Source organism: Shimazuella sp. NTD250 (assembly GCF_059510375.1).
Map to the genome: position 1 here is coordinate 171,108 of NZ_JCAJZS010000003.1, position 115,343 is coordinate 286,450.

Genomic DNA, 115,343 nt, shown 5'->3' on the forward strand with positions numbered 1-115,343 from the left:
AAAATGGCAAAAGCATTAAGAGCAGTTAGTATGAAACGAAACCGTACCGATGTCGAATTATTGACAGAACAAGAGTTGAAAAATTGTATAGAAGATTTATGTGATAGTAAAGCAGATGAATTTCGTATGTATGGATATGAAGATGTGACTGGGGAACAAATTTGGGCATGTGTATCAGAAGGATATCGCCGTGGTTGGCCAAGATTAAATCGTCTTGTAAATGATATTATGTCTTTAAAAGCAAATCGGTTTATGAACTGGCTGATGTTAAGTGTTTATAAAGCTGATTAGCCTAAAAATTTATGCGACTCGCTTGAGTCGCTCTTTTTCGTACATAAGTAATAGTATATTTTTGTATGTTTGACAACGTTATTCTTCTGCTGGGATAATGGAATTGTAATTTTTTGCAGACAATGTTTTTATGAGAGATGAAGGAGTATGAAGGATGAGAGTAAAACGCGGTAAAATAGTGATATTTGTCCTCCTTACTGTAATCATTCTCGGAACTGTTTTGTCCACAACCGAAACAATCTGGGGTAGGATTACCAAAGGATTAGACTTACAGGGAGGATTTGAAGTACTTTATCAAGCTGCTCCCAACCAAAAAGTAAATACAGATATCTTGAACCAAACAGCGAGTGCGATCCGGAATCGGATTGATATCTTAGGCGTTACAGAGCCGGATATAACCATTGAGCCCCCCAATCGAATCCGTGTACAAATAGCCGGAGTCAAGGATCAGAAAAAAGCTCGTGATATTATTGGAAAGCCAGCACAATTGACTTTTCGTGACCCTACTGGAAAGAAAGTGTTACTAAAAGGAACAGATTTAAAACCAGGTAGTGCCAAAGTGGGTTATGATTCGAACAATCAGCCGCTCGTAGAAATTCAACTTACAGATGCTAAGAAATTTGAGGCGATTACTCGTAAATACATAGGGCAGCCAATGCCCATCTACTTAGATGAAAATGAGTTGAGTGCTCCGACTATCGTGCAAGCGATACCAGGGGGACGAGCTACTATCAGTGGACAAGAGACGGTAGACAAAGCTCAAGATTTAGCAAGTCTGCTAAATGCAGGAGCACTGCCTATTAAGCTCACAGAGGTTCAAAGTTATGCAGTAGATGCAAGTTTAGGGGAAGAGGCATTAAAAGATAGTTTGAAAGCAGGTGCCTATGCGATTTTAGCTATATTTATTTTTGTGATCGGTTATTATCGCTTACCAGGTCTAGTAGCCGTTATTACTTTGATTGCATACGGTTATCTTGTGCTGTTGGTTTTTGATGCGTTAAATATGACCTTAACCTTGCCAGGGCTAGCTGCCTTTATATTAGGAATTGGGATAGCAGTCGATGCTAATATCATTATGAATGAACGCATAAGAGAAGAACTGCGGCATGGAAAGAGTGTTCGTGCTTCAGTGAAAACGGGATCTAGACGTTCTTTCCTAACTATTATTGATGCTCACGTGACCACGATTGTTGCATCTTTGTTACTCTTTTACTTTGGAACAGCTGCAGTAAAAGGATTTTCTGTATCCCTCATGGCTGGGATCATCGTAAGTTTATTAACAGCAGTAGCATTATCAAGAATCATGGTAAATTTATTGGTTAAATCTAATCTGATGAACAAGCCTAGCTGGTTTAATGTGAAAGAGGATGAGATTAGTGACTTATAACATAGATTTTGTAGGAAAACGGAAATTGTTTTTTGGTATCTCGATTCTCCTGATTGTTGCAGGAATTGTCTCTTTGTTTGTACAACAGTTAAATTTGGGGATAGATTTTGTAAGCGGAACGAGATTGGATATTTCCATTGGTAAAACAGTGAATATCAATGAATCTAAAAACATACTTACCAAGCTCGGATATCAAAATCCGAATGCACGAGTGGGTGGGAAAAAATCAGATATACTCATTTTTCGTACTTCTGAAACGATAAATCCTGCCAAAGTAGCTGAAATAACCTCTGCTTTTAACAAAGCATTTAAAACAAAAGTTAGTGTTCAATCGCAAGTTGTAGATCCTATCATTGGTCGTGAATTGGCGAGAAACGCGATTATCGCTACTTTGCTTGCATGTGTGGCTATTGTTATTTATGTGTCTATTCGGTTTGAACACCGATTTGCTATAGCAGCTGTTATTACGTTGTTTTATGATGCATTGTTCACAATTGGTATCTTCTCCATTTTTCAAATCGAGGTTGATGTTGTGTTTATTGCAGCTATCCTGACAATTATTGGATACTCCATCAACGATACGATCGTTATCTTCGATCGAATTCGTGAAAACTATGATCGTCAGCAGCCTAAAAAATGGGAAGATCTAGCATCCATGGTCAATGAAAGTATTCGACAAACATTAGTTCGTTCTATTAATACAGTTGTTACTGTTCTCTTAGCGGCATTGGCTTTGGTTCTGCTAGGAGGGGAGAGTATTCGCAATTTCTCCTTAGCTCTTATACTAGGTTTGGTTTCGGGAGCATATTCATCCATTTTCATCGCAAGTCAAATATGGATCGTATGGACATGGAAATCAATTCAAAAGAAAGTGTCATCCTCTGCATAGAGACTGCTTGTTTCAGCATTTTAGAGAAAAAATGATCGGTAGAGATAAACCGCGAACTTCGCGGTTTTATCATTGTTCAAAGGAAGAGAGGGGGTATGGAGTTGCTACATCCCAAATCTAGATGGAATACGATACCAGTAGCTTCTGAGGAAATTCAAATATTAAAAGATGAGCTTTCTTTGCATCCCATGGTAGCTCGCATTTTGATACGAAGAGGTCTGCGTGAAAAAGAAGAAGTCAAACGGTTTTTACAACCTTCCTTGGACTCTTTGCATGATCCCTTTCTTCTACATGATATGACCAAAGCAGTCGAGAGAATCAGAGCTGCCATCCAAAATCAAGAACGAATTAGAATTTATGGTGATTATGATGTAGATGGTGTATCGAGTACAAGCTTGATGCTACAAGTATTTGAAGTACTTGGAGCACAAGTAGACTACTATATTCCAAATCGATTTCGAGAAGGATATGGGCTACATCAAGCGGCCATTCAATCAGCCAAAGACGAGGGAATAAGTTTACTGGTGACAGTTGATACAGGGATTAGCGCCGTGGAACAAGCTGCATTTGCTAAATCCATCGGTTTAGATCTCATTATTACTGATCATCATGAACCTTCTGCGGTAATTCCAGAAGCGGTGGCTGTCTTAAATCCCAAAAAGCCAAATTGTTCCTATCCAGATAAACAGCTTGCTGGAGTCGGAGTAGCTGCAAAATTGGCCACAGCCTTGTTGGGAGAAGTTCCCACTCGTTGGCTTGATTTAGTAGCATTAGGTACTATTGCCGACCTAGTTCCCTTAAAAGGAGAAAACAGGATATTTGCTTCTTTTGGTTTGAACTGCATGAATTCACAGACCAATATAGGATTGACTGAATTAATGGCAGTTTCGGGGATTGAGAAAAAAGTAAATGCTGGACATGTAGGATTTTCTCTAGGTCCTCGTATTAATGCGATTGGAAGGCTTTCTTCTGCTACAGAAGCAGTAGAATTGTTAACTACGAAAGATAAAACACGAGCTAAGCAGTTGGCGATGTTATTAAATGAAAAAAACATCGAACGTCAAACATTGGTAGATACTGCCACAATGGAAGCAGTTGCCCAAGTAGAAGCAGATAAACAATTACACAGCAAAGTAATCGTGGTATATAAAGAAGATTGGAACTTAGGAGTAGTTGGGATTGTTGCATCCAGGCTGGTAGAGACATTTTATCGACCTACTATTGTACTTGGAAAAGATCAGAAAACAGGTCTTTTAAAAGGGTCTGCAAGAAGTATTCGTGGATTTCATTTGCATCGAGCATTGACAGGAGCCAGTAGACTGCTATCGACTTATGGAGGCCACGAAATGGCAGCAGGAATGGCTCTAACAGAAACGAATCTGCCTCATTTTCATTCCAAGCTTACAGAATTAGCCGAAGAGTGGTTGACTAGTGCAGATTATATAAAAGAAACGCTGGTTGAAGAAAAGATTTCAATAGCAGATGCAAATACGGCGTTAATTGATTCATTAAATCAACTAGAGCCTTATGGTATTGGCAACCCAGTTCCTTTGTTTCAAATTGAAGAAACAGAGGCTTACCGATTAGATTGGATGGGTGGTCAATCTAATCATCTCAAATTACATTTAAAAGATGATAGTGGTAATAAATTGGAAGCGGTTCGTTTTCGGTGTAGTGAACTTGCAAATCAATTAACAGTTGGGGCGAATACTCAAATCGTGGGAGAATTGCAAGTAAACGAGTGGAATGGGAGAAGAAAAGCGCAGGTTTTGATACGAGACTTGGCTATCCCTCATCTGCAAATATTTGATTGGCGTACCAATCGAAAAGAAGCTAGAGTCGCAGAGTTAGCTGGAAAAGCGGTGCTATGTATTTCTTCGAGCAAAGAGAGGTATACCAATTTAGAAGAAGGACAATTGTACACATGGGATGACGATATTCCCCACGATCTCCCATTTGCTCATCTTGCTCTCTTGGATGCTCCTCCATCCGTTGTGAGGTTTAAAACAGTAATTCAAAGTTTAAAGAATACGGAGCGTATCTATGTTTGTTTTGGTGATGAAGATATGGTATATCGTTTACCAGTCGTTCCCAGTCGTGAGAAATGTAAGCTTATGTATCAAACACTTTGGGCGAAACGTTCTACCCGTATCCCAATGCAGGCGAGTATTGATGCATTGAGTAAACGTCTTGCTATGTCTGCTAGAGTTATTCGTTTTTTAATGGATGTTTTTGAGGAATTAAATTTTATTGCCATTGAGGATGATCAAGTAGAAGTTATAGCTAATCCAATAAAACGTGATTTATTCGAATCCAACATATATCAACAAGGAAGAGACCAAGCAGAAGTACTTCAGACACTTATCTATTCTTCTTTTCGTGAATTGAGCAAAACAATTAAAGGAGCATAACGTACATGAACTTAAAAGATATAATTCGCGTTATCCCGGATTTTCCTCAACCGGGTATTCGCTTCAAAGATATTACAACTCTATTGAAAAATGGTCCTGCTTACCAATTCATGATCAATCAACTAGTAGACATTTATAAAGATAAAAAAATTGATTTAATTGTTGGACCTGAGGCTAGAGGTTTTGTTATTGCAGCACCTCTGGCCTATGCGTTAGGAGTTGGATTTGTACCTGTTCGTAAACCAAATAAACTTCCGCATGAAACGATTGAAGTCACATATGATCTGGAATATGGTCAAGACTCGCTTGTCATGCATAAAGATGCAATATTGCCTGGTCAGCGGGTGCTTATAGCAGATGATTTATTAGCTACAGGCGGGACCATTTCAGCGACACTTGAATTGGTAAAGCAACTAGATGCTGAAGTGGTAGGCGCAGCATTTTTAATTGAGCTGGCTTACTTAGATGGACGTGAAAAATTAGGAGATATCGATATACAGACATTGGTTCAATATTAGAAGTGAGGTGGGCTGTACCACCTCATTTTTTTTACTTTACTTTTCATTCTTTGCCTATCTAATGCTATCCACTTACATAATTCACAATTTAAGAGGGAATCCTAATCGCAGTAATATAAATCTACGAATACGATGTGAATTTTGGAGGTAATTTTTGATGGCAAAAGTATTATATATCACAGCAAATCCAAAACCAGTCGCAGAGTCTTTTAGCTTGCGTACTGGGAAAGCTTTTCTAGAAGAATACCAAAAAGAAAATCCTCAAGATGAAGTAGTCCATCTCGATCTATATAACCTGGATATACCGATGATTGATGCTGATGTATTTAGTGGGTGGGGAAAACTTTCAAAAGGGGAAGACCTTTCAGCAGATGAAAGAGCAAAAGTAGAGCGAATTGCTGAACTCACAGATGAGTTCGTAGCAGCAGATAAATATGTATTTGTAACACCTTTCTGGAACTTCCTCTTTCCACCAAAATTGAAAGCATATATCGATGCGATTTGTATTGCTGGGAAAACATTCAAATATACGGAAAATGGTCCAATAGGTTTGCTTGGTGAAAAGAAAGTGGTGCATATCCAAGCACGAGGCGGTTTTTATTCTGAAGGACCTGCGAAAGAATTGGAATTTGCAGATCGCTATCTTCGTACAGTGCTTAATTTCCTAGGAGTTACAGATATTCAAACTGTTGTTGCCGAAGGAATGTCATTTGATCCGAGTAAAGCAGAGGGAATTGTTGCTAACGCAATTGAAAAAGCGAGAGAAGTCGCAAGAAATTTTTCAGGTGAAACAGTTCGAGCGTAAATAAGTAAAAAAGTACAATCCATGTGGTTGTACTTTTTTACTTTTGTTGAGATAAAATGAGTAGTAATAGTAGAATAATAAAAACAATCGTCACAATAAAATCTTGTTCATTGGAAAAAGGATGGAAGTTTTTAAATATCGGGATATCGACTTTGGGAAAATCCCACTGAGCATTTCGGAAATCTTTGGACACGTTATGAAAAAAATCCATTTCATACTCCCTTCGACAATCTTCTGCTTTAATTTAAATAGTAGAAAAAAGCACAAGTATTTGCAACTTTCTTTGAGATGGGGCTGAGAAAATGATTATTTCTTCCGATCTAACGAATAGATGTTATACCCAAGATGATTTAGCGAGAAGGAAGTCTGCCTTCACTTCTCCACTTGAAACAAGAGACCCATTTGAACGGGATTATGGGCGAATCGTACATAGTGCTTCATTTCGTAGGCTTCAAGCCAAAACCCAAGTGATAGGCTCAGAAGCAGGTGATTTACATCGTACAAGACTGACGCACTCCATGGAGGCAGCGCAGATAGCTCGCAGCATTGTTATTTTTTTAAATGCACATGATCCAAAACTTGGAGCTGATTTTTCTCTTGACGTGTCTCTACTTGAAGCAGCAGCATTAGCTCACGATCTTGGTCATCCCCCCTTTGGTCACCATGGCGAACAAGCTCTACATGATTGTATGTATCATTATGGAGGATTTGAAGGGAACGCCCAGACGTTTCGCATTTTATCCCGCATAGAAGGAGATAAAGTCGTAGGATTAAATTTAACGCGTGCTCTTCTCTATTCTATTGTAAAATATCCTATCATTCTCGATGATGCGATTGGCAAAAGTACCAACAAAGAACACCCGCCAAAGGCTAATATATATAAAGTAGACGAAGAAGCTTTTCACTGGATGATGGAGCCTCTGTCACAGGAAGAAAAAAATTATTACATGGAAACCAAGACGACAGAGGAAGGTTTCCAAAAGACAGTTCGGAAATCATGGGAGTGTTCCTTATTAGAACTAGCTGATGATATTGCCTATGTAACCCATGATGTGGAGGACGCGATCAATCTAGGTTTCATTCATTCTTCTGCTTTGACGAAAATATTGTCTTCCTTTCCAGGGTTTGAAAAACATTTTTTGCGAACCGATCACTTTAAATATGATTTAAAACAGTTAATATCTGCAATGATTTCTTATTTTGTTTTTGGTGTAGAGCTAAAAGAAAACGAAGTAGATGCGAGTTCGCCTCGATTGAAGTATCGCGTTGAATTAATGGCAGAGCGATTTGAGCTGCTTCGTATTTTAAAACAATTAGTAATCGATGAAGTAGTATATTCACAAACCGTCCAAACGATGGCTTGGAAGGGTAGATTTGTCGTTAAGCAGTTATTTGAAGCGATGATGAACGAACCAAATTTATTACCCCATAATGATCGGCTGACGATCAAGAAAGGGATATCTACTTTTGATAAAGCAAGAGTGGTCTGTGATTATATATCGGGTATGACTGATCCGTATGCAATGAAAGTATACCAACAGCTTTTTGGAAGAGGAGATGGGGCATCTTTTATTCCACATCTCTAGTCTAAATTCCTGCTTGATAAGAGAAACTAAAAAATGGTATTATTTGGATAAATATAAACAGAATCTCTTTCTAGGGTTTGCAAGTTTTATCGTCACGGTAAGGAGTGTTTTGCATGGATGAGTTGCATGACATTATCCGAGTTCTCTTAGAGAGTGTAGACCGGCGTTATGAGTTGATGGAAAATCAATATAGCAATCAAACACGCGAGATAGAAAAGAGAATGGATCGATTAGAAAATCTGTATGAAGAAGAATTTTATCGACTGAATCGAGAGATACGTTATCTTCAAGAAAGAATTCATGACGTGGAGACACAGTTGCTGTTTATGCAGAACAGTGAAAATCTACCAAAATCGAATCGAAAGCGTTTCTAAAAATGTGAAATAGATAAGAGGGCAATGTTATCTTATCTATTTTTATTTTGATTTAAATCCGACTTATCAAGTTGGTTTTATTGACTTAAATTTTTAGTTATGTATAATAATATTAGTTTGGAACATGCTTTTACTAATAAAGGTAAGAGGAGTCGGATGTATGAAGCGTTTAATATGGTTTGCTCCCTTTCTATTGGCTTTTCTGTTATTTGCAGGGTGTAGTGTCGGAACCACCAATGACATCTATACAAAAGTAAAAGAAAGCGGAGTATTGGTAGTTGGTACAGAAGGAACTTATAAACCATTTAGTTATCATGATGAAAAAACAAATGCATTAACAGGATTTGATGTAGAAGTAGCTCGTGAAGTAGGAAAAAGATTAGGACTCAAAGTCCAGTTCAAAGAAATTCCTTGGGATGGAATGTTGACTAGTCTCTCTTCCAAAAAAATAGATATGGTGGCAAACCAAGTAGGGATTAAACCGGAGAGACAAAAGAAATTTGATTTCTCTACTCCTTACACGGTGTCTTATGCGCAAATTGTGGTGAAAAATGATAATACTACGATCCATTCTATTAAAGATGTAAAAGGCAAAAAAGCAGGTCAAACTACAACAAGTAATTATGGAAAGATGGCTCAAGATGCTGGTGCAACTATCGTTCCTTATGAAGATATGATGAGTGCGATGCGTGATGTAGCAGCTGGCCGGATTGATTTGAGCATGAATGACCGCTTAGCAATTGCAGAAATGATGAAGCAAACTCATCTCCCTCTTAAAACAGTAGGAGAACAAGTAGAGAAGTCATCTTCTGCGCTGGCGTTTCCAAAAGACAGTAAAAAATTGGTAGATGAAGTGAATAAGGCACTAGAAGCAATGAAGAAAGACGGTACCCTTGCGAAAATATCAAATAAATACTTTGGCATGGATGTATCCAAATAAGAATGATGTTTAAGGAAAAGTAGCTTTTATGGCAAGCTACTTTTCCGTTTATCTACAATCTTTCATGAGCATAGTAAGAGGGAGCTATATAAGAGGGGACGAGAAACGCATTGGGTGGAATACAATGGAATAATTTATTTGATTTCCAGTTAGCGAAAAGCTCTGCATGGTTTGTTTTGCAAGGGTTAAAATATACGATTATTATTACATTAATCACGATTGTTATCGGATTATTAATCGGATTAATTGTAGCTCTGATGAGAATGTCTTCCGCCAAAATTTTACGTTACCCAGCGAGGGTATACATATCTATCATTCGAGGGACACCATTGTTGGTACAATTATTTATTTTATATTTTGGCTTGCCTGTGATCGGAATTAACCTGACTCCTTTTCTTGCGGCGATTATTGGTCTTTCGTTGAATGTGGGCGGGTATTCTGCTGAAACTTTTCGGGGAGCACTGCTTTCGATTCCCAGAGGGCAGTGGGAGGCAGCTTATTCGATAAATATGACATATGGACAAGCATTAAGACGCATTGTGATGCCTCAAGCACTTCGAGTGGCACTGCCATCTCTGGCTAATACATTGCTCAGTTTGGTGAAAGATACTTCCTTACTCTCGATGATCACAGTCCCAGAAATGCTCTATCAAGCCAAAATTATTGGCGGTAGAGAATTTGATTACCTTACCATGTATATTTTGGTTGCTATTTTTTACTGGATTGTATGTACGATACTTGCTTGGGTCCAAGACCGTTTAGAAGATCGATATGGGAAATTTACGAAATAGGAGGAAAGACAGATGATTCAAGTTTCCAATCTGGTAAAACGTTTTGGTGATCAAGCAGTGTTGCATGGGATAGATGTCGAGGTGAAAAGAGGAGAAGTTCTTGCGATTATTGGTCCGAGTGGATCAGGGAAGTCAACTTTTTTACGGTGTTTAAATTTATTAGAAAAACCAACATCTGGAACTGTTCAAATTAATAATGCTGTTCTTTCCTTCCAAGAGAAAAAGAAAGTAGCAGAACGAGAAATAAGACAATTACGAGCGAAAACGGGCATGGTCTTTCAAAGTTTTCATCTCTTTCCACATATGACAGCAAAACAAAATGTAATGGAAGGCCCGATTCAAGTGAAAGGTGTTTCACCCAGCAAAGCAGCGTCACAAGCTGACCAACTATTAAGACAGGTAGGTTTACAAGAAAAACAAGATGCTTATCCTGATCAGTTATCTGGCGGTCAGCAGCAACGGGTAGCCATTGCCCGAGCACTAGCAATGGAACCAGAAGTTCTTTTGTTAGATGAACCAACTTCCGCACTAGATCCAGAACTCGTCGGGGAAGTATTAGCAACCATTCGCCAACTTGCATTGGGAGACCAGACGATGTTGATCGTGACTCATGAATTATCGTTTGCAAAAGAAGTAGCTGATCGAATTATCTTCATTGATCAAGGACAGATCGTGGAGCAAGGAAAGCCAAAAGATATATTTGAAACACCACAAATGGAGCGAACAAAGCAATTTTTGGAAAGATTTAGTCAGTTGTGATTTCCATGTTAAATAAGTATACTATTTATAATTAGTAGATCTGAAAGGTACTGGTGTGGAAACTCCCGAGATAACTTCTGCGACCAACGAGCGTTCGGTGTTTGGCGGGAAGATCGCAGTCGCCGTGCTTCTTTTGGTTGTGGTGGTTGTATTCCTTTTTCCGTTGTCTGGAATAGGATTTGCCTTTCTTCTCCTTCTGGTCCTCGCGGCAGCTGCTGTGTGGTTTGGAGGCTTCCATACCTACAAGAGTAAGCCGAAGAACTAGAAAGAGGCTCGGACCCCCCAGTCCGAGCCGTCGAAATTTATGTAGGAAACGATAAATATTAAGGCTGAGCATACAATTGCTTAGCCTTATTGCTTTTGCGATCCACTTTCTAGATAAAAGAGACCTGCGGAGATTAAGTCTACTTCGATCCGTGGATGATATTGCCAGATACATTCTCTTTGGCGTGCTGTTTTTGTTGATTTTTGCTCATCCGTTTGTTTTGCTTCGTCAGGAAAATAGGTATTTACTTGTTCTAGTTCCTCTTTCAGCCGCTTTTGGGCATCTTCCGCCCATCCATGATCTTCTTCTGTCAATTCTTCGGTAAGGAAATATTCGATTTCTCCAACAGCTTCTTGTATGGTCATGCGGGGGCTTAATGTATACCTTTTTTCTGGAAGCTTGAGTGTCCATTTATACTGATGGAGTTCATCTGCAAAATTGGTATTAATTTGACCAGTTTGCAAGTTGATACCATAAGACGATACTCGATCTTTTTTCTGATCACAGACATAGGAAATCAGAAAATGCACAGATAGCCAAGGTGTGTAGCCTTTTGATTGAGAAGAATACTGGGACCAGCCTGAAGGTTCTTGATAGAGACGGACAAATTTACCTTGTTTCTGAGCGGATCGTAACAGTTGTCGAAACCTTGGTGATCCATAAAAAAGGTATTCTGCTCGTCTATCTTCAGGTGGATTTTCAGGGTCAAAAACAAGGCAGAGTTGCAGGGGATTTGCTGGTAAATTCATTTTTTCTACATACATCCAATAATAGGGACGATTGACCAAATCTTTATCTGCTTCTATAGATAATTGAGTATGTAGATAGAAAGGAGTAGATTCCATAATTCGGCAACCATTGGTTTCTAGGTATCTTTCGGTAAAATTTCTTAGTGCTATTTGGTCCACAGTAACTCCTCTTTCTTATCATTCTCCTGAAGGTGCTCCTCTTTCACGTTTTGGAAGCGATCCCCGATTTGACTGAGTTGAATTCGAATTTCTTCATCGGTTTTGCTTTTTATCATAATATCCATCAGATTTTTTTCTAAGGAAGTGTCCTTTTCTAGACTCTCTAAAATGGTTTCCAGCTCACCGATAACGGACTCAAAAAGTGCTATTTTCTCATGAAGCAGCCATATGATATGTTCTTCAATTGTCCCGATCGTAGCAAAATTGTAGATATGGACATCATTTTTTTGACCTAAACGGTGAACGCGTCCAATGCGTTGTTCTACTCTCATCGGATTCCAAGGCATATCGTAATTGATGATATGATGGCAAAATTGAAGATTGATTCCCTCGCCTCCGGCTTCTGTTGCGATCATGACTTGAGCTCTTTTTTGAAAAATCTCCATCATGTAATCTTTTTTATTTCGATTAAATCCACCTCGAAAAGGTACAGCATGTATTCCTTTCGCTGCCAGTGCCCGCATCAGCATTTCTTGGGTTGCACGATATTCTGTGAATAAGATTACTTTATCGTCCAAACCGCTAATTAAGTTAACCGCTGCTTCTACTTTGGAAGAAGTCGTCACTGCACGTAATAAGTGAATCAAATGATTCACTTCAGGAGGTATAGATGCTTCTTCTCCATTGCCTTTTTGGAATAATTTAAAAAGCGTTAAAAAGACAGCATCACGGCTACTGCATACTTCTTTTTGTAAAACGAGCAATGATAACATACTCTTGAGATCAGCGGCAGAAGAGTAACGATCTCTGACAAAATCGCTCACCCCTTCATACAATGCCTTTTCTTCTGGAGTAAGTTCGATAGGGATGGTTTGGACAATCCGCTCTGTAAGGGGAAGATTGCTCTCTTTACGTCGATTACGGATCAAGACGCGGCTGATTTCTTGACGCAGTTGCCCTTCATTTTTTGCTAAGCGTTTTCCGGCAACATAATCTTTGTTAAAACGAGATTCGTTGCCAAGCTGCCCTGGTTTTAAAAGGGAAACGAGATTATATAGTTCTTCCATTTCATTTTGTACAGGTGTTGCAGTCAATAGTAAGCAATACTTTTTTTGCATTTCACTGATAAACTGCCAGTTTTTTGTTCGGCGATTTTTTAATTTGTGTGCTTCATCCACTATTAACAAGTCGTAGGGTTGAGAAAGAACTACTTCCCGATGAGGATCACGCTTCGCTGTATCCATCGAAGCGACCACAATATCATATTTATCCCACATCCATGCTTTTTTTTGTGCGACTGCTGGAATTTGAAATTTTTGGTTTAGTTCTCTTGTCCATTGTAAAACGAGTGAAGAAGGTACAAGGATCAATACTTTTTGTACCAAACCACGTATGAGATATTCTTTTAAAATCAACCCTGCTTCGATGGTTTTACCCAAACCGACTTCGTCAGCAAGAATCGCCCTGCCTCGCATTTCTTGGATGACCCGTTTGGTGACATCAATTTGATGAGGAAGTGGCTCTATCCCTTGAAGTTGATTTAGGCATAAAAGGGTGTCGAATTCAGGTACAGCAGTAACTTTGGCAGCTTCGATGGCAAGCTGAAACCGATCCCAGTTTGCCCATCCAGAATCTGTTTCAACTTGGTCTTGGAAAATAGGTAACCATTCCCGATGGAAACGAATCGGAGGTGTATTCATTTCTCTCCTCCATTTGGATAATTAGTATCTGATGTAGTATGAGTTGTTTTTTGGTAAATAATGCATGATAGAATGAAATAGTGAGGCAAGTTGGAGATATTTGATTCGGGTTCGAAATACATTGTAACTAGTAGTTGGAGTGAGTGATTAGCTGATGGGGAGAGGTGAAAAACGGAGATACGTGTGGATATGATGCTGGAATGCAAGTGAATTAACATGGAGATAAGAAAGCTTATTTTTGCAACTACTTACATATCGATCCATAGGATGAGTATGTAAGTAGTTGCTGGTCAACACTATACTGTTTAACTAAGTTGCTTCGACTTGAAGAAGACCATGGTGAAGCACAGCGTTGCTATTCCAAGAGAAGCGTACCAAGAACCTAGATACCCAAGATATGCTCCGCTTAGCTGACCTGTAAGGATGCCTAGTCTCCAAAGTAGAAGGAGAGTGGAGTATCCTTCTGTTTGTTTTTCTTTGTCAGCTTTTTCTTGGGTGATATTCTGAAAGCAGAGGTATCCTCCGCTTGTACTTGTCCCAAGAAGGGTACCAGTGATCAAAAAGCCCAGATAGGCAAACTGATCGAAGTGTGGAGAGAAGATAAGTCCCATAAGACCCAGCATCAGACAAATCAGACAGATGGAGATGACGAATCGATTACCTTTTTTCTGTGTCAGGTAGCCGAAAAATGACATCGATCCAATTCCAATCCATTGTCCGATGACTAGAACAACTGGGTTTACTCTATTTGTAATCAGGTAGAGACTCCCTGATACAAGGAGCATCCCCTGTACGATTGCTAGAAAAAATGCAGAACGGATGGCTTTGAGCACGTTATCCCCTGTCCAATTTCTCCAACTCTTCCAAGATAGCTTCCTATATGTTACTTCCGATTTTGGGAAATTATCGAAGTAGAGCAGGAAAAAAGCGAGAATAGAAGTTCCGATGCCTAATGCCCAAGAGAGCAAGCCAAGATGACTTGTTCCGAGGGAAACCCCGATTAGCTCTCCAATTTTTTCAGCAGATCGGATGAATGTTTGGAAGAAACCTCTACGTTTTCTTTCTGATCCTTCCAAAAAGGATTGTTCCATCAGGGAATTGCTTTTGGGAATGAACAGAGCAAAAGCAATCGCATGGATGGATTGAGCTAGAAAAAATACTGCAATCGCTTTGTAGTAAGCACCAATAAGGTAAAGGACTTGGGAACATACAAAGAGACCTACTGCGCCCAATGCTACATTCCTATGTCCTTTTACTCGGAGAGCCAGCCATGTAGCCAGCCAATTTCCTAGAGGCAGGAAAGTGCACTGGAAAAACGTGAATGCTGCTACTACTACACCGACACTCAACCCGATTCGATCCAGCTGAATGGGAAGCTGGATCAGACTGATGGTTGATCCAAGAATGAACAAAATTCTTGTGATGATAATAAATCTCATGTTCTTCCTTAAGTGGGAAATGAAATCTGTATTTATTGTAAACAATTATCTGAAAACTATCAAATTAAAGAGAGAATAGCGTTTGACTGAAAAAGACGTACTTTCTTATAAATAAAGCATGCAAATGATCGGTTTTTATGGCACAATGGAGGGGACAAATACATAACTTTGACGGTTGAAGACGAGAGGAGAGACCATTCCCAAGTATTGTTGGGTGTTGGCGCCGAAGGAGCAAACCTTTACAGGTGAATCTCTCAGGCAAAAGGAGGCTCGTCGGACGTCACTCTGGAGAGCGCTCTTTATGAGCCGCCAAAGGGGCATGTCCACTCAAGGACAGAACTCTCAGGTACCAAGGACAGAGGAATTCTTTATGAGATAAGGAATTTCTCTGTTTTTTTTGATGGAAATGATTTGGAGGTGCAAGGATGACAGCATTAAAACGAACAGCCCTTTATTCGGTATATAAAAATGAAGCAAAACTAGTTCCTTTTGGTGGATGGGAGATGCCCGTTCAATTTTCCAGTATTAAGGATGAACACGAAGCAGTTCGAACACGTGCTGGACTATTTGATGTCTCTCATATGGGGGAAGTGGAGATCACGGGAGAGGATGCAAAGAAATTTGTAAATCGCGTGACTACCAACGATATTCATAAACTGACGGTAGGTCAGGCTCAGTACTCCTTGCTTTGTTACCCAGATGGTGGAACAGTTGATGACTTATTAGTGTATCAAACGCAGGAAAATGGATTTTTGCTCGTTATCAATGCATCCAATATCGATAAAGATATTGCTTGGTTAAAAGATCAACTCCAAGATGATCAAGTAACGATTGTAGACCGTTCCCTAGATACGGCATTACTTGCTTTGCAAGGACCTTTTGCAGAGGAAATTTTACAACGTTGTACGACTTTTGATCTGGCGATTTTGTCTTCCTTTCAATTTGCTATGAACATCGATATATGTGGAATTCGAACTTTGGTCTCTCGTTCAGGTTATACAGGGGAAGATGGTTTCGAACTATATGTAAATGCAAAAGATGCAGAGAAGCTCTGGAAACAACTGCTTCAAGCAGGTGAGGAATATCAGTTAGTTCCTTGTGGACTTGGAGCAAGAGATACTTTGAGACTGGAAGCAGCATTACCCCTCTATGGACAAGAATTATCGGCTCAGATTTCTCCTTTGGAAGCAGGATTGGGATTTGCTGTGAAGTTAGACAAGGGAGCGTTTATTGGATCAAATGCGTTACTTTCTCAGAAAGAAGCAGGAGTAAAGCGGAAAAAAGTTGGAATTGAAATGATCGACAGAGGAATTCCTCGAAGTCACTATTCCATTTATATAGAAGATCAACTAGTAGGAGAAGTGACTTCTGGAACACAATCCCCATTGACCAAACGAAATATTGGTTTAGCTCTTATTGATTCATATTTTGCTCAGATGAACCAAATAGTAGAAGTAGAGATCAGAGGAAAACGAGTGAAAGCAAAGCTTGTACCAACGCCATTTTACAGGAGGGCAAGAGGATGAAACAGCGCTATCTACCAATGACAGAAAAAGATCGTACTGAGATGCTTGCAACTATTGGGGTAGATACAGTAGAAGATTTATTCCATGAAATCCCTGTTAGTGTTCGTTTTCAAGGGGAGATGAATTTACCTGCTCCCATGGCGGAATCCACATTAGTTCGTCATATGCGGCAGTTAGCAAGTAAAAATATATCCACTGATACACATGCTTCTTTTCTTGGTGCAGGCGTATATGACCATCATATTCCAAGTGTAGTCGGTCATGTTATTTCCCGTTCTGAGTTTTATACCGCATATACTCCTTATCAACCGGAAATCAGCCAAGGAGAGCTTCAAGCGATCTTTGAGTTTCAGACAATGATCGCAGAGCTAACAGGTATGGATGTTGCCAATTCCTCCATGTATGATGGTCCAACAGCACTAGCAGAAGCAGCAAATCTCGCAACAGGAGTCACAAAGAGAAAACAGATTCTCGTCTCTCGCACCGTTCATCCAGAAGCACGAGAAATTCTTCAAACCAATTCTCATGGATTGGGTTATGAAATCATTGAAATACCTTATAAAGATGGGATAACAGATACTTTAGCATTAGAAGAATTAGTGAGCTCTCAAACAGCGGCAGTCATCGTCCAATCTCCTAATTTCTTTGGTCATTTGGAAGATTTGACAGCCATTGAGAAACTAGCTCATCGGGTTAAAGGTTTATTGGTTGTCAGCAGTAATCCCAATTCATTAGGAATGTTAAAACCACCTGGCAAATATGGAGCAGATATCGTAGTTGGTGATGCACAACCACTTGGTATTTCGGCTTCTTTTGGCGGACCACACTGTGGATTTTTTGCTACTACCAAAGCTTTGATGCGTCGTATTCCCGGTAGAATTGTTGGAGAAACAGTAGATGAAGATGGAAACCGCGGCTTTGTTCTGACCTTACAAGCGAGAGAACAACATATTCGCCGTGACAAAGCGACATCTAATATCTGTTCCAATCAAGCCTTAAACGCCTTAGCAGCATCTGTCTATATGAGTGCGATGGGGAAAGAGGGAATGCAAGAGGTAGCGAGACAAAATTTCCACAAAGCTCATTATGCCAGACAAGAATTAAGTAAGATCGATGGCGTAGAAGTAGTTTTTTCTACACCATTCTATAATGAGTTTGTTGTTCAATTATCCAAACCGATCAAAGAGATCAATCACAAATTGCTTTCTTTCGGGATTATCGGTGGTTATGATCTTGGCACTTCTTATCCAGAATTAGCAGACCATATGCTCCTTGCGGTTACAGAAGAGAGAACAAAAGAAGATATTGCAGCGCTATGTCAGGCATTGGAGGAATTATTGGTATGAAAGCACACAAATCTCTCATCTTTGAATTGAGTCGTACCGGACGAATTGCCCATAGTTTTCCAGCACTTGATGTCCCAGAAGTAGAAGCGTTACCAAATGAATATGCACGAGAAGCAGCGGCAGATCTGCCAGAGGTGTCTGAACTCGACCTCATGCGTCACTACACTGAACTTTCGCGGAGAAATCATGGGGTGGACAATGGATTTTATCCACTGGGTTCCTGTACGATGAAATACAACCCAAAAGTGCATGAAGATGTTGCAAGGCTATCAGGTTTGGCGAAAATTCACCCTTATCAAGCAGAAGAAACGGTACAAGGAGCCTTACAGATTTTGTTTGAATTACAACAAGATTTAGCTGAAATAACAGGTATGGATGGAGTTACCTTACAATCAGCTGCAGGAGCCCAAGGGGAATGGACCGGATTGATGATGATAAAAGCTTATCATCAAAGTCGAGGGGAAGGCTTGCGAAACAAAGTTATCGTACCAGACTCTGCACATGGTACCAATCCTGCAAGTGCTACAGTTGCTGGGTTTGAAACCATTACTATTCCTTCTAACGAAAAAGGGCTCGTAGATGTGGCTGCTCTTCAAGAAGTATTGGGTGATGATACAGCTGCTTTAATGCTGACAAATCCTAATACACTTGGACTTTTCGAAGAAGAAATCGTAGAGATTGCTAGGCTTGTGCATGAAGCAGGTGGTCTACTTTATTACGATGGAGCAAATGCCAATGCGATATTAGGAATTTCTCGGCCTGGTGACATGGGCTTTGATGTTGTGCATCTCAATTTGCATAAAACATTTACGACACCACATGGTGGAGGAGGTCCTGGAGCTGGACCAGTTGGAGTGAAAAAAGATTTGGTTCCCTTTTTGCCAAAACCTCTTGTTGCAAGAAGAGAAGATGGAACCTATTATTTGAAAACCGACTTACCTAATTCTATTGGCAGGGTAAAAGGATTTTATGGTAACTTTGGGATCTTAGTGCGAGCTTTTGCTTATATTCGGACGATGGGAGCTGTAGGTCTTCGCCTAGTGTCCGAAAATGCAGTACTAAATGCGAATTACATGAAAGCAAGATTAAAAGACTATTATGATCTGCCATTTGAGCAGGTTTGTAAACATGAATTTGTCCTTTCTGGTAATCGTCAGAAAAAGTCAGGTGTTCGTACCTTAGATATAGCTAAACGATTACTTGATTTTGGTGTTCATCCACCGACTATTTATTTCCCGCTCATTGTAGAAGAATGTTTGATGATTGAACCAACAGAAACAGAGAGTAAAGAAACACTCGATCACTTTATCGATACCATGATCCAAATCGCCAAAGAAGCAGAAGAAACACCTGAAATGGTACAAGAAGCACCCCACCATACTTTAGTGAAACGACTTGATGAAGTACTTGCTGCCCGTAAGCCAAAACTGAGATGGAGCCGAAATTAAAGAAACAGCCGGGATTATGATTCCGGCTGTTTTTTCTTTTGAAGAGAGGGAAAGTATAAGGTTGACAAAAAGGTTAATACTGCAAATACACCAACACCCCAAAACACGGTATGCAGAGCAGTTTGCAGCCCATTCTGAAGTAAGTGCAGAGCTTCCTCACTCAGTTGGCCTTTTTTGACAGGGTCTAATAAAATATTAGCTGCGTCGATTGAAGAGAGTTTTAGATTGTTTGTATGATGCTGATCTAAATAGTATTTCAATTGAAAATTGAGAACCCCGCCAAGAATTGCGGTTCCTAGTGTTGTGCCAACAGATCGCATAAACATACTAGAAGCAGTTGCTACCCCTCTCATCTCCCAACCAACGCTGCTCTGGATGGAAATCGTAAAAGTAGAAGTAGCAAACCCCATTCCAACCCCGATTACAAATGAACCTATTCCAGCCCAAATAGGGCCTTTACTCGGATCGAGTGTAATAAAAAAGAGGGAGCCCAAAATAAGAAAAATCCCACCAAGAATAGCAGTGTAACGGAATCCTATTTTTGGAAACAATTTTGCAGTAGCACTTGCGGCGATTGGCTATCCTACTGACATAGCTGTCAGGGCAAATCCAGCAACAAGTGCAGAAGATCCCATGATTCCTTGAACGTAGGTAGGTAAGAAACTTGCCAATCCGATCATCGATGCACCTGCTAGTAGAGTGGATACATTTGCTACCGCGATCAGTTTATTTTTCCATAAAGATAGTGGAATCATTGGAGAAGTCGCTTTTGTTTCCCACCAGAGAAAAATTGCGATCGTAATGACAAATACAACAAATAAAGAAATAGTAGGAGAAGAGATCCAACCCCAGTTAGAACCACCCTCAATCAAAATAAGCATCAAAGCGGAAATAGAAATGGAAAATAGACTCGCACCAAGGTAATCAATCAATGGCTTTTTCTTTTCCACTTTTTCATGTAGGTACAGCTGAATCCCAATTAAACTGGCGATGCCAAGTGGGATATTGACCCAGAACACCCAAGCCCAGCTTACATATTGGACAATCAATCCACCAGCAAGGGGACCTATTACCGAAGAAATTCCCCAAACACTAGATAAATAGCCTTGAATCTTGGATCTCTCTTCTAACGAATACAAATCTCCCACTAATGTTGTCGCAATCGGCATCACAGCTCCAGCACCGATCCCTTGGATAAATCGATAAAAAATGAGCAATCCCATCGATGTGGCCAGTCCACACAAAAGAGAACCTACTAAAAAAATGGCTGTTCCAATCAAAAAAACTGGCTTTCGTCCAAATAAATCAGACAGCTTTCCATATATAGGAGTGGTGACTGATTGCATGAGTAAAAATGCTGAGAAAACCCAGCTATAAGCAGAAAAATTGCCTAATTCTGCTACTATTTCAGGTACAGCTGTTGCTACTATTGTGGATTCGATGGATATCATAAACATCGTAATCAACAAAAAGACAAATACACGTGTTCGTTTTGTTTTTTTGCTGGACTCCGAAAAGGGTTCTGTTTGTGTATAAGATGTCATGGTCTTGTAACCTCGTTTCATTTGCGAAAAGACATATAAGTATTCTAACCCCTTATCATGATATAACATTTCTACTCGCGAAAAAATAAATTTCGACCTACATAAAATTTGTTTAAACTTCCGTTTTTATTGCAATTGAACATTCCGATATTTAAGATAAATGTAGATAGAAAACACTCGAATCATGGAGCGACAATGTTACTGTTGGGCATTTTCCAGTTCGCATGGACTTACAGAATAAAGCAACTGACGGTGTACCCTGTCCTCCAAACTTCCAAGTGGGGAAGTTTGGATAGCTTTTCAACACTAGCATATAGCATAATCAACATGCTTTTGCTATCTCACCTAGGAATTGCTGCGATTTCTGCTGTGTCAGCAGTGCTGATCGTACAGCTTTTTTGCAGTGCTTTCGACAATGCCATCAATGAAGTGGCTCGTTCGTTGATCGGACAGTCGACCAGTGAAGAGAAAAAAAACTTCCCAGAAAGTCTGAAGAAGTTGAAAAAACTGGTTGCTAGTGGTGATCAAGAAACGCTGCTTGTACAAACCGTAAGTATCAACGCTGTAGTGCTCACAGCGATCCTTGGGGTTTTGGTGGGTTTACTGGCTGCTGTCTTTCCAGTGCAAATCCTGCGATTTTCTGGTACAGAGGAGACAGTAGCGGTATATGGCGCTTCCTACTTCCAAATTGTTGGAGGATGTATCGGATTGACCTTTCTTGTATCGGCCATGAAGTCGATCTTTCAAGGAACTAAGCAAATGGGGATCAGCGCTACCAGTGGTGTGATTGGGAACATCACCCATGTAGTTGCTGGGACTCTAGGGGTATATCTTCTAGGATTTGGCCTTGAAGGTGTCGCTTGGGCAACGATTCTAGGGCGCATAGTAGAGATGGTTTTCTTGCTGAACAAGCTCCGTGAGGGAGTATTTGCAAGAAAACTGGCGTTTTCAGGGCCGATTTGGGATGTTCAGAAGTATCTCCTCAAGAAAGCATTCCCGAAATTGGAAAATATGCTGATCTATCGTGTGAGCATGGGAGTCTTTTGGCATATTCTTCAAGGATATGGAGAAGTGACACTGCCTGCCAAGCGCATTTCTGATACGATCAGCGATATTGCCTTCGCCTTTCTTGCAGGACTAGGATCGGCCGTTAATTACCATGTGTCTAAATCATATGGGAACGCTGACTTCTCCTTGGTAAGGCGGTACACATGGAGTACGGTCAAGTTTGTTGCAGGTGTAGTTGTTGTGGTGGGGACTATCCTTATCCTCACGGGAGAGAGTATCGCATCATTCTTTTTCTCCGACAATACACAAGTAGTGGAAATGACAGGGACATGGATCATCTTTCAGATGATCAACGAATTGGTCTCACTTCCTTCTATGATCGTACAGAGATCATTGGATGGCGTACAGGCGACCAAAATTTTTCGGAAGAGTGGCCGATGGTCTAACTTCGTGTTTCTAGTTTCCCTTTGGATCGCACACTCGCTAGGTGCAAGTCTCCTTACCATCATGACCCTGGATTCTGTGTTCTGGTTCATGCAGATGGCCATTTTCACTCGATACTTTTACTCTGGTGAATGGGAGCTGCCCAAAAAAAACAAGTAGAGTACAGACATGCAGTCTGTGCAAATGGTTGTCTCGTTCACACAAAGACCCTCAGAGCAAGTGATTCGCTCTGGGGGACAAATATTTTTATAGGCGATTGAAATAAATGCTATCCGAGATATGCTTCCAGCATCCAGTTGTGTTTTTCAATTTTGGTAAGAATACCAGTTAATATATCGGCGGTTGGGTAATCTTTTGTTTCATCTGCTGCATGAATCGCTTCCCGTAGCTCGCTAGTCAATTGTTGAAAGTCACTTACTAATTGTTGCACCATTTGATTAGTTGATTCGTTTCCATTTGCTTCTTTCAAACTCGCTTTTGCTAAAATATCTTGAAAAGTAGCAACTGGTTTACCACCAATAGCTAATAGTCGTTCTGCTAGTTCATCGAGAATTTCATCGGCTTCCCGGTATAGCTCTTCGAATTTTGCATGCAACTCAAAAAAAGTGCTCCCTTTTATATACCAATGGTAGTTGTGAAATTTGGTATAGAGTAGGCTCCAATTCGCTACTTGTTTATTTATTGCGTCTTGTACAGATTGATTCATCATTTGACTCCTTTCTGTATTATCCATACATTAGCTATGCCCACAACAGTATCTCCTGATTCTTGATAACATTGGGACGGAAACAGTATTTTCTGATATACTCTGATCAAGATAAAAAGGAGACTAGGTTACAATGCTTTGGAGATATATCCCTTATGAGAGGAAAGACCCTTATTGGAATATGGCGATCGATGAAGCTATCCTGATCGCGCATCGGGAAAATCGGGTGCCTCCTACACTGCGCTTTTATGGATGGAGCCCAGCGACTTTGAGTATTGGATATTTTCAACGATCCTATCGACAAATCGATCATGACAATAGGAAAAAATTAAACTTAGGTTTTGTTCGCAGAATAACAGGTGGCAGGGCAGTATTTCATGATCGAGAATTAACTTATAGTGTTGTACTTTCTGAAAAGAACGAACTTGTTTCTTCTTCTGTTCAAGAAACATACCGAAAATTAAATCAAGCTTTTACAGTAGGATTAGAAAATTTAAAGTTAAGTCTAAATCTAGAAACACCAAACTATATGCAAAGCAATACATCAGCTGCATGTTTTGATGCTCCGGGTTCTGGGGAATTTTTAATTGAAGGACGAAAAGCAATTGGGAGTGCACAAACTAGACAGCAAGGAGTTTTATTACAACATGGGAGCATCTTGCTAGATTTCGATTGGAAGACATTTGATAAAATTTTTTTATTTCCAAATGAAGAAAGTAAAGCACAGCTAGTAAGTAGAATGGGTACATTATCTCAACTTTTGAACAGAGATGTGAATCCAGACGAGGTAATTCGTGCTATTTATCATGGTTTTGAAGAAGGATTAGGGATTACTTTTCAAAGAAGTAATCTTACTACATATGAATATCAACTGGCAGAACAATTAGCAGCGGAAAAGTATCGCACAGAGGCTTGGAACTTTAAGAGATAATCGATAATTCGAATCCTACCATTATTGTTGACATTCCTATTATTATGGAGAAACATCGAAAGGAATGAAAAAAAGCGTGGCTATTTATGCAATAAGTGATCTTCACCTTTCTTTTAATAAATCTGTAGATATCGATCAAATAGATCCAGAAAACGATATAACTAAACCAATGGAGCTTTTTGGGTGGGAGAAACATTATGATCATATCCGAGATAATTGGAGAAAGCTGATAAAGGATACAGACACAGTTTTGATCCCTGGTGATATAAGCTGGGCATTGAAGCTAGAGACAGCACAGAACGATTTACAATGGATAGGGCAGTTACCCGGTCGCAAAGTTCTCTCTCCTGGAAATCATGAGTATTATTATCACAGTAAAAATAAAATCAGAAAAGCTCTTCCTTCCGATATGGAATGGATAGATGCAGATTATACAGTGGTGGAAGAAAAGGTTATTTGTGCAACAAGAGGTTGGACATTGCCAACTGATCGAAATTTTGATGAAACAGAGGATCGAAAAATTTATGATCGCCAAATCGGTCGTTTACGTCTGTCGTTAGAAACAGCAGTTGCCAAACAGTTTGGAAAAGATATCATTGTAATGCTCCACTATCCTCCTCTTAATAAAAATGGGGCAAATTCTGGATTCTGGGAGTTAATGAAACAATACAACGTAAAATATTGTATTTATGGTCATCTTCATGGAAAAGCAATTCATGAGGCAGTTGAAGGCAACATTGATGGAATTCAGTTGAAATTAGTTTCTTGTGACGCCCTGCAATTTTGTCCGATAGTGATTATGGACTAAATAAATACTACTCTTCTTTCTGTACAGTCCCAATCAATTCCCACTATTCCGCATAAGGTAAAGATAGTAGAAGAAGGGTGGGGAGTTTCGATGGCTTGTACAAATACGAATATTCTTGCCAATGGTGGATTTCGTCATGGTTTAGCTCCGTGGACAGGGGTCAATGTAAAACTTGTCCATAATCCTGTATACAAAGGTGATGCATCCGTTTTACTTCAAAACGGCAGCGTACTAAAACAGAAACAACCTATCACCATTGAAAAAGGTTGTGCGTATTATTTTTATTTTCGTTTGCTTAATGCAACAGCTGGCGGTAAGGAAGCAAATTTATTTGCCACTGTATCGTATTTAGATAAAAATGGAAAAATTCTACGATCTACACCTCTACAAATATTACTCCCAAAAGCAAGCAAACTAGCCTTTAAATCTTATTTTGATATTGTTCCTCCACCTCCTTCTAGGACTAGAAATGTCGCTGTTTCTTTTTCTGGGGTGAACGGGAAGATATTTGTAGATTATATCCGGCTTGCAGCTCATACTGTATAGTGTAATTATTTTGCTTTCGGTGGAAGGTTTATTTGTGATAAAATAGTAGGTACTATTTATAAAAAGAAGTTTCAGGGGGTTTTACTTACATGCCAACGCCTAGCATGGAGGATTATCTGGAAAATATTTACAAATTAATAGATCAAAAAGGTTATGCCCGTGTTTCCGATATCGCAGAAGCGTTGGAAGTACATCCCTCATCGGTTACCAAAATGGTACAAAAGTTAGATCAAAACCAATATTTGGTTTACGAAAAATACAGAGGTTTAATGCTCACAACAAAAGGGAAAAAAATGGGTAAGCGATTGGTGCATCGGCATGAACTATTAGAACAATTTCTACGCATGATCGGAGTAAAAGAAGAATTCGTCTATGAAGACGTTGAAGGTATAGAACATCATCTCAGTTGGAATTCCATTACTTGTATTGAGAATTTAATGGAAATAATCGAAAAGAATAAAACAGTAAAAGAACAACTACAAATGGCACCTAAAACTGAGGATTATGAGGACTTGGAAGACCTTAAATCTCAGGAGAAAATCATCCCCTAGACATTTCACATTCTAGGGGATTTTTTTCTACATATATTTGTTATAAACGTAGGAGGTGTAAAGCATGTGGGCAGATGCCGTGTTTGAAGGTGGGGGAGTAAAGGGAATTGGCTTGGTTGGTGCTTTATGTGTAGCAGAAGAAAAGGGATATAAATGGAAACGAATCGCAGGAACATCTGCTGGATCTATATTAGCAGCACTCTTGGCAGCTGGTTACTCTGGACAAGAATTATATGAAATTATGATCAATAAAAATTTTGCTGATTTTTTGGCACCTACTTGGTATGACTATATTCCCTTTCTTGGTCCTAGTGCGAGACTTTGGTTTAAAAAGGGGCTTCATCCAACAAATCGATTGGAAAAATGGCTGGAACAATTATTAGCACAAAAAGGTGTATGCACCTTTAAAGATTTTGAAAAAAAAGAGACGAGACTTCATATCATCGTTTCTGATATCACTTTAGAAAATCTTCTTGTCTTTCCTCAAGATTTAGCAGTGTACGGTCATGATCCCGCACATTTTTCCGTTGCTAAAGCAGTGAGTATGAGTTGCAGCATCCCTTTCTTCTTCGAACCAGCTCGGTTGGAGAATAAAGGAATTAATAAGACTTGTTACTTAGTAGACGGAGCTGTTTTGAGTAATTATCCAATTTGGTTGTTTGACTCTGACAATCCTGAATGGCCGACATTTGGTTTTCGTTTGACTTCCGATGATCCTCCAACAGGGCACAACATCGATAGTCCACTCTCTATGTTTAAAGCTCTACTAGAGACAATGATGGATGCACATGATAATCGCTATATTCGAGAACAGGATCAAGTTAGAACCATTACTGTACCTGCCTTGGATGTTAAATTAACTGATTTTTCAATAGATATGAAAAAGCGAGAAGCATTGTTTCAATCTGGTGTCAAAGCAGCGGAAAATTTCTTTACGAAATTCACCTTTTCTGGCTATCTGGAAATGCGAAGCAAAGCAGATTTGGCTGATGATTCTAGGAGAAGACGTTTTACAGGATAGTTAGAAAAAAGTCTGAGTTCAAAAATGAGAACTTAGACTTTTTATAATTCAACTTATTTACTGTTATTTTTTTCAGGCAGAAGAGCAGCAAATTTATCAAATGCTTTGGATTCGTTTGAACTAGAGACCATTTGAATTCCCATTTCCTGAATTCGTTTGTAAGCTTCATCAAGTTTTGTTTGTAGTATGTTATTAGTATTTAGAGATGTTTCTAATTGTCCTTTTAAGTTATCTCTTTCGGCTTCAAGAATTCGTTTATCAGCTTCTACTTCTTTTTTCATCGCTGCCTCACGGATTGCAAGTACTCTTTTGATTTCTGCACTAGCTTTTGCATCTGCTTCTGTTTTAACTTCTTGAAGTTTAACTGGAAATGCTTCTACTTCTGCTTCTAATTTTTCTACTTTCTGTTCACGTTTTTCTACTTCTGTTTGGCGTTCGTTCAATGATTTTTTATGTTCGGCGAGTTCTGCGTTTTTGATTTCTAATTCTTGTTGGAATTCTTTTCTTTTAGCAGCAAGCTCATCTGCTAATTTATCGCTTTCGATTTTTTGACGTCTAGCAAAATCATAGGTAAACTCTTCATTTTCTCGCTTTTGCTTTTGGGATAATTCTTTAGCTTGCTCTTTTAGTAGCTGTTGATGTTCTTCTGTTTTTGTTTTTATGATAGTTTCGATTTCAGATAGTTTATTTTCGGCAGTTTCACGAGCATTAATCAGCTCATTTTCTTGAGCTAACTTTAATTCTTGATGAGCATCTACTAGTGCAGCTAATGTATTCGCTTGCTTTTCGATTCCAAACAAATCTTTTAGTTCTGTCTCTTTTAGAGCGATTGCATCCTTGATCGTTTCCAGGTTTTTGGATTCTGTTGCGATATCTTCCCCGATTTTTCCTAGTACTTGATTGATGGATTTGTTCAGATCAGTGATTTTGTCTTCCATGCTCACTTCTACGAGAGTATCGGCTTTTTTTATCGTTTCAACTGCTTTTTTTTGTGTAGTTTCTTGTTCAGCTTTTAATTTTCCTTTTTCAAGATCAGCAATTTGTTTTTCTGCTTGGCGGAGTGCTCCAAGAATAGTTGCTTTTGTATCTTTCTCTGTGATTTTACCCATGATGTCGCTCCCTGCTTAAAATGGAATCATATGTACGCTTTTTTAATATAGTACAAACATTCGTGAAAGTCAATTTAGATATCATAAGATAATTGATTGTTTTGTTACAAAATCGTAAACCTCCTGTGAAAAGTAGAGATCAACTCTAACTTCACAGGAGGTTTACGATTTAACTGCTTTTTTTCTTACCATCAATCACACGAAATGGGTATTTTTTGCGCTTTTTTGCCTTCGTCGCTGATTTTGGTTTCCTACCTGGTGTGGAAAGCTTAAAAAGCCATTTTGGTGGAAATTTATATAGATATATAACAGCTGCTATAAATGCTAAAAAAACAAGTGTTGGGACAGTATTTTGAATCAGCTCGGCCACTAAAGCAATACCGATAAACGAAAATATTATCCAGGTAACCAGTTTATTTGAGGTTTCCTTTTTCATGGATTTCGCATCCTTTCGCTTAGGTTTGGACAGATTCAGTAACCGTACTGGAGAGTTGTTTTTTTTCTACATATGCTTCATCTAATTCACGCATGCGCTTAAAAGCAGCAATTGCAACTTCTACTTGATCATCGTCCGGTTCACGAGTAGTTAGTTTTTGTAACCAGAGTCCGGGATAACCTAGATATTGCAAAACAGGGATGTTACGCGCTGAATTGGTTAATTTTAATACTTCAAAAGATAAACCGATAACAAGTGGTAATAGGAGCAGCCTCGTCAATACTCGGTCCCATACGGAATCATAAGTGAAGAAGGAATACACAATCACTCCAACAATAACAGTGAAAATCATAAAACTGCTTCCACAGCGATAATGTAAGGTAGAATATTTTTGTACATTTTGTACTGTTAATTCTTCTAAATTTTCATAGGTACTGATAACTTTGTGTTCTGCTCCATGGTATTGAAAAACTCGTTTCATGATGGGGGTTCTTGATATTGCCCATAAGTAACTGAGCAGCAGTATGGTTTTAATGCCACCTTCGATCAAGTTTTGCAGGATCATATTTTTGACATAAGGATCGAAGATCCAACTTGCAAGTGCCGCTGGCAATAAGGTGAAAATAACTTTCCCCGCGATCAACGAAAGAACACCGACGATTGCAACACCAATCATCATTTCCAATTTTCCTGTCTTTTTTGTTTCTTCTTTTTCAATCGTAGTTCCTTCTTCATCTTGTTCATACATTTCAGTGGCATATTGCAGATGCTTGGCACCGCTTGCACTAGCTTCTATAAGCGAAACAATTCCTCTAATCAAAGGGATCCGCTTCAACATATTAACCCATGGTATATGTTTCTTTTCTAATTCTAATGTTTCTATTTTACCGTTTTTTCTTCTAACCGCAGTTACTTGTGTATTTCGTCCTCCGAACATGACTCCTTCAATAACAGCCTGTCCACCATAGGGGACAATTTTATCAGGCATATATACACCACCTTAAAATGAACATCCTTCTCTAACTTGAGCCAAAATAGATACAAATGATCCCAGCGAAGATATGTTTTGGCTGAAGCGTCCTTTGTGTTCTTTACAACAACGCGGAAGACATGCATATCAAGCGGGATTCAAATGAAATGTTAGTGAATTTGCAAATAGAGATCCTCATTAATTTCTCCTATTGTACCATATTTGCCTAGATTAATAGAGGTGGTGGCAATATGATAAGATATGGAAGAGACAAAGGAGGAAAATCAATGGCACGCATTTTGGTTTTACATGGTCCTAATTTGAACACATTAGGAAAGAGAGAACCTGAACATTATGGATCAGAGACACTGGAAGATGTCAATAAGCGTTTAGTGGAAAAAGCTCAAAAATGGGGTTGTCAAGTTGATACCTTCCAATCTAACATAGAGGGAGAGCTGATCAACCAAATTCATTCATCGGTTGATACATATGAGGCAATTATTATAAATCCTGGTGCTTATACACATTATAGTTATGCGATCTTTGATGCGATTGGGGCGATTTCTGTCCCAGTGATTGAAGTACATATATCTAACATCCACACTCGAGAAACATTCCGCCATACTTCTGTTATTGCTCCAGCATGCAAAGGTCAGATCGTAGGGTTTGGAACCCAAAGCTATGATTTAGCTTTGTCAGCAGTTCGAGAGTGGCTAGAAGGAGAATGAAGATGAATCAGCGAGTTGTTCGATTGCAAGATGTCATGAGGAAGCGAGAAATAGAAGCTTTGCTCCTTACAAACCGACGTAATTGTTATTACATAAGTGGTTTTACTGGATCATCTGGCGTGGTACTACTGACGAAAGATGATGCTTATCTACTTACAGATTTTCGCTATTTGTCACAAGTAAAAGAACAATCGCCTGATTTTACTGTTGTAGAACACCTAGGGAATCAAATGTATCCAAAAGTAGCAGAAACTTGTCGGAGTTTAGGTGTTTCTTCCCTTCATTTTGAATCGGAACATCTCTCCTATGCAGAGTATCAAGAACTTCGTACAGCTCTTGGGCATATTGATTTAGAACCATTAGAAAGTGTAGTGGAACAGATTCGAGGGCAAAAAGATGAAAAAGAATTATCATATATTCAAAAGGCGATTCATATTGCAGAAGATTCTTTTCGCCAATTACTGACAGAACTGAGACCTGGATGGACGGAAAAACAGGTTGCTCTCCGATTGGAATGGCTGATGCGTGAGCGTGGCGCAAGCGGGGTATCTTTTGATATGATAGTAGCTTCTGGAATTCGTTCCGCCCTGCCACATGGGGTAGCTTCTGATAAATCAGTAGAGAAGGGTGAACTGGTAACGTTTGATTTTGGATGTTATTATCAGGGATATGTTTCTGATATTACACGTACCATTTCAATCGGTCATTGTTCGAATGAACAGCGAACAGTTTATGAGATAGTACTTGCTGCGAATGAGAAGGCAATTGATGGTATCCTACAAGGAATGCGAGCAAGTGACGCTGATGCGATTGCTCGTGATTTTATTGAGCAAGCTGGCTATGCAGATTGTTTTGGTCATGGAACTGGTCATGGTATCGGATTGGATATACATGAGTTTCCACGACTTGGAATGACAAGCGACGATATTCTTCTTCCAGGTATGGTTGTTACAGTTGAACCAGGTATTTATTTAAAAGATCGATTTGGTGTGCGTATTGAAGACGATATTTTGATAACTCCAGAAGGAAACAAAGTATTAACGAGTTTACCAAAGGAATTAATTATTTTGTAAATGAAAAGGTGAATAGGCATTATGATTAGTGTAAACGATTTTAAAACTGGTCTCACGATTGAAATTGACAACGATGTATGGTCTGTCATTGAATTCCAGCATGTAAAACCGGGAAAAGGAGCAGCGTTTGTACGCTCTAAGCTGCGCAATTTACGGAGTGGAAACATCCAAGAAAAAACTTTTCGTGCTGGAGAAAAAGTGCAAAAAGCTCTTGTTGAAACTCATCGGATGCAGTATCTATATGAAAGTGGCGGCGAGTATACCTTCATGGATAATCAAACTTATGATCAGATTAGTCTTCCAGAAGAGCGTTTGGAGTACGAACTTAACTTTTTACAAGAAAATATGGAAGTCCAAATTGTTTCCTATAAAGGAGAAACAATTGGAATTCAGTTGCCAAATACAGTAGAACTTGAAGTAGTAGAAACAGATCCTGGTATCCGTGGTGATACTGCAACTGGTGGAAGTAAACCAGCAAAATTATCGACAGGGTTCTCTGTACAAGTTCCTTTGTTTGTGAACGTTGGAGATCGTCTCATTGTAGATACTCGAAGTGGAGCCTATATATCAAGAGCATAAAGGTAGAAATTTATTTGGAAGATCACGTGCAAAACGTGATCTTTTTTGGATAAATCGGTGAGTATACCGGCATTATTACTATCATTTTTGGGTAATTTAATTTCAAATACCACCACTTTTAGAGATACAGACTATGGTGTAATTGGTATTATTTTAGGTTATGTTATGATGGTTAAATAGGCTTTTAGATTTCTATTATGGAGGGTTTGGGATGAGTTCCATTCGTTTTGATTACGGGCATGCGCTTTCCTTTATGGAAGAAAAAGAACTGAGTCAATTAGCAGCAGAAGCAGAGTTAGCAGAAAGAAAATTACAGGGTGAAATGAAAGAAGCTGCTGGAGCAGACTTTCTTGGCTGGGTGAAATGGCCAGAGACATATGACAAAGAAGAGTATAGTCGTTTAAAAGAAGCAGCCAAACGAATTCGGGGAAACTCAGATGTTTTACTTGTGATAGGTATCGGTGGTTCCTATCTTGGAGCTCGTGCTGGAATTGAGATGCTGCATCATCGTTTTTACAACCAACTATCAAAAGATGTTCGCAAAGGTCCAGAAGTCTATTTCCTCGGTCATCATTTAAGCAGTGATTATGTACAAGATCTGTATTCTTTGCTGGAAGGAAAAGATGTTAGTATCAATGTTATTTCCAAATCAGGAACAACTACAGAACCAGCAGTAGCGTTTCGTATTCTTCGGGAATACATGGAGAAGCGTTATGGAAAAGAAGAGGCAAGTAAACGGATCTACGCGACCACAGACCGAGAAAGAGGGGCATTAAAAACCTTAGCAAATGATGAAGGATATGAGACATTTACGATCGATGATGATATTGGTGGCCGGTATTCGGTTCTTACCCCTGTAGGCTTGCTTCCGCTAGCTGTATCTGGATTGGATACGGATGCGATGCTAGCAGGTGCCGCCCAAGCGATGAATGATTATAGAGTAACAGATTGGAGTAAAAATAGCTGTTACCAATATGCAATCGCAAGGCAAGTGTTATACCGCAAAGGATATACAACAGAATTGTTCGTTACATACCAACCTGCCTTAGCTTATTTTGCTGAATGGTGGAAGCAATTGTTCGGAGAGAGTGAAGGGAAAAACCAAAAGGGAGTATTTCCTGCGTCTGTTCAATTTACAACAGACCTCCATTCTATGGGGCAATATATTCAACAAGGATTGCGAAATTTATACGAGACCGTCCTGTTTGTGGATAAATCTGAGCACCAGATCACGATTCCAAGTGATGCTCAAGACTTGGACGGGCTAAATTATTTGGCAGGAAAACCTATGGACTTTGTCAATGAAAAAGCGTTTGAGGGAACCCTGCTTGCCCACACCGAAGGCGGCGTTCCAAATCTCGTTGTACGAGTCCCAGAACTATCCAGCTATATCTTTGGTCAATTGGTCTATTTCTTTGAGAAAGCCTGTGGTATCAGCAGTTACTTGCAAGGTGTAAATCCTTTTGATCAACCAGGAGTAGAAGCATACAAACAGCACATGTTTGCATTATTGGGTAAACCAAAAAAATAATAACTCTTGTAGATAACCACTATTTGAAGTAAATAGTGGTTATTTTAAATCAAGATCTTAAAAGATTTCTTATTCGAATCACGAAGTTAATATTTTGGTTTCACATCGATGCTTGATCATATTTCACAGAATATTATATGTGTTATAATGAGATTAAACATGTAATCTCCCTTCGAGAGAAAGAGAGAAAATGAGATTGCATATTCAAAAGTATTTCCGATGGGCGAATCGAAATACCGTAAAGACGAATGTCATAGGAGCCTGTTTGGCTTTCTGGATTTCGTTCACAATCTTCGGTTCGAATCTATTGGTTGCACAAAAGATTGATAAGTCTTTTGTGTTTGTCGTTGTTCTCCTGTTTTATCTGCTGGGGAAAGACGCCACTTCTATTTCCGGTATCATTGGGCGAACAGTAAGCAGAAGACTTGTCTTGTTCATTGCTCTAGCAGTGATGACAGGTGGGACCATTGCTGTTTACTTTGTAAATAGTGTGGGCATGCTTGCATTGGTTTATATGCTAATGTCTATCGGGTATTTTCCTGCAATCAGCATTACAGCCAATCTTTATATGGATTTCCTAGCCGACGACAAGGACTCACGGAGTCGAGGTCGCAGTTTTTTTGGTACCCTCAATTTTGCGACATCGGCCTTTGGTTCATTCGCTATTCATTTGATCCTTCAGGGAATGGCAATGGTATGGATCTGCATTTCCCTCTCTGTTCTTCTTGTTGCAGCAGGTGTATTGATCTGTACAAAGGATGGTTTGGCAGTCAAGAAACATCCATGGAAGGTTCCTGACAGAAATATTTTGCCATTTTTCCCGCAAATCATCAACGTGAAATCGATTAACATTCCATGGGCCTACTCTCTAGTAGTGTGTTGTACATTGGCTACAAGGATGGCTCCTGTCTTTTTTGTGGATGAGTGGGTGGCTATCGCAATGATCTTCTGTGGAGATATGATCATTGCGGTGTGCGGGCCGATTCAGGTTTGCTTGTCTGAGTGGATGGACAACAAAGATACACTTGCAAAGAAACATATTGTTCAAGTTGTATCATTGGCTACCTTGGTTACACTGGCGATTGCAGTTGTTCTGATCCAGACAAGGATTGACTTTCTGTGCATCGTTGGTGCAGTCTTGATCGGTGTGACTAATCGTATCTTTACCTATCTAGGAATTCATTTGGCGGAACAGACAGGAAGAGGGTCATATACCTACTTTGTTGTTAGTTGTATCGGCCATTGTTTCGCTTGTATGATGGGGATGGTAATCCTTTCATCGAGCATGTTTCTGATTCCGTTGCCATTTATCTTGATTGGCATCTATTTCTACGCTAAGCCTTTGTGGAAAGCTCGCAAGGCATGATGTAGATATAAGCAACGCTTGAGAGTTTAGGTTTGAAAGAGGCTCTCAAGCGTTGTCTCGTTTTAAAGGGAAAGAATAATCTACGCCCAATAGGTGTTCTTTGTTTCTTATAATGAAGCTAAAAATAGGGAAGAAGGTTCAGCCGCCTAATAAAAGATTCGAATAGGTGATATTACATACTCTTTCTGAAAATTGTGATAGAATGATATAAATCCACTCTATGATTTTACTACACACGGTAGTGAAGGAGATGGAGTGGTAGAGAGAAAAAGGATGACAGTTCGTATTAGGAAGTTTCCTTTCACAGAATTTGTCTTGAAGGTGTTCGGTGACTGCAACTTGCGATGCAGCTATTGCTATGTCTACTTCGGCAAAGATCAGAGTTGGAAAGAAAAGCCGAGGGTTGTATCCGAGCAGGTCATGCGTGACACAGCAAGGCAAATTGCTGAGCATGTGAGGGCATATGGGCTTGAAGAAATCTCTGTGGTTTTGCATGGTGGAGAACCATTGATGGCAGGTGTTAAGCTGCTGATTCACTACGTCGAGTTGATTCGGGAAGCAGTTGGGGACGGCTGCCATGTCCTTGCGACGATTCAAACCAATGGAACTCTCCTCACCGAAAAGAGAATCCAAATGTTGGAGGAGGCGAGAATCGGCATTGGAGTTAGTCTGGATGGTGGAACTGCAAAACTCAATCGTCATCGTGTGTTCCTAGCGGGAAAACCAGCACTGAAACAAACAGTAAGGGGTCTAAATCTGCTCGCTTCCCGTGAGGAACGAGATGGTTTCCGTGTGTATCGAGGAATACTCTGCACGATTGATGTGAACAATCTACCAATTGAGGTCTTTGAATCTTTGCTGAGGTTCAATCCACCGTCAGTGAATTTTTTGCTGCCTCACGCCAACCATGAAACACTTCCACAGGCTCCGGTGAATAGAAGATGGACTGATCTAGTAATCGAACAGTTCAAGCTTCTTATCTCGCCTGATCCACACCAAGTATCAACGGAACTCGACAAACCATATGGAGTATGGCTTGGTGAGTTGTTTGACCGGTGGTTTTTCGACAAGAAATTGACAACTCATATTCTTCTTTTCGAATCGATTATCTCCTTGTTGAGGGGAGGTACGAGTTCAAGTGAAGAGGTAGGGTTGTCCCCATATGTTGCGGTCGTAGTTGAAACGGATGGGGAGATCGAACAGGTTGATGCCCTGAAAACAGCTTTTGCAGGTGCACCATACACGGGGCTGAATGTACAGACCGACAGTTTTGATCTTGCGCTTGATCATCCTGCGATCATTGCTCGTCAGATGGGTGTTGAGGGACTTTCTCCTAAATGTCAAATGTGCACCCTGAAAACCTTGTGTGGTGGAGGAAACCACACACATCGCTACAAGGATGGTCATTTCAATAATCCTTCTGTGTACTGTCGTGATTTGGAGTACCTCATCAGACACATCTCGCTCCGAATCATGAAAGTGGTCTAAGCATTAGAAAGAGAGCTTAGCGAAGATCCCCTCCTGTGATTATGACAAGAGGGGATCAACTCATTTATAGTAAGATTTTTATATGTTTAATCCCTCCTTCAGCAAGGCCGAAGGAGGGACCAGTCACCCTACATCAGTAGGGCACTTGTCAGGCGCGGCTCTGGAACCCGCGCTGGTTGTTCGTCGACGTGGGGATCTTGTCCAGCCAGGGATGCTTCCCCTGCTGCTGCTGGTTGGTGTTCATAGTCTACCTCTCTCAAGCGGGCTCAGCTAATCCTTTTTGTTTTTCTAGCTGAGCTTTCAATTTCAGTATACTCTTTGAGAAAATGAAAAGACAGTATGTTTCGAAAAAATATCTTTGCTGAATTTCTGTGTGTAGATTTTATCAGCTGTGTCTTTGATGATATACAGTATAAACAATAGAATAATAACAAGAAGAAACAAAATAGAGGTTTTTCTAGTGATGGACGGAATTTTCTTATTTTCGTTGTGGTATGATGTGACTAGGTAAGCAGGACTCACAGAAAGAGAAAATGATGGTTTTGCTGCAAGTCAAACCTGTAAAGCCTTTCCAATGGGCAAATGCAAGTACGTGGAAAACGAACGCTCTGGGTGACTTAGTGGCCTTTTGGGTCACGTTTACCCTCCTCGGATCTAATCTGTTGGTTGCCGAAAAAGTAGGGAGAGAGGTTGTTCCTGGTATCCTCCTCTTTTTTTACATGTTTGGAACCCTCTTCTCTGGTTTTTCCGGTCTCATCGGAAGAACTGTAAGCAGGAAAGCCGTACTGCTTATTGGTCTAGTGCTGATGATGATGGGAACGATCGCGGTCAACTTTGTCAATAGCTTTGGGCTGTTTGTGTTGGTTTATATCTTGATGGCGATTGGATATTTCCCGGTTATCAGCATTACCGCTAGTCTCCACATGGATTTCCTTCCGGATGACAATAATTCACGTGGTCGAGGTCGGAGCTTTTTCGGATCACTCAATTACGTGACGGTGGCATTTGCTGCATTTGCCATTCCGATGATCACTTTTGAGTGGACAACGGGATGGTTTGTGATTTCCATGTCTGTTCTCGTTGGCGCAATATATGTAATCCTGCATCTCAAAGAAGAAGTGGCTGTCAAGGGGCAACCGTTTCCGGTTCCTGACGAAGATCGACTGCCGTTTTATCGGCAGCTCTTGTCCAAAGACAAGTCGGTTCACTTTTCGTGGCAGTATGTGTTGGTGACCGCTGGCTCGCAGGCAGTGAGAATGTGGCCAGTGTTCTTCATGGAAGAGTGGATTGCGGTAGCGATGATCTTTTGTGGAGAGCTTGCCAATGGGCTGTGTGGTCCACTTCAAGTGTGGCTGTCTCAGCGGCTGGAAAAGAAAAATAAATTCACCCAGCGGCAGATCAGTCGGGATGTATCCCACGGTACATTGGTTGTGTTTGCCATCGCCCTCCTGTTCATCTGGATAGGTGCTGCGACGCCGGGCAAAATTGGTGCGACGCTGTGCATCCTTGGTGCAGCCGCGATCGGTGTGGCGGTGAGGGTGTTTACTTACTTGGAGATCACCATGTCCCCACAGACAGGAAGAGGTGCATATACCTATTTCTTTGTCCGTAGCATCGCTCAATGTCTCGGATGTGTCCCTGGATTGGTTTCCCTGTCCATGCTGGGAATCATCTTGGTGCTGCTGCCGTTCGTCATGATCGGTATCGTTTACTACAACAGAATCAGGTTGAGCAACCTGATTTCCACCATTATGATGAAGCGGAAAGCTAAGTCTTGATGGGCAAGTATACAACGCTTGAGAATCTTTGCTAAGTAGGAGATTCTCAAGCGTTGTCCCGTTTTTGAATGAAATAGAGGTTTTTTTTCAATAAAATGATTAAATAGATTATTTTTATTTCCTTGTGGTATGATTTGACTAGGCATGTAGGACTCGTAGAAAAGAGAGAAGTAATGGTTTTGCTGCCCCATTTCAAGCTGGAAAAGCCCTTTCGATGGGCAAATGCAAGCACTAGGAAGACGAGTATTCTGGGGATTTGCGTGGCCTTTTGGGTCTCGTTTACCCTCATTGGATCCAATCTGTTGATCGCTGAAAAGGTAGGAAAAGAGGTTGTCCCTGGCATCCTTCTCTTCTTTTATCTATTCGGTGCTCTTTTCACTGGATTTTCTGGTCTCCTTGCTCGTACGATTAGCAGGAAAACAGTCCTGACTATGGGACTAGTTTTGATGACCTTGGGGACGATCGCTGTCAATTTTGTAAACAGCTTTGGTCTGTTTGCTTTGGTATATATGTTGATGGCACTCGGATACTTCCCAGTTATCAGTGTGACTGGTCATCTCAATCATGATTTCCTTGGAGATGACAAGAAGCTGCTCATTCGGGGTCGTAGTGGTTGGGGAACACTCAACTATGTATCTGCGGCTTGTACCGCCTTTGCCATTCCGATGATTCATCATGGGTGGACCACGATATGGTTTGCGATTTCCATGGCTGCTCTCATCGGTGCAGCAATTGCAGTGATGCGTCTCAAGGAAGAAGTAGCAGTGAAGGAGCGCCCCTTTGTAGAGCCTGATGAGGATAAGGTGCCGTTTTACCAGCAACTTCTCACCCGAGACAAGTCAGTACAATTTTCATGGGAATATGTGCTGGTAATCGCAGGTTCCCTTGCGGTGAGGATGTGGCCAGTGTTCTTCATGGGAGAATGGATCGCGGTTGCGATGATCTTCTTTGGAGAACTTACCAATGGGGTGTGTGGTCCCCTGCAAGTTTGGCTGACTCAACGGCTGGAAAAGAAAAACAAAGCTGTCCAGCGGCAGATCAGTCGAAATGTATCCCACGGTACGTTGGTTGCGTTTGCCATCGCCCTCCTTTTCATCTGGACAGGTGCTGCGACTTCGGGCAAAATTGATGTAGTGTTGTGTATTTTTGGTGCAGTCATGATTGGTGTGGCGGTGAGGGTGTTCACCTACTTGGAGATCACTCAATGTAAGCAAACGGGAAGAGGGACCTACACCTTCTTTTTCATTACTGGTATTGGTCAGTGCCTTGGCTGTGTGGTGGCATTGTTCTCCATGACCAGGCTAGGAATGGTGTTGTCATTGATTCCGTTCGCCTTGATTGGCATCGCCTACTACAACAAGGTCAGGTTGAGTTACCTGATCACTTCCATCAAGACAAGGCGGTAAGTGATGATCATGGCAAAGAGAGAAGAAAAGAGGAAGCATGATTGACACGCAAGTACCGTTCAGTATCTTCGTGCTCAAGATGCATAAATGGTGCAACTTTGATTGTCCGTACTGTTACTACTACAAAAACCGTAGTGAGCAATGGCTGTCTGAGGCTCAGTCGGCAGTGATCACCGAAGAGTTGATGGACGTAGTTGCTTTCCGCATCGGGGAGCATGTGCGGATGCATCAACTAGAGGAGATCGAAATCGTCTTTCATGGCGGGGAACCGCTCCTCGCTGGTGTGAGTAAGATGATCAAGTACAAGCAAAAGGTAGAAGAGGCAGTTAGTCCTTGCAAGGTAATTGCCACTGTCCAGACGAATGGCTCCATGCTTAATCGAGGAAATGTTCGTCAGCTGGCAGAAGCAAGGATCACGGTTGGTGTCAGTATGGATGGCGGACTTCGGGAAATGAATGCGTCCCGGATCACTCGTAGTGGGAGGAAGCCCGGCTATGATCAAATTCTGCGCGGACTAAAGCACGTTGCGGCATACCCTCAGACGGAAGATGGATTCCGAGTGTTCAAGGGTATCCTGTGTGTGATTGATATCGAGCACAAGGCAAAGAGAGTATACGACTCCTTCCATCAGCTGGAGGAAGAGATTGGTGCGAGGATTCCAAGGATCAATTTCCTGTTGCCACACGCCAATCATGTAACTCCACCGCCAATGCCGCAAGGAAGTTTGATACAGCGGGCTGTGCATCAGTTTGATCGGCTGTTGGCATATGATGCCGATCGAGTGCCAAAGCGTCTGACGCCTTATGGTAACTGGATTAACGAGTTGTTTGACTGTTGGTTGGCGGATAGCCAGCGACCAGATATTCCGTTGTTTGAGGCGCTGATCGACGTCAACCGTATGGGTGACAGCAGTAGTGATGAGATTGGTATCTCCCCTTCTGCTGTGGTGGTTGTCGAAGTAGACGGCAGTATCGAGCAGGATGACGACCTCCAGTTCAACGGTGAAAACGCAACTTCCACTGGACTAAATGTAGTGTCTTCACGATTTGATGAGGCGCTACTGCATCCGGGTATCATGGCACGTCAGAGTGGTCCAGACGGAGTGCCTACTGAATGCGGAAACTGTGTTTTCAACATCAAGTGTGGAGGGGGTAACCCTTCGCACCGTTACGGTAAGGATGGCAGTTTTGATCATCCTACGGTGTACTGCGACGACTGGAAAGAGGTTTTTCCTCATGCCGCCGCAGCAAGCGAGCGGAAAGTAAGGCTGCTCAGTGTAGAGAGAAAATAGCTTTTGCTTTTCCACGGTTTGTGGCAGAAGCATGCCCCCCTAGCAATTTGCAGGGGGGCGCATCTATTTATATAGGTGGCCCCCTGTCCAACTGGACAGGGGGCCTTGTGCTCAGGAGCTGTTGAAGCGCTTCTCGCGCTTCTTCGGCTTCCGAGTGAGCATGTCATTCAGATCCATGAGTCCTCCTCCCAAATGTTTGGAGGGCGGCTCCCCAGCGGTTCTTTTTTCTTCCGCTGTATGTGGGACTGACAACTTCATTGTATGTGGTAACAAACAAAGAATCAATATGTTATGAAAATTTTTTTGTCTTCCACTTATACGCTTTTCATAGACAAACAATAGTATAAAATGTATAATTCATTTGAAAACGGAATAAAAATCAGGGGTGCTGGAGAATGGCCGGCTGAGATAGTATACCGATGTACTGACCCTTTCACCTGATCCGGATAATGCCGGCGTAGGAAGGATATTTTTTTGTGCGCAATTTTAGCCATCCTCGATCAGGATGGTTTTTTATTTTGACTAGGAGGATATCTATATTGCATTGGAAAAAGCTATTTATTATTGGATTTATTGCAGTTTTATGTATGGGATTAGCAGCTTGTTCATCAGAAAAAACAAAAGAAAAAGAAGTAACAGTTGTATTGGACTGGACTCCTAATACCAACCATACCGGCTTATATGTTGCACAGGTGAAAAACTACTTTAAAGAAGCCGGATTACAGGTACACCTTATTCAACCGGGGAAATCAACGGCGGAACAACTGGTGGCCTCAGGCAAAGCGGATTTTGGCGTTAGTTACCAAGAGGGGGTAACGCAGGCAAGGGTTGCAGGTGTACCCATCGTCTCCATTGCAGCTGTACTGCAACACAATACTTCTGGGTTTGCTTCACTTTCCACTTCTGGGATTAAAAGTCCAAAAGATTTTGAAGGGAAGACATATGGTGGATTTGGTTCATTGGTAGAGAAAGCAATGATTCAATCTTTGATGGAAAAGGATCAAGCGGATGTGAGCAAAGTAAAAATTACAAACGTTGGCTCCACTGACTTCTTTACAGCATTGAAACAAGGAATTGATTTTTACTGGATTTATTATGGATGGCAAGGGATCGAAGCAGAGCAAAAGGGTGTTAAGCTAAATATGGTATATCTAGCAGATCAAAATAAAGATCTCGATTACTATACTCCTGTCTTGATCACTTCAGAAGCAAAAATAAAGCAAGACCCCAATGTGGTAAAAGCGTTTATGCGAGCAGTGAGCAAAGGATATCAATTTGCGATTGCACATCCAGATGAAGCAGCAGATATTTTAATAAAACAAAATCCTACTTTAGACAGTAAACTCGTTCATGAGAGTCAAAAGTGGCTCAGTCCTCGATATCAAGCGGATGCTGCTATTTGGGGAATACAAAAAGAATCGGTATGGAGTGGATATACAAACTGGATGAAAAGCCATCAATTATTAGAAGGGAATTTTGATCCGAAAAAAGCATATACCAATCAATTCCTTCCACAAGGAGGCAACTAAAATGAATACGTTGTTGAGCATTCAAATCCTGCCGCAAGATACCAATCACTCGATTTCTATCCCACTTATAGAAGAAGCAATAGGCATTATTGAGGAGTCAGGACTAAAGTATCGAGTCGGAGCATTGGATACTACTGTGGAAGGGGATTGGGAGACATTATTAAACCTGATAACTGTGATGAATCAAAGGGTGTTAGAATTAGGCGCCACGCAGACGATGTTTCAAATTAAAATCTTACACAAACCTGAAGGAATCACCATTTCTGCGCTGACTCACAAATATGATGATGAAACGTAGAATATTCCCTCTTGTACTTTCGATCGCTGTGCTTGTGTTTATATGGGAAATCATCTCAATCATTGGTAAATTTCCTGTATGGCAGTTGCCCAAGCCTTATGTAGTTGGATTAGAGCTCTGGCGATCTTGGACAAGCAGTGAGTACCTCTTGCATGTAGAGGCAACATTTGTCATAGCATCTATCGGCTTTATTCTTAGTATTTTGGTTGGAGTCGGGGTGGCTGTATGTCTCTATTTTTCTACGTTCTTAAAAAGAATCGTCACTCCGCTTCTCCTTTTCAGCCAAAATGTCCCGATCATTGTATTAGCTCCATTATTAGTCGTATGGTTTGGGTTTGGTATAGAGGCTAAGTTACTGGTCGTCATTTTGGTTTGTTTTTTCCCGATCACAATTGCATTAGTAGATGCATTTGCACAAGTCGATCGGAACTTGCTGAGATATTTGGAGATGTCAGGAGCTACAAAGTGGGAAAAATTTCGTCACTTAGCATTTCCGTCTGCGATCCCAGTTCTTTTTTCCAGTTGTAAATTATCTGCGACATACAGCGTGATGGGAGCAGTAGTGGCGGAATGGCTGGGAACCGAGCGTGGTCTAGGAATGATCATGACACAAGCAGCGAGTTCATTTCGGACAGACCGCGTCTTTGTGTCGATTATTACGATAGTTGTGTTGAGTGGATGTTTTTTCTTTTTGATCAGTTTAATCGAACAATGGTGGAAGCATAAGAGGAAACTATCATGAGTGATTTAACAGTGGAGAATATCTCCTTTCACTATCCAGAGCAAGAAAAATTGTTAGAGAATGTGTCGTTTGAAGTATCATCAGGGACCTCGGTCAGTATTTTAGGCCCTTCTGGCAGTGGGAAGAGTACCTTGTTTTATTTGTTAGCCGGCCTCTATTCACCCACAACTGGAGGGATGAAACTAGGTAAGCATGAACTGAGAAGTAGTGGAATGGTAGGATATATGCCGCAAGACAGTTCTTTGTTTCCCTGGAAGACAGTGAAAGAAAACATACTTCTTGGGAATAAGCTGGCAAGAAAGAAACATCCTTTTTCTCTGGGCCAGTGGTTAGAACGTGCTGGTTTAGTCGATGCAGCCGATAGTTTCCCCCACCAGTTATCAGGAGGTATGAAACAGCGAGTTTCCTTTTTACGGGCATTAGCCAGCGGACACAATATGATTTGTTTAGATGAACCATTTGCTTCTTTAGATGCCCTTACTCGTACCAAAATGCAAAAGTGGCTGGCTAGTTTGATGGCTGTCGACCAAACGTTTTTGTTGATTACCCATCAGATTGAGGAAGCTGTCCTGCTCTCCGATCGAATTCTTCTGTTTACACATGGTTTACAAGGAAAACCAAAAGAAATCATCAACCCATTTCCTCGATCTGTTCGTTTTGAAGTGCGAAAAACTTCTGCATTTTGGGAGTTTGTGCAAGAGATAGAGGCACAACTTGGATAACAGATGTAAAAAGATTTGTTTGTTGTTTCTACTTCATAAGTTAGTATCGATTTCTATGAAAACAAAGAGCTTGATAGGTTCATGCTCTTTGTTTTTTTACAAATAAATAGAGTAGGAAAAAGACTGAAGCGATGATCGAACCGACTAAAGCAATTTGCATATCGTGTTGAGCATCCCACGGATCACCTTGTAATCCGAGAAATAAGGCGCCTTCTCTAGGCGCAACGAAAGACACCACCCAAACTTCTATTAGTTCATACATGCTGCCTGCTGCGAGGAGACATATATTTGCAAAGAGGATTGCTGATAAACGGCTGATTGGATGAAAAAATCGTATGATCTGATAGACTGGCAAAAGAAAACAGAGACCAAAGGAAAAGTGTACAACACGGTCAAAATAAGCCCGTTTGAACGATAGCCATCTGTCCAGCGGTGTATGATAGGAGTAGTGAGCACCAATTGTATGAAGGGTAAGAAAAACAGCTAAAAGTGTGTAACTAGTGAGGGATAAAGGTATTTTGTTATAGAATGAATATAAGCAGAGGATAAACAAAATAAGAAGAACATTTTCTATCGCCCAATTCAATCGATTTACAGGAGAAATAGCGAGGTATAACCATATAAAGAGAAACGAAGTAAATAAAAAGATTACCCAATTATCTTTTGATGTTGGTTGTGTCATAGGAATACCTCCAGACGGAGTGTATTCTTATCGTATGCTCATCAGGTAAAGAAAGGCAGTTCAAAAGCGGAAGAATGAAAAATAATACAAGGACATAAAAAGGAGAAATTTATGCTTATTCGAACAGTAGAATCTTATGATTATAATCCTGTGATTTCTGTCATAAATGATTGGTGGAATGGTCGTCATATGGCGGATATGTTACCTAAGTTATTTTTTGATCATTTTCAAGATACGAGTTTTATCGTGGAAGAAAACGGAGAATTAATTGGCTTTTTGATCGGTATTCTATCCCAGTCTCGAAAACGAGAAGCTTATATTCATTTTGTTGGAATTCATCCAAATTACCGGAAAAGTGGATTGGGTCGTAAATTATATGACCTATTTTTTCAAACAGTTAAGAAAAAAGGAGTGGATACTGTTCGCTGTGTAACTTCTCCAGTAAATAAAAATTCAATAGCTTACCACACAAAGTTAGGTTTTACGATGGAAAAAGGAAGTATTGTCATAAATGACATGGAAGTACATGAAGATTATGATGGTGAAGGGCAAGATCGAATCCTATTTGTGAAAAAACTATCATTCATTTAGCGAAATATTGGAAAACTTTGAGTAAAAATGCAGTGATCCCTGCTGCCATCAGCGGACCAACAGGGATTCCACGCAAAAATACAATACCGACAATAGAACCAACAACCAACCCGATCACCAGCCCGGGATCTAACTTTAGTAAGTCCAAGCCTTTTCCATTCATATAAGTTGCCAGAAGTCCACCGATTAAAGCAAACAAACCGGGAAGAGTCGTAAATATATCTCCAATATCTTTTATGGTAACTTTGCCAGATGCAAAAGGTACCAATACGGCGATCGTTAGAAACAGTAAACCAAACTCGAGACCTCTTCTTTCCACACCAGGGAAAAATCGCTCCAAATGAATCAGCTTTAAAATGAGCAAAAAACTTGCTGCTGTCGCGATAATAGGAGAGCGTCCAATTAGTCCTGTTATGATGAGCAATACAAGTATTAGGTCTGAGTTCATATTAAAATGCCCCTGTTCCATAAGTTATGTTATCAACTTATGTACAAGCAAGGGGACTTATGATTGTAGGGAAATAACTCCTTCATGAACCATAGGCACGACATCATAGGTGTCAAACTGCAAACAATCCTCGGCATCACTCCATTTATCCAGGTGTTTGAGACGCTGTGAAGATTTACTTTGTTTTAACACAGCAAAATCGTTTCGCTTTATCTCTGGAAAACTAGCGGCTAATAAAAGTCCAGCATCATCCAGCGACACATCGTACTGTTGGGAAAGGATAGAAGCGAGATATCCGGCAGCTGTGCTGTCTTCCAGTGAAAATTCTCCTCTCGTACCAGAACAGAAGATCACGATATCTTTTTGAAAACTGGCAGCCTTGTTGGCGCACGCGGTACTATTGACAAAAGCTCCAATCAATATATGGTCAGCTGGTTTAGAAAGTACAATTGCTTGGGTTCCATTGCGAGTACGAAAGGCGATCGATTTATTGCGAACATTATCATTCCGATATTCATAAGGGGAGTTCCCAAGGTCAAATGACACTGGTTTTAAACCATTATCTTCACCACCGATAATTTTGTCTGTTCCTTTGTAAGCAAGAGCTTCTTCTATTTTCCTCACGGGGATGATTTCTTTTGCTCCATGCGCCATTGCAGTAGTAATGGTGGTAGTTGCACGGAGAATATCTAAAACAATCACCGTTTTTCCTTGGAGAAGATCTGTGTAGTCTCGTTCTTCTGGATAAAAGATAACCGATAGTTTCATGTGTGATCCCGCCATATTGTTAGTGTGTCTGCCCGTAAACCGTGACGAAGTGCCTCAACAGATAATGCATCTGTAGGGGCGATATTACCTAAGTTTACATTGCAGCCTGCCAATTCCATCAGAGTAACTTGCTGTCCTTTTTTAGGGGTTTCCCAGATGCATTTGTTGTTATCGATCATTTGCAGTACTTGTTTGACGTAAGAAGTATCTACTTCACCTTGTTTGTTATATATGCCGATGTTCTCTCCTGTTTCTCGTCCCTCAACGATGACATAAGATGCACCTGCGTCAAGGTCTGTGGAAAATTGATCCATAAGAGAGGACAACTCAGTCGTACTCCCTGCTTGTTTTTTGCCTATTTCTGTAATGACACGAAATTGTTTCTCGATTGCAGATTGGATGAGGGATCGACGTTCTGATAGGTCATAATCGATTACCCCGCTAGAAATTTCTACCCATTCAAAGCCAAGTTCTTTTAGCCACTGGAGATAAGCCTCGTTTTTTTTCTCCATATAAGCTACTTCAAAGAAGGTCCCGCCTGGGTAAAGGTGAACCCCGTATTCTTTTGCCAGCGCAACTTTTTGTCTTGCCACATCTTCTGGTGTAATAGCTAATGTTCCAAAACCTAATTTGATAAAATCGATATGAACCGCAGCTAAAGAAAGTAAATCTTTAAACGCTTGCAGACCAAGCCCTTTATCCATCACCATCGTAATCCCATTTGTCCGCGGTTTAAGTGAACGGTCTGGATTTGTCCAATTTCTCATGTTTAACCTCCCTTTTTTCTATATTTTACCTTACGTGCTTAAGAAGGATGTAATTGTTTTTTAACTACTAAAATACGTGAGCGTTCTTCTTTCCCATGAATTCGTTGTGGGCGATGTATAAGAAAAAAACTGAGCAAAACTGCAAAAATAATAAGTGCTGCTGTTCCAAAGTAAAGAAGAAAAGGATGGTCTGCCAGCATTCCAAATGTAGGAGGACCCAGAGCAACACCAAAAAATCGCACACTACTGTACAAAGAGGTAATGATTCCTCTTTCTTTCAAACGAATCGCAGAAGTGATCATCATGTTCAAACAAGGAAGAACAAGACCTGCTCCGATACCGATCCATGCAAACAAGGCTACTAAGAAATACAGGTTGTTTACCCATGGAACCACAATCAAAGGAAGACAGAGAAAAAATAAGCCAAGTACTATCATTTGTTTCATTTTACCTATTTGATCTTGGATATGACGACCTGTTAAGAAAGACGTAATACAGAGAGCTAAAAGCGGAACAGCAAGTACGAACCCTTTTTTTATACCAGCTAAACCATAGGAATTTTCCAATGCATCCGATAAAGCAAATAAAGTACCGAACATAGTGAACATGGTTACAGCTCCAACATAAAAAGCAACACTCAACCATCTTCCATGTTGCAAAAAGATGTTCTTCACTTGATGGAGATATGTTTTTATAGAAACAGCACTGTCCACTGGCTGTTCCTTTACAAGCCAGAAAAGGGCAAGTGCAGTGGGAATACATAAGACGGGAAATACAAAAAACATCGCATACCAACTAATGAGGGCAATGACAGATCCTAAAATGGGACTTAGAACCTTACCCATCCCATTGGCAGCTTCAATGGTACCTAAAGCTTTACTTCTCTCTGTTTTATCAAAAATATCACTTGTGAGCACCATAGCGATTGGGGCAGTTCCTGCTGCGCCTATCCCTTGGATTACTCTTGTCCATAACAACAGGTTAAAACCTGCATCTATAATTGCTACGATTCCAGATAAAACACCACCCAAACCATATAAAATCAAACTAAAAATAATCACTTTTTTTCTACCAATTCGATCCGCTAAAAATCCAGCGATGGGAATCATACAAGCAGCAGGAAAGGAAAATAAAGTAATTAAAAGTCCAACCTTTGAAGAACTTATTCCGTACACACTTTGAATACTAGAAAAGACAGGAATAAGCATGGAGTTTCCAAGAACCATGATGATGGGAATACTGCAAAGTGTAAGCAAGGTTCCCCATCCAGCTTTTTTTGTGGTTGTCATAAACGAGCACCTCTTAGTACATTCGTTGGTTCTATTTTTTGGATAAAGCTATTTTATATGCATCATGAATTGAAAAATCTGTATTTGGCGAAACTAGTCCTATCGAATAAACGAAAAGGGATGGTAAGCCATGTATGATCGTCTTCGTAGAGAAATTTCTTATGTGGAAGGGCTGTTAGAAGGATCAACAACGAGTAACAACCCAGATGCTAAAGCTCTTATCAGACTAATCGGTGTAGTGGACGAATTAGTGGAAGCAACCCAAAAATTAGATACTCGTCAAGCAGAGCTAGAAGAATATGCAGAAGCAATTGATGAGGATTTAAATGATTTGGAACTTTTGTTTTATGACGACGAAGATGATGATAATTATTTGATCACTTGTCCAGAGTGCGGAGAAGACGTAGCAGTTGATTTGGATGATTTGGAAGACGATGAAATTGACTTGCTCTGTCCGAACTGCCATACTACATTGACGATTGAAGATGCAAGTGAAGCAGAAGAAATAGAGAAAATAGAAGTTTAACAATCATTGAAGTTCGTATTTCTTATTGAAATAGCACTTCCTATACTACTTTTTAGTATAGGAAAAAAAGACTTGAGAAAAAGATAACTCAAGTCTTTTATCTATCGTTTTTTATTTCATAATATACAATAACTTGCTATAAATATAAGGTTATTAAGATTAGTTCAAAAGAATTAGTGGGGACTCATTTGCTAACTGATCAAATGAGTCCCTACAACAGCCGAACATCCCTCCTTAGAGTGGACTTCGTTTTGGATGCCGATAAGACATCCCGTCAGGACTCGTAGATGGTTGCCCCAGGGCCGATGACACATCGGGAGAAGGTTGCGCCTTGCATGTTGATTTCGGCGGTCCTGTAGTCCTCGTCCACATCGGAAGAAGGCAGGTCACCCTTCAAGTGGCACAACCGGAGCATCCCATCTTCGATCGTCAAACCGTTTTGGATGGGGTAGGCGTATGCGTACTCGATAAGCCACTGTTCTTCCGTGCGCCGACCCAGAACCAGATCTTGGACTTCGTGCTGTTCCCCGACGTAGAAACGGTGCGGTGTCATCTCGCCGACCGACATGCTGGTGATGAAGTCGACAGTGAGCTCCAGACCTGCGACGATCAGCTCATTGGCACGCACCACACTCGGTTCCCCCTTGCCGGACGGGAGGTTCATGAGGATGGATACCTTCTTCGCGGTGATCCATCCTTTGTTGTACTCGATCTCTACCGTTCCGCCAGGGCGGTTGACGCGCTTGAAGTTTACACCGATGAGGTCCACAACGGGGTGGTTTTCGGCCATGACTTCAGTCCCTTTCCAGAGGAGTTGCTGTTGTTTGAGCTACACTCTTTATAAGTATACAGAATTATTTTATAAATCAAAAGGTAAAAAATGGATTTTATAACTTTTTAGATGTGAAAACAATTATGGGAATTGTAAAAAGCATATTTATGAGGGGTTCTTTTGTGGGAATGCTTTTAATTACAAAAATAGAAACTCTTTTGTAATTATTTTTAGTGTTTTCAGAATACAGGGAAATATGGTACAATACTGTTGAATTGGACTATCTGAAAATAAAATTACACATGAATAAAATCATGAGAGTTGTTCTGATAGAAGAGAGGGAAGAGGAAATGGTATTTGTAGATCTAAATTTAGTAGGAGAGGCTATACGAAACTATCGAAAAGAAAAACGTCTTCGGTTAGAAGATCTGGCAGATGAGAATATATCTGTATCTACAATCAGCAATATTGAACGTGGTTTTGCTCACGTGAAGCAAGAAAAAGTAAATTATTTACTTCACAAGTTAGGGATCGATATTTCTGATCTGACGACGTTAGAGCAAAATCTTCAAAAGAAAGATGAGTATATTTCACTACAGCTAACAGGATTGGAATCATGGATTGTCTGTGACGAAGAATCGAAAGCGCTTACAGAATTGAACAATATAAAACTGGTCGATCATCATCCGTTGGCTTCACGAGTTTTTTTTCTCAAAGGGAAGTGCCACCTTCGCTTAAAAGAGTGGAAAAAAGCAATCCATGCATTTTATGAATCGATCAGACTCAGCCGCCTGCAAATGGAAGCAAGTCCCTTAGAAGCTGCATGCTATGATGAATTATCTCGCACAGCTTATTATCAAAATGATGTGTACCAGGCTATTGCCTATGCAGAAAAAGGGCTTGATCTCATACAAGAAAATCCTGATATAAAGCTTTCTTTGATTCGCAACAAAGCGCAGTATTTATTTAAACAATCAAAAGAAGCTGAAGCATTAAAATTGATCAAAGACAATTGGATTCACTTAAGTAATTTAACACAAATGGACTTGATTCTCGATTTTTATCAAGTTCGTGTAAAATTACTTATCATTACAGGATTATGGGATGAAGCTCATGCTTATGCTGAAGAAGGAATTCATTTGGCCAAGCAGAACAATCAGTATTATGCTCTTTGTGTGCTGTGGGGAGAGCTAGGAAAGATTTATATGAACCAATATCAGTATGATCTAGCTGAAGTTTGCTTTCGAACCTCTCAAGTGTTTGAGTTTCACGTAAAAGACAAATCTGCATTGATTTCTACTTATACTTTTTATGGGAAGTTACTTCAAGAACAAAAAGAATATCAACTGGCGAGTGTATTGCTAAACAAAGCAATTCAACTTGGTTCAAAATACAATGAAGTAGAAGATGTTGTGCGTGCTTATTTAGCAATGGGACAAGTTTTTCTTATGAGTAAGGATACAAAAGCAGCTATGGGATATTTTCATAAAGCAAGAGATATGGCAACAGAGCATCATCTGCCTATTCTGGCCTATGAAGCTATTTTCGAAGCTGCAAAAGTATATCAGGAGTTAGATTCAGATAAGTTTATTGCTTGTACTGTTGAGATGTATGAAATGAAAATGGTGATGAATAACAGACCATAGGATATTTTATAAAAATGAAAGATCGATTAAAACTGCTGGAGTGATTCTAGCAGTTTTTTTGTTTGGTTAAGCATAAAGGAAACAAGCCTACCATAAGCATGATGGTAAAACAGGTTTGAGTGGGAATTGAGGTGTGGTATGGATTTAAAACCAATCTATCAAGTATTGCCTCTATCCATTCGGAATCGAATTCAATCACTTCCTAGAACCATTTTATCAGGATTAGAAGAAGTTCGAATTCGCCAAGATCGTCCCTTAGAGGTAATAGCAGCTGGAAAAACATGGTTTGTCAGCAGTAATCAACAATTAAAGCTTGATCCCCGTGATAGTGTTCTTCCCACCCGTGAAGAATGCCATAAACTGCTCAATTTAATCAGTAACCATTCTCTCTATGCATTAGAAGAAGAGCTTCGGCTTGGCTATATCACAGTAGAAGGAGGACATCGAATTGGCTTAGCTGGGAAAGTGATAACAGAAGGTGGAAAAGTGAGACATGTGCGAGATATAACAGCTTTTAACATTCGAATTGCCAGACAAATAAAAGGTGTAGGCAAGGCTTTACTATCAAGTATTATCGATCAAGATCGCATAAAAAACTTGTTAATAGTCTCGCCGCCCGGGTGTGGTAAGACGACTTTGTTACGTGATTTAGCTCGTCTTGTGAGTATAGGAGAAGGGTGTAGTGCAAGAAAAGTAGGTATTGTGGATGAAAGATCAGAAATAGCGGGATGTGTAACAGGTGTTCCCCAACATGATATAGGCCCCCGTTCAGATGTCTTGGATGCTTGTCCAAAAGCAGAAGGAATGATGATGCTGATCCGATCCATGTCTCCAGAAGTTTTAGTAGTGGACGAGATTGGCAGAAGAGAAGATGCTGATGCTATTCATGAAGCTATTTATGCGGGTGTTCACCTATTCACCACCGCTCATGGCAGTTCTATTCAAGAAGTACGCAAACGACCAATTTTACGTGAACTAATTGAGGAAGAAGTTTTTGAACGTATCGTTTTACTAAGTCGTCGTTCTGGACCTGGCACGATCGAAGCAGTTTACGATGGAAAATGTCAGTTAATCCGGAGTACATCGTGCTCAAGTTAATCGGGTGTATCTTACTGCTTCTCGCTACTTCTGGCATTGGGTTTGTGTTTGCCGGGAAATTAGCTGCTAGACCAAAACAAATTCGACGCTTGATCCATGCAATAGCTATTTTAGAAACAGAGATAGGATATGGAAACAGAAATTTGGCTGCTGCTTGCCATAATATCGGGGAGCGAAACCTAGAAAACGTCAGTGAACTGTTTCATCAAATGTCGCTGCGTCTTACCACGATGGATGGTGCGGCAACATATGAATGTTTGAGGTTAGCTGTGCAAGATTGGTGGCCTGCTACTGCAATGAAATCGAGTGAGAAAGAAGTGTTTTTGCAGTTTTGTAAGACATTAGGGAAATCGGATCGTCATGATCAACTCTCTCATCTAGCTCTGGTGAAACAAAACTTACAAGTAGAAGAACAAAAAGCTAGAGAAGAGCAGACTCAGTATGAAAAGATGGTTCGAACTTTAGGTGTCCTTACAGGAGCGCTCCTGATCATTCTGCTGTACTAGGAGAGGGTCCGAATGCCTTATAACGTCGATACAGTTTTTCAAATAGCTGGAATCGGAATTATCGTCGCTATGATTCACACAGTCTTGAAACAGATGGGGAAAGAAGATTTTGCTCATTGGGTAACATTGTTTGGTTTTGGTGTGGTGCTCTTTATGATTGTCATGCTGTTGCAAGACTTATTTACCACGATAAAAAATGTCTTCCTGTTCCGATCGTGAAGAGGGGGAGGTTTGCTTGGAGATAATCCAGGTGGTGGGGCTTGGGTTAATTGCCACTTTCTTGGTATTGATCATCAAAGAACAAAAACCCGTCTTCGCCTTTCTTTTAGCTACTTTTACGGGCATCATTATTTTCATTGCTTTAGCTGGCAAAATAGCAGAAGTAATAAAAATTTTAGAACATTTGGCCGTACAAGCTCATGTAAACCAATTATTTTTGACGACCATCTTAAAGATTATTGGCATTGCATATATTACGGAATTTGGAGCACAAGTGACGCGAGATGCAGGTCAAGGATCCATTGCTAGTAAGATTGAGTTATCTGGCAAGATTTTAATTATGGTCATGGCAATTCCCATTATCACTGTCATTATCGAAACAGTGATGCAGGTTTTACCAACATGAGGAGGATCGATATGGTAAAAATGTTTCGCATCCTCCTGCTCACTGTTTTCTTTCTATATCTGGGTACTGGTATTGTTTTTGCAACGGAAAACCCGAAAGCGACCGAGAGTAATGAAAATCTCATTCGTTCTCAACTTAATAAAATGCAATTAACAGAAGTGGAATCGTTTTGGTCGCAACTGCGTTCCAGTTATGGACAATATTTTAAAGAAAAAGATTTACCCAGTTTGATGGAGCTATTAACGAATCAAAAATCGTTTACTTGGAAAAGTGTACTGATGGCCTTTGTGGAGTATTTTTTTCACGAGGTTCTGCAAGGTGGAAAACTGCTGGGAAGTATCATTGTGCTGACCGTATTTAGCATGATTTTGGCAACTTTACAGACTGCATTCGAACGGAATCAAGTGAGCAAAGTCGCATATGCCATTGTGTTTATGGTGTTAATCGTGTTAGCAGTAGATAGTTTTTCGGTTGCTGTCGCAGCCGCTAAGCATGCGATCGGTGGAATGGTTAATTTTATGTTAGCGTTAATTCCACTGTTGCTCGCATTGCTTGCAACGATGGGTAATATCAGTTCGGTCACATTTTTTCACCCACTCATCATTTTTATGATTCATGTGATTGGAACTGTGATTTATACCGTTGTGCTGCCTCTTCTTTTCTTTTCGACCATCTTACATATTGTCAGCAGTCTTTCTGATAAATATAAGGTAAATCAGCTGGCAGATTTACTTCGCAAAGTAAGTATTGGGGTATTAGGGGTCTTGTTGACACTGTTTCTTGGGGTTTTATCTGTACAAGGTGCTACTACTGCTGTAACAGATGGCATAACTGTGCGTACAGCAAAATATATTAGTGGTAACTTTGTCCCAGTAGTGGGTCGAACGATTGCAGATGCGACAGATACAGTTGTGGGAGCGTCCTTGTTGGTGAAGAATAGTGTAGGACTAGCAGGAGTGATCATTTTATTATTGATCTGTGCTTTTCCCGCGCTAAAGATCTTAACACTTAGTTTTATTTACAATTTTTCAGCTGCAATCATGCAGCCACTTGGGAATAGTCCAATCATTGCAAGTTTAACAACAATTGGACGAACTTTGCTCTATGTGTTTGCAGCGTTAGCAGCAGTTGGATTGATGTTTTTCTTAGCGATAACCATTGTGATCACCTCTGGAAATTTGTCCATGATGATAAGGGGGTAAGGTGGTGGAATGGATGAGTGATTGGATCAGACAAATTATTTTGATCATATTTATCGCTACCTTTATCGACTTACTTCTCCCGAGTTCATCTTTGGAGCGTTATGTCAAATTGATCATGGGTTTAATTATTATCGTTTCGATTCTACAACCCGTTCTACAATTAGTACTCAATGAAGATAAGTGGTTGAAGGTTTCGGCATTACTAGCCCCTGCTGTAGATATGGATCAGTATACGTCTTTGAGAAAAATTCAAGAAAACAGTACAGAGTTAACCCATGTACAACAAGAAGCCATAAAGCAACAATTTCAAAGCTCCATTTCTTCTTGGATTGAAAAGCAAGTAGCACAAAAATATCACGTAAAGGTGGTGAGCGCCAAAGTAACTGCAAATATCGATCAAGAGACACCTGTTATTCAAAAAATTGAAGTGCAGGGTGTAAAAACTGGGGAATCGTCCGCTTCAGAAGTCATAAAACCGATCGAGACTATTGACATTAGCCGAGATATAAAAAAAGAGGAACTGCCAAAACAAGATACAAAAGTTCAGCAAGAGATCCAATACTTTATCGGGAGTGCTTGGAATATTGATGCCAAACAGGTTGCGGTACAAATTCAAAGCAAGTAGGAGTGAAGGACATGCTCCAAAAGTGGTTGCCAAAGCAGAAAAAATGGCATTACCTCATATTAGTTGGGTGCGTGGGAGCTGGTATTCTTCTCTTTTCTTCGTTCCTAACTACACAAGAAGAAGATGCAATTTCAAATTCGCCTTCAACAAACAAGACTACAAACAAACAGACAAGCCATCTGCAACAGAATGGAATGCAAGATTATGAGGAGCAATTCGAATCAGAGCTTTCTGCTATTTTGAGCAAAGTAGTTGGGGTAAGTGATGTATCTGTAGTCGTAAACCTTGATTCAACCGAAGAAGAAGTCGTTCAATCGGACACACGGGAATCAGAGCAAACAACAAATGAAGCAGATACAAAAGGTGGATCTCGATCCGTGAACCAAAACAATGTAGATAAAAAAACTTCTGTATATCGGACAAACCAAGGAGAGCAACCAATTGTGATCAAACGACTTAAGCCACGAGTAAGAGGGGTGCTTGTAGTAGCTCGTGGAGTGGAAAATCTGCAAGTTCGAGCACTGATAATCGAAGCAGTACAGCGTATTTTAGATGTTCCATCGTATCGAATATCTGTTTTACCAAGAGGTTGAGGAGGAATAGTGATGGCAATGAATCGTCAAACTATGTGGCTGGTAACCATGTTGACACTAATGGTAGTATTATCAGCTTACTATATTGTGACCGGTCCAGATCAATCAGCAGGTCCTGCAATCCAGAGTATTGATGAGATGGGGAATGAAAAAAGCGATCAAGTACAAGTAGATATCAAATCATTGGAAAAACCAGTAGCAGTGAAAAAAGAGACCAGTGAAGCAAGTGATTATTTTGTGAGTTATCACATGCAACGAAATGCAACACGAGAAAAGCAATTAGAAGGATACTACCAAGTACTGATGAATCCTACCTCTACGAAACAAGAACTAGAGACAGCAAATACAAAAATCGAAGCGATGAACAAATTGGATAAGGCAGAGACCACTCTTGAAGAACAAATTCGAGAAGCAGGATTTCAAGATGTAGTCGTAATGCAAGAAAATGACCATGTCAATATTATCGTTCAGAGCAAAGATTTGAGTCGAAAGAAAGCAGTTGCAATCATCACAATGGCACAAAAACAAATGCAAGTAGCAGCTGGCCAAATATCTGTAGCTTATAAAGCGTAAGAAGCGTTGCTCATAACGCTTCTTTTTTTATATTCCTTTTTGCTTCATTTTTCTTCTATAACGAGACTTAATTTTCATAATTTATCGTCTACATAACTGGGAATATATAGTACTATAGTTATAGTATGTGTACGAAGGAGGGAAGCAATGGAGAAGAAAAAGGATTCAATAAATAAATCTACAACTAATAAATTAGCCAATTGGTTGATGTTAACATCACTTGGTCTCATCTGTACAATTAGCGGCATTATCATTTACCAATATGCTCAGACTTATGCCCAATCTTCTAAAGTTAAGCCGCAATTACAAACGACCTTTGTTGAAAGTTCTGTTGTTTTCAAAGATGTAAAGAAGGTGATGATGGATAGTCTTCCATCACAGAGTGTGGAGAAGGAATTAGATGCAGGTCTTATATCTTACAAAGATACAGAGCAATCACCTAGCAATGGTAATCAAACTTCGATACCAGAACCAAATAATCAAAGCTCCGCAAAAATAGGATCAACATCAAGTTCTTCTGAAGCGACCTCTTCTAAACAAGTATCAACACCAGCAGTAAAACAAATAAGTTTTGGTGGCTATGCAACAAGCATTGTACCTAAACCAAAATCGAAGCACCCAACTTCTAAACCAAAACCAAAGTCAAAGTCAAAACCGAAGCCAACGCCAAAACCAAAACCATTACCAAAACCAGCACCAAAACCGAAACCCGCACCTAAACCAAAACCAGCACCAAAACCAGCACCAATACCAACACCGAAGCCAAAACCAGAACCAAAACCAGAACCAAAACCAGAACCAAAGCCAAAGCCAGAACCAGAACCGAAGCCAAAGCCAGAACCAAAACCAGAACCGAAGCCAAAGCCCAATGACAAAGGAAAAGACAAAGGCAAAGGAAAAGATAAAGGCAAAGGAAAGGGCAAAGACAAAGGAAAAGATAAAGGCAAAGGAAAGGGCAAAGACAAAGGAAAAGACAAAGACAAAGGTAAAGGAAAAGACAAAGGAAAAGGCAAAGGTAAAGGAAAAGGCAAAGGCAAAGACAAAGGAAAAGACAAAGGAAAAGATAAAGGCAAAGGAAAAGATAAAGGCAAAGGAAAGGGCAAAGACAAAGGTAAAGGAAAAGGCAAAGGAAAAGACAAAGGCAAAGGAAAAGATAAAGGCAAAGGAAAGGGCAAAGACAAAGGTAAAGGAAAAGGCAAAGGAAAAGATAAAGGCAAAGGAAAGGGCAAAGACAAAGGTAAAGGAAAAGGCAAAGTCAAAGGAAAAGATAAAGGCAAAGGAAAAGATAAAGGCAAAGGAAAAGATAAAGGCAAAGGAAAAGATAAAGGCAAAGGAAAGGGCAAAGACAAAGGTAAAGGAAAAGGCAAAGGAAAAGATAAAGGCAAAGGAAAAGGCAAAGACAAAGGAAAAGGCAAAGACAAAGGAAAAGACAAAGACAAAGGAAAAGGAAAAGGTAAAGGCAAAAAGACAGAATAAAGGTAAAAGCAATGTTATCTCTTCTATTAAATATTAAGTTTTGCAAAAATATCCGATCCCTATTCTAGAAGGTCGGATATTTTTATTTAAGGGACTATAAGACTCATTCTTATGGATATATGAGATGCTTAAACAAAATAGACTTTAATGTCGTTTATTAACAGAGTTAAAATCATTAACTGTATTCAAAACTTAAGTTGTTTTAGATCTTCGTTCTTTTTTATCTCTATAAATCATATACAGAATGCAAATACATATGACTGCTACTGGTATCATAATAGTAGTTCCTATAAAAGGGTACGCAGCTAGACATAAAATACAAGAAAGAGCAGCTAAAACCTTCCCGATGAAGTGTTTAATTAGCTTAGCTCCGGCAGCTGTGCCAATAACATAAGTAGCAATGGCTAAAGAATTTGGAACAAACACCAATTGGTCCAATCTTAAATGAAATATAAAACTGATAATTAATCCTGCTATCGCAAATAGCCCTACTAGTAATACTGCACGTCGAGGTACAGAATTTTTTTTATCGTAATGATCCAACCATTTTGGAGCGGTCTTATTATGAGCTAAAGAATACCCCAATCGACTAATGCTAGCGACATAAGCATTATTTGTACCCAAGCATATAGTAAAAGCTGCAATACCTAATATCCACGTACCATTTACTCCTCCGACTTTTCTTATAACTTCAGCCAAAGCAGCGTTATTTATAGATTGAATAGTTGAGTTTTCGCCAGCAACATAAGATTGTGTGCCGATGACAGCTAAAACAATTCCTAAATATAAAACTCCAACAATGATAATAGCTCCCCAAGTTGACCACAAGATATTTGTTTTTCTAGGATTTTTAAATTCAGGAGCTAGACTAGATATAGCTTCCCACCCAAAGAAAGACCAAAATATCAACATCGCTGATTGACCTATGGGTATAATACTATCTTTGTTAATAGCCCATGAAAATTGACTGAATTGAAAGTGGGGAATGGATAGCAAAGTGGTTCCTAACAATATAAGAAAGGTAAGAGTTGTAACAATAAGCTGGACCATTCCACTGGACTTCGGACCATAATAATTTCCTATTACTGCAATGATCAGTATGATCAATCCAATTAGGTAAGTTGTAAAGAACGGTAAATGGAAAGCAAAAGATATATATACTCCACCAGTTAGTGCAACAATAATCTGCCCAAAGCTCCCTGCTATAAAATACAACCAACCCGAAAGTGCTCCGACATAACGGCCAAATGCCTGATTTGCAAACGTTGAAACGCCACCTGCACTTGGATAGTCGATGGACAAAAAAGCAAAAGTGCAGGCCAATGGAATACTCAGCAAAATCATTCCTATCCACGATACCAATGCATTTGAACCTGCTATGCCTGCTGTTATACCAGGTAAGATTAGAATTCCAGATCCCAATACTGCTCCTACATATAGAGCAGTTCCTTGAGGGATGGAAATCGTTTGTTTAAACGAATTTGCCACCTCGATCCTCTCCTTATATCTTTTCGTACTTGGATTATAGAATATAAAAGGTATACTTTATATAAATAAGTGAATGGATTATCTTGGTTATGGTTAACTATTTGAATGAAAAAACTCGTTTATCTTTACAAAATATTAAATGGAGGGATAGGTTTGGATACAATAGATTATAAGTTGTTAGAACTTCTTCAAAAGAATGGAAGAATGACTATCGCTCAGTTGTCTAAAGAGCTAAACTTCAGTCGTCCAAGCGTTAATGAACGGCTATCCCGTTTGCAGGACAGCGGTATTATTGAGGGATTTACAGCAAAAATTTCACCAGAGAAAATAGGGAGAGTAGTGCAGGCTATCATCCAAATTGGAAATCTTAAAATAGCGTGTCGTCAATTTGAAGAACTTATTAAACAAGAAGAGGGGATTCTTGAATGTCACAGAGTTTCAGGAGTAAACAGTTACTTCGTGAAAGTGGCAGTTAACTCCATACAACATTTAGAAGCTCTTGTAGATCGTCTCGTTCCATATGGTCAAGTAAATACATCTATCGTCTTTTCTTCTCCCATTCCTTATCGAGAAATACTGCCTCAAAGTGAGTAGCTCACCATTGAGGTTACGGTAAGCTAAAAACAAAATAATGCCCCAAATGTATCCAATTTTTTATTTTCATCATTCATTTCTCTTAATTTGATGGATTCGTCCTTATCCCCCTTAAAGGAGTATAAAATAAACATTCCTTGACAGGAATATTCCTAATGAGTTATATTGAATGCAGATGGAAATGAACGACATTGGGTAAATTGATAATGTAAGAAAAAGTATGCAAAAATGTGGGAGGCAATGTGATGGCTAACAAAATGACATCTAAAGTAGAAGGTAATGTACTAACATTAGAGCGAGTTTTTGATGCACCACGAGAATTAGTATTTGAAGCGTATTCGAAAGAAGAACACTTAAAACAATGGTGGGGACCACGTGGTTGGACGCTTACGGTTTGCAATATCGATTTTCGCCCAGGCGGCATTTGGCACTACTGTATGAAATGTGAAGATAAAAATCAAGGCGATTTCTATGGGATGGAATCGTGGGGAAAAGCGGTATATGATGATATCGTAACAGCAGAAAAAATAGCTTATACCGATTATTTCTCCGATGAAAATGGTAATGAAACAGAAGGTATGCCTTCCAGTAACATTACTTTATTGTTTATCGAGCAAGGCGGTAAGACAAAACTGGTGACCAAAGCGAAGTATGAAACACCAGAAGCACTGCAAGCTGTTATCGATATGGGAATGGAGCAAGGTATTTCGGAGACAATGGATCGTTTGGAAGAACATTTGCAGGCGTTATCATAATTGCAAATGCCATAAACTTGGTTGTTGTTGTATTGTTAAGCGGTTGGTGTTGATATATTCCCAAAAAAGCAGACAGATGAAATAATAAAATCTGCCTGCCTTTTTTGGGTTTTTCTGTTATTGGAAGTATATGATTAACATTCCTCTGTTGAAATATGGAATCTAGAGTTTGTCAATATTATTCTCTCATTCAAATAACGAGTGGGATATTCGCACAATAACAGGACTTAATTTTCATAATTTATCGTCTACATAAATGGGAATATATAGTACTATAGTAATAGTATGTGTTTGGAGGAGGGAAGCTATGGAGGAAAAGAAGGATTTGATGAATAAATCACCAAATGATAAATTGGTCAGATGGTTGAAGTTAACATCACTTGGGCTCATCTGTACAATTGGTGGCATTATTATTTACCAATATGCTCAGACTTATGCCCAATCTTCTACAGTTAAGCCGAGATTACAAACGACCTTAGTAGAAAGTTCTGTTGTTTCTAGAGAAGTAGAAAAGGAAATGATGGATACTCTTCCATCTCAAAGTGTGGAAAAGGAATTGGACGCAGGTCCTATATCTTACAAAGATACAGAGCAGCCATCAACCAATAGTAATCAAACTGCGACACCAGAAGCAAATAATCAAAGCTCAACAAAAGTAGAATCAAAATCAGATTCTTCTCCAGCAATTTCTTCTAAACAAGCATCAACACCAGCAGTAAAACCAGCAGTAAAACCAGCAGTAAAACCAGCAGTAAAACCAGCAGTAAAACCAACAAGTTTTGGAGGCTATGCAACAAGTATTGTACCGAAAACAAAACCAAAGCACCCAACCTCTAAACCAAAGCCAAAACCAAAGCCAAAACCAAAGCCAGAACCAAAGCCAAAACCAAAGCCAGAACCAAAGCCAGAACCGAAGCCAAAGCCAACACCGAAACCAAAGCCAGAACCGAAGCCAACACCAACACCAGAACCAAAACCAGAAAAATCTTGCGTTACTCTATATGAAGACATTCATTTTCGAGGCGCATCTATAACATTTTGTTCAAATGATAAAACTCTTGTAAACAACAAAAGTAAACATTTGAAATATGGCAAAAAAAATTGGAATGACGTGGCATCTTCTATAAAAGTTTCTGGTGATGGCAATGGAATCATTTTTTATCAAGATATCAAATTCGGTGGACGCAGCTGGAAGTTAAAACCCGGAGAAAAATTGTCTGATCTTACTAAGTACAAGCTTGGTAAAGGTACTTGGAATGATGTTATCTCATCGATTAAGATATTATAAGGTTCGTAAAAATATCCAATCCCTATTTTTAGATGATTGGATATTTTGCTATATTCCGCTTATATTTGATTCAAATGAAATCAGCTACATTAGACAAAGTGATAATGTAAGGGTATAAATTTTAGTGTTCTGGTGGATCAATGCCCATCATAATTATGCCCTCCTTTCGCTATCCCTCTGAATTGCCTTCATATATATTAGTTCTTATCATAAATGCTTTTTCCTCTTGCTTTTTACCTGATAAGATAAGTTAAGTAATGAAAAATAAATAGTAAATAATAAGAAAAATAGAGACTTAAGAAATATTCTTGAGTCTCTAAATGTGTAAGGGTATAAATTTTAATTTTCAGGTGGATCAGGGATCATCCTTTAACTCTCCTTTGATTCAATTTTTTTCTGATATGAAATAGTTTGATAGTATGCTTCTGGAATTTAGATTCATCTCCAATGCCTTCATAGCAAATACATAAGTCAGTCATTATTTCCGATTCCACGGATAGGAAATCGTTTTGCTGGGCAATTTCTTCTGCCTCTTTATACAGATCAATTGCCTCTGTATATAGCTTTTGCTGAATGTACCATTTTCCCATTGTCATCAATGATTCAGTCAATGCAAGATTATCTTTATATAATCTGCTAATCTTAATGGCTTCTTCGATATATTGTTTCGCATCTTGCAATTTATTCTGCTGAATCAGCAGTGTTCCAAGATAAACATAATGAAAAGGATAAAGAAATTCTTCTTTTACTTTTGGTCGGATATCTAACGCTTTAAAATAAAATTTTTCTGTGTTTTCATAATCTCCTATATTGTAATAAATTGTACCCATTGTTGTCCATAATGTAAAAACTCGATCAAAGTCATTATTTAACCATGCTATTCTTATCCCTTTTTCGCATTCTTCCACTGCTTTATAAGGCATTTCTAATTCATTTAACAGTTCTGCATGCATTCTGTACATTTTTACGATAACAGAAGTTCTGACATTTTGAAATACTTCGGAAGTGTTCTTGATTTCACTAATAGCAATTTTTAGTTCTTCAAGCGCTTGTAAAGCTTCTTCTTTACGATTTAAAGCCTCAAGGTAGATTGCTTTGTTAAGTAATAGGAAGTACTTACGGTATTTTCTTTTTCCCTCTTCAACAAAGGATTCTATCCCTTCCGTGACATATTGCAAAGCTTCCTTGTTTTGATTTAGGAAGTGTGCAATACTTCCAAGTTCATTGTAACATGCTGATTTGATATTTGAGAGTCTAAGCTCGGGGTGTTCGGTCAACTTTTCATCAATAAGTTTAATGGCTTCAAGAAGATGCTTTTGGGATTGGTTCCATTGCTTCTTTTCGAAATAGTATCTTCCGAAAAGATAATGACCAATGGGAGCTAGGGTGCTTTTTGCCTCAATATCGTAATAACGCTTTAATTGCGTTAGTTTTTCAAGAGCCTTATCTGGATTAGCAACGACTATCTCTTCAATTTCTAGTAAATCTATTTTGGCTTGTTTTTCTCTTTTTTCTAACTCACTAACAATGCCGAAGAGCTCATCTTTTATTCCTAAAAATTCGGCGTAACATACGATATTATCCTCTCTAGCTTTGTGACTCCCATTTTCTATATTACTGACAGTTGCTTCTGAAAGACCAGTGGCTTCTGCTACTTCTCGTTGGCGATATCCCTTATCTTTTCGTGTTTGACGAAAAATTTCTCCCATTTTTTCTTGGTTATAGATGAACTTTAGCAAAAAAAATCACTCCCATTTGATTTATTTTAAAGATGAATAAACAATTTTAAAATTTATTACGTGATTTGCTACATTTGATACTATTTAAATTTTTCCATTAAAGAAACATGCCATAATATTAAAATTGAAATTATATTCTGAATATTTTATAATGGACTTAAGATTTCAACAAGAAACGTATCAGGAGAAGCAAAATGAATGGATGTAAATCTTAAAAGTGATAGAAGTCCATGATTTACAGTATTAATATATAGCAATATATCAAAATTTGCTATATATATTTTTGGAATATTCAACTTTTTCTGGGCGTTAATTTTAAGTGGATTTGTTGTAATATCATTTTCTATTAAAGAATTGCGTTGCACTATAGCTTCTAAATCATAGTGTTGATGAAGGAGAGGGAGATGAGATGGTGAGTAAAGGAAATCTTGTTTTATCAATCGACGAGGAATTGAAAAATGTAATCACCTTGGCGTTGGTTAAGTATCAAAAAGAAGTAGAAGAAAAAATGATGGTACAGAGAAGCCAACTGCGAGCAGCTTTATTTCTAGAAAGAAAAGGACAGATACAAAGAGCTTTGCGGAAAATAAATCCCATTAACAAAAATTTACTTCCTTCACTAACAGTGGAGAAACAAGGAGGGACAAGGTGAATATGCGGAAAATGGATGGAAACTGCTCCATCAGCAGTATGACAATATCAGCTGACAAAAACAGCAATGCAGCAGCGAATAAAATCCAATTTTCTTTATCTTTTAAGCGGGTAAAACGGCAAGAGAATATTCAAGTTTGCTTGAAAACACCCAATGGTATCTTGGAACTTGTTATGAATGAAGTTCATAAAACGAAAATGTCTAATGGGATGATAATCGTTCACGGTAAAAGTTTTGATGAAAATAAATCATTGTAGTACCACTCTTTGACCTAAACAGGAAGGAGATAGTTGGTAAATGAACATCAATGATTCAGACACAAACAAATTCGAATTAAACCAAACACTAGAATTGGGTAAAGATTTAGCGGAATATTTCGTTTATTCATGTGATGAAGGGGAACATTACGTTTCTCTTATCACGAGGTTAAGAGAAGCACAAACGCGATCATCCATCATTGAGTCTATCTATGTACTCCTCAAATATGATCATCTTCAATTGAAATGTACGATGAAGAGAATGAATCGAGTCAAGATGGAGAGGTTATTAGCTTGGACGATTCGCGATTCATCAATAGCAAGTGCGATTGTTGGCGGAAGTTGCCCTGAACAAATTGAACAAAGTGTCAAGGCTAGTGGAATTTCACTTCAAAGGGAGACAGTGGACGGAATAAACAAACTATTGTTAAAATAACCATTCATTAGAATTCTGGAGTTGATATAATTGAGTAAAGAAAGATTCACAGCGCCCGTAACCATCTATTTGTTTTTCATCAAAAACGAAGAAATACTTCTTCTTCGTCGTTATAACACAGGCTATGAAGACGGGAACTATAGCGTGGTAGCAGGTCATCTGGACGGTGGGGAAACGGTTAAAGAAGCCGCTGTTCGCGAAGTAAAAGAAGAAGCTGGAGTAGATGTGACAGCGGAAAATGTTGAAATCGTTGGTGTTATGCACCGGAGAGCGGCAGATGAAAGAGTGGATTTCTTTGCGGTTGTGAAGGATTGGAGTGGAGAAATTCAAAATCTCGAACCGCATAAGTGTGATAATTTACAATTTTTCCCATTAAACAATTTGCCTTCCAATGTGATACCTTATATTTCAAGAGCTATTGAAAACTACAAAGAGAATCGATGGTTTGATAGCTATGGTTGGGAAGCTGAGAAATTAGTGCATCGTTCATAGTACATAAAGAGAGGCTTATAGGGATATTATAAGTCTCTTTTTGTGATGTGTATTATTAGTTATGAAGTTCATCGAAACGATCCTTTCCTTTTTCTCGTTTTCGAGATAATCCTTCTCTTTATTCCGTTTTGCTTCTATCCCTGTCAGATCAATTTCAAAAATCTGATTAAAATGAAAATGATTTCTTTTCAGAGTGAATAAAATGATATAATTAGGAAAAATCAGAAATAGGGATTTTGCATCCTTCTTTCAGAATAGATGCATAAAAATTACAATAAATAGAACTATTTGACTGATTAAACAACAACTCTGTCACAGGGTGATATAGGAAGGAGACAATCATGGAACAGGTGCTATTTTTTCAAAACGCTTTCTTAGGTGATCTACAGCAAGAAATAAATGACTGGATTGCAGCAAATCACGATGTGTATGAAATTTTGGATATTAAATTTGATTCCTATTATAAAACGCCGCATTATCCAGAAGCATATTATACAGCAATGATTATTTATGTGAAGAAGAACAATTAATCGTGGCAGAAGCACAATTTGACAACAAATAGGATTTATCTTACTTATTAGCCCTATTGTAGAGTATTACAAACTACGAAGCATCTTTGAGAGGAGAGTGCAGAATGAACAAGTGTAAAAGATGTGGTAAAAAGTACACCGTGAATTCTGCATACACAGCTTTTATTACTGCATTAGGAGTTCGTGGACATCACTTTGACTATTGTCTTGAGTGTTTGAAAAACGACGATGAGTATAGAGAATATTGCACGAATGTTTGGATAGTAACAGGAGTTGATATTTTCGCTTCCAGATTCTATCCATTAGAAGGGAACTAGAAGAATGTATAAATGTGAAATTCACATGCGTCTTTATTCCCGATCTTTTCAGAGATGGGTTTGTCATGAATGTAATTTGCCTTTTGTTCCTAAAGTCCACATACCTTTGATATTTGATAAAAAAAGCTATGGAATAAAATCTGTTCTTTATTCTATGGATGAACAAAAGTTTGTCATTGTGAGTTACGATTACGATTTTTATTCAGATGAAGAAAAATGTAAAAAAACGGTAGAAGAGTACGTAAGAAATGGATGAAACATAAGTGATATCGATCCTGAGCGCAGTAAGTGGTGAAAAAACTTAATAGTTGGAAAATGAACCGCATTTGTGCAATTGTTAGCAACCACTGTTTTGAATGTAAGAACTATGTATGAAGGAGGATTTGATGAATAAGAAGAAAATTTTCCAGCGTATTGTGCGATTTGCATGTATTTTGGTTCTTACTTTTAGTTTATTAGCAGGATGCACTCCGACAGCAGACAAAGTTGCATCCCAAAAATTTGTTCCTTACACACAGAGTCAGATCGATTCAACGAACTTTAACTACAATTTTCTGAGCCTTGTGAATCAAAGATATGCCATTGATCTTAATGTCCAATTTCCTGTAACGCTTTCAAATTACCAAAAAATTAACGAAGAGCTTCAACAGAAGGTACTTTCTGGAGAACTTAAGCCCGATCAAATTCAAAATGAATATGTAAAAATAATTAACAATCAACTTGTTGACTTTGCAAACAAGAAACAAAAATATATTCAAGAAATAAATAAAAAAGCTTTTTTATTACAAAGTGACATAGGAAAGTTACCTAAAAAGGACCAACTTACAGCAAAACAGGCATTAAACGATTTCATTACCGTTACCAACGATGAAATCAAAATGTATCAACAATTACCGGAAGTTTTAAAAAGCAGTATAGATATTGGAAAGAAAACCACGAAAGCAAATGAACCTTCCAATGCTGTAAGCAAATTCTTTGGTACTACTCCAGTGTATGCTGAAGAAAAAAGTGAGAATTGTCAATGTTCGGTAACTACGGAATACCTCAATCCCCAACTAAAGAAAATCACCACCCTTTGTATTTGTAAAATCTATATCGAGTATCAAAAAAAAATCAAAAAAGTTATTAAGGATGAACAAACATTTGCAAAATCGCTGGCTAAATTTCTTGAGTTTGTAGCACAAAATGTGAAACCAATAGCAATAAGCAAAGGAAAATTTCAGACAAAAGATGGTGCGATTATTCAGGGACAAGTAATTAAAAAAGTGAATAATGTACCTAAAATACGCCCTGCTCCTGAAAAAATGGACTTGAATACGGTTGCCAAAGTACGACATGAGCTAGGGATACCAGCAATTGGAGATGATTACGTTTTAAAGGAATTAAAATACTTGAAAGCGGAACAGACAGTTGCCGTTTTAAAAGCGGATGGAGTACAAGTATGGGGAAGAAACGGTTGGGGGGCTGACCAGGGTGGATACAAATCAATGAGGACAGCTTGGTTAAAAAGTGGTGGCCAAAGAAGTATGAGTGCTACAAATAATCAAACCGTTTTCCATGCGGAAGGAGATGCTTTTTGGAATCTATACCAATACAGGAAGCAACACAACATACTAGGCGGAACAGCAACTTTAGTGGTAGACCGCCCATTTTGTACCGCTTGTGGTGACTCGAGAGGAGTACAGCAACTAGTTGAAGAAGTTGGGTTAGACAAGTTAATTGTGATCACACCATCAGGAAAAGAAACTATAACACCTAGACCTGGTAAGCAAAGAAAGACTTGGTAAACAAAAAAGGAGTTTCTAAATGGAAAAGTGGACTTTAAACATAGAAGGAAAATCCCAAACGATAGATAACCCTAGCTGGGAACAGATTTATCAAGTGTTAACACATATAGATGGCGAGACATTTACTCAAGCAGATCTCAAATTAACAGGGACCGGATTTTTAATGATTTGGGGTGGGGATTTGATAGAGGACAGACAGGTGTACGCTGTAGAGTACTATCCAGAAGATGATCAACTAGGGACTAGCCAACTAGTGAATCCACATGTTACTCCAAATGATGAATATCTTTATATTACAGTAGAACAAATAGGAATTGATTTTCCAGCAGAATATTGTGTTGAATTCCCTGATGTTGTAGCGGCATTTAAACACTTTTTTGAAACGGGAAAATTAAGCCAAGATTTGATTTGGGATTAACAGTCTCTAAAATGCAGTTAATTTCGTTTATTTGTGGTCAGCTCCCAGCTTTTTTATTTTATGGATATAAACTCTGAAATTCTGCTAATGGAAAGCACCCCCTAAGAATAGATTTGATGACCTAAAGGGTTATCATGGTCTATTTTAGAGGGTGTGTATTTTTTATTTATAACAATTCTTCTAGTTCATCCAAGTAGCCTTCATAAACATCAAATGCAGAGCGGATGGGGTCAGGTTTGGTCATATCTACACCCGCGCGCTGCAAGACTTCGATCGGGCCTGCGGAACTACCAGATGACAAGAACGTGAGATAGCGGTCAACTGCTGGTCTGCCCTCTTCTAAGATTTGTTTGGCAAGTGCGGTAGCTGCACTCGTCCCTGTTGCGTATTGATACACATAGAAATCATAGTAAAAATGAGGGATTCGAGACCATTCTAGGCCGATTTGTTCATCCACGATGATGTCAGTGCCAAAATATTTTTGGTTTAGTTCATAGTAGATTTTGGTCAATGTATCAGCAGTCAATGCTTCCCCATTTTGTGCTCGTTGATGGATGATGAGTTCAAATTCAGCGAACATCGTCTGACGGAAGACCGTTCCGCGGAATTTATCTACTTGATGATTTAATAGGTAGAGTCGGTCATTTCGGTCTTTTGTAGTTTGAAGCAGGTAGTCTCCTAAAATTGCCTCATTACAAGTAGAAGCTACTTCTGCAACAAAGATGGAATAATCTCCGTAAACATAAGGTTGAGTTTTCCGTGTGTAATAGCTGTGCATGGAGTGTCCCATTTCATGCGCGAGGGTAAACATGTTATCCATACTATCTTGCCAGTTTAATAACACAAATGGGTTCGTACCATAGGTACCAAAAGAATATGCGCCACTGCGTTTTCCTTGGTTTTCATATACATCGATCCAACCATCACGAAAAGCTTGGTGCAAGGTATTGCTATACTCTTTTCCTAGTGGAGAAAGCCCAGTGATGACGATGTCTTTGGCTTCATCATAAGTGATCTTTTTTGGTGTGTGCTGGATAAATGGAGTGTAGAGATCATACATATGAAGCTTTTTCACACCCATTGCTTTTTTTCGGAGATTGATATAGCGGTGCAGCAAAGGTAAGTTTTCATGAACGATCGCGATTAATTGATCGTACACTTTTTCTGGAATATTGTAACCGCTGAGTGACCGCTGCCGAGCAGAATCATAGTGTCGTAAGCGAGCGATGAGATTGTGTTTTTTTACATGAGAAGAAAGGGTACTTGCAAATGTATTTTTTAACCCGCCATAGGTTTCATAGATAGCATGAAAAGTATCTTTACGAACGCGATCATCCGTATTTTCCAAGAGTTGAATCATCCGGCCATGAGTGATCTCGATTTCTTCCCCATTCTCATCTTTGATGGTAGGGAACTTGATATCGGCGTTATTGAGTAAACCATATGTATTCCGTGATGCACCTAACACTTCACTAGCTTCCGCGAGCAGAGCTTCTTCTTTGGCAGATAATACATGTGGACGGAAACGATCCAATTCTTCCAGTTCATAAGCATATAGCTGTAATTTTGGCTCTGATTGTAAAAATTTCTGAATCGTGTTTGCTGGTATAGCCAATATTTCTGGACGCATATAAGAAAGTGCACTGCCTGCTTCTGTCGTCAAGCTGGTGGCGCGATCGTTGAATGCTTGATAGTGGGAATTGGTCGTGTCTTGATCGTAACGCATACGGGCATAGACAAATAGTTTGCCGATGCGCTGGGAAAGTTCATCTCGAGTGGAAAGTGCTTGATAAAACGTAGAAGCAGAGTCTGCCAGTTTTCCTTCAAACTGACGTAAGTTTGGAATCAATTTCTTTACGGCAGCAAATTCTGCTTCCCAAGCATCATCAGTAGGGAAAATCGTTTCTAATTTCCACTGAGTAGCTTTGTCTTGCTCAGAACGTAATGGTAATTTGGACATCAAAGGGTCCTCCTAAAGGGTGAAAATATGGTCATTTACTTTATTTATTATAGCAGAGTGGAAGCAGAAATTAGAAAACTGACCCGATATTGGGTCAGTTTATTTTTAATTTGGTGGGGAACCGTCTGTGCACTTCTGTCGCCAGAAGTGCACAGACGGTAAGGGGTTACTTCTTCTTGAACGGCCTCTTCGCCCAGAGGTCTCGGCCGCCACCCTTCCAGACCGCGACACCGAGCACGATCAAACCGATGATTACGAAGAAGTCCCTCATGTCACTCTGAGTGACATCGGGAACGTTCATCCAGATCAGCAGCTTGCCCAGCCACCAACCTATCTGACCCCATATCCAGAGGTACAGCGTGATCGGCAGCATCAGTACCCTCGCGATGGACGAAGCGAGCGGCGAGGACGGTCCAAAGATGTTCATAATTCCCCTTCCCACAAAAACGATGTTTCCATCGAGTAACTTCATCATAATAGAGAAATATTTAAATTTCAACATATTTACTTTAATAATAAAATGAATCATAAAAATGTATCATCTTACTTCTACACTAGCCTTTTCCAACAAAAATGGATATGATAAGGACGTAATGTTTTCAAGGAGGAAAAAGGCACAATGACATTAAAAATGCATGAAATACGTGAACTTATTCGTTTAATTGATGAATCTTCTATTGATGAATTTGAGCTTGAAAAAGATGGAGAGAAAGTAGCGATTAAGAAGGCAAAAGCAGAAGTGATCACTGGACAAGTTACCGCACCTGTTCCTTTTGTGCCACAAGCCGTTGCCCCAGTACAAGTAGCAGAGGCAACGACACCAGCTGTATCTACCCCTGCTGAGGAATCAACAGACAGCAACTTACATAAAATTGTTTCACCAATGGTAGGGACGTTTTATCGTGCGTCTTCTCCAGATTCCGATCCTTATGTAAAAGAAGGAGATGCCATCAACAGTAACTCAGTAGTCTGTATTGTCGAAGCTATGAAGTTGATGAATGAGCTAGAAGCAGAAGTAAGTGGTACCATTGAGAAAGTACTAGTAGAGAATGGACAGCTAGTAGAGTATGGTCAAGCCCTATTTCTTGTGAAACCTTCTTAGGGAAGGAGGAGACAATGATGTTTAAAAAAATATTAGTAGCCAACCGTGGAGAGATTGCGGTTCGAATTATTCGAGCATGCCGTGAGCTCGGGATTGCGACTGTTGCCATTTATTCCGAAGCAGATCGAGAAGCTCTCCATGTAACCCTTGCAGATGAAGCATATTGTGTCGGTCCAGCAATGTCCCGTGACAGCTATCTGAACATGACCAATATTATGAGTGCTGCAACATTGTTAGAAGTCGATGCGATTCATCCAGGTTACGGTTTTTTGGCAGAAAACGCTGCTTTTGCAGAGTTATGTGCCAGCTGTAATATTATCTTTATCGGTCCATCTCCAGAAGCGATTGTTAAAATGGGAGACAAAACAACTGCACGGGAAACGATGATGGATAGCGGTGTACCAGTTGTACCGGGTACCGAAGGTGTCATCAAAGATATCCAAGTAGCATTGGAAACAGCCAAAGAAATCGGTTTCCCTGTTATCGTCAAAGCGACGGCTGGCGGTGGCGGAAAAGGAATGCGAGTCGTATACAGCGAAGAAGAACTAGTGAATGCAGTGAATCTCGCACAGAAAGAAGCAGAAGCTAACTTTGGAAATCCCGGTGTATACTTGGAAAAATTCCTTGTCGAACCTCGGCATATTGAGATTCAAGTTTTAGCAGACAATCATGGCAATGTCATTCATCTTGGGGAAAGAGATTGTTCGATTCAACGGCGTTATCAAAAATTGATCGAGGAAGCTCCATCTCCTGCAATTTCTCCCGAAATAAGAGAAAAGATGGGTCAAGCTGCGATTTCAGCAGCAAAATCAGTAAACTATTCCGGAGCAGGTACCATTGAATTTCTATTTGATCGTGACCAAAACTTTTATTTTATGGAGATGAATACTCGAATTCAAGTAGAACACCCTGTTACAGAGTTAATTACTGGTGTAGACTTAGTAAAAGAGCAAATTTTAGTAGCAGCAGGACATCCGTTATCTGTCACTCAAGAAGATATCCAAATCAATGGTTGGGCTATTGAATGTCGCATTAATGCGGAACGACCAGAGAAAAACTTCCTTCCTTCTCCTGGGACGATACAATTTTATCTGCCTCCCGGTGGAACAGGTGTGCGAGTTGATAGCGCATGTTATCCGGGGTATACTATTACCCCCTACTACGATTCAATGGTTGCGAAATTGATCGTTTGGGGTAAAGATCGAAATGAAGCTGTTGCGAGAATGAGCCGGGCACTTACTGAATTTGCTATTCAGGGAGTGCATACCACCATTCCTTTCCATATCAAAATGATGTCTCAACCTAACTTTGTAGAGGGAGATTTTCATATTCAGTTTTTGGAAGGGATAAACTTGTTCGAAGAAGGTGAAATATGATGGAACGTGTAGGGCCTTTAGGAAAAGTGGAGATTGCACCAGAAGTGCTTGAGATAATAGCTGGAATGGCAGCTTCTAAAGTGGAAGGTGTCAGTGGCATGAAAGGTGGGGTAGTCGGAGATATCAACCAACTACTCGGACGTAAAAACTTACGACAAGGTATTCAAGTAGCTTTAGACGAGCAAACTGCCATTCAAGTATCGATCATTGTCGAATATGGATACCATATTCCTAACGTCGGTCAAGAAGTGCAAGAACAAGTAAAATCAGCAATTGAAGCGATGACAGGTATTGTTGTGGATCAAGTTATCGTTCAAGTAGAAGGAATTCGTGTTCCACAACCTGAGAAACCGAAAGAGAAACAAGAGAAGCCAAATCGTTTAAAATAAGGATTGTTATGCAAAAAAGTGTTGGTTCTTTTGTACTATAAAAGATTGTTATAAAGATACCGAGCCTTTTGGCTCGGGATTTTTTTGGAGGTGAAAGACCTATGAGTCGTCGGTTAGTTCGTGAGCTCGTTATTCAACGCCAATATCAACAATTAGTGCACCCCGAAGATCAGGGGGATATTTTTGCACCGAATGAAGCAAAGCTTTCTAGTGAGGATAAAAGTTACTATGAGATCGTGCGAAATGGAATAACAACACATATGGAAGAGATTGATCCTTACATCCGTCGGTATGTAAAAAGCGGATGGTCACTCGATCGTCTTTCCATCGTTGATCGAGCAGTTCTCCGTTTGGCAGTTTATGAATTGCTCTATCAAAAGGATATCCCTTCCAAAGTCGTTGTGAATGAAGCAATAGATTTGGCAAAAGCATTTAGTGGTGAAGAAGCTGGACGTTTTGTAAATGGTATTCTCGGCAAGATTATTGCTGAGTTAGAGGTGAAGAAATAACTTTTCCAAATGTCCCTCCTCCCCCTCTTTCTACTGCTAAGTTATTTTTGCGTGCTCGATCGATATAATCTGCTAACGTAACATTTGTTACTTTGGCAATTTCCTCAATCGGTGCATGATGCAAAATATTCATTTCCGATCCAAAATGCGATATAAGCTTGGAAATAGTTTTCTGACCTACTTTCGGAATAAAAGCTAAAGGTATTTGGTGGATATAGGGTGGACGGTTTTTTGGAGATGTAGAAAGTTGATCTCTTATCATTTCAATACGATCTTTTACTCCAGTCACTTCTTTGATGCTGCCACAATTAGGACAGGTCTCTTTGGCTGTCTCTTTTTGAAGCTCACAGACCAGGCAAAAAGTTTGATAATATTTGCCTAATCGTGGATTTAGTCCATAATTGGCAACAATTTTTCTGCCTCTCTTTTGTTGCAGCACATACGTAAATTCTTGGAAACTAGGTTCTTTTACCAAAAATTCATTGTACTCTCTTCCGATTTTTGGGAGGGAATGAGCATCTGAATTTGTTAAAAATGGTAGAGATGCTAATTCGCTGATCTGATCTGCCATTAAGGTATCTGCACTCAATCCTATCTCCACTGCGTCTAGTAAAGATAGATCCAATAGATTTCTGATGGAAGTTGTCGCACTTCCGTATAGACTTTTAAAAGGAGTAAAAATATGTGCAGGTACCACTAAACCTTGCAAGCTTTTTACTTTAGCCATGAAAGCCGATACAGGTTGATAGAGCCGCTGGGTGCTGAGTTGGACATTTTTCATATGCAATTCCAGCCATGCTGTAAACTGTTTGATTGACTTTAGCGTTGGAAAGTAAGCCAACATGTGAAAAGGAGCCGTATTCGGTTCCCTGCACTCTACTTCGACTCCCAGCAAACAAACCGTATTTTGATATACAATTCCGCCATCTGGATGTTCTTGATAGATACCTTCGGCAAGGCCAGCTTGAATTTCTGCTTGAACAGGCGGAGAATGCGCATCGATAATACCAATCATAGACAAGCCTTTATTTCCACTTGCCTCTTTTACGACATGACGGAAGGTCATATTACGGGCAGCAGTTATTTTCACAGGTAAATTGCTTTCGGTTCTTCCTAGGTGGATATGAAGGTCAGCAAATATCCGGTTCATCTTCTACTCCTCCTAGCTAAATAGTTACATGTTTCCAAACAAATGGTAAACTATAGATATTATATAAAGAGGTGAAACAAGAATGCCAGCAAAAATTATTAGTGGAAAACAAATAGCAGCAGATATTCGTCAAGAGTTAAAAGCAGAAGTAAGTGAGTTGAGGAAAAATCAGATTTTTCCTAAATTAGTAGTAGTTTTAGTAGGAAATCATCCTGCGTCTGAATCTTATGTCAAAGGAAAAATCCGTGCAGCCGAAGAGATTGGTATGGAGTCTGTTTTGATTCGTTTAGAAGAGACGATCAGTGAACAAGAACTATTGGATAAAGTAGAGAAGTTGAACCAAGATACTACTGTTCATGGGATATTGGTTCAACTTCCATTGCCAAAACAAATTTCAGAGCAGCGCATCATTGAAGCAATTGCTGCGGAAAAAGATGTCGATGGTTTCCATCCTGAGAGTGTTGGCCGGATGGTGATAGGGTTAGAGACCTTTTTGTCTTGTACACCACAGGGAATCATCGAGTTACTTGAAAGAACCGATGTGCCTATCCAAGGAAAACATGCTGTTGTAGTGGGCAGAAGTAATATTGTAGGAAAACCTGTAGCCATGCTGTTATTGCAGAAAGATGCGACGGTGACCATCTGTCACTCAAAAACAAGTGATTTAGCAGCTATTACCAAACAAGCAGATATTTTGATCGCTGCAGTAGGACGTGCAGAAATGATCACACGTGATCATGTAAAACCTGGTGCAGTCGTCATTGATGTTGGGGTGAATAGAACGGAAGAAGGATTAGTTGGAGATGTTAAGTTTGATGAAGTAAGCGAAATTGCATCTGCGATCACACCAGTTCCGGGTGGTGTGGGCCCTATGACAATTACTATGTTAATGGCGAACACGATTGAATCTGCAAAAAGGCATGCAAGATAATGGCCAAAGAGGTATGGACGGTACGCCAGTTAGTAGCCCATCTTACCTCACTTGTTACCAAAGATCCTAAGTCACAGTCACTTCGGGTTGAAGGTGAAATTTCTAACTTTACTCATCATGCAAGCGGCCACATGTACTTTACTTTAAAAGATGAATCAGCGAGAATGCGGGTTGTCTTTTTTGCTCGGTTTGCTAGATATTTGTTGTTTAAACCGAAAAATGGAGATAGAGTTACAATTCGTGGACAGCTTGATGTGTATGATCGTGATGGACAAGTGCAGATTCGGGCGTTGGAAATGCGAAACAGCGGTCAAGGAGATTTGTTTACCCGATTTCAATCTCTCAAAGAACAGTTAGAGAAAGAAGGGGTTTTCCATCGCGAGAAACTTCCTTTACCTCCTCATCCAAAGCGGATTGGCTTAATCACTTCGCCACATGGAGCGGCTGTCAGAGATATGGTCACTACTTTGCAACGTCGTTATCCACAAGCAAATGTTTTACTCTACCCTGTACAAGTTCAGGGCGATGTGGCAGCTTGGGAAATTTCACAAGCTATTGAAGAAATGAATCGACGGGTTGAAGTGGATGTGTTGATTGTTGGGCGTGGTGGAGGCTCGATTGAAGAATTATGGGCTTTCAATGAGGAAATCGTCGTAAGGAGTATTGCAAATTCTACCATCCCGATTATTTCTGCTGTTGGTCATGAAACAGATACGACACTCAGTGATTTTGCAGCGGATGTTCGGGCTGCTACTCCAACTGCAGCAGCAGAGTTAGCTGTGCCGAATCAAGAAGACTTAAAGATGAGATTTTCCTCTCTTGCTTCGAGATTAGCTCTACTGCCTAAAAAGCTGCTAGATTCTCGTCGTACTGAGGTTAATCGACTGATAGAACGACCGATTTTTCAGCATCCCAATCGTAAATTGATCCCTCACCAAGAGAAATTTCAATACTTGACAAAGCGATTGAACCAAACGTTAGCAACCAATTATTCGAGAGAGGATCGAAGATTAGAACGATTTATTCACCAACTGGAATCTCGCCAGCCTCGAACACAAGTTGCAAATGCTAAGGCTAAATTGGAACGAATTTCGAGGGAGAAAGACTATTTGTTTCAGCAATCACTGGAACAGAAAGAGAAGCGATTTGAAAGACTTATTACACGTTTAGAATCGGTAAGCCCTCTCGCTGTAATGAAACGGGGATATTCATTAGTATATCGTTTATCTGGAAATGAGTTAGTTACCTCTGCTGAACAAGTGAACCCTGGCGATTTGATTGATGTACAACTCGCAGAAGGGAAATTAAAGTGTCAGGTATGGAAGAAGGAGGAATGAACATGAGCGATTTAACTTTTGAACAGGCAATGGAGCGATTGGAAGAAGTTGTAGCCCAATTGGAACATGGTGATATCCCTTTGGAAGAAGCGATTAAGTTATATGGAGAAGGTACAAAGTTAGCAGGCATTTGTCGTAAGAAGTTGGACTGGGCAGAGCAACAAGTGGAAATATTGGTAGAAGAGAACGGTGAATGGACGAAAAAGCCATTTCAGCCTATTCGAGAAGAAAATACATAAGTGCCTGTTGCATGATTCAACGCAAAAATGCATATGTGATTGGGAGCGTCCTTTGTGTTTTTTCGTAGGCAGTCGCGGAAAACACATATATCAAACGACTTAATCCAGTGTTCCAATCTATTCGTGCAAAAATTTTACAAATGAGCGTAGATGTTTTTCGAATGATGTGCGTGAGGAAGGAAGATTACGATCATGACAGAGGCAAGAACATACATAAAAAATATGGCAGAAATAGTTCATCAAGAGCTGGATACCATTAGTATGGAATGGACAAGTATCCCTGCCACACTGCAAAAAGCAATGCGCTATTCCTTACTCGCAGGTGGAAAGCGGATCCGCCCTGTTCTTACCATTGCTACAACAGAAGCACTAGGAGGAAGCATAGAAACGGCTTTCCCTTTTGGCTGTGCGATTGAAATGATCCATACCTATTCTTTAATTCATGATGATTTACCAGCGATGGATGATGATGATTATCGCCGCGGAAAGTTGACGAACCATAAAGTGTTCGGGGAAGCAATGGCTATTCTTGCAGGAGATGGTTTATTGACCGAGGCCTTCGGGTTGATCGCAAAAGGAGCAAGAGAAGCTCATTTACCTGCTGGCGTTTCTCTCGATTTAATTCAAGAAGCAGTGCGGTATGCAGGTACACAGGGCATGATCAATGGTCAGGTGCAAGACATGGAAAGTGAATCCAAATCCATTACATTAGATGAATTGGAAGAAATACATCGTCGGAAAACAGGTGATTTAATTACTTATTCTATACGAGTTGGAGCATTAATTGCTGGAGCAAAACAAGAAACATTAGAAGCATTGATGACTTTTTCTTATCAGTTGGGATTGGCATTCCAAATTCAAGACGATATATTGGATGTGGTTGGAGACCAAGAAGTCATCGGAAAACCTGTTGGTAGTGATGAACATAATAGGAAGGCTACATATCCATCCTTACTTGGATTAGATGAGTCGAGAAAAAGATTACAAGATTGTATTCACATCGCACGTGGATCGATTCAGAATAGAGAAGACTTAGATCCAACTCGGTTATTGGAGCTAGCAGATTATTTACTCTTACGGGACAGGTAAGGCTTACCTATGCTATAATGTATTTCAAAATCTAGTAATTTGAACACCTTTTTGTGACCAAAGATACATAGAAACGTTCATCGTTACCGGTCTTCAAATAGACCGGCATTTTTCTGAACGAATATACAACTATGAAAGCGAGGCGGTCTTTCTTGCTCCTCGAGCAGATCCAAACACCTACAGACTTAAAGAAATTATCGGAGGATCAACTTCCTCAGTTGGCGGAAGAAATAAGGCAGTTTCTCATTAACAGTCTGTCCAGTACAGGTGGTCATTTAGCATCAAACCTTGGTGTAGTAGAATTAACAATTGCCCTGCACTATTTATTTAACAGTCCAAATGATAAGTTTTTATGGGACGTAGGTCATCAAGCCTATGTACACAAATTATTAACTGGACGAGGAGACAAATTCTCCACTCTTCGGCAATACAAAGGTCTTTGCGGATTTCCTAAGATGAGTGAAAGTGAGCATGATGTATGGGAGACAGGGCACAGTAGTACTTCTTTATCTGGAGCGATGGGAATGGCTGCTGCTCGAGATATCAAAGGGGAAAGTAACAAAGTAGTAGCGATAATTGGGGATGGTGCGCTAACAGGTGGTATGGCTCTAGAAGCACTTAACCATATCGGTCAAGAACAAAAAGATTTAATTGTCATTTTAAATGATAATGAAATGTCTATTAGTCCTAATGTAGGTGCATTACATAACTACTTGGGTAGACTACGTACTCATCGCCATTACAACAAAATGAAGGCAGAAGTAGAACAAGTACTGAAAAAAATCCCTACTATTGGGGGGCCAGTGGCAAAAACACTAGAACGAGTAAAAGACAGCATTAAATTTTTATTGGTTTCAGGTGTGCTTTTTGAAACGCTTGGTTTTACTTATCTAGGTCCAGTTGATGGTCACCATATGGATGAACTAATGGAGTGTTTGCGTCAAGCTGAAAATACAAAGGGACCTGTACTTGTGCATGTTATTACGAAAAAAGGCCAAGGATATAAACCAGCAGAAGACGATTCAGTCAACTTCCACGGCGTAGGGACTTATAAAATTGAGTCGGGTGCTTTTCAAAAGAAAAAGGCTAATGCTCCTGCTTATCCAGCCGTATTTGGAGAAACAATGATCAAACTTGCTGCGAAAAATCAAAAGATCGTCGCTATCACACCAGCTATGATCACAGGTTCTAAATTGGACAAATTTCAGCAAACCTATCCAGAGCGTTGTTTTGATGTAGGAATTGCAGAGCAGCATGCCACAACATTTGCAGCGGGGTTAGCGACACAAGGGTTGAAGCCTGTGCTAGCCATCTATTCGACTTTTTTACAGCGTGGATATGATCAATTGATTCACGATGTTTGCCGCCAACATTTAAATGTTGTTTTTGCAGTTGATCGAGCTGGTTTTGTTGGGGAAGATGGCGAGACACACCAAGGTGTATATGACATCAACTTCATGCGCTCTCAACCCGGATTAGTGATCATGATGCCAAAAGATGAAAACGAATTACAACATATGCTTTATACTGCTACCCAATACGAATCAGGGCCGATTGCGGTGAGATACTCCAAAAGTGAAGGCGAAGGAGTTCCGATGGATGAGGACTTTCAATTGATCCCGATCGGAAAATCGGAAACAATTCGAGAAGGGAATCATGTGGCAATTCTTGCGTTCGGAAACATGGTTTCTGTAGCTGTAGAAGCAGCAGAACAACTGGCCGAAGAAGGAATTCAAGCGAAAGTGGTCAATGCTCGTTTTGCAAAGCCCTTAGATGAAGAACTGTTGCTCTCTATCCATCAAGAGGGATTGCCCATCATCACAGTCGAAGAGGGCTCCAAAATTGGTGGTTTTGGCAGCGCCGTATTGGAGTTTTTCGCGGAACAAAACAAAAATCAGCGAGTGTCTATCCTCGGTGTACCTGATTACTATGTAGAACATGGCAGTGTCAGTGAACAACGAGCAGAAATTGGTTTGACAGCTGAGGGGATTTGCGAGATTGCAAGGAAAAGTTGTGTCCCTGATATTCAAAAGATCTGAGGTAATCGAATGGCTAAGGAAAGATTAGACATTCTCCTTGTACAAAAAGGATATTATCCCAGTCGGGAACAAGCCCAGCGGGCCATTATGGCTGGGCTTGTTTTTGTAGACAATGAGTCTTCGACCAAAGTGGGTACTAAGTATCCAGTGGATAGTTCAATTCACATAAAAGGAGAAACCCATCCTTATGTAAGCCGCGGAGGCTTAAAACTAGAAAAAGCACTTCACGTTTTTTCTATTGATATGAAGAATAAAGTGGTATTGGATATTGGTGCGTCCACTGGCGGCTTTACGGATTGTTCCCTGCAAAACGGAGCTTCCTATGTATATGCCATAGATGTGGGATATGGTCAGCTTGCTTGGAAACTTCGTACAGATGAACGAGTAAAAGTGATGGAACGTACGAATTTTCGTCATGTACAAGCCAAAGACTTAATAGGACCAGTTCCTAATTTTGCAACTATCGATGTTTCTTTTATCTCCTTATCGAATATCATTCCGACGTTAAATCGATTACTACTTGATAAAAGTGAAGTAGTAGCTTTGATTAAACCACAATTTGAAGCTCAAAAAGATCAAGTGGAGAAAAAAGGAATAGTGCGTGATGCAGCTGTTCATCGTGATGTATTGAAAAGAATGATCGAAATGTTCACCCGAGAAGGTTATGGAATCGCAGGTCTTTCTTCCTCGCCGATAAGGGGAGGAAAAGGAAATATAGAATTTTTAGCGTATCTGATAAAGGGAACGGACGAACGTTCTTTTTCTATAGAGGAGCAGATCGAGCTGGTATTACAAGAAGCTCATCAATCCCCCATGTTGGAAGAATAGTTTTCTTATGGAGAGAGGGAGGGAGCGTGTCACACTCAGGTGATTCCATTGTTTTAGTACTTATCATTCTATTTATTTTATTTTTGATACTGAGAAAATGGGTTTCTTTTCAATTTGCCAAAGACATACTATTGAACAAAACACAAAAAGAACCCAAACAGATAAAAGGCGAAGTAGCAGATTTACTTCGAGAATATGGTTATGAACCCATTGAAGGAAAGAAAAAAATTCCTATCTCCATCGAATTGGATAAAGAGCCATATGAGAGCAGAATGTTTATCGATTTTTTGGCGATGAAAGAAGATTTATTATATGTGGTGCTTGTCGCAAAAGAGAGAAAACCTTTACGCAAAACAGGAGCAGCTATCCGTGATCATCTTTTCCCATTTTTTTTGCTCTATCGACCAGCAGGAATTGTATATGTCGATAAAGCAAAAAATAAAGTGTCACTTGTACAGTTTTCTCATGCGGCGTTATTGGAATCACAAAAAAAATTTCCAATGGGTTATGTGATTACTTTCTTAATTGGTATGATTTTGATGTGGATAATACAAAAATGATAAGCGTAACCTTGAGGTGGACAGATGAAAACAATAGGCATCATGGCTAATCAAACTAAATCTACGGCACTGACGGTTGCAAAAAAGCTGACAGATCTGATTGAATACAAAGGTGCTACTGTATGTCTTGATACAGATCTGGCAAAAGTACTTGGTCAAGAACATAAAGGGATTCCTTTGGATGACTTTCCTATACATGTAGACTGTACCTTTGTGCTCGGTGGAGATGGTACACTACTTGGAGTGGCGAGAAAATTAGCCGGTTCCCGCATCCCCATATTGGGGATTAATTTGGGATACCTCGGTTTTTTATCCGAAGCAGAACCAGAAGACCTCTCTGCATCCGTTGATCGAATATTAGCGGGAGATTATTGTGTCGAGAAAAGACTCATGCTAGAAGCAGAAGTGATTCGCCAAGATGAAGTGATCAAAAGAGGAATTTCCTTAAATGATATTGGAATCGCAAAAGGTTCTTTTAGCCGGATGATTACGTGTACCGTAAAAATGGACGGAACCTTTGTCAGTACTTACTCTGGGGATGGGGTTATTATTTCTACTCCAACGGGTTCCACTGCTTACTCCCTTTCCTGTGGGGGTCCTATTGTTTGGCCAGGCTTGGAGTGTATTTTACTCACGCCAATCTGCCCGCATACCTTAACTTCACGTCCTATGGTGCTTCCGGCAAATAGTATTTTAGAAATCGAGGTTGCAGCCAATCACAACGAAATTGGTGTTACAATAGATGGTCAAGAAGGATTTACGTTAGAACGTGGAGATATTGTTCGAATTGGGAAGTCACCTTGTTCCACACATTTGATCAAATGGAAAGAGCGTACTTTCTTTGAAGTAATCCGCAAAAAATTGCAAGAGCAGTAGGAGCGATTTTCATGAAAGCACAGCGTCATATTCGTATTCGGGAGATCATAACAAGTAAAGATATTGAAACGCAGGATGATTTAGTAGCGGAGTTAAAAAAAGCTGGCTATAACGTCACACAAGCGACGATTTCCCGTGATATCAAAGAATTGCATCTCGTAAAAGTTCCACTTAGCAATGGGGCCTATAAATACTCCTTGCCTGCAGACCGTCGCTTTAACCCATTGCAAAAATTAAAGCGATTATTGCAAGAATCTTTCGTTGGGATAGACTTTGCTGAAAATCTAGTCGTCATGAATACATTGCCAGGTAATGCCCATGCTATAGCAGCTTTATTAGATAATCTTGATTGGGATGAAATATTGGGGACGATTGCTGGAGACGATACGATTTTGATCATTTGTCGATCCAAACCAGTAGCGGAAGAAATAGTTCAACGGTTCTTAGACATGTTGTAGGGGAAGATGAGTTTATGCTAAAAGAACTGTCCATCCATCAATTTGCCATCGTAGAAAATATAAACCTGACTTTTGACCAAGGTTTCCACGTATTGACGGGGGAAACTGGGGCAGGGAAATCCATCTTAATAGATGCTCTTGGACTAGTCATTGGAGGCAGAGCTTCTAGTGATTTTGTTCGTCATGGTTCTCCAAAAGCAATTATTGAGGCTAGTTTCGACTTCCCAGCAGACCATCCTGCTATCGCATTGTTAAAAGAATGGGATATTGAGGCAGAAGAAGAGTATCTCATCATTCGCAGAGAGATTGCAATAAATGGGAAGAGCACTTGTCGAGTTAATGGACGTATGATCACTTTAGCTATGTTAAAACAATTAGGAAATTATCTCATTCATATACATGGTCAACATGAGCATACGGGATTGCTGCAAGTAGAAGAGCATCTTGTCTGGTTGGATCAGTTTGGTGGATCTAAAATCTTAGATAAACGTAGGGAATACCAAAATGTATATCGTCAATATCAAGAGATAACCAAACAAATTGCACAGCTCGATCTCGATCAGCAAGAGATGGAACGGCGAGTAGATATGCTCCAGTTTCAGGTATCTGAAATAAAAGATGCAAGATTGGTGTCTGGGGAAGAAGAGACATTGCAAGAAGAAGAAAAACGGTTAGCTGGTGGTGAAAAATTAGTTTCCCGGGTATCAGGAGCCTATCAGATTTTATCGGCTGAAGGCGGTGGAATCACTCAGCTGCGTCGAGCGGTATACAATTTGCAAGAAGTGGCAGGACTTGATTCCGCTATCCAAAGCATATTAGAAACGATGGAAGCAGCTACTTTTCAATTAGAGGAAGCAGCTCGAGATCTGAGTATTTATCAAGACAGCTTAGACTTTTCGCCAGAGCGGTTATATGAAGTACAGGATCGAATTCATACGATCCGGCAATTGCAGCGCAAATATGGAGAGACCACCTCTGATATTTTGAACTATCTGGAGAGTGCAGAAGAAGAATTAGAGCGGCTTTTGAATGTGGAAGAAAATAAAGAACATCTATACGAGAAACAAAAGCAGTTGAAGAATGAGTTATTGCAAAAAGCAGCAGGGTTGACTCAGTTAAGAAAACAAGCAGCTTCAGAGCTGGAAGTACAAGTCGAAGTGCAATTAGCTGATTTGATGATGGGTTCCAGTGTTTTTCATGTTTCTTTTTTTCCTGATCCCTTGCAAAAAGCAGCAATCACGGTGACTGGGATGGATCAAGTCGAGTTTCAACTTTCCCCAGGCCCTGGAGAACCTCTCAAGTCATTAACCAAAATTGCCTCAGGCGGGGAGTTATCTCGGATCATGCTGGCATTAAAATGCATTTTTAGTGGGCGTGATCCAGTACAAACGTTGATATTTGACGAAGTAGACACAGGGGTGAGTGGTCGAGCGGCTCAGGCGATTGCTGAAAAAATAGCCTTACTTGCTTCTGAAAACCAAGTGCTGTGTGTTACCCATTTGCCGCAAGTGGCGTGTATGGCTGATGTCCATTTTTATGTATCCAAACAGATCAGTGATCAAAAGACAAGTTCTGGAGTTGTAAAGCTGGATAAAGCAGGGAGAATTATGGAATTATCTCGAATGCTCGGCGGGGCAGAAGTTACAGCCAGAACAAAGCAGCATGCTGCTGAAATGTTATTTTTAGCGAATAAAGTCAAAACAAGACAGTAACGAAAATGTTCCAAACTGTTTATGGGCTAGGAAGCATTTGTTACTTATAAGGAAACAGTATCAAGGGCAAATTAACTTCACAAGCCTCTCAAGTGCGAAGGAATAGGTAGAACTCGCAGGAGAGTGGTAGTGTGCAGCAAAAATGGTTGAAGAGAAGTTTAGGCCTTATTTTTGTCCTTCTCCTAACCGTTGTCAGTTTGTCGCCGACTTGGCAAGATTTCATGGCCTTTCCAAGCAAAATCCGGATGGTGAATGGAGAACTGTTAATAAAACCTGCTCATTTACCAGTCCAATATAGCGCGGATAAAGCAGGTATTCATTATGCTACCCTAAACATTGGGAAAATACCCGTCAAACGCGCAACTGTCCAAGTAGTTCCTCCTGTGAAGGTAATTCCAGGTGGTCAGTCAATCGGGATTAAATTGAAATCCAAAGGGATTATGGTGGTAGGACATAATTTGATTCAAACATCTGCTGGTAATATTTCTCCTGCTGAAAGAGCTGGGATTCAAGTAGGAGATACCATTTTACGTGTCAATGGTCAAGCAGCTACGAGTGTAAAGACACTTGGTCTACTTGCTATGGAAGCAGGAAAGGCAAATAAGTTTTTACATTTTATTGTACTAAGAGCAAACAAACAGCATCAGGTACGTTTAAAACCACTTATGGATCAAAAGGAACAGACTTATCGAATGGGGATGTATGTACGCGATACGGCAGCTGGTGTTGGGACATTAACTTTTTTAGATCCAATAGCACACAAATACGGAGCACTTGGTCATGTGATATCAGATGTTGATACAGGGCAGCCGATCGTAGTAGGACAAGGAAAAGTTCTTCGTTCACATGTTACCTCGATTCAAAAGGGTGAATCAGGCGAACCGGGTGAAAAGCGTGCGATTTTTACCGATGAAGATCAAATACTTGGGAATATTGTCCGGAACACTCCCTTTGGAATATTTGGGGAAATGCGTGAATTACCAAATAAAGGGTTATATAATAAGCCGATAGCTGTAGGATTACAAGAAGAAGTGAAAGAAGGTCCAGCAAACATATTAACGGTGGTAAATGGACAAAAAGTAGAGTCCTTTAAAATCCAAATTGTGAGTGTGAACAAACAGCGCTCTGCTTCCACAAAAGGTCTTATTCTAAAAGTGACAGATCCACGACTCTTGAAACTAACTGGGGGGATAGTTCAAGGGATGAGTGGAAGTCCGATTATACAAAATGGTAAAATAATAGGTGCGGTGACTCATGTTTTTGTTAATGATCCTTCTGCTGGATATGGTACTTTTATCGAATGGATGCTCAAGGATGCGGGAATACAAACCATTGCGGATACCTTAACAGGTGCCGCTTTTTTCTGTAGGTGCCCCGTTTTTTGAAATGATATCTCTTTGTGGTAATTATAGGAAGAAGGAAAGAAGAATTCATTTGTCGAAAATGTTAAACAACAGTTTTGATGAGAGAAGGGGGAGAGAGATTTGATTAAATTGATTATTGCGGATGATAATCGAGAGTTTACGCAATTATTAAAAGATCATTTTAACAGTCAAGAAGATATGGAAGTATTGGGAGCAGCTCACAATGGTGGAGAGGTACTAGAACTGATAAAGGAGCGGACTCCAGATGTACTCGTATTAGATATTATCATGCCTCATTTGGACGGATTAGGGGTATTGGAACAACTCCAGCAGATGAACTTGTCACCAGCACCAAAAATTGTCATGTTAACTGCTTTTGGCCAAGAAAATATTACCCAGCGCGCCGTGGAGCTAGGGGCATCTTACTACATTTTGAAGCCATTTGATATGGATGTGCTCACAGAGCGAATTCGTCAAATGATCGGACAAACTGCACCAACTACTTCCCGTGTTCGTGCTGCGGTTCCCGTATCATCACGCCTTGGTAATTTAGATGCAAATATTACTACCGTCATTCATGAGATCGGAGTTCCAGCTCATATAAAAGGTTATTTGTATTTAAGAGAAGCGATCACCATGGTGTATAATGAAGTTGACTTGCTCGGAGCAATTACAAAAACGTTATACCCTCGAATTGCCAAAAAATTCAATACTACCCCTAGCCGAGTGGAAAGAGCTATTCGTCATGCCATCGAGGTTGCTTGGAGTAGAGGGAATATGGATTCCATTAAAAATTTATTTGGTTATACGATAAATGTTACCAAAGCAAAACCTACCAATAGTGAATTCATCGCGATGGTTGCCGATAAATTAAGGATTGAACATAAAATGGCATAAAATTCGCAAAGTAAAATCGAAATATTAGAAAATGTATACCCTTTCAATTTTGAAAGGGTTTTTTAAATTTTTGTTAATACAGAGAAAATAAATTTGCTTCTTAGAGCACAACGTCTTTATAATGGGATTAAGACCAAGTCGGTCCCCCCACGTTGAAAGGACAGTAAGTGGGCACCAGTAATTTGGCAAGTGGCTACCACAGTGAACAGCTGTACGAAGACGCGCGGAGGTTGCTCGATCACCGCCTCCGTCTGATCAACCCGGAACTCCCTGAGATCAAGCAATATCTGCAGGAGAAGTATCCGAAGATCGCTATCCCGTGGGCTGACGAAGAGCTTCCCGCGAGTCTTCGTAAGATCGAGGAAGAAAACCCTCACATCAAGATTCCTCGAATCAAGGAACTGGGATACCACAGCATCGCAGTTGCGCTGTATCTTGAGATGGTCACCGACCCGAAGAAGCGGAAGCGGTTCCCCGAACTGACACTTGAACAGTGTCAGAGGGCGGTTGATGAGGAGATGCGGCACCGTGAAACGTGTCACCAAATCATCACGGCTCTGACCATGGACATCATCGGAGACCTCGGGGACGATTTCCTCAACCTTGTGTCACAGAAGTGCGGTGAGGAAGTAGAAGGTACGCTTCGAGGCACCGTCAAGAAAGCTTTGGTTGGAGATGAGCCACTCCTCGCATCTGACGAGACCATTGCTGATGGGATCGCCACTCAGAACAAGGAGCACGCTGGACAGGATTGGCAGAGTGGTGATGTCGGAAAGACAAACCCAATTGTTCGAATCGTCGATTCGGCATCGAAGTCCATTCAGGTCTACAACGATGACATCGTCGAGGCGATTCGATCTTCGGCTGAGCATCGTCTTGAGCAGGAGTGGGAGATGGCTACCGCTCCTGTCGCAGAGCTCTATGAGCTCGCGGATCGGATGATCATCAAGGAGTTCGGCAGGAACAACTTCTCGATCAAGGATCTGCTCTGCATTGTCCGTGCGAAGCAGCAGGGTTACACGAAGTTGAAGTTGCAGCAGGAAGATGCGGAAGCAAGTATGCGGAAGGTGATGGAAAACATCTCCGTATGCGTTACCGTCATCCTGTTCCTGTTCCTCCACCGTCTGGCAAGGCGAGTCCACACTGTTCACGAGTGGATTTCTCCCTTCGTTGGACGCTTCAAGAAGTATCAGTTCGGGTACTGGCTGTTCAACAAGTGTTGTTTCGCCATTGCCTATCCCCTGACCACGTCTCTCGCGAAGCTTTATGGGACTGTTGGTTATACCAACGCAGCTTGGTACATCAAGGAAAAGCCGGTTGATCTCTTCGAACAGATTGATAAGGCTTCTGGTAAGAGTCCTTTCCTGCTCTTTACGGCGGGAGTGATTGTTGCCATGGCCAATGCCAAGACGGCACATGATATCCGTACAAAGGAAGAGAAGAACGAATCTTCCAAGGCGGACAAGAAGTAACTGACTTCCCAAAGACAAAAAAGGAAGTTAGCTGCTTGTGAAACGGCCGGGTTCGCTCCACTCCAGGAGGGACCCGGCCGCACTCGTTGTCTTTCATTTTATCCTCACAAACTCTTTCCTCATTAATATTGTGCGATGCCGTTTCTTCGATTCCCGAATCTTCCTGAAAATGTCTTCAGCTTCTCGGTATTGCTCTCCTGATAAAGCACGTTTGTAAGCTTTCTCTAGAGGAGCTACTTCTTCTTTGTAGAAGATATTTGCTCGATTGGTGTAGCGTGCTTTGGCTTTTTGTTGACTTTCTTTATCTCTCGTCTTTCTTTTTTTACTCATCATCCCTGTCCCCTCTATAAAAAAATAGCCAATAGTAGGGTGAATGGTGGTATGTGGTGGGATGTGTATAAAAGTATGTTCTATTCCGCATTGCTTATTTTTATTATATAGGAAAGTGCTTTTCTATTACCCTTAATATGGAGTCCAAGCTAATTTTTTTGCTTTACGATAACGTTCCTGTACTGCTGGCCAGTTGACGACATGCCACCAATTTTTGATATATTCTTTCCGTTTGTTGGGATATTTTAAATAATAGGCATGCTCCCAAACATCAAGAGTTAAAAGTGGAATGACATCCCATTGGGAGAGGTTTTGGTGTTTCTCTGCTTGTAAAATTTCCAAACGTTGTGACCTAGGGCTGTAGACAAGAATTGCCCACCCGCCGCCTTCTACTTTTTCAGCTGCCTCAGAGAAATGTTTTTTAAATTGGTGAAAGCTCCCAAAATCGCGGCAAATTTCTCTTTTTAAGGAACCGCTCGGTTCTCCACCACCGTTTGGACTCATCACTTCCCAAAAGATAGTATGTAAATAGTGTCCGGCACCGTTGAAAGCGAGTTCGCGTTCCCAATGTTTTATGAGGTCATATTGATTGGTGATTCTCGCTTTTTCCAGCATTTTTTCTGCTTTATTCAGATCATCTACATATTTTTTATGATGTTCATCATGGTGCAAATACATGGTCTGTTCATCGATGTATGGTTCTAAAGCGTTGTAAGCATAAGGTAAGGGGGGTAATGTATGCCCTCCAATAGGAACAGGGTCATATGTATGTGTTTCACTCGTTTCTTCACTACTGAGGTATGCGGTTCCATAATAAGGTTCGTAGATGTTTTCTTCTTGAAAAGTAGTATATTCCTTTTCGATATCTACCAACTTTTTCAAATATTGATAGTAGCTATTTGGATCGGGTGAGGCAGATTTCACTTCTGCTTCCAATTTTTTTAATCTTTTTTTCAATGATTCATGACTACTTGTTTCTAAGTCAAAAGGGTCTTGTAATAACCATTGCTGATGAAAACGGATCGTCTCGAGAATCGGTTCTTTTAACCATTTCTCATACCACTCTTGATACGTTGACATACGAAATCCCTCCCAATAGGAAAATATGCAACTGTATCTAAAACATGCATAAAAAAAAGATCCCTTTCGGTCAAGGATCTAAACTTTGTCAAGAAAAGCATGTTTTTCTTTTTTATATTCATCCGTCTTTTTCAGCAGTTTAGGCTGAATTTTGTTTCGCTTTTTATCGCGGTAAAAAATAAATCCTCCTACAATCGTTAAACCGAGTAAAAACAAGATCAGTCCGAGTACAAAAGTGAAAAGGGGAAAAGATTCACCAGCTGCTGTAGAAAAGAGAATGTCACGCATGAGTGTCCAACCATAAACACTGATTCCCCCAGGGATACACATGAGAATAATGGCAATAAGTCTTTGAAAAACTTCCTTTTGCATGTCAAGTCACCTTCCTATGTCCACGATCATTTTACTTCATTTCCGGCACGATATCCACCTGTGTGGTATGATAGGAGTGTGCTGTTTTCCATACATAATTCGGCTGGATAGATTGACTCATTCTCTTGTTTTCTCTAGGATATAAAAGGATCTAGGTATTCAAAAAGTCTTTTTCGCGAACCCTAATAAGACAATCCAGACAGAGGAAAGAGGAATATGTTTGAGTAAGTTGAAGACATTTCAAGAAATAGTAGTGAAGGCAGAATCACTTCCTTCGGTCACAGTTGCAGTAGCAGCTGCTGATGATCGAGAAGTCTTGGAAGCAGTCCTAGATGCAAAAAAACATGGGATTGCTCAGTTTCAATTGTACGGAAAAAAACAAGAGATCGAACGTATTAGTAGGGAAATCGGACTTACTTTAACTGCTGGGGAATTTATTACGGATACTTCTGATGTACATGCTGCTTGCATTGCAGCAGTGTCAGCAGTGAGAGAAGGAAAAGCAGATGTTGTGATGAAAGGTATGGTACAGACTGCTGACTTCCTTCGGGCAATTTTACATAAGGAAAAAGGTTTGCGGAGTGGAAAGGTACTCAGTCATGTGGCTACCTTTGAAGTGACAGGTTATGATCACCTCATCCATGTGACAGATCCGGCTTTAAACGTAGCACCTACACTGCCAGAGAAGTTTCAAATTGTGGAAAACATCATTGAATTGTGTCATGCATTAGGATGTGAGGAACCAAAAATAGCTGCTCTTGCAGCGGTTGAGGTTGTCAATCCCAATATGCAAGCGACGCTTGATGCTGCTGCTCTTACCCAGATGAATCGTCGTAAGCAAATAAAAGGAGCGATCATCGATGGCCCTTTCGCCTTAGATAATGCAGTATCTGTGGAATCAGCAGAACATAAAGGAATCGAAAGTCCAGTTGCAGGGAAAGCGGATGTCCTTTTGGTACCAGATATTGAAGCTGGCAATATTCTTTATAAATCGATGGTCTACTTCGCAAAAGCGAAGATTGGTGCTTTGGTATTGGGGGCTAAAGCTCCAATTGTGTTAACATCACGTGCGGACTCTGCGGAGGCAAAGCTGTATTCGATTGCCTTAGCAGCAGTACAAGTAGCAAATTCAAATCGTTAGAAATGAAGGGATCTCCTCGTGGAATTGTTTAATCGATTACAAGAGAGTAATTATGAGCAGCTGGTATTTTGTCAAGATGAAGTTTCAGGTTTAAAGGCAATCATTTGTATACATGATACTACACTAGGGCCTGCACTTGGTGGGCTAAGAATGTGGAACTACCAATCAGATGAAGATGCGATAGAAGATGTTTTACGATTGGCAAAAGGGATGACATATAAGGCAGCTGTAGCTGGATTGAACTTAGGTGGAGGAAAAGCTGTTATTATCGGAGATTCACGGAAGGATAAGAGTGAGGCTCTTTTTCGTATGTTTGGCCGCTATGTAGAAGGGCTGAATGGAAGGTATATAACGGCTGAAGATGTTGGTACAACGGAAAACGATATGGAATTGATTCACTTGGAGACCAGTTATGTCACTGGTTATTCTTCAGCATCCGGATCTGCTGGAAACCCATCTCCCGCTACTGCTTATGGTGTCTATCAAGGGATTCGAGCAGCTGCTCAAGAAGCGTTTGGGACCTCCTCGCTTGAAGGGAAAACAATTGCAGTACAGGGTGTAGGAAATGTGGCTTTTCGTCTGCTCGGTCACTTGGCTAAAGAAGGAGCCAGTCTGATTGTAACCGATATTCATGAAGAACAAGTGGCAAGAGCAGTTGTCGAATATGGGGCAACTTCCGTTTTGCCTGATGAAATTTATGATGCAGACTGCGATATTTTTGCACCTTGTGCGCTCGGTGCTGTCATCAATGACAAAACCATTGATCGCTTGAAGTGTAAAATTGTTGCAGGAGCTGCGAATAATCAGTTACACCAACCAAGACATGGCGAGTTATTACAACAAAAAGGCATTTTGTATGTACCAGATTATGTGATCAATGCAGGCGGAGTGATTCAGGTTGCAGACGAGCTGACTGGATATAATGAGGATCGAGTCATGCAAAAAGTAGCAAATATTTATGGCACAGTACTCGATATATTTGCGATTGCAAAGCGTGAAGGCCTTACTACACACCTTGCTGCTGACCACCTCGCAGAAGAGCGAATTGCTAAGATGAAACATGTGCGAAGCCGGTTTAATCGAAATGCCAGACATGCTTTGAATTTAGAAAAAAACGGAAGATAGTATGGATAGAAAAATTAGCCCAATCTAAAAATAGGATTGGGCTGGTCAAGTGAAATTGGTTTTTTTTAGTAATAAGATTTACCATTGCAAATCTTATTTACATACGTAAAGCAAACGGATTTAGCGTAGAGCTATCGTCGAAATTTACATAATTACATAGAAGAGAGAAGTGGGTGCATGGCACATCATTATGACTTAGTCGTGATAGGTGGAGGTCCCGGTGGTTACGTAGCGGCAGCACATGCTGCTCAAAAGGGATGGAAAGTAGCATTGGTAGAAAAAGAAAAAGTAGGGGGAATATGTCTGCATAAAGGATGTATTCCAAGTAAATCGCTACTGAAAAGTGCCGAGATGTATCATGCGATAAAAGAAAGCACCTCATATGGAGTAGAGACAGAGAGTGTTCGCTTAAACATGGAATTGGTACAAAAGCGAAAAACAGAAGTGGTAGATCGGTTGCACCAAGGAGTAAATAATTTGTTGCGTGGTCATAAGGTTGACATATATCATGGTACAGGCAGGTTAATGGGACCATCGATTTTTTCCCCACTCGCAGGTGGAGCGATTGCTGTCGAAAAACAAGAAGGTGAAGCAGAAATGCTTGTCCCTAAATTTGTATTACTAGCAACCGGCTCTCGTCCAAGGATGTTAAGTGGATTAGAAGTGGATCATACTCATATACTCACATCTGATGATGCTTTAGAACTACAGGAATTACCTGCATCGATGTTGATTGTAGGTGGAGGAGCCATTGGTGTCGAATGGGCTTCCATGTTAAGTGATATGGGTGTGCAAGTAGTTCTAGTGGAATATGCGGACCGAATCTTGCCTTTGGAAGATGAAGAAATAAGCAGCGAGATGAAACGAATTCTGGAAAAACGAAATGTTACCATATGGACAAATGCACAAGTAGAGGCGCATAGTGTACATATAGAAGATGGACAAGTAACGCTTTCTATTATACGAAATGATTCAGACACAGAGCATACGATCACCATCAATCAGGTGTTAGTATCTGTGGGAAGAGATGCAAATACAGAGGATTTAGGATTGGATAATACCAATATTCAAGTAGAACGTGGGATTATCCAAGTAAATCATTCTTACCAGACCGCAGAGGCCCATGTCTATGCGATTGGTGATGTTATCGGTGGATATCAATTGGCTCATGTTGCATCTCGTGAAGGAATACTTGCTGTAAACCACATGATGGGAGATGAGATAGAATTAGTAAATCCTAACCAAGTGCCACGTTGTACGTATAGTCGTCCGGAGATAGCGAGTATTGGATTGACGGAAAAAGCAGCAAAAGAACAAGGTTACGATGTTGCAGCAAGCAAATATCCTTTGAGATATCTTGGTAAGCCTTTAGTATATGGAAATGCTGACGGATTTATAAAAATAGTAAGTGACAAAAAAACGCAAGACTTGCTAGGAGTCCATTTGATAGGTGTACAGGCTACTGAGTTGATCGCAACAGCTAGTTTAGCTAAATTTTTAGATGCTTCACCTTGGGAAATCGGACAGGTTATTTTTCCTCATCCTACTTTTTCTGAAGTATTTGGAGAAGTAACACAAGGATATAAATAGACAAGCAAGGGAGGGATTCCAGTTTGAAACATCGAGAACTGGGGTTAACAGATGAGCAGGTTCGAGAAATGTACCGCTATATGCTGTTAGCTAGAAAAGTGGATGAAAAAATGTGGCTTTTGAACCGTGCAGGAAAGCTGCCTTTTGTTGTTTCCTGCCAAGGACAAGAAGCAACACAGATTGGAGCAGTATATGCGCTAGATCGGCAGAAAGACTGGCTATGTCCTTATTATCGTGATTTAGGTATGGTGCTGTTGTTTGGTCAAACAGCTCGTGATCAAATGCTATCTGCTTTTGCCAAAAAAGATGACCCCAATAGCGGGGGGCGTCAGATGCCAAATCACTTCGGGGATCGTCGTTATCGGATTTTATCTGGTTCTAGTCCTGTTACGACCCAAATGCTCCATGCTGTTGGAATTGCATATGCAGGTAAAGTAACAGGAGAAGATCATGTGGTATTAACCTCATGTGGCGAAGGTTCTAGTAACCAGGGAGATTGGCATGAAGCATTGAATTTTGCAGGTGTTCATAAACTTCCTGTGGTGTTTTTAGTAGAAAACAATATGTACGCCATATCTGTGCCACTCAGTAAACAATTAGCTGGAGAAAATGTTGCTGCCCGTGGACAAGGTTATGGAATGCCAGGAATCCGTGTAGATGGTAATGATGTTTTTCAAGTATATGATGTGATGAAGCAAGCAGTAGAACGGGCGAGAAAAGGAGAAGGACCTACACTGATTGAGGCAGTCTCTTACCGTCTAACGCCACATTCGAGTGATGACGATGATTTGACTTATCGGACAAAAGAAGAAGTAGATGAAGCAAAAAAACGCGATGGTTTATTTGTGTTGGAAACTTACTTAGACGAACATCAGTTGTGGACAGCCGATGAGAAAGAGGCGTTGAGTAAAGAAATGGACGCAGAGATAACGGAAGCGATCAAATTCGCTGAAGCGGCAGACCATCCTAACCCAAATGATTTATCCAAGCATGTTTTTGCCGGATAGAGAGGAGAGAATTTAAATGCCTGTAATTTCTTATATCGATGCTGTTACAGAGGCAATTTCCGAAGAGATGGGTCGCGATAAAAGTGTCTTTGTTCTAGGGGAAGATGTAGGTGTAAGAGGTGGTGTGTTTCGAGCCACCAACGGCTTGATAGATCTATATGGCGAAGATAGAGTCTTAGACACCCCCTTAACAGAATCAGCCATTGTAGGAGTTGGAATTGGTGCAGCAGCATATGGTCTAAGACCTATTGCCGAAATCCAATTTGCCGATTTCATCATGCCGGCAATAAATCAGATCATCAGTGAGGCTGCTAAGATGAGGTATCGTTCCAATGGAGATTGGCAGTGTCCGATGGTTATTCGTGCCCCATATGGTGGAGGAATTCATGGTGCACTGTATCACTCTCAAAGCATCGAAGCATTATTTACTGGTGTACCAGGTTTAAAAATTGTTACTCCTAGTACACCCTATGATGTAAAAGGATTGCTTCTTTCCTCTATACGAGATAATGATCCTGTGCTTTTCTTTGAGCACAAGAAGTTGTATCGTTTAATAAAAGATGAAGTACCAAGTGAAGAATATACGATTCCTCTTGGGAAAGCAGATGTGAAACGAGAAGGAAACGACATTACCGTCATTACATATGGTCTGATGGTGCATTACACATTGGACGCAGCTAAAAAGTTAGCTGAAGAGGGGATTGATGTGCATGTATTGGATTTACGTACATTGATTCCGCTCGATAAAGAAGCTGTTCTAGAAGCAACTAGGAAAACAGGAAAAGTACTTATTGTACATGAAGATAATAAAACGAGTGGATTTGGTGCAGAGGTTGCAGCAGTCATTGCCGAAGAAGCGTTTTTTGATTTGGATGCACCAGTAAGTCGACTATGCAGTCCAGATGTGCCATCCATGCCGTATAATTCTAAACTCGAAAAGGCATTTATGCTGAGCCCAGAAAAAATAGCAGCAGCCATTCGCGAACTAGCAGAACTGTAGTTGACGAGGAGCGGAATAAATGACTATTGATATTGTCATGCCTCAGTTAGGTGAAAGTGTAACAGAAGGAACCATTTCCCGCTGGTTGAAAAAGCCGGGAGATGAAGTAGAAGAATATGAGCCAATTTGTGAAGTAGAAACTGACAAAGTGAATACGGAAATTCCTTCTTTGTACAACGGTAAAATGGGAGAAATTTTAGCTCATGAGGGACAAACCATTGAGGTAGGTGGAATCATCTGCAAAATGGAAGTCGAAACCGAAACAGCCTCACAGACTGTTGAGCCTGATGAGCCAACTTCTATAACCCAAGAACGAAATGAAGCGGATACTTCGATGAAACATCGTTATTCTCCTGCCGTTCTTCGTATCGCACAAGAAAATCAGATTGATCTCACGAAACTATCAGGCAGTGGAAAAGGTGGACGAATTACGCGCAAAGATGTCTTATATGCGGTGGAAAACAAATCTGCTGCTGCGTCTGTTCCTACTAAGAATGTAACTGCTCCAGTGGAGAAGAAAAAAGTAAAGGAAACTCTACCACCTGAAATATTAGTGGAAGATAAAATCGTGCCTGTTTCCTCGATTCGTCGTACGATCGCGGAGCGAATGGTGAAATCCAAAACAGAGATTCCTCATGCATGGACAATGATGGAAGCGGACGTCAGTGGTCTTGTTGCCTTGCGCAATAAGTACAAAGACGATTTTGCTGCAAATGGTATCCCTTTAACCTTTATGCCATTTTTCATCAAAGCGACGGTAGATACATTGCGTGAGTTTCCTTATGTAAACTCGGTTTGGGCAGAGGATAAGATCATTTTAAAGAAAGATATCAATATCTCTGTTGCGATTGCTGCAAATGATGCTCTATATGTCCCTGTTATTCATCAAGCAGACGAAAAAAATATTTTTGGGATTGCACGATCTTTGCAGCATTTGATTCATAAGACGAGAAACGGAAACTTGGGTATCGCTGATACGCAAGGGGGAACATTTACGGTTAATAATACAGGAAGTTTTGGTTCAATTGCTTCTCAACCGATTATTAATCAACCTCAAGTAGCTATTTTATCTTTTGAATCGATTGTAAAGAAACCAGTAGTAATCGACGACATGATCGCAATTCGTAATAGAATGAATCTCTGTTTATCGTTGGATCATCGTGTATTAGATGGTTTGACTGCTGGACAATTTTTAGCACGAGTAAAAGAAAGATTAGAGTCATACCAAGTCAATACTGCCTTATAAGAGAGTAAATTTTGCTTAGAAAAGAGTGTTCATCATGTTTGAGGTACAACGCCTTGGAATGGCGGCTTATCAGCCAACATGGGACGAGCAAAGAAATATTGTACGTTTCGTAGATGAAGGGAAGATACCTGATCAATTATTGTTGTTGGAACATCCTCATACTGTGACGATGGGACGGGGAAGCCACTTGAGTAACTTGCTTCTGTCTACACAAGATTACGAGTCCAAAGGGATCGATATAGTGGAAATTGATCGAGGTGGAGATGTTACCTATCATGGACCAGGTCAGCTAGTTGGTTATCCGATCTTTTATTTAGGCGATCAAAAGCATGATGCACATTCCTATCTTCGAGATATAGAAGAAGCACTTATCCGTGTATTGTCTTCCTTTGGAATTAATGGGGGACGGATGGAGAAACATACTGGAGTATGGGTAAAGGATGAAAAAGTAGCGGCTATCGGAGTGAAATTTCATAAAGCACGTAACAAAAAAGGATATATCACAAGTCATGGTTTTGCCCTTAACGTCAACACAGATCTTCAGTACTTTTCGACGATTGTTCCTTGTGGAATTACGGACTACGGGGTGACTTCTATGTCTCAAATTTTAGGTGAAGTAGTGGACATGGATATTGTTATGGATGAAGTTGAGATGGCGATGAAGGAAATTTTCACGTAAAAAACCGCGGTACAATACTTTTACCGCGGTTCCATCTTACCCATTATTCACTTTTCTTATTGAATTCCAACAAATAAATCATAAAGGGACAGGAGAGTCACCACAACTACACCTAAAGTGAATACTCCTCCAATATAAAAGCCCGCTGTGTTACCAGTTCGCTTGTTGTATGTAGTTCCAATAACTGCAAGAATACTGATGATTACAAGTAGTGGTACCATAAAATATTCCATAAATGAATTCACCTGCTTTCCGTAAACATCCACATAAAAGAGTATACTCATAATAGTAAAGAAAAAACAATCCCGAAACAACTTTTCATGACTTCTTCATCACAAGGTTCACTTGACCAATGGAGGAAAATAGATGGAACGTAAAGAGAAGTTTGAAACGCTTTCTGATATTCCGTTAAAGACAGTATATGACGAATCTGATTCTCCTAAACATACAAGCCCGCCAGGAGAATATCCTTATACAAGAGGCATCCATCAAAAGATGTATCGAAGTAGACTTTGGACGATGAGACAATATGCTGGTTTTGGCTCCGCAGAAGAGACCAACGAAAGATATCGTTATCTGCTGGAGCAAGGTCAAACAGGACTCAGTGTGGCTTTTGATCTTCCAACACAAATTGGTTATGATTCAGATGATCAGATGAGCATTGGGGAAGTAGGAAAAGTTGGAGTTGCTATTGATTCGCTTCAAGATATGGAAAAATTGTTTGCAGGAATTCCACTGGATCAAGTGAGCACGTCGATGACAATTAATGCACCTGCATCCATTTTGTTAGCGATGTATATTGCGACAGCAGAGAAACAAGGTGTAGACCCTAAGCTGATCAAAGGTACGATTCAAAATGATATTTTAAAAGAATATATTGCACGAGGTACTTATATCTTTCCTCCGAAACCTTCTATGAAAATTATTACGGATATTTTTCAATACTGCATGGAGCACACCCCTCAGTTTAATACGATAAGCATCAGCGGCTATCATATTCGTGAAGCAGGTTCAACTGCGGTACAAGAGGTTGCTTTTACATTGGCAAACGCCATAGCTTATGTGGAAACAGCACTATCAGCAGGTTTGGATATTGATTTATTTGCCCCAAGACTTTCGTTTTTCTTTAATGCTCATAATCACTTTTTTGAGGAAATTGCTAAATTTCGTGCAGTCCGTAGAATGTGGGCGAAAATCATGAAAGAACGTTTTCAAGCAAAATCCCCAAAATCATGGCAATTACGGTTTCATACGCAAACAGCAGGTTCGACATTAACCGCACAACAACCAGATAACAATATTGTTCGGGTCACTTTGCAAGCGCTTGCAGCAATATTGGGAGGCACGCAAAGTCTCCATACTAATGCACGGGATGAGGCATTGGCACTCCCTACTGAAGAGTCAGCTCGGATTGCACTTCGTACTCAACAGATCATCGCTTATGAAAGTGGAGTAGCTGATACGGTTGATCCTTTCGGCGGATCATATGCAGTAGAAAGTTTAACGGATCAAATAGAGGAAGCAGCCATTATCTATTTAAGTCAAATCGAAGAACTAGGCGGTGCTGTTACAGCAGTAGAACAAGGTTTTATGCAGCGGGAAATACGGAAAGCAGCTCTTGCTACTCAGAGACAGATAGAATCTCAAGAGCAGATCATCGTTGGGATGAATCAGTTTCAATTGGATAACGAGATTGCTCCAGAACTGCTTCGTGTAGACCCTGCTTTAGCTAAAAAGCAAATAGCATCCCTCCAAAAGTTAAGGGAGCAAAGGGATAATAAACTTGTTCAAACCGAGCTAACTCAATTGAGACAAGCTGCTAACAGCAGCCAAAATGTGATGCCTTATATTTTAAATGCTGTACGCGCCTATGCCACAGTTGGGGAGATCTGTAACACTTTGCGAGAAATTTATGGAGAATATGTCATCTAGAAAGGAGAGAGTGTTGTGCAAAGACCTATCCGTGTATTAATCGCAAAACCGGGCTTGGATGGACATGATCGAGGGGCATTGATCATTGCTCAAGCATTGCGGGATGAGGGAATGGAAGTAATTTATACAGGTATACGTCAAACACCGGAGCAAATCGTTGTCTCTGCCATTCAAGAAGATGTTGATTTAATTGGTCTTTCTTGCCTTTCAGGTGCGCATAATGAACTTTTCGCTGAAGTGATACGTCTATTAAAAGTGCAAGGAGCATCAGATATCCCAATCTTTGCAGGCGGTGTTATTCCAGCGGCGGATATTCCTCATCTCAAACAATTAGGGATCAAAGAAATCTTTCCGCCGGGCAGTACGATAAAAGATACGATAGCTTTTGTTCGAAACATGTTTTCTAAGGAGTGATAACATGAGTATTCAAAAGATCAGTCATATTGGTATCGCAGTAGAATCACTAGAAAAATGGATACCTTATTATCGAGATACACTTGGACTATCTTTTCTTGGAAAAGAATTTGTTGCGAGCGAAAAGGTACAAGTAGCTTTTTTTCAAATTGGCGAGAGTAGACTTGAATTACTTGAACCAACAGATGATTCAAGTCCTATTGCCAAACATCTGCAAACAAGAGGAGAAGGATTTCACCATATTGCCTATGAGGTGGACGATGTTGCTACATCCCTCTTAGACCTTGAGCAAAAGGGTATTTCCTTGATACATAAAGAGCCAAAAAGAGGTGCCCACCAGTCACAGATTGCTTTTCTACATCCTTCTTCAACAGGAAAAGTATTAACAGAACTCTGCCAATCGCAATCACAGGAGGACTAGATGATGCAGAAAAAAATTGATGAACTAAACGCAAGACGGGCAAAAATTTTTGCAGGTGGGGGAGAGAAACGAATTGCATCCCAACATAAACGTGGGAAATTAACGGCACGAGAACGAATTGAGATGCTCCTTGATGAAGGGACGTTCGTTGAACTAAATCCTTTTGTCCAGCATCGGATCACAGCTTTTGGAATGGATAAAGAAGAAGCTCCTGGAGAGGGGGTGGTAACAGGAAGTGGAAAGATCGATGGTAGATTAGTTTATTTATTTGCCCAAGATTTCACTGTATTTGGAGGGGCTCTTGGGGAAATGCATGCGATGAAAATTGCCAAGGTGATGGATTTGGCTGCTCAAAATGGAGCGCCGATCATCGGTCTAAATGATTCAGGTGGTGCACGAATTCAAGAAGGTGTACTATCTTTGGACGGATATGGACATGTTTTTAAACGAAATGTGCTGTATTCTGGAGTAGTCCCGCAAATCTCTGTCATCCTTGGTCCATGTGCAGGTGGAGCAGTGTATTCTCCTGCATTAACTGATTTTGTCTTTATGGTGGAACAAAAAAGTCAAATGTTTATTACTGGACCAAAGGTGATTGAAACTGTCACCAAAGAGAAAATATCAGCAGAACAACTTGGCGGTGCAGGTGTACATGCGAGTATTAGTGGGAACGTACATTTTACTTCTCCGTCAGAAGCAGAAGTTTTTGAAAATGTTCGCCGTTTATTAAAATATTTACCAAATAGCAATCAAGCTTTACCTCCTGTTGCCCATAAGCCAAAACAAGAAGATTGGGTAGAAGATTTAATAAATGTAGTGCCGACGGAAGGAATGAAAGCCTACGATGTAAAAAAAGTAATAGAGCACGTTTTTGATGATGGTGAGTTTTTAGAAGTACATCAAAAATTTGCTCGTAACTTGGTTGTAGGATTTGCCCATTTAGATGGAAAACCAGTAGGTGTGGTAGCCAATCAGCCAAAGTTCATGGCAGGGGGGTTGGATATTGACGCATCTGACAAGCTGAGTAGATTTGTGCGATTTTGTGATTGTTTCCAAATTCCACTCATCACTTTTGTAGATGTCACTGGTTTCTTTCCTGGTGTTGGTCAGGAACACCGTGGTATTATTCGGCACGGAGCAAAGATTTTATATGCTTATACCGAAGCTACTGTTCCGAAAATTACGGTGATTCTCCGCAAAGCATATGGCGGGGCATATGTCGCTCTCAATAGTAAGTCGATAGGGGCAGATATCGTATATGCTTGGCCAACAGCCGAAGTAGCTGTTATGGGACCAGAAGGTGCAGCTAATATTATTTTTCAGCGTGAAATTGACGAGAGCAATACCCCAGAAGAGATGAGACAAGCCAAGATAAGTGAGTACAAAGATCAATTTGCGAACCCTTATGTAGCTGCTGCGTACGGTATGGTAGACGATGTAATTGATCCAAGAGAGACAAGATTAAAATTAAAACAATCGCTGGAGATGCTAGAGCGCAAACAAGCCCATTTACCACCTAAAAAACACGGCAATATCCCCTTGTAATAATTCTGTAAAATAAGTATAATATATCTGTAATATTAATGCGCTGTCCTTCTCATATAAGCGATGAAACAATGTAAAAATTAACATATAAATTACTATACCTGTCCGTTCTAATCTGAGCAAATCTCCTCCTCTACAAAAGGAGCATATTCGTATTTGCGAAAACATGGTCTATTCGATCGGGGGACAACGAAACGTGATTTTATCTATAAAAAATGGAAAGCAAAGCTATGTTATTGGTGTCGTAGCAGACAAAAGAAGAAAGGAGAGCTACATGTACCTATTTTGACTAGTAGGAATAGGTACAATACGGCAGGACTTGTCGGAATTAACGCCTCTGGAGTGTTACACCAAACGCTCTTTAATAGCGACACGTCGAAAGAGGAAAAATGTAGGATCATGGGGAAAAGAACGGAAAAATTGATCCTGCATTAAAAGGTAGCATACAGTACGGTGGTAAATAAAAATCGGTTGATCGACGAATTTATGCGGTTGGTGCAAATAGACAGTGAATCGGGGAACGAACGAAAAATTTGTGATTTCTTGAAGGAGAAACTTTCTTCTTTGGGGTTAGATGTTGTAGAAGATGAATCTGCTAGGTTTACGAAACATGGTGCAGGAAATTTAATTGCTACGTATACAGGCAGTATTGCAGATGCTCCAACGATCTACTTCACTTCACACATGGATACCGTTGCGCCAGGCAAGAGGGTAAAACCCTCCATACTCGGAGATTATATCGTGACAGATGGGACAACTGTATTGGGTAGTGATGATAAAGCTGGCATCGCTGCTATTATAGAGGGGATTCGAATCTTACGAGAATGGAATATTCCTCATGGAAACTTACAATTTGTCTTTACAGTTGGAGAAGAGTCAGGTTTAGTGGGAGCTCGTCATTTAGATAAATCGTTAATGGAAGCAGAGTATGGATTTGCTTTTGATGCAGGTGGGCAAGTAGGAGAAATTATCACTTCTGCACCAGCTCAAGTAAAAATCGAAGCAGCCATTCACGGGAAAGCTGCTCATGCAGGTTCCAGTCCGGAATCCGGCATCAGTGCAATCCAAGTAGCAAGCCAAGCGATTTCCCGTATGAAGTTAGGGAGAATCGATGCAGAAACGACAGCAAATATAGGCATGTTCCAAGGTGGAATTGCGACAAATGTCGTACCAGAATATGTGAAAATTTTTGCCGAAGCCAGAAGTAGAAACGAGAAAAAATTGGTTCATCAAGTGGAAGAAATGGTCATGGCTTTTGAACTGACAGCCAAACAAATGGGTGCAACAGCGGAAGTAGAAACAAAATCACTGTATCCTGGTTACTCTTTTTCGGCAGATGACCTTGTTGTCCAAAAGGCGATAGCAGGTGTCAAAAAAGTAGGCCGTACCCCACACTTAGGTGTTAGTGGTGGTGGCAGTGATGCCAATGTGATCGCAGGATATGGTATTCCAACTGTTAATCTCAGTATTGGGTACGAAAATATTCATACGACTAACGAACGGATGTCCATTCCGGAGTTAGTAAAAGCAGCAGAACTGGTCGTTGCGCTTGTAAAAGAGAGTGCCCAATGAGTGGGATAAACATAAGCGCAGTTACTTATACTTTACTGCTTTAATGTTAAAAATGGGACTTATATATTTCTTACAAAAAGCTAATCCGATGATCTGTTCGGATTAGCTATTTATTATGGTTTTCATACTATATTGACAATGCTGAAAAGTGATGATACTCTAAATTCAGTTGGTTTTCTTCTGTTGAAGTTGATGAGACATCCTTTCACCTTAACCGATTCAGGACCCCGCCTTTGGTTTCTTGTAGACAGGAAATCAAAGGGGATGTCTTGTTCGGTGGCCACCGATTACGGCGTTGTTGGGTGATTGGATCGGCAATTCTCTCATCCTTCGCGGCAGACTCAGTTTCAGAGTCCCGTCCAGGGCGTTGATGCTGGGTCGCCAACCCAGAGAAACCATCAACCTCCCCCCTTTTACCAAAATTGTAATTTGGGGGAACCAGACACTTGGGTTATTTGGGTGTCTGGGCTCGAATATAATCATTTTCTATAGATAGATCAAGAAAACAGTCTTTGTTAAAATCAAAGGCTGTTTTCTTTTTTGAATTACAGTGGTACATTGCCAATTGATAAATATTAAGTTATTTTTTTATATTTTTATATAGATTTTCATTTTGAAATGGGTTAAGATAGATTTTATTGTATTTCCAGATAGGAAAATGATACCTCCTATGAATAAAGGGAAACTCGAAATACTAATACATATCTACCCAAAAAGGGGTTCGAATGAACATGTTAGGTTTTGTTAAACGACTCATCATCGGACGTCCACTACGAACCGAACAATTGACAGAAGAAAAAATTCCAAAATGGAAAGCGCTTCCTATATTATCTTCGGATGCTTTGTCTTCGCTTGCATATGGAACCGAACAATTACTTACAGTGCTCGCTCCATTGGGACTATTTGCGCTTTGGTATTCTTTGCCGATTACGGCAGCGATCATTTTTTTATTAGCGCTTTTGATCATCTCCTATCGACAAATCATTGCCAGTTATCCAGATGGTGGCGGAGCCTATATCGTTTCAACGGATAATTTAGGATGGCAGTCTGGATTGGTTGCAGGTGCTTCCTTGTTAATTGATTACACGCTTACGATAGCAGTGAGTATTACGGCAGGTACAGCTGCTCTTACTTCTGCTTTTCCAGCATTACATAAACATGCAACCATTATATCGGTAGTTTTTGTCTTTATCATTATGGTACTGAATCTTCGCGGGTTGCGGGAATCTGGGACGATTTTCTCGTTTCCGACTTATTTATTCATATTGGGGATTATTGTCCTTGTTGCAGTAGGGTTATTTGGAATAGCTTTCCATGGATTGCCAAGTGATGTGCCGCCTGTTCATGAGAAAATCCCAGAAGGTTTGACTTGGTTTTTGTTGCTTCGTGCTTTTTCTTCAGGGTGTACGGCGTTAACAGGAGTAGAAGCAATTTCGAATGCTACTCCGACCTTTCGGAAACCAGAAACGGTAAATGCGGCTAAAACGTTATCCATGCTGGGTATTTTGTTAGGGGTTTTATTTGCAGGAACGAGTTTATTAGCCTTTTTGTATCATATCACTCCAAAAGAAACAGAAACGGTATTGTCGCAGATTGCGGAGCATACCTTCGGTAGAACATTGCCTTATTATTATATTCAAGCAACGACTGCCCTTATTTTGATTCTTGCTGCTAATACTAGTTTCTCTGGATTCCCTTTGCTCTCCTCAATCATGGCTAAAGATAAATTTATGCCACGATTTTTCTCTGCTAGAGGAGATCGGTTAAACTTTTCTAATGGAATTATTACCGTTGCCTTCGCAGCAATCTTTCTAATTGTTGTATTCCAAGGGGACATTGATCGATTGATTCCGCTGTATGCTATTGGAGTATTTTTATCTTTTACTCTGGCGCAATTGGGAATGGTTAAACGCTGGTTAAAACTCAAACCAAAAGGGTGGCAACTGAAGTTAACGATTAACGCATTAGGCTGCGTAGTTTCTTTTATTGTCCTCATAATCTTTGCAGTCACCAAGTTTTCTGAAGGTGCTTGGGTTGTGATTGTTGTTATTCCTTTGTTTATCTTTATATTCTATAAGATTCGAAAGCACTATGAGATGGTGGCAGATCAACTGAGATTTGATGAAAATCTAAAGTGTGAGCCGCCAACAGACCACCTAGTTGTTCTTCCTATCAGTGGGGTAAATCGAGTAGTTCAATCCTCTATTGCATATGCGAAAATGATCAGTTCCCATGTCATCGCTTTTTATATCGCTTTTGATGATGAAAGTGCAAAGAAGTTAGAAGAACGCTGGGAAGAGTGGAATCCTGGTATTCCTTTAATCGTAACAAAGTCACGATATCGCAGTATAATGGGACCAATGCTTCGTTTTTTGGAACATCTTCAAGTAAAAGAGTCAAAACGCCAGTTGACCGTTCTCATTCCTGAGTTTATTCCTGGTCGTTGGTGGCAGCGTTTGTTACATAATCAGACAGCGATCATTATTCGGGTCGTATTATCTGTGAAAAAGGGCATTGTAGTTGTCACAATGCCTTATCGCTTAAAGAGTAAAAAAGATCAAGAAAGATGCTGAGTTTCTACTCAGCTTTTTTTGTATTATCTAGTGTATATTTGTTGGAAGTTGTAAAAGGATGTTTAAACGATTTCGGGGTTAATTTATAATTAAGTTAGCTAATCGTCTTCAGATAGAAAGAGGGAAGATGAAGAGGAGAATTGCCACCGAGGAAGATCTCCAAGATATCCGCCAGACAGGAATCAAATATTTGTTGGATCGCTATTGTAGAATGCAACAAGAGGGGATCCACATGAGTTTATTCTTCCAATCTGGTTTTGTTCCGATTGTCTTTAGGGATAGACCATATGTATATGGTCTTGTGATGAAACCTCCATTCAGTGCTGGTGAATTTCAGGCTCGTGTTAATGTTGTAGCTGCCATGAGGCTGAGGGCAAGAGAATTGGAAGTAAAGTTTGCCCCTCCTCATCTAGATTCAGAGGAAATTACTCAGATACTGAGAGAAATGGAAAATTACTCCAGTAAACGATATGAAGAACTGCAAATTTTGAGGGATCAGAGGGAGCTTTCACTAATTAGCTCACCAGAATTAATGCTGGACTTGTTTAATGAAGATGCTGTAATCCTGCTTACAGGAGAATGTGGCGCTGGGAAAAGTTTTCTGGTAGATCAGCTCCGGGTGAATTTGCCGAATCTTCAAGTCCTCCCCGAGGATTACAGCAGTTCGAATGCAGTTTTGATTCGTTTTCCACGGGTGAAACTTCATGAGGTTGACCCTGATGAGTTTCTTGGGGGCGGAGACTGGGTAGGAGAAGTTCCTGTTGAAGAAGTAGATCCCACAATGGGGTATGCGCTAGATAAACTCAGGGAAGTTCTTTCCAAACCCGGAATTGTTGTCATCACTGATGCTGGTCCGAATCGTGGACAACGGGAAGCAATTCTTCGTCTTGTACAGGAGATTCGACCATATGCTGAAGTTCACGGAGTATTGGTAGATGCTGCGTCACTTGTATCGATAGCAAGAAATTGGACTCGCAAACGGATTATTCCTGCTGACATTTGGCTTAGGGTTCATTTGGAGTACAAGCAGACCTTCTATCGAATGGTGAAAAGTGGTGCTTATCCGAGATGGGAAGTTTATGACTCAAATCCCTCTTGGTATGAATGTCTCCTGACTGAGCTATACAGGTGTGTCCATACGGCACCAACTGGGAAGCAATGTCAGCTTCAGTGCATTCCGAGAGAGATGCAGGAGAATAGCGAGCATGTTATTCCACTCCCTGTAATGGGAATGGGGGAGCAATGGTCATTGGTAAAGAGAGAAAACTATTGCCATGAGCACCACCCCTGTTCTCATGTGTCAACGTTTGGTCAGAAATGCAGTTCTTTTGCTCACTCCAAGTTGTTTCGTTGTGGGCAGTTCTGTGGGAACTGTATCGATCACTGCCCTCATAATCGTATGAGAATCGCGGGATGAATCTTATGTGTATAGAGGGCTGAGCGGCGGTGTCAACAATAGTTGGCGCCGCCGCGTGCCGTTTATGAACAGGATTTAATAGGTAAAATGTTATTTATATTTGTTGTTTAACAAACGTACTCAACCCATTTTTATAAGATGTAGGATCATTTGAATGTAAAACGGTAATCCTGAGGGGAGGAGGAAAGATAGGATGGGACGGATTCTACATATTGTCAGCCACTATGGCTATACAGGTATTTTCGGATTATTGATGTTTGGTCTGTTGGGAATTCCAGTACCAGATGAATTTTTGATGACCTTATCGGGATATCTGGTGAAAATTCATCAGTTGCATTATATATGGACGATATTAACCGCTATTGCTGGAAGTATGTTTGGCGTAACCATCAGCTTCTCGGTCGGTCGGTATTTAGGATTGCCGTTTCTCCATCGCTTTGGAAAACGTATAGGGCTAACGATGGAAAGATATGAAAAAGTAGAAGGATGGTTTGAACGCTTTGGAAAACGGACCATCATTTTTGGTTATTTTGTTCCTGGGGTACGACAAGTGACTGCGATCTACGCTGGCATAAGCAGGTGGTCCTATGGAACTTTCTTCCTCTATGCCTTGACTGGGAGTATCATTTGGGTGATGGTATTTGTAAATCTAGGGATCTTCTTTGGTGAGCATTGGAAAGAATATACCTTACTATTACATAAAAGTATCTTTTGGTTGGTCTTAGCTATCATTCTAATTGGATTTGTTGTGTGGATGATAAAGAAAAGGAAGCAAACATAAAAAGATTTTTACCCTTAGATGGAGAAGCATTGCTGGCAGCAAATTATACCGTGTAGGAAACGGTATGCTTCAAGTAGAAAAAATGAATAGTTCTTACGAAAAAGGCTGAGTTTTATTCACTCAGCCTCTTCATCGTATCGATCATCAAGATGTTGAAGTTGCATTTGCATCTGTTTGAGCAGCAGTAACAAAATACACATGGCTAAATCATAATGAAACGCCAGTATTATTTCTTCGTCTTTTTGTAATAAAATAGAAGAGATAGTATGGATATGTTCAGCAGTGAGCAGAACTTTCGTCTTTTTTTGCTGCAAACTATCGTTTATCATCTGGATCAATTTCCCTCGATCATAAGGGTCTCCCGTGATGAACTGAAAAAGATAATCTTCCCTGTAAGTATTTACAAACTGACAAGCAAGTGCCTTTATTGCTTCCACCCGATCCCCTCCGAAGGAGGGGGACTTGATAAGGATAATGGCTCTGGAAGAAAAGGAGATTTTCCGATGATTACCGTACACTGATCAGACAGATCAAATTGTTCTACATCGGATAATATTAACTCAATGGTATTACCGTCCATCAATTTTAAGAAAATCGTTTTATTTTTTTGCTGTTCAAATACGGGAACTTCAACATCCACAAACTCATACTCCACTCGCTTTTTTTCTCTGCTCATCGATAACTTGGAATGGATGTAGACAGGCAGGTGAAACAAAAATTTCATTCTCTCTACAAAGGTATTCACTTCTTGATAATTGCCATCTAGCGATATTTTCAAATTCATGGAACAGCCTCCTTATTTGCCTTGTTTTATAAAAATAATAAATCAAATATTAAATATTTTCAATTTTTATATTTTTCAGTCGTGTGCTTGGCAAATTGTCGAAATATAGCAGGAAAATGCTGTCATTCATCGAAATACTAGGCAAATAAAATTGCACTATTGGCAAAAAGGGGAACGATCGATGGATTTGGAAAAAATGGCAGTCGATATGATTCAATGGGGCAAAACTGGTCACTTATTTCGCAGTATGCGCAAAGAAATGAAGATCAACCAAGAAGAGCTGGCAGATGAGTTTATCTCTGCATCCACCATTTCGAATATTGAATTAAATGTGCGCAATGTTCATCCAGAGAAGTACATTTACCTTGCGAAGAAGTTAGGGATATTAGAGAAGTTATTAGGACTCATAACAGAGAAAGAAAAACATGAACAAGAAGTGCGAGCGGCTATAAATGAATTGGAGGAGATGGTAGGTATTGATCCAAAAGAAGCGGCAGAACAGGTGAAGCAACTTGATATTTCTGATGTTCCAATGGTAGTTCCAGTGAAATGTTATATTGAAGGTGTATACTACTACTATGAAAAACAATGGGATCATGCGCATGATTGTTTTCAAAAAACAATTGAACTTGTGAATTCAATTCCAGAGTTGGAGAATTCTAATTTACAAGCAGCAAGCTTAAATGAAATGAGCAGAGTTTTTCATTTTCAAAGGGATATAAATCGTGCATTGGAGTGTGTAGAGAAGGGCTTAGAGATATTTGTTAGAAATGGAGAACGAAAAGTACATTTGTATCATTTGCTATTAAATAGAGTGATTTACCTCAATCGATTAGAAAAAGTTGAACTTGCTTATGAAGCAGTTAAGGTGCTTGATCATGAAATTGAGGTATTGAAACAAAACAATCAACCTTATGATATTCCACTGGATATTGTGATTCAGATGAATATGATGTATGGAGCTATATTACGGCAATTAAATCAACCACAAAAAGCATTGGAGTATTCCCGCCAAGGTATGCGCATCGCTTTGAAAAATAAGAACTATGATCGTATATTAGGTTTGCGTATTACCTGTGGTAATGTATATTTTTCAATTGGAAATTTTTCAGAAGCACAAAAATATTATCTAAAGGCTTTAGAGTTAAAGGATAGGATTACTCCAACCAAAAAGTATCTACTTGTTCCTGCTTATGAAAACTTAGCGCTTGTCTCTTTCGAACTGAACAATTGGTTACTAGCAAAAGAAATGTTAGAGAAAGCAATGGAAATTAGCGATGAAGAGGGACGGATTACAAGGAAAATAAATTTGCTTATTGTTTTAGGAAGAAGTTTTTTAGGGCAACAATTATATGAAGAGGCAATACGTTCTTATCAACAAGCGGAGGATTTATCTCGACAGCATGATCAGGACTCCAAGTTACACGAAATCATTGCTAGTTTATGTAGTTGTTATTCAAAGACGAACGATTTAGAGAATCTTCACTATTACAAAGAAAAGCTTTAATGATATTTCTATAAAGTTATGGGGGTGTAGAATATGAAATGTTTTGGATCAGGTCCTGCTGATGATGATGCTGATTCTGGTCAATAAAGTTTTTAGAATCCTAGATTGCTAGGGTTCTTTTTTATGTTCATTTTTGCCAATCGAGTAGAATGGAATGATTGGCATTTTCGATTTTGAAAGATTTTGGATGTGTTTTCGAGGATAATTATTGGCAGGAGAGGAATTGTTATTATTTTCATTAAATTAATAAAATTCATTGAATTAGACATGGAAAATTGGTAAATTATACATAGAGAGTAAGAGGGGGTGAGGTCATGAATCTAAAAATAGAAGAAATTACCCTTGAAAATCAAGAAGATTTTAAATTTGAAGTGCAGATCGAAGATAAGTTATTGATGCATCCTAACGATGAAATAGTTCAGTAATTAGGAATAAATAGTCTTGATATTATTACGCATGAGACCCCGATTGGGTCGGGGAGGAATGCGTCTTTTTATATTAAGGGAGGATAATCATGATTGGTATCTCACCTAGTACAGGGTTTAAACTAGCACCTGATTTAGTTATAACCTATACAGACGGTTTTCCTCGATTACATGTTGCTTCGTCACGTTGTCAAGTGAAAGTAGATTGGAAAGTATTATCTGTCATTAATGCCTTTATTGATAATAGTACAAATCTATGGGATCAACTCCATGTTATTCTTACTAAAAATCTAATACAGGATATTTGCAAAAGCTTAATATGTGTTGGAATATTAGTCTCAGAAAAAGAAAACAAGAACATACAAACCGCTCAATTTATACGAAAATGGGAAGATTGGGGGGAAGCCTCTTGGTTCTTACACCTTCATAGTAAAGATGCTCCTTACGAGACAAATCTAGAAGAAAGAATTATTTTGGCTGAGAATTTTAAACAGAATTCTCCTGCTTCTCCTGAAATATATTCTTGTAATTGTTCATTTTCTAAAATTGATCTCCCGACGCCAAGTCGCCTTTCAGAGAGTACACTTGTTGATGCACTAACATTACGAAGAACTTGCCGAAATTATAGTGGTGAACCAATTACATTACAGGAGCTGTCAGATTTATTATTTTTCACAGCAGGTGTTCTATTTACAAATGATACAGTGTATTACGGAACGGTTTCCAAAAAGACTGCTCCTTCTCCAGGTGGAAGACATACTACAGAATTATATCCAGTCATAAATGAATGCATTGGTTTGTCAAAAGGTTTTTATCATTATTGCCAGCAACATCATGCCTTAAATTTAATTAAAGAAGAGGAAGTAAAGCCTTTTTTAAAAGAAGCTCTCTACGGACAAGATTATTTTCTAGATGCATCAGTAACTGTTTTTTACACAAGTATCGTGGACAGACTGATGTGGAAATATAAAAGTAGTCGAGTTTATCGTTTAATGCATTTTGAAACAGCGCACTATGCACAAAATTTCTTACTTACAGGCACAGCATTGAATTTAGGGGTATTTGTAACAGGTGCAGTTAAAGAAAGTTTCGTTGAACCTATTCTAGGGATAGATGGAATACATGAAGTTGCTATGTATGTAACAGGTGCAGGACATCAAGGATTAGGTGGACCTTATGATCGCGAAAGTCATAAGTTAAGTGAAAATGTTCCCAAAAATTTACGTGTAACTCTGCCTGATAATTCTAAGCCCTAAGTGAGGGCTTTTCTTATCTATAAATTAATTATAAAAAATTATCGGAAGTATATGAACTTACTAAAATATTAGTGATAAAATGGTAGGAAGTATGAATCAAATTTGGTTCGTCAATAATGTAATGATCGATTCGGAGGTTAACCTATGACAAAATACCTAATCACAAGTGCACTCCCATACATAAATGGTATCAAACACTTAGGAAATCTTGCAGGCTCCCTATTACCAGCTGATGTATATGCAAGATTCTTACGCCAAGAAAGAGAAGAGGTACTATTTATTTGTGCCACAGATGAGCATGGAACACCTGCTGAACTATCTGCTTTAAAAGCTGGAAAAGATATTGAAACGTATTGCAGAGAAATGCATGATGTACAAGCAGAAATATATGAAGAATTAGGCTTGGCATTTGATTATTTTGGTAGAAGTTCTTCTAAGCAGAATCATGAATTAACGCAACATTTCTACAAACAGCTAGAGAAAAATGGATTTATTGAGGAAAAGGACATTCAACAGGTCTATTCACTTGATGATAAAAGATTCTTGCCAGATCGTTATGTAGAAGGAACATGTCCGAAGTGTGGCTATGAAGCAGCTCGCGGTGACCAATGTGAAAACTGTACTTCTGTGTTAGACCCAACTGAATTATTGGAACCACGATCTGCATTGTCTGGTAGTAGAGCAATTGAAATTCGGTCAACGAAGCATCTTTTTTTACGATTGGATAAATTAAGTGATGAAATAAAGAGATGGGTCGAATCGCATCCCGATTGGCCTCGATTGACATCTTCGATTGCGTTGAAATGGATCAATGAAGGATTACAATCACGTGGTATTACCCGTGATCTCGATTGGGGAATACCTGTACCAAAAGAAGGTTTTGAGAACAAAGTATTTTATGTTTGGTTTGATGCACCAATTGAATATGTAGGAGCGACAAAAGAATGGTCTGATCAAAAGCCTTATGAGAGGAATTGGAAAGACTGGTGGTACAACGTAGATGACGTTGTGTATACACAGTTTATGGCGAAGGATAATATCCCGTTTCATACTGTATTTTGGCCTGCTACTATCCTTGGCACTAGAGAACCATGGACACAAGCAACACAGATTAAAGGGTTCAACTGGTTAAATTATTATGGTGGTAAATTTTCTACGAGTCAAAAACGTGGTGTATTTATGGACCAAGCGTTAGAAGAACTGCCAGCAGATTATTGGAGGTATTACTTAATTGCCCAATCTCCTGAGTCTGCTGATTCTGACTTCACTTGGGAATTATTTGCTAGTGTTATAAACAAAGATTTAGTTGGTACATTTGGTAATTTTGTCAATCGCACTTTAAAACTATCTTCATCTAAATTAGGTAATACCATACCAAGTGGTGGATCAATAGGAGAAGTAGAAAGAAAATTACAAGATAAATGTGAACAATTGATCCAAGAATACACAGGGTTACTTCGAAAACAAGAGTTTCGCAAAGCTATACTCACTTTAAGAGAATTATGGACTCAAGGGAATCTTTATCTGGATGAGAGAGCGCCTTGGAGTTTAATCAAACAAGATACGGAAAAAGCCGGAATGGTATTACGTACAGCAATAAACTTGATTCGTATTTTTGCTATTGCTGCGAACCCACTTATTCCATTTACAACAGCAAAAGTATTTCAAGCTTTAAACCTTTCAGAAGATGATCAATTTATTCCATTTCAAGATGCAGTTGATTTGGAATATCTATCAGAAAGTCATTCTTTTGATGTGCCAGATTTATTGTTTAAACGGATTGAAGAAGAGGATATTTCTAGATTATCGGAGAAGTATGGTGGAAATAAATAGTATGGATACAAAGCAAAAATGGTAAGAGGAAGAGAGGGGATAAAAATCTCCTCTATTTTCTTTTTTTACACCACTTCAATCGTGTATTTTCATTCAG

119 protein-coding genes, 1 pseudogene and 2 riboswitches are annotated in these 115,343 nt (G+C 39.9%); of the genes and pseudogenes, 92 read left to right on the forward strand and 28 right to left on the reverse strand.

Annotation, left to right across the window (positions count from 1 at the left end; all coding sequences use genetic code 11):
• The first annotated feature begins 3 nt into the window (after nt 1-3).
• The 6 genes from AC5WOF_RS08915 to AC5WOF_RS08940 all read left to right on the forward strand — a co-directional run bounded on the left by AC5WOF_RS08915 (nt 4) and on the right by AC5WOF_RS08940 (nt 6,301).
• Entirely contained in the window at nt 4-291 is a 288-nt protein-coding gene (locus AC5WOF_RS08915) for a post-transcriptional regulator (RefSeq protein WP_496049613.1), read from the forward strand.
• A gap of 154 nt (nt 292-445) precedes the next feature.
• Nucleotides 446-1,678 (forward strand): protein translocase subunit SecD, encoded by a 1,233-nt coding sequence (gene secD, locus AC5WOF_RS08920; protein WP_496049614.1) that lies wholly within the window; start codon nt 446-448, stop codon nt 1,676-1,678.
• Nucleotides 1,668-2,567, forward strand: coding sequence for a protein translocase subunit SecF (gene secF, locus AC5WOF_RS08925; protein WP_496049615.1), 900 nt, complete (start codon nt 1,668-1,670; stop codon nt 2,565-2,567). The genes secD and secF overlap by 11 nt, the downstream gene beginning before the upstream one ends.
• 101 nt (nt 2,568-2,668) lie before the next feature.
• Complete coding sequence (recJ, locus tag AC5WOF_RS08930; RefSeq protein ID WP_496049616.1) at nt 2,669-4,978, forward strand: single-stranded-DNA-specific exonuclease RecJ; 2,310 nt, start codon at nt 2,669-2,671, stop codon at nt 4,976-4,978.
• Nucleotides 4,979-4,983: 5 nt separating this feature from the next.
• Nucleotides 4,984-5,496, forward strand: coding sequence for an adenine phosphoribosyltransferase (locus tag AC5WOF_RS08935; RefSeq protein ID WP_496049617.1), 513 nt, complete (start codon nt 4,984-4,986; stop codon nt 5,494-5,496).
• Between the two features lie 157 nt (nt 5,497-5,653).
• Nucleotides 5,654-6,301, forward strand: a complete 648-nt coding sequence (locus AC5WOF_RS08940) for an FMN-dependent NADH-azoreductase (RefSeq protein WP_496049618.1) — start codon at nt 5,654-5,656, stop codon at nt 6,299-6,301.
• Nucleotides 6,302-6,338: 37 nt separating this feature from the next.
• Here AC5WOF_RS08940 and AC5WOF_RS08945 read toward each other — a convergent pair whose 3' ends face one another.
• Nucleotides 6,339-6,512, reverse strand: coding sequence for a hypothetical protein (locus AC5WOF_RS08945; protein ID WP_496049619.1), 174 nt, complete (start codon nt 6,510-6,512; stop codon nt 6,339-6,341).
• 91 nt (nt 6,513-6,603) lie between these two features.
• On the opposite strand from AC5WOF_RS08945, the gene AC5WOF_RS08950 reads away from it, so the two are divergent.
• From AC5WOF_RS08950 to AC5WOF_RS08970, 5 genes are all read left to right on the forward strand, one after another.
• Nucleotides 6,604-7,887, forward strand: coding sequence for an anti-phage deoxyguanosine triphosphatase (locus AC5WOF_RS08950; RefSeq protein ID WP_496049620.1), 1,284 nt, complete (start codon nt 6,604-6,606; stop codon nt 7,885-7,887).
• A gap of 113 nt (nt 7,888-8,000) precedes the next feature.
• Nucleotides 8,001-8,261: a hypothetical protein gene (locus AC5WOF_RS08955; RefSeq protein WP_496049621.1), complete on the forward strand. Its 261-nt coding sequence runs from the start codon at nt 8,001-8,003 to the stop codon at nt 8,259-8,261.
• A gap of 160 nt (nt 8,262-8,421) precedes the next feature.
• Nucleotides 8,422-9,201, forward strand: a complete 780-nt coding sequence (locus AC5WOF_RS08960; RefSeq protein ID WP_496049622.1) for a transporter substrate-binding domain-containing protein — start codon at nt 8,422-8,424, stop codon at nt 9,199-9,201.
• 110 nt (nt 9,202-9,311) lie between these two features.
• Nucleotides 9,312-9,992, forward strand: a complete 681-nt coding sequence (locus tag AC5WOF_RS08965) for an amino acid ABC transporter permease (RefSeq protein WP_496049623.1) — start codon at nt 9,312-9,314, stop codon at nt 9,990-9,992.
• Nucleotides 9,993-10,004: 12 nt separating this feature from the next.
• A complete protein-coding gene (locus tag AC5WOF_RS08970) occupies nt 10,005-10,751 on the forward strand; it encodes an amino acid ABC transporter ATP-binding protein (RefSeq protein ID WP_496049624.1) in 747 nt (248 codons plus the stop codon).
• Between the two features lie 351 nt (nt 10,752-11,102).
• Here AC5WOF_RS08970 and AC5WOF_RS08975 read toward each other — a convergent pair whose 3' ends face one another.
• From AC5WOF_RS08975 to AC5WOF_RS08985, 3 genes are all read right to left on the reverse strand, one after another.
• Nucleotides 11,103-11,924, reverse strand: coding sequence for a YqhG family protein (locus AC5WOF_RS08975; protein ID WP_496049625.1), 822 nt, complete (start codon nt 11,922-11,924; stop codon nt 11,103-11,105).
• The gene (locus AC5WOF_RS08980; RefSeq protein WP_496049626.1) at nt 11,912-13,624 is read right to left on the reverse strand and encodes a DEAD/DEAH box helicase; all 1,713 of its coding nucleotides are present in this window, start codon (nt 13,622-13,624) and stop codon (nt 11,912-11,914) included. Before AC5WOF_RS08980 ends, AC5WOF_RS08975 begins: the two co-directional genes overlap by 13 nt.
• Nucleotides 13,625-13,929: 305 nt before the next feature.
• Nucleotides 13,930-15,063 carry an MFS transporter gene (locus tag AC5WOF_RS08985; RefSeq protein ID WP_496049627.1) on the reverse strand — a complete coding sequence of 378 codons (1,134 nt, stop codon included), beginning with the start codon at nt 15,061-15,063 and terminating at the stop codon, nt 13,930-13,932.
• Between the two features lie 175 nt (nt 15,064-15,238).
• A riboswitch (glycine riboswitch) is annotated at nt 15,239-15,343 on the forward strand.
• A 145-nt stretch (nt 15,344-15,488) separates the two neighbouring features.
• Between AC5WOF_RS08985 and gcvT the strand changes: the two genes are divergently transcribed.
• Genes gcvT through gcvPB form a run of 3 tightly spaced genes read left to right on the forward strand, consistent with a single transcriptional unit; the run spans nt 15,489 to nt 19,383 of the window.
• Nucleotides 15,489-16,589, forward strand: coding sequence for a glycine cleavage system aminomethyltransferase GcvT (gene gcvT / locus AC5WOF_RS08990; protein ID WP_496049628.1), 1,101 nt, complete (start codon nt 15,489-15,491; stop codon nt 16,587-16,589).
• Nucleotides 16,586-17,935, forward strand: coding sequence for an aminomethyl-transferring glycine dehydrogenase subunit GcvPA (gene gcvPA / locus AC5WOF_RS08995; protein ID WP_496049629.1), 1,350 nt, complete (start codon nt 16,586-16,588; stop codon nt 17,933-17,935). Before gcvT ends, gcvPA begins: the two co-directional genes overlap by 4 nt.
• A complete protein-coding gene (gcvPB, locus tag AC5WOF_RS09000; protein WP_496049630.1) occupies nt 17,932-19,383 on the forward strand; it encodes an aminomethyl-transferring glycine dehydrogenase subunit GcvPB in 1,452 nt (483 codons plus the stop codon). The genes gcvPA and gcvPB overlap by 4 nt, the downstream gene beginning before the upstream one ends.
• A 14-nt stretch (nt 19,384-19,397) precedes the next feature.
• Here the strand turns inward: gcvPB and AC5WOF_RS09005 are convergent.
• Nucleotides 19,398-20,996 (reverse strand): annotated as a pseudogene (locus tag AC5WOF_RS09005) (MDR family MFS transporter).
• A 126-nt stretch (nt 20,997-21,122) separates the two neighbouring features.
• Between AC5WOF_RS09005 and AC5WOF_RS09010 the strand changes: the two are divergent.
• Nucleotides 21,123-22,538 carry an MATE family efflux transporter gene (locus AC5WOF_RS09010; RefSeq protein WP_496049631.1) on the forward strand — a complete coding sequence of 472 codons (1,416 nt, stop codon included), beginning with the start codon at nt 21,123-21,125 and terminating at the stop codon, nt 22,536-22,538.
• Between the two features lie 109 nt (nt 22,539-22,647).
• Here AC5WOF_RS09010 and AC5WOF_RS09015 read toward each other — a convergent pair whose 3' ends face one another.
• Nucleotides 22,648-23,085 carry a Dps family protein gene (locus tag AC5WOF_RS09015; protein WP_496049632.1) on the reverse strand — a complete coding sequence of 146 codons (438 nt, stop codon included), beginning with the start codon at nt 23,083-23,085 and terminating at the stop codon, nt 22,648-22,650.
• Nucleotides 23,086-23,218: 133 nt separating this feature from the next.
• On the opposite strand from AC5WOF_RS09015, the gene AC5WOF_RS09020 reads away from it, so the two are divergent.
• From AC5WOF_RS09020 to AC5WOF_RS09040, 5 genes are all read left to right on the forward strand, one after another.
• Nucleotides 23,219-24,016, forward strand: a complete 798-nt coding sequence (locus tag AC5WOF_RS09020) for a lipoate--protein ligase family protein (RefSeq protein ID WP_496049633.1) — start codon at nt 23,219-23,221, stop codon at nt 24,014-24,016.
• A 64-nt stretch (nt 24,017-24,080) separates the two neighbouring features.
• Complete coding sequence (locus AC5WOF_RS09025) at nt 24,081-24,824, forward strand: metallophosphoesterase (RefSeq protein WP_496049634.1); 744 nt, start codon at nt 24,081-24,083, stop codon at nt 24,822-24,824.
• Between the two features lie 90 nt (nt 24,825-24,914).
• Entirely contained in the window at nt 24,915-25,370 is a 456-nt protein-coding gene (locus AC5WOF_RS09030) for a hypothetical protein (RefSeq protein ID WP_496049635.1), read from the forward strand.
• An 89-nt stretch (nt 25,371-25,459) separates the two neighbouring features.
• The gene (mntR, locus tag AC5WOF_RS09035) at nt 25,460-25,921 is read left to right on the forward strand and encodes a transcriptional regulator MntR (RefSeq protein WP_496049636.1); all 462 of its coding nucleotides are present in this window, start codon (nt 25,460-25,462) and stop codon (nt 25,919-25,921) included.
• Between the two features lie 64 nt (nt 25,922-25,985).
• Complete coding sequence (locus AC5WOF_RS09040) at nt 25,986-26,942, forward strand: patatin-like phospholipase family protein (RefSeq protein ID WP_496049637.1); 957 nt, start codon at nt 25,986-25,988, stop codon at nt 26,940-26,942.
• 53 nt (nt 26,943-26,995) lie between these two features.
• On the opposite strand, the gene AC5WOF_RS09045 is transcribed toward AC5WOF_RS09040, so the two are convergent.
• From AC5WOF_RS09045 to AC5WOF_RS09055, 3 genes are all read right to left on the reverse strand, one after another.
• Entirely contained in the window at nt 26,996-28,051 is a 1,056-nt protein-coding gene (locus AC5WOF_RS09045) for a hypothetical protein (RefSeq protein ID WP_496049638.1), read from the reverse strand.
• Between the two features lie 169 nt (nt 28,052-28,220).
• Nucleotides 28,221-28,487, reverse strand: coding sequence for a hypothetical protein (locus tag AC5WOF_RS09050; protein ID WP_496049639.1), 267 nt, complete (start codon nt 28,485-28,487; stop codon nt 28,221-28,223).
• Between the two features lie 19 nt (nt 28,488-28,506).
• The gene (locus AC5WOF_RS09055) at nt 28,507-29,475 is read right to left on the reverse strand and encodes a DUF1385 domain-containing protein (RefSeq protein WP_496049640.1); all 969 of its coding nucleotides are present in this window, start codon (nt 29,473-29,475) and stop codon (nt 28,507-28,509) included.
• 269 nt (nt 29,476-29,744) lie between these two features.
• Between AC5WOF_RS09055 and aroQ the strand changes: the two genes are divergently transcribed.
• The 6 genes from aroQ (at nt 29,745) to AC5WOF_RS09085 (ending at nt 36,222) form a co-directional block, all read left to right on the forward strand.
• A complete protein-coding gene (gene aroQ, locus AC5WOF_RS09060) occupies nt 29,745-30,185 on the forward strand; it encodes a type II 3-dehydroquinate dehydratase (RefSeq protein ID WP_496049641.1) in 441 nt (146 codons plus the stop codon).
• A gap of 2 nt (nt 30,186-30,187) precedes the next feature.
• Nucleotides 30,188-31,258: a M24 family metallopeptidase gene (locus AC5WOF_RS09065; RefSeq protein WP_496049642.1), complete on the forward strand. Its 1,071-nt coding sequence runs from the start codon at nt 30,188-30,190 to the stop codon at nt 31,256-31,258.
• A 21-nt stretch (nt 31,259-31,279) separates the two neighbouring features.
• On the forward strand, nt 31,280-31,837 hold the full coding sequence (gene efp / locus AC5WOF_RS09070; RefSeq protein ID WP_496049643.1) for an elongation factor P: 558 nt from the start codon (nt 31,280-31,282) through the stop codon (nt 31,835-31,837).
• A gap of 211 nt (nt 31,838-32,048) precedes the next feature.
• Nucleotides 32,049-33,368, forward strand: coding sequence for a glucose-6-phosphate isomerase (locus tag AC5WOF_RS09075; protein WP_496049644.1), 1,320 nt, complete (start codon nt 32,049-32,051; stop codon nt 33,366-33,368).
• Nucleotides 33,369-33,558: 190 nt separating this feature from the next.
• On the forward strand, nt 33,559-34,734 hold the full coding sequence (locus AC5WOF_RS09080; RefSeq protein WP_496049645.1) for an MFS transporter: 1,176 nt from the start codon (nt 33,559-33,561) through the stop codon (nt 34,732-34,734).
• Between the two features lie 273 nt (nt 34,735-35,007).
• Nucleotides 35,008-36,222: an FxsB family cyclophane-forming radical SAM/SPASM peptide maturase gene (locus AC5WOF_RS09085; RefSeq protein ID WP_496049646.1), complete on the forward strand. Its 1,215-nt coding sequence runs from the start codon at nt 35,008-35,010 to the stop codon at nt 36,220-36,222.
• 128 nt (nt 36,223-36,350) lie between these two features.
• Here the strand turns inward: AC5WOF_RS09085 and AC5WOF_RS09090 are convergent, their stop codons facing one another.
• Nucleotides 36,351-36,482: a hypothetical protein gene (locus AC5WOF_RS09090; RefSeq protein ID WP_496049647.1), complete on the reverse strand. Its 132-nt coding sequence runs from the start codon at nt 36,480-36,482 to the stop codon at nt 36,351-36,353.
• Nucleotides 36,483-36,758: 276 nt separating this feature from the next.
• On the opposite strand from AC5WOF_RS09090, the gene AC5WOF_RS09095 reads away from it, so the two are divergent.
• From AC5WOF_RS09095 to AC5WOF_RS09125, 7 genes are all read left to right on the forward strand, one after another.
• Nucleotides 36,759-38,000: an MFS transporter gene (locus AC5WOF_RS09095; protein ID WP_496049648.1), complete on the forward strand. Its 1,242-nt coding sequence runs from the start codon at nt 36,759-36,761 to the stop codon at nt 37,998-38,000.
• Between the two features lie 134 nt (nt 38,001-38,134).
• Entirely contained in the window at nt 38,135-39,406 is a 1,272-nt protein-coding gene (locus AC5WOF_RS09100; protein ID WP_496049649.1) for an MFS transporter, read from the forward strand.
• Nucleotides 39,407-39,443: 37 nt separating this feature from the next.
• A complete protein-coding gene (locus AC5WOF_RS09105) occupies nt 39,444-40,697 on the forward strand; it encodes a radical SAM protein (RefSeq protein ID WP_496049650.1) in 1,254 nt (417 codons plus the stop codon).
• Between the two features lie 371 nt (nt 40,698-41,068).
• Nucleotides 41,069-41,179: riboswitch (TPP riboswitch) on the forward strand.
• Nucleotides 41,180-41,284: 105 nt separating this feature from the next.
• A complete protein-coding gene (locus AC5WOF_RS09110; protein ID WP_496049955.1) occupies nt 41,285-42,226 on the forward strand; it encodes an ABC transporter substrate-binding protein in 942 nt (313 codons plus the stop codon).
• Between the two features lies 1 nt (nt 42,227).
• On the forward strand, nt 42,228-42,524 hold the full coding sequence (locus tag AC5WOF_RS09115; RefSeq protein ID WP_496049651.1) for a thiamine-binding protein: 297 nt from the start codon (nt 42,228-42,230) through the stop codon (nt 42,522-42,524).
• Nucleotides 42,514-43,266, forward strand: a complete 753-nt coding sequence (locus tag AC5WOF_RS09120; RefSeq protein ID WP_496049652.1) for an ABC transporter permease — start codon at nt 42,514-42,516, stop codon at nt 43,264-43,266. The genes AC5WOF_RS09115 and AC5WOF_RS09120 overlap by 11 nt, the downstream gene beginning before the upstream one ends.
• Nucleotides 43,263-43,988 (forward strand): ABC transporter ATP-binding protein, encoded by a 726-nt coding sequence (locus tag AC5WOF_RS09125; RefSeq protein WP_496049653.1) that lies wholly within the window; start codon nt 43,263-43,265, stop codon nt 43,986-43,988. The genes AC5WOF_RS09120 and AC5WOF_RS09125 overlap by 4 nt, the downstream gene beginning before the upstream one ends.
• Nucleotides 43,989-44,067: 79 nt before the next feature.
• Here AC5WOF_RS09125 and AC5WOF_RS09130 read toward each other — a convergent pair whose 3' ends face one another.
• Complete coding sequence (locus AC5WOF_RS09130; protein WP_496049654.1) at nt 44,068-44,670, reverse strand: DUF2238 domain-containing protein; 603 nt, start codon at nt 44,668-44,670, stop codon at nt 44,068-44,070.
• Between the two features lie 111 nt (nt 44,671-44,781).
• Here AC5WOF_RS09130 and AC5WOF_RS09135 point away from each other — a divergent pair, with 111 nt between their 5' ends.
• The gene (locus AC5WOF_RS09135; protein ID WP_496049655.1) at nt 44,782-45,261 is read left to right on the forward strand and encodes a GNAT family N-acetyltransferase; all 480 of its coding nucleotides are present in this window, start codon (nt 44,782-44,784) and stop codon (nt 45,259-45,261) included.
• On the opposite strand, the gene AC5WOF_RS09140 is transcribed toward AC5WOF_RS09135, so the two are convergent.
• From AC5WOF_RS09140 to AC5WOF_RS09155, 4 genes are read right to left on the reverse strand one after another with little or no spacing between them, the layout of a single operon-like run.
• The gene (locus tag AC5WOF_RS09140) at nt 45,254-45,709 is read right to left on the reverse strand and encodes a DUF441 domain-containing protein (RefSeq protein WP_496049656.1); all 456 of its coding nucleotides are present in this window, start codon (nt 45,707-45,709) and stop codon (nt 45,254-45,256) included. The two genes, AC5WOF_RS09135 and AC5WOF_RS09140, sit on opposite strands and share 8 nt — an antisense overlap.
• A 57-nt stretch (nt 45,710-45,766) precedes the next feature.
• Nucleotides 45,767-46,477, reverse strand: coding sequence for a 2-phosphosulfolactate phosphatase (locus tag AC5WOF_RS09145; protein WP_496049657.1), 711 nt, complete (start codon nt 46,475-46,477; stop codon nt 45,767-45,769).
• Nucleotides 46,474-47,244, reverse strand: coding sequence for a phosphosulfolactate synthase (comA, locus tag AC5WOF_RS09150; protein WP_496049658.1), 771 nt, complete (start codon nt 47,242-47,244; stop codon nt 46,474-46,476). The genes AC5WOF_RS09145 and comA overlap by 4 nt, the downstream gene beginning before the upstream one ends.
• A 38-nt stretch (nt 47,245-47,282) precedes the next feature.
• Nucleotides 47,283-48,533, reverse strand: a complete 1,251-nt coding sequence (locus tag AC5WOF_RS09155) for an MFS transporter (RefSeq protein WP_496049659.1) — start codon at nt 48,531-48,533, stop codon at nt 47,283-47,285.
• Nucleotides 48,534-48,663: 130 nt separating this feature from the next.
• Here AC5WOF_RS09155 and AC5WOF_RS09160 point away from each other — a divergent pair, with 130 nt between their 5' ends.
• Nucleotides 48,664-49,059: a CD1247 N-terminal domain-containing protein gene (locus AC5WOF_RS09160; protein ID WP_496049660.1), complete on the forward strand. Its 396-nt coding sequence runs from the start codon at nt 48,664-48,666 to the stop codon at nt 49,057-49,059.
• A 274-nt stretch (nt 49,060-49,333) separates the two neighbouring features.
• On the opposite strand, the gene AC5WOF_RS09165 is transcribed toward AC5WOF_RS09160, so the two are convergent.
• Entirely contained in the window at nt 49,334-49,849 is a 516-nt protein-coding gene (locus tag AC5WOF_RS09165) for a hypothetical protein (protein WP_496049661.1), read from the reverse strand.
• A 332-nt stretch (nt 49,850-50,181) separates the two neighbouring features.
• Between AC5WOF_RS09165 and AC5WOF_RS09170 the strand changes: the two genes are divergently transcribed.
• The 9 genes from AC5WOF_RS09170 to AC5WOF_RS09210 all read left to right on the forward strand — a co-directional run bounded on the left by AC5WOF_RS09170 (nt 50,182) and on the right by AC5WOF_RS09210 (nt 56,699).
• Nucleotides 50,182-51,477: a helix-turn-helix domain-containing protein gene (locus AC5WOF_RS09170; protein WP_496049662.1), complete on the forward strand. Its 1,296-nt coding sequence runs from the start codon at nt 50,182-50,184 to the stop codon at nt 51,475-51,477.
• 138 nt (nt 51,478-51,615) lie between these two features.
• Nucleotides 51,616-52,575, forward strand: a complete 960-nt coding sequence (gene spoIIIAA / locus AC5WOF_RS09175; RefSeq protein WP_496049663.1) for a stage III sporulation protein AA — start codon at nt 51,616-51,618, stop codon at nt 52,573-52,575.
• Nucleotides 52,563-53,081, forward strand: coding sequence for a stage III sporulation protein SpoIIIAB (spoIIIAB, locus tag AC5WOF_RS09180; RefSeq protein ID WP_496049664.1), 519 nt, complete (start codon nt 52,563-52,565; stop codon nt 53,079-53,081). The genes spoIIIAA and spoIIIAB overlap by 13 nt, the downstream gene beginning before the upstream one ends.
• Before the next feature lie 12 nt (nt 53,082-53,093).
• Complete coding sequence (gene spoIIIAC / locus AC5WOF_RS09185; protein ID WP_160802473.1) at nt 53,094-53,300, forward strand: stage III sporulation protein AC; 207 nt, start codon at nt 53,094-53,096, stop codon at nt 53,298-53,300.
• Nucleotides 53,301-53,316: 16 nt separating this feature from the next.
• Nucleotides 53,317-53,706 (forward strand): stage III sporulation protein AD, encoded by a 390-nt coding sequence (gene spoIIIAD / locus AC5WOF_RS09190; RefSeq protein ID WP_240873997.1) that lies wholly within the window; start codon nt 53,317-53,319, stop codon nt 53,704-53,706.
• 11 nt (nt 53,707-53,717) lie between these two features.
• Nucleotides 53,718-54,908, forward strand: coding sequence for a stage III sporulation protein AE (gene spoIIIAE, locus AC5WOF_RS09195; protein ID WP_496049665.1), 1,191 nt, complete (start codon nt 53,718-53,720; stop codon nt 54,906-54,908).
• Nucleotides 54,909-54,921: 13 nt separating this feature from the next.
• Nucleotides 54,922-55,533: a stage III sporulation protein AF gene (gene spoIIIAF / locus AC5WOF_RS09200; RefSeq protein WP_496049666.1), complete on the forward strand. Its 612-nt coding sequence runs from the start codon at nt 54,922-54,924 to the stop codon at nt 55,531-55,533.
• Nucleotides 55,534-55,544: 11 nt separating this feature from the next.
• A complete protein-coding gene (gene spoIIIAG, locus AC5WOF_RS09205; protein WP_496049667.1) occupies nt 55,545-56,126 on the forward strand; it encodes a stage III sporulation protein AG in 582 nt (193 codons plus the stop codon).
• A 12-nt stretch (nt 56,127-56,138) separates the two neighbouring features.
• A complete protein-coding gene (locus tag AC5WOF_RS09210) occupies nt 56,139-56,699 on the forward strand; it encodes a SpoIIIAH-like family protein (protein WP_496049668.1) in 561 nt (186 codons plus the stop codon).
• 578 nt (nt 56,700-57,277) lie between these two features.
• Here AC5WOF_RS09210 and AC5WOF_RS09215 read toward each other — a convergent pair.
• On the reverse strand, nt 57,278-57,574 hold the full coding sequence (locus AC5WOF_RS09215) for a hypothetical protein (RefSeq protein WP_496049669.1): 297 nt from the start codon (nt 57,572-57,574) through the stop codon (nt 57,278-57,280).
• Here AC5WOF_RS09215 and AC5WOF_RS09220 point away from each other — a divergent pair.
• Entirely contained in the window at nt 57,568-58,212 is a 645-nt protein-coding gene (locus AC5WOF_RS09220; RefSeq protein WP_496049670.1) for a hypothetical protein, read from the forward strand. The genes AC5WOF_RS09215 and AC5WOF_RS09220 overlap by 7 nt on opposite strands.
• 155 nt (nt 58,213-58,367) lie before the next feature.
• Here the strand turns inward: AC5WOF_RS09220 and AC5WOF_RS09225 are convergent, their stop codons facing one another.
• Nucleotides 58,368-59,663, reverse strand: a complete 1,296-nt coding sequence (locus AC5WOF_RS09225; RefSeq protein WP_496049671.1) for an APC family permease — start codon at nt 59,661-59,663, stop codon at nt 58,368-58,370.
• Nucleotides 59,664-59,816: 153 nt separating this feature from the next.
• On the opposite strand from AC5WOF_RS09225, the gene AC5WOF_RS09230 reads away from it, so the two are divergent.
• The 3 genes from AC5WOF_RS09230 (at nt 59,817) to AC5WOF_RS09240 (ending at nt 62,300) form a co-directional block, all read left to right on the forward strand.
• Nucleotides 59,817-60,257, forward strand: coding sequence for an Lrp/AsnC family transcriptional regulator (locus AC5WOF_RS09230; RefSeq protein ID WP_496049672.1), 441 nt, complete (start codon nt 59,817-59,819; stop codon nt 60,255-60,257).
• A 245-nt stretch (nt 60,258-60,502) separates the two neighbouring features.
• Nucleotides 60,503-61,012 (forward strand): SRPBCC domain-containing protein, encoded by a 510-nt coding sequence (locus tag AC5WOF_RS09235; RefSeq protein WP_496049673.1) that lies wholly within the window; start codon nt 60,503-60,505, stop codon nt 61,010-61,012.
• 307 nt (nt 61,013-61,319) lie between these two features.
• Nucleotides 61,320-62,300: a hypothetical protein gene (locus AC5WOF_RS09240; protein ID WP_496049674.1), complete on the forward strand. Its 981-nt coding sequence runs from the start codon at nt 61,320-61,322 to the stop codon at nt 62,298-62,300.
• Between the two features lie 362 nt (nt 62,301-62,662).
• Here the strand turns inward: AC5WOF_RS09240 and AC5WOF_RS09245 are convergent, their stop codons facing one another.
• Nucleotides 62,663-64,039 carry a helix-turn-helix domain-containing protein gene (locus AC5WOF_RS09245; RefSeq protein WP_496049675.1) on the reverse strand — a complete coding sequence of 459 codons (1,377 nt, stop codon included), beginning with the start codon at nt 64,037-64,039 and terminating at the stop codon, nt 62,663-62,665.
• Between the two features lie 412 nt (nt 64,040-64,451).
• Here AC5WOF_RS09245 and AC5WOF_RS09250 point away from each other — a divergent pair, with 412 nt between their 5' ends.
• The 8 genes from AC5WOF_RS09250 to AC5WOF_RS09285 all read left to right on the forward strand — a co-directional run bounded on the left by AC5WOF_RS09250 (nt 64,452) and on the right by AC5WOF_RS09285 (nt 68,928).
• Complete coding sequence (locus AC5WOF_RS09250) at nt 64,452-64,691, forward strand: hypothetical protein (protein WP_496049676.1); 240 nt, start codon at nt 64,452-64,454, stop codon at nt 64,689-64,691.
• Nucleotides 64,688-64,948 (forward strand): hypothetical protein, encoded by a 261-nt coding sequence (locus AC5WOF_RS09255; RefSeq protein WP_496049677.1) that lies wholly within the window; start codon nt 64,688-64,690, stop codon nt 64,946-64,948. Before AC5WOF_RS09250 ends, AC5WOF_RS09255 begins: the two co-directional genes overlap by 4 nt.
• A gap of 40 nt (nt 64,949-64,988) precedes the next feature.
• Complete coding sequence (locus AC5WOF_RS09260) at nt 64,989-65,384, forward strand: hypothetical protein (RefSeq protein ID WP_496049678.1); 396 nt, start codon at nt 64,989-64,991, stop codon at nt 65,382-65,384.
• Between the two features lie 30 nt (nt 65,385-65,414).
• A complete protein-coding gene (locus AC5WOF_RS09265) occupies nt 65,415-65,876 on the forward strand; it encodes an NUDIX hydrolase (protein WP_496049679.1) in 462 nt (153 codons plus the stop codon).
• 341 nt (nt 65,877-66,217) lie between these two features.
• Nucleotides 66,218-66,406 carry a hypothetical protein gene (locus tag AC5WOF_RS09270; protein WP_496049680.1) on the forward strand — a complete coding sequence of 63 codons (189 nt, stop codon included), beginning with the start codon at nt 66,218-66,220 and terminating at the stop codon, nt 66,404-66,406.
• Nucleotides 66,407-66,510: 104 nt separating this feature from the next.
• Nucleotides 66,511-66,723 (forward strand): hypothetical protein, encoded by a 213-nt coding sequence (locus AC5WOF_RS09275; protein ID WP_496049681.1) that lies wholly within the window; start codon nt 66,511-66,513, stop codon nt 66,721-66,723.
• A 386-nt stretch (nt 66,724-67,109) separates the two neighbouring features.
• Complete coding sequence (locus AC5WOF_RS09280) at nt 67,110-68,510, forward strand: hypothetical protein (protein ID WP_496049682.1); 1,401 nt, start codon at nt 67,110-67,112, stop codon at nt 68,508-68,510.
• A gap of 19 nt (nt 68,511-68,529) precedes the next feature.
• Nucleotides 68,530-68,928, forward strand: coding sequence for an Imm1 family immunity protein (locus tag AC5WOF_RS09285; protein ID WP_496049683.1), 399 nt, complete (start codon nt 68,530-68,532; stop codon nt 68,926-68,928).
• A gap of 166 nt (nt 68,929-69,094) precedes the next feature.
• Here the strand turns inward: AC5WOF_RS09285 and pepF are convergent, their stop codons facing one another.
• Nucleotides 69,095-70,888 carry an oligoendopeptidase F gene (gene pepF / locus AC5WOF_RS09290; RefSeq protein WP_496049684.1) on the reverse strand — a complete coding sequence of 598 codons (1,794 nt, stop codon included), beginning with the start codon at nt 70,886-70,888 and terminating at the stop codon, nt 69,095-69,097.
• Between the two features lie 166 nt (nt 70,889-71,054).
• Nucleotides 71,055-71,315 carry a hypothetical protein gene (locus AC5WOF_RS09295; RefSeq protein ID WP_496049685.1) on the reverse strand — a complete coding sequence of 87 codons (261 nt, stop codon included), beginning with the start codon at nt 71,313-71,315 and terminating at the stop codon, nt 71,055-71,057.
• A 192-nt stretch (nt 71,316-71,507) separates the two neighbouring features.
• Here AC5WOF_RS09295 and accB point away from each other — a divergent pair, with 192 nt between their 5' ends.
• The 4 genes from accB (at nt 71,508) to nusB (ending at nt 74,264) form a co-directional block, all read left to right on the forward strand.
• On the forward strand, nt 71,508-71,990 hold the full coding sequence (gene accB / locus AC5WOF_RS09300; protein ID WP_496049686.1) for an acetyl-CoA carboxylase biotin carboxyl carrier protein: 483 nt from the start codon (nt 71,508-71,510) through the stop codon (nt 71,988-71,990).
• 17 nt (nt 71,991-72,007) lie between these two features.
• Nucleotides 72,008-73,366, forward strand: coding sequence for an acetyl-CoA carboxylase biotin carboxylase subunit (gene accC, locus AC5WOF_RS09305; protein ID WP_496049687.1), 1,359 nt, complete (start codon nt 72,008-72,010; stop codon nt 73,364-73,366).
• Nucleotides 73,363-73,755, forward strand: a complete 393-nt coding sequence (locus AC5WOF_RS09310; protein ID WP_496049688.1) for an Asp23/Gls24 family envelope stress response protein — start codon at nt 73,363-73,365, stop codon at nt 73,753-73,755. Before accC ends, AC5WOF_RS09310 begins: the two co-directional genes overlap by 4 nt.
• A gap of 101 nt (nt 73,756-73,856) precedes the next feature.
• Nucleotides 73,857-74,264, forward strand: a complete 408-nt coding sequence (gene nusB, locus AC5WOF_RS09315; protein WP_496049689.1) for a transcription antitermination factor NusB — start codon at nt 73,857-73,859, stop codon at nt 74,262-74,264.
• Here nusB and AC5WOF_RS09320 read toward each other — a convergent pair.
• Complete coding sequence (locus AC5WOF_RS09320) at nt 74,236-75,414, reverse strand: endonuclease Q family protein (RefSeq protein WP_496049690.1); 1,179 nt, start codon at nt 75,412-75,414, stop codon at nt 74,236-74,238. The genes nusB and AC5WOF_RS09320 overlap by 29 nt on opposite strands.
• A gap of 82 nt (nt 75,415-75,496) precedes the next feature.
• On the opposite strand from AC5WOF_RS09320, the gene folD reads away from it, so the two are divergent.
• From folD to AC5WOF_RS09385, 13 genes are all read left to right on the forward strand, one after another.
• Nucleotides 75,497-76,345 carry a bifunctional methylenetetrahydrofolate dehydrogenase/methenyltetrahydrofolate cyclohydrolase FolD gene (folD, locus tag AC5WOF_RS09325; RefSeq protein ID WP_496049691.1) on the forward strand — a complete coding sequence of 283 codons (849 nt, stop codon included), beginning with the start codon at nt 75,497-75,499 and terminating at the stop codon, nt 76,343-76,345.
• On the forward strand, nt 76,345-77,682 hold the full coding sequence (gene xseA, locus AC5WOF_RS09330; protein WP_496049692.1) for an exodeoxyribonuclease VII large subunit: 1,338 nt from the start codon (nt 76,345-76,347) through the stop codon (nt 77,680-77,682). Before folD ends, xseA begins: the two co-directional genes overlap by 1 nt.
• On the forward strand, nt 77,679-77,921 hold the full coding sequence (gene xseB, locus AC5WOF_RS09335; protein WP_496049956.1) for an exodeoxyribonuclease VII small subunit: 243 nt from the start codon (nt 77,679-77,681) through the stop codon (nt 77,919-77,921). Before xseA ends, xseB begins: the two co-directional genes overlap by 4 nt.
• 192 nt (nt 77,922-78,113) lie before the next feature.
• A complete protein-coding gene (locus tag AC5WOF_RS09340) occupies nt 78,114-79,010 on the forward strand; it encodes a polyprenyl synthetase family protein (RefSeq protein ID WP_496049693.1) in 897 nt (298 codons plus the stop codon).
• Nucleotides 79,011-79,162: 152 nt separating this feature from the next.
• The gene (gene dxs / locus AC5WOF_RS09345; RefSeq protein WP_496049694.1) at nt 79,163-81,049 is read left to right on the forward strand and encodes a 1-deoxy-D-xylulose-5-phosphate synthase; all 1,887 of its coding nucleotides are present in this window, start codon (nt 79,163-79,165) and stop codon (nt 81,047-81,049) included.
• A 9-nt stretch (nt 81,050-81,058) separates the two neighbouring features.
• The gene (locus AC5WOF_RS09350; RefSeq protein ID WP_496049695.1) at nt 81,059-81,877 is read left to right on the forward strand and encodes a TlyA family RNA methyltransferase; all 819 of its coding nucleotides are present in this window, start codon (nt 81,059-81,061) and stop codon (nt 81,875-81,877) included.
• A gap of 26 nt (nt 81,878-81,903) precedes the next feature.
• Nucleotides 81,904-82,437, forward strand: a complete 534-nt coding sequence (locus tag AC5WOF_RS09355; protein ID WP_496049696.1) for a hypothetical protein — start codon at nt 81,904-81,906, stop codon at nt 82,435-82,437.
• Nucleotides 82,438-82,461: 24 nt separating this feature from the next.
• Nucleotides 82,462-83,313 carry an NAD(+)/NADH kinase gene (locus AC5WOF_RS09360; RefSeq protein WP_496049697.1) on the forward strand — a complete coding sequence of 284 codons (852 nt, stop codon included), beginning with the start codon at nt 82,462-82,464 and terminating at the stop codon, nt 83,311-83,313.
• Between the two features lie 11 nt (nt 83,314-83,324).
• The gene (ahrC, locus tag AC5WOF_RS09365; protein WP_496049698.1) at nt 83,325-83,771 is read left to right on the forward strand and encodes a transcriptional regulator AhrC/ArgR; all 447 of its coding nucleotides are present in this window, start codon (nt 83,325-83,327) and stop codon (nt 83,769-83,771) included.
• Between the two features lie 14 nt (nt 83,772-83,785).
• Nucleotides 83,786-85,483 carry a DNA repair protein RecN gene (gene recN / locus AC5WOF_RS09370; RefSeq protein WP_496049699.1) on the forward strand — a complete coding sequence of 566 codons (1,698 nt, stop codon included), beginning with the start codon at nt 83,786-83,788 and terminating at the stop codon, nt 85,481-85,483.
• Between the two features lie 131 nt (nt 85,484-85,614).
• Nucleotides 85,615-86,868, forward strand: a complete 1,254-nt coding sequence (gene spoIVB, locus AC5WOF_RS09375) for a SpoIVB peptidase (protein WP_496049700.1) — start codon at nt 85,615-85,617, stop codon at nt 86,866-86,868.
• Between the two features lie 99 nt (nt 86,869-86,967).
• Entirely contained in the window at nt 86,968-87,744 is a 777-nt protein-coding gene (gene spo0A, locus AC5WOF_RS09380; protein WP_496049701.1) for a sporulation transcription factor Spo0A, read from the forward strand.
• A gap of 167 nt (nt 87,745-87,911) precedes the next feature.
• Nucleotides 87,912-89,216, forward strand: coding sequence for a hypothetical protein (locus tag AC5WOF_RS09385; protein WP_496049702.1), 1,305 nt, complete (start codon nt 87,912-87,914; stop codon nt 89,214-89,216).
• Nucleotides 89,217-89,309: 93 nt separating this feature from the next.
• Here AC5WOF_RS09385 and AC5WOF_RS09390 read toward each other — a convergent pair whose 3' ends face one another.
• The 3 genes from AC5WOF_RS09390 to AC5WOF_RS09400 form a co-directional block, all read right to left on the reverse strand.
• Entirely contained in the window at nt 89,310-89,546 is a 237-nt protein-coding gene (locus tag AC5WOF_RS09390; protein WP_496049703.1) for a hypothetical protein, read from the reverse strand.
• 132 nt (nt 89,547-89,678) lie between these two features.
• A complete protein-coding gene (locus tag AC5WOF_RS09395) occupies nt 89,679-90,626 on the reverse strand; it encodes a superoxide dismutase (RefSeq protein WP_496049704.1) in 948 nt (315 codons plus the stop codon).
• Between the two features lie 78 nt (nt 90,627-90,704).
• Nucleotides 90,705-90,998 carry a DUF2627 family protein gene (locus AC5WOF_RS09400; protein ID WP_496049705.1) on the reverse strand — a complete coding sequence of 98 codons (294 nt, stop codon included), beginning with the start codon at nt 90,996-90,998 and terminating at the stop codon, nt 90,705-90,707.
• A gap of 214 nt (nt 90,999-91,212) precedes the next feature.
• Between AC5WOF_RS09400 and yqiS the strand changes: the two genes are divergently transcribed.
• The 7 genes from yqiS to lipB all read left to right on the forward strand — a co-directional run bounded on the left by yqiS (nt 91,213) and on the right by lipB (nt 98,786).
• Nucleotides 91,213-92,139 carry a phosphate butyryltransferase gene (yqiS, locus tag AC5WOF_RS09405; RefSeq protein ID WP_496049957.1) on the forward strand — a complete coding sequence of 309 codons (927 nt, stop codon included), beginning with the start codon at nt 91,213-91,215 and terminating at the stop codon, nt 92,137-92,139.
• An 18-nt stretch (nt 92,140-92,157) separates the two neighbouring features.
• Nucleotides 92,158-93,264: a Glu/Leu/Phe/Val family dehydrogenase gene (locus AC5WOF_RS09410; RefSeq protein ID WP_496049706.1), complete on the forward strand. Its 1,107-nt coding sequence runs from the start codon at nt 92,158-92,160 to the stop codon at nt 93,262-93,264.
• A gap of 177 nt (nt 93,265-93,441) precedes the next feature.
• Nucleotides 93,442-94,854 carry a dihydrolipoyl dehydrogenase gene (gene lpdA / locus AC5WOF_RS09415; RefSeq protein ID WP_496049707.1) on the forward strand — a complete coding sequence of 471 codons (1,413 nt, stop codon included), beginning with the start codon at nt 93,442-93,444 and terminating at the stop codon, nt 94,852-94,854.
• A gap of 68 nt (nt 94,855-94,922) precedes the next feature.
• A complete protein-coding gene (locus AC5WOF_RS09420; RefSeq protein WP_496049958.1) occupies nt 94,923-95,861 on the forward strand; it encodes a thiamine pyrophosphate-dependent dehydrogenase E1 component subunit alpha in 939 nt (312 codons plus the stop codon).
• Nucleotides 95,862-95,877: 16 nt separating this feature from the next.
• The gene (locus AC5WOF_RS09425; protein WP_496049708.1) at nt 95,878-96,861 is read left to right on the forward strand and encodes an alpha-ketoacid dehydrogenase subunit beta; all 984 of its coding nucleotides are present in this window, start codon (nt 95,878-95,880) and stop codon (nt 96,859-96,861) included.
• A gap of 19 nt (nt 96,862-96,880) precedes the next feature.
• On the forward strand, nt 96,881-98,107 hold the full coding sequence (locus tag AC5WOF_RS09430; RefSeq protein ID WP_496049709.1) for a dihydrolipoamide acetyltransferase family protein: 1,227 nt from the start codon (nt 96,881-96,883) through the stop codon (nt 98,105-98,107).
• 34 nt (nt 98,108-98,141) lie between these two features.
• Entirely contained in the window at nt 98,142-98,786 is a 645-nt protein-coding gene (gene lipB / locus AC5WOF_RS09435) for a lipoyl(octanoyl) transferase LipB (RefSeq protein ID WP_496049710.1), read from the forward strand.
• A gap of 56 nt (nt 98,787-98,842) precedes the next feature.
• Here the strand turns inward: lipB and AC5WOF_RS09440 are convergent, their stop codons facing one another.
• Nucleotides 98,843-99,019: a hypothetical protein gene (locus AC5WOF_RS09440; protein WP_496049711.1), complete on the reverse strand. Its 177-nt coding sequence runs from the start codon at nt 99,017-99,019 to the stop codon at nt 98,843-98,845.
• 133 nt (nt 99,020-99,152) lie between these two features.
• Between AC5WOF_RS09440 and AC5WOF_RS09445 the strand changes: the two genes are divergently transcribed.
• The 9 genes from AC5WOF_RS09445 (at nt 99,153) to AC5WOF_RS09485 (ending at nt 109,441) form a co-directional block, all read left to right on the forward strand.
• Nucleotides 99,153-100,718 carry an acyl-CoA mutase large subunit family protein gene (locus AC5WOF_RS09445; RefSeq protein ID WP_496049712.1) on the forward strand — a complete coding sequence of 522 codons (1,566 nt, stop codon included), beginning with the start codon at nt 99,153-99,155 and terminating at the stop codon, nt 100,716-100,718.
• A gap of 15 nt (nt 100,719-100,733) precedes the next feature.
• Nucleotides 100,734-101,132 carry a cobalamin B12-binding domain-containing protein gene (locus AC5WOF_RS09450; protein ID WP_496049713.1) on the forward strand — a complete coding sequence of 133 codons (399 nt, stop codon included), beginning with the start codon at nt 100,734-100,736 and terminating at the stop codon, nt 101,130-101,132.
• A gap of 4 nt (nt 101,133-101,136) precedes the next feature.
• Nucleotides 101,137-101,553 (forward strand): methylmalonyl-CoA epimerase, encoded by a 417-nt coding sequence (gene mce, locus AC5WOF_RS09455; RefSeq protein ID WP_496049714.1) that lies wholly within the window; start codon nt 101,137-101,139, stop codon nt 101,551-101,553.
• Between the two features lie 3 nt (nt 101,554-101,556).
• Nucleotides 101,557-103,098: an acyl-CoA carboxylase subunit beta gene (locus tag AC5WOF_RS09460; RefSeq protein WP_496049715.1), complete on the forward strand. Its 1,542-nt coding sequence runs from the start codon at nt 101,557-101,559 to the stop codon at nt 103,096-103,098.
• A gap of 156 nt (nt 103,099-103,254) precedes the next feature.
• Nucleotides 103,255-103,533, forward strand: a complete 279-nt coding sequence (locus tag AC5WOF_RS09465; protein ID WP_496049716.1) for a hypothetical protein — start codon at nt 103,255-103,257, stop codon at nt 103,531-103,533.
• A gap of 18 nt (nt 103,534-103,551) precedes the next feature.
• Nucleotides 103,552-104,670, forward strand: a complete 1,119-nt coding sequence (locus AC5WOF_RS09470; RefSeq protein ID WP_496049717.1) for a M20/M25/M40 family metallo-hydrolase — start codon at nt 103,552-103,554, stop codon at nt 104,668-104,670.
• A gap of 731 nt (nt 104,671-105,401) precedes the next feature.
• Nucleotides 105,402-107,243: an APC family permease gene (locus AC5WOF_RS09475; protein WP_496049718.1), complete on the forward strand. Its 1,842-nt coding sequence runs from the start codon at nt 105,402-105,404 to the stop codon at nt 107,241-107,243.
• Nucleotides 107,244-107,370: 127 nt separating this feature from the next.
• Complete coding sequence (locus tag AC5WOF_RS09480) at nt 107,371-108,660, forward strand: hypothetical protein (RefSeq protein WP_496049719.1); 1,290 nt, start codon at nt 107,371-107,373, stop codon at nt 108,658-108,660.
• 193 nt (nt 108,661-108,853) lie between these two features.
• Complete coding sequence (locus tag AC5WOF_RS09485; protein WP_496049720.1) at nt 108,854-109,441, forward strand: DedA family protein; 588 nt, start codon at nt 108,854-108,856, stop codon at nt 109,439-109,441.
• A 116-nt stretch (nt 109,442-109,557) separates the two neighbouring features.
• On the opposite strand, the gene AC5WOF_RS09490 is transcribed toward AC5WOF_RS09485, so the two are convergent.
• The gene (locus AC5WOF_RS09490) at nt 109,558-109,878 is read right to left on the reverse strand and encodes a hypothetical protein (RefSeq protein WP_496049721.1); all 321 of its coding nucleotides are present in this window, start codon (nt 109,876-109,878) and stop codon (nt 109,558-109,560) included.
• Nucleotides 109,866-110,225 (reverse strand): hypothetical protein, encoded by a 360-nt coding sequence (locus tag AC5WOF_RS09495; RefSeq protein WP_496049722.1) that lies wholly within the window; start codon nt 110,223-110,225, stop codon nt 109,866-109,868. Before AC5WOF_RS09495 ends, AC5WOF_RS09490 begins: the two co-directional genes overlap by 13 nt.
• 181 nt (nt 110,226-110,406) lie before the next feature.
• Here AC5WOF_RS09495 and AC5WOF_RS09500 point away from each other — a divergent pair, with 181 nt between their 5' ends.
• From AC5WOF_RS09500 to metG, 3 genes are all read left to right on the forward strand, one after another.
• Nucleotides 110,407-111,732: a tetratricopeptide repeat protein gene (locus AC5WOF_RS09500; RefSeq protein ID WP_496049723.1), complete on the forward strand. Its 1,326-nt coding sequence runs from the start codon at nt 110,407-110,409 to the stop codon at nt 111,730-111,732.
• Nucleotides 111,733-112,246: 514 nt separating this feature from the next.
• Complete coding sequence (locus AC5WOF_RS09505; protein WP_496049724.1) at nt 112,247-113,413, forward strand: SagB/ThcOx family dehydrogenase; 1,167 nt, start codon at nt 112,247-112,249, stop codon at nt 113,411-113,413.
• Between the two features lie 144 nt (nt 113,414-113,557).
• The gene (metG, locus tag AC5WOF_RS09510) at nt 113,558-115,246 is read left to right on the forward strand and encodes a methionine--tRNA ligase (RefSeq protein ID WP_496049725.1); all 1,689 of its coding nucleotides are present in this window, start codon (nt 113,558-113,560) and stop codon (nt 115,244-115,246) included.
• Nucleotides 115,247-115,343 lie beyond the last annotated feature (97 nt).

Coding starts and splice junctions, on each gene's coding strand:
- AC5WOF_RS09050 (WP_496049639.1), bottom strand. CDS start 28,487: ATGAAAAAGGAAACCTCAAATAAACTGGTTACCTGGATAATATTTTCG.
- AC5WOF_RS09270 (WP_496049680.1), top strand. CDS start 66,218: ATGGAACAGGTGCTATTTTTTCAAAACGCTTTCTTAGGTGATCTACAG.
- AC5WOF_RS09165 (WP_496049661.1), bottom strand. CDS start 49,849: ATGGCCGAAAACCACCCCGTTGTGGACCTCATCGGTGTAAACTTCAAG.
- AC5WOF_RS09350 (WP_496049695.1), top strand. CDS start 81,059: ATGGCTAAGGAAAGATTAGACATTCTCCTTGTACAAAAAGGATATTAT.
- AC5WOF_RS08915 (WP_496049613.1), top strand. CDS start 4: ATGGCAAAAGCATTAAGAGCAGTTAGTATGAAACGAAACCGTACCGAT.
- lpdA (WP_496049707.1), top strand. CDS start 93,442: ATGGCACATCATTATGACTTAGTCGTGATAGGTGGAGGTCCCGGTGGT.
- AC5WOF_RS09430 (WP_496049709.1), top strand. CDS start 96,881: ATGACTATTGATATTGTCATGCCTCAGTTAGGTGAAAGTGTAACAGAA.
- xseA (WP_496049692.1), top strand. CDS start 76,345: ATGGCCAAAGAGGTATGGACGGTACGCCAGTTAGTAGCCCATCTTACC.
- AC5WOF_RS09360 (WP_496049697.1), top strand. CDS start 82,462: ATGAAAACAATAGGCATCATGGCTAATCAAACTAAATCTACGGCACTG.
- AC5WOF_RS09075 (WP_496049644.1), top strand. CDS start 32,049: ATGAGTTCCATTCGTTTTGATTACGGGCATGCGCTTTCCTTTATGGAA.
- gcvPB (WP_496049630.1), top strand. CDS start 17,932: ATGAAAGCACACAAATCTCTCATCTTTGAATTGAGTCGTACCGGACGA.
- spoIIIAC (WP_160802473.1), top strand. CDS start 53,094: ATGCCTTATAACGTCGATACAGTTTTTCAAATAGCTGGAATCGGAATT.
- AC5WOF_RS09240 (WP_496049674.1), top strand. CDS start 61,320: ATGGAGGAAAAGAAGGATTTGATGAATAAATCACCAAATGATAAATTG.
- AC5WOF_RS09130 (WP_496049654.1), bottom strand. CDS start 44,670: ATGACACAACCAACATCAAAAGATAATTGGGTAATCTTTTTATTTACT.
- AC5WOF_RS09080 (WP_496049645.1), top strand. CDS start 33,559: ATGAGATTGCATATTCAAAAGTATTTCCGATGGGCGAATCGAAATACC.
- AC5WOF_RS09485 (WP_496049720.1), top strand. CDS start 108,854: ATGGGACGGATTCTACATATTGTCAGCCACTATGGCTATACAGGTATT.
- AC5WOF_RS09285 (WP_496049683.1), top strand. CDS start 68,530: ATGGAAAAGTGGACTTTAAACATAGAAGGAAAATCCCAAACGATAGAT.
- spoIIIAG (WP_496049667.1), top strand. CDS start 55,545: ATGCTCCAAAAGTGGTTGCCAAAGCAGAAAAAATGGCATTACCTCATA.
- AC5WOF_RS09390 (WP_496049703.1), bottom strand. CDS start 89,546: ATGAGTAAAAAAAGAAAGACGAGAGATAAAGAAAGTCAACAAAAAGCC.
- AC5WOF_RS08980 (WP_496049626.1), bottom strand. CDS start 13,624: ATGAATACACCTCCGATTCGTTTCCATCGGGAATGGTTACCTATTTTC.
- spoIIIAA (WP_496049663.1), top strand. CDS start 51,616: ATGGATTTAAAACCAATCTATCAAGTATTGCCTCTATCCATTCGGAAT.
- AC5WOF_RS08935 (WP_496049617.1), top strand. CDS start 4,984: ATGAACTTAAAAGATATAATTCGCGTTATCCCGGATTTTCCTCAACCG.
- AC5WOF_RS09105 (WP_496049650.1), top strand. CDS start 39,444: ATGATTGACACGCAAGTACCGTTCAGTATCTTCGTGCTCAAGATGCAT.
- AC5WOF_RS09480 (WP_496049719.1), top strand. CDS start 107,371: ATGAAGAGGAGAATTGCCACCGAGGAAGATCTCCAAGATATCCGCCAG.
- AC5WOF_RS09275 (WP_496049681.1), top strand. CDS start 66,511: ATGAACAAGTGTAAAAGATGTGGTAAAAAGTACACCGTGAATTCTGCA.
- AC5WOF_RS09505 (WP_496049724.1), top strand. CDS start 112,247: ATGATTGGTATCTCACCTAGTACAGGGTTTAAACTAGCACCTGATTTA.
- AC5WOF_RS08970 (WP_496049624.1), top strand. CDS start 10,005: ATGATTCAAGTTTCCAATCTGGTAAAACGTTTTGGTGATCAAGCAGTG.
- AC5WOF_RS09110 (WP_496049955.1), top strand. CDS start 41,285: ATGGGATTAGCAGCTTGTTCATCAGAAAAAACAAAAGAAAAAGAAGTA.
- AC5WOF_RS09145 (WP_496049657.1), bottom strand. CDS start 46,477: ATGAAACTATCGGTTATCTTTTATCCAGAAGAACGAGACTACACAGAT.
- AC5WOF_RS09210 (WP_496049668.1), top strand. CDS start 56,139: ATGGCAATGAATCGTCAAACTATGTGGCTGGTAACCATGTTGACACTA.
- AC5WOF_RS09025 (WP_496049634.1), top strand. CDS start 24,081: ATGAAAAAAAGCGTGGCTATTTATGCAATAAGTGATCTTCACCTTTCT.
- AC5WOF_RS09400 (WP_496049705.1), bottom strand. CDS start 90,998: ATGCAAAAGGAAGTTTTTCAAAGACTTATTGCCATTATTCTCATGTGT.
- AC5WOF_RS09395 (WP_496049704.1), bottom strand. CDS start 90,626: ATGTCAACGTATCAAGAGTGGTATGAGAAATGGTTAAAAGAACCGATT.
- accB (WP_496049686.1), top strand. CDS start 71,508: ATGACATTAAAAATGCATGAAATACGTGAACTTATTCGTTTAATTGAT.
- AC5WOF_RS09500 (WP_496049723.1), top strand. CDS start 110,407: ATGGATTTGGAAAAAATGGCAGTCGATATGATTCAATGGGGCAAAACT.
- xseB (WP_496049956.1), top strand. CDS start 77,679: ATGAACATGAGCGATTTAACTTTTGAACAGGCAATGGAGCGATTGGAA.
- metG (WP_496049725.1), top strand. CDS start 113,558: ATGACAAAATACCTAATCACAAGTGCACTCCCATACATAAATGGTATC.
- AC5WOF_RS09460 (WP_496049715.1), top strand. CDS start 101,557: ATGCAGAAAAAAATTGATGAACTAAACGCAAGACGGGCAAAAATTTTT.
- ahrC (WP_496049698.1), top strand. CDS start 83,325: ATGAAAGCACAGCGTCATATTCGTATTCGGGAGATCATAACAAGTAAA.
- mce (WP_496049714.1), top strand. CDS start 101,137: ATGAGTATTCAAAAGATCAGTCATATTGGTATCGCAGTAGAATCACTA.
- AC5WOF_RS09425 (WP_496049708.1), top strand. CDS start 95,878: ATGCCTGTAATTTCTTATATCGATGCTGTTACAGAGGCAATTTCCGAA.
- secD (WP_496049614.1), top strand. CDS start 446: ATGAGAGTAAAACGCGGTAAAATAGTGATATTTGTCCTCCTTACTGTA.
- AC5WOF_RS09280 (WP_496049682.1), top strand. CDS start 67,110: ATGAATAAGAAGAAAATTTTCCAGCGTATTGTGCGATTTGCATGTATT.
- AC5WOF_RS09295 (WP_496049685.1), bottom strand. CDS start 71,315: ATGAACATCTTTGGACCGTCCTCGCCGCTCGCTTCGTCCATCGCGAGG.
- mntR (WP_496049636.1), top strand. CDS start 25,460: ATGCCAACGCCTAGCATGGAGGATTATCTGGAAAATATTTACAAATTA.
- AC5WOF_RS08955 (WP_496049621.1), top strand. CDS start 8,001: ATGGATGAGTTGCATGACATTATCCGAGTTCTCTTAGAGAGTGTAGAC.
- AC5WOF_RS09220 (WP_496049670.1), top strand. CDS start 57,568: ATGACAAAGGAAAAGACAAAGGCAAAGGAAAAGATAAAGGCAAAGGAA.
- AC5WOF_RS08985 (WP_496049627.1), bottom strand. CDS start 15,063: ATGAGATTTATTATCATCACAAGAATTTTGTTCATTCTTGGATCAACC.
- AC5WOF_RS08945 (WP_496049619.1), bottom strand. CDS start 6,512: ATGGATTTTTTTCATAACGTGTCCAAAGATTTCCGAAATGCTCAGTGG.
- AC5WOF_RS09135 (WP_496049655.1), top strand. CDS start 44,782: ATGCTTATTCGAACAGTAGAATCTTATGATTATAATCCTGTGATTTCT.
- AC5WOF_RS09030 (WP_496049635.1), top strand. CDS start 24,915: ATGGCTTGTACAAATACGAATATTCTTGCCAATGGTGGATTTCGTCAT.
- AC5WOF_RS09475 (WP_496049718.1), top strand. CDS start 105,402: ATGTTAGGTTTTGTTAAACGACTCATCATCGGACGTCCACTACGAACC.
- AC5WOF_RS08940 (WP_496049618.1), top strand. CDS start 5,654: ATGGCAAAAGTATTATATATCACAGCAAATCCAAAACCAGTCGCAGAG.
- AC5WOF_RS09340 (WP_496049693.1), top strand. CDS start 78,114: ATGACAGAGGCAAGAACATACATAAAAAATATGGCAGAAATAGTTCAT.
- AC5WOF_RS09170 (WP_496049662.1), top strand. CDS start 50,182: ATGGTATTTGTAGATCTAAATTTAGTAGGAGAGGCTATACGAAACTAT.
- spoIIIAE (WP_496049665.1), top strand. CDS start 53,718: ATGGTAAAAATGTTTCGCATCCTCCTGCTCACTGTTTTCTTTCTATAT.
- spoIIIAF (WP_496049666.1), top strand. CDS start 54,922: ATGAGTGATTGGATCAGACAAATTATTTTGATCATATTTATCGCTACC.
- AC5WOF_RS09120 (WP_496049652.1), top strand. CDS start 42,514: ATGAAACGTAGAATATTCCCTCTTGTACTTTCGATCGCTGTGCTTGTG.
- AC5WOF_RS09160 (WP_496049660.1), top strand. CDS start 48,664: ATGTATGATCGTCTTCGTAGAGAAATTTCTTATGTGGAAGGGCTGTTA.
- pepF (WP_496049684.1), bottom strand. CDS start 70,888: ATGTCCAAATTACCATTACGTTCTGAGCAAGACAAAGCTACTCAGTGG.
- efp (WP_496049643.1), top strand. CDS start 31,280: ATGATTAGTGTAAACGATTTTAAAACTGGTCTCACGATTGAAATTGAC.
- AC5WOF_RS09055 (WP_496049640.1), bottom strand. CDS start 29,475: ATGCCTGATAAAATTGTCCCCTATGGTGGACAGGCTGTTATTGAAGGA.
- AC5WOF_RS08960 (WP_496049622.1), top strand. CDS start 8,422: ATGAAGCGTTTAATATGGTTTGCTCCCTTTCTATTGGCTTTTCTGTTA.
- AC5WOF_RS09010 (WP_496049631.1), top strand. CDS start 21,123: ATGTTACTGTTGGGCATTTTCCAGTTCGCATGGACTTACAGAATAAAG.
- AC5WOF_RS09320 (WP_496049690.1), bottom strand. CDS start 75,414: ATGAACCGGATATTTGCTGACCTTCATATCCACCTAGGAAGAACCGAA.
- AC5WOF_RS09020 (WP_496049633.1), top strand. CDS start 23,219: ATGCTTTGGAGATATATCCCTTATGAGAGGAAAGACCCTTATTGGAAT.
- accC (WP_496049687.1), top strand. CDS start 72,008: ATGTTTAAAAAAATATTAGTAGCCAACCGTGGAGAGATTGCGGTTCGA.
- nusB (WP_496049689.1), top strand. CDS start 73,857: ATGAGTCGTCGGTTAGTTCGTGAGCTCGTTATTCAACGCCAATATCAA.
- AC5WOF_RS09420 (WP_496049958.1), top strand. CDS start 94,923: ATGTACCGCTATATGCTGTTAGCTAGAAAAGTGGATGAAAAAATGTGG.
- aroQ (WP_496049641.1), top strand. CDS start 29,745: ATGGCACGCATTTTGGTTTTACATGGTCCTAATTTGAACACATTAGGA.
- gcvPA (WP_496049629.1), top strand. CDS start 16,586: ATGAAACAGCGCTATCTACCAATGACAGAAAAAGATCGTACTGAGATG.
- AC5WOF_RS09140 (WP_496049656.1), bottom strand. CDS start 45,709: ATGAACTCAGACCTAATACTTGTATTGCTCATCATAACAGGACTAATT.
- AC5WOF_RS09015 (WP_496049632.1), bottom strand. CDS start 23,085: ATGAATCAATCTGTACAAGACGCAATAAATAAACAAGTAGCGAATTGG.
- AC5WOF_RS09065 (WP_496049642.1), top strand. CDS start 30,188: ATGAATCAGCGAGTTGTTCGATTGCAAGATGTCATGAGGAAGCGAGAA.
- AC5WOF_RS09095 (WP_496049648.1), top strand. CDS start 36,759: ATGGTTTTGCTGCAAGTCAAACCTGTAAAGCCTTTCCAATGGGCAAAT.
- AC5WOF_RS09495 (WP_496049722.1), bottom strand. CDS start 110,225: ATGAATTTGAAAATATCGCTAGATGGCAATTATCAAGAAGTGAATACC.
- AC5WOF_RS09445 (WP_496049712.1), top strand. CDS start 99,153: ATGGAACGTAAAGAGAAGTTTGAAACGCTTTCTGATATTCCGTTAAAG.
- lipB (WP_496049710.1), top strand. CDS start 98,142: ATGTTTGAGGTACAACGCCTTGGAATGGCGGCTTATCAGCCAACATGG.
- AC5WOF_RS09040 (WP_496049637.1), top strand. CDS start 25,986: ATGTGGGCAGATGCCGTGTTTGAAGGTGGGGGAGTAAAGGGAATTGGC.
- folD (WP_496049691.1), top strand. CDS start 75,497: ATGCCAGCAAAAATTATTAGTGGAAAACAAATAGCAGCAGATATTCGT.
- AC5WOF_RS09085 (WP_496049646.1), top strand. CDS start 35,008: ATGACAGTTCGTATTAGGAAGTTTCCTTTCACAGAATTTGTCTTGAAG.
- recN (WP_496049699.1), top strand. CDS start 83,786: ATGCTAAAAGAACTGTCCATCCATCAATTTGCCATCGTAGAAAATATA.
- AC5WOF_RS09155 (WP_496049659.1), bottom strand. CDS start 48,533: ATGACAACCACAAAAAAAGCTGGATGGGGAACCTTGCTTACACTTTGC.
- comA (WP_496049658.1), bottom strand. CDS start 47,244: ATGAGAAATTGGACAAATCCAGACCGTTCACTTAAACCGCGGACAAAT.
- AC5WOF_RS09125 (WP_496049653.1), top strand. CDS start 43,263: ATGAGTGATTTAACAGTGGAGAATATCTCCTTTCACTATCCAGAGCAA.
- AC5WOF_RS09310 (WP_496049688.1), top strand. CDS start 73,363: ATGATGGAACGTGTAGGGCCTTTAGGAAAAGTGGAGATTGCACCAGAA.
- AC5WOF_RS09045 (WP_496049638.1), bottom strand. CDS start 28,051: ATGGGTAAAATCACAGAGAAAGATACAAAAGCAACTATTCTTGGAGCA.
- AC5WOF_RS09260 (WP_496049678.1), top strand. CDS start 64,989: ATGAACATCAATGATTCAGACACAAACAAATTCGAATTAAACCAAACA.
- gcvT (WP_496049628.1), top strand. CDS start 15,489: ATGACAGCATTAAAACGAACAGCCCTTTATTCGGTATATAAAAATGAA.
- AC5WOF_RS09440 (WP_496049711.1), bottom strand. CDS start 99,019: ATGGAATATTTTATGGTACCACTACTTGTAATCATCAGTATTCTTGCA.
- AC5WOF_RS08950 (WP_496049620.1), top strand. CDS start 6,604: ATGATTATTTCTTCCGATCTAACGAATAGATGTTATACCCAAGATGAT.
- AC5WOF_RS09115 (WP_496049651.1), top strand. CDS start 42,228: ATGAATACGTTGTTGAGCATTCAAATCCTGCCGCAAGATACCAATCAC.
- AC5WOF_RS09235 (WP_496049673.1), top strand. CDS start 60,503: ATGGCTAACAAAATGACATCTAAAGTAGAAGGTAATGTACTAACATTA.